93 protein-coding genes (1 of these 93 running past the window's edge) are annotated in these 115,343 nt (G+C 60.6%); 46 read left to right on the forward strand and 47 right to left on the reverse strand.

All coding sequences use genetic code 11. The features are described 5' to 3' along the window. Positions 1 to 174: 174 nt before the first annotated feature. Positions 175 to 1,485: an MFS transporter gene (locus tag H0Z09_RS07660; protein WP_186689299.1), complete on the reverse strand. Its 1,311-nt coding sequence runs from the start codon at positions 1,483 to 1,485 to the stop codon at positions 175 to 177. A 162-nt stretch (positions 1,486 to 1,647) separates the two neighbouring features. Between H0Z09_RS07660 and H0Z09_RS07665 the strand changes: the two genes are divergently transcribed. The 5 genes from H0Z09_RS07665 to H0Z09_RS07685 all read left to right on the forward strand — a co-directional run bounded on the left by H0Z09_RS07665 (position 1,648) and on the right by H0Z09_RS07685 (position 6,650). Next, positions 1,648 to 2,754, forward strand: coding sequence for a sugar diacid recognition domain-containing protein (locus H0Z09_RS07665; RefSeq protein ID WP_186689302.1), 1,107 nt, complete (start codon positions 1,648 to 1,650; stop codon positions 2,752 to 2,754). Positions 2,755 to 2,844: 90 nt separating this feature from the next. Further along, positions 2,845 to 3,984: a glycerate kinase gene (locus H0Z09_RS07670; protein WP_186689304.1), complete on the forward strand. Its 1,140-nt coding sequence runs from the start codon at positions 2,845 to 2,847 to the stop codon at positions 3,982 to 3,984. 102 nt (positions 3,985 to 4,086) lie between these two features. Further along, positions 4,087 to 5,361 (forward strand): AAA family ATPase, encoded by a 1,275-nt coding sequence (locus H0Z09_RS07675; RefSeq protein ID WP_186689307.1) that lies wholly within the window; start codon positions 4,087 to 4,089, stop codon positions 5,359 to 5,361. Continuing rightward, the gene (locus tag H0Z09_RS07680) at positions 5,358 to 6,077 is read left to right on the forward strand and encodes a hypothetical protein (protein ID WP_186689310.1); all 720 of its coding nucleotides are present in this window, start codon (positions 5,358 to 5,360) and stop codon (positions 6,075 to 6,077) included. Before H0Z09_RS07675 ends, H0Z09_RS07680 begins: the two co-directional genes overlap by 4 nt. Before the next feature lie 60 nt (positions 6,078 to 6,137). Beyond that, positions 6,138 to 6,650: a GNAT family N-acetyltransferase gene (locus H0Z09_RS07685; RefSeq protein WP_186689313.1), complete on the forward strand. Its 513-nt coding sequence runs from the start codon at positions 6,138 to 6,140 to the stop codon at positions 6,648 to 6,650. Here the strand turns inward: H0Z09_RS07685 and H0Z09_RS07690 are convergent. Then, positions 6,647 to 7,339 carry an aspartate/glutamate racemase family protein gene (locus H0Z09_RS07690; protein WP_186689315.1) on the reverse strand — a complete coding sequence of 231 codons (693 nt, stop codon included), beginning with the start codon at positions 7,337 to 7,339 and terminating at the stop codon, positions 6,647 to 6,649. The two genes, H0Z09_RS07685 and H0Z09_RS07690, sit on opposite strands and share 4 nt — an antisense overlap. Before the next feature lie 186 nt (positions 7,340 to 7,525). Between H0Z09_RS07690 and H0Z09_RS07695 the strand changes: the two genes are divergently transcribed. Both H0Z09_RS07695 and H0Z09_RS07700 read left to right on the forward strand, forming a co-directional pair. Beyond that, positions 7,526 to 8,020 (forward strand): hypothetical protein, encoded by a 495-nt coding sequence (locus H0Z09_RS07695; RefSeq protein WP_186689317.1) that lies wholly within the window; start codon positions 7,526 to 7,528, stop codon positions 8,018 to 8,020. A 106-nt stretch (positions 8,021 to 8,126) separates the two neighbouring features. Next, complete coding sequence (locus H0Z09_RS07700; protein ID WP_186689319.1) at positions 8,127 to 8,798, forward strand: DUF3313 domain-containing protein; 672 nt, start codon at positions 8,127 to 8,129, stop codon at positions 8,796 to 8,798. A gap of 53 nt (positions 8,799 to 8,851) precedes the next feature. On the opposite strand, the gene H0Z09_RS07705 is transcribed toward H0Z09_RS07700, so the two are convergent. Next, on the reverse strand, positions 8,852 to 10,252 hold the full coding sequence (locus H0Z09_RS07705; protein ID WP_186689320.1) for a DUF1254 domain-containing protein: 1,401 nt from the start codon (positions 10,250 to 10,252) through the stop codon (positions 8,852 to 8,854). Between the two features lie 145 nt (positions 10,253 to 10,397). Continuing rightward, positions 10,398 to 10,757, reverse strand: coding sequence for a response regulator (locus tag H0Z09_RS07710; protein WP_186689322.1), 360 nt, complete (start codon positions 10,755 to 10,757; stop codon positions 10,398 to 10,400). Between the two features lie 239 nt (positions 10,758 to 10,996). Between H0Z09_RS07710 and H0Z09_RS07715 the strand changes: the two genes are divergently transcribed. From H0Z09_RS07715 to H0Z09_RS07735, 5 genes are all read left to right on the forward strand, one after another. After that, positions 10,997 to 14,494: a response regulator gene (locus tag H0Z09_RS07715; protein ID WP_186689700.1), complete on the forward strand. Its 3,498-nt coding sequence runs from the start codon at positions 10,997 to 10,999 to the stop codon at positions 14,492 to 14,494. A 15-nt stretch (positions 14,495 to 14,509) separates the two neighbouring features. Beyond that, complete coding sequence (locus H0Z09_RS07720; protein WP_186689325.1) at positions 14,510 to 15,340, forward strand: protein-glutamate O-methyltransferase CheR; 831 nt, start codon at positions 14,510 to 14,512, stop codon at positions 15,338 to 15,340. Continuing rightward, positions 15,337 to 15,936, forward strand: coding sequence for a chemotaxis protein CheB (locus tag H0Z09_RS07725; RefSeq protein WP_186689327.1), 600 nt, complete (start codon positions 15,337 to 15,339; stop codon positions 15,934 to 15,936). Before H0Z09_RS07720 ends, H0Z09_RS07725 begins: the two co-directional genes overlap by 4 nt. Further along, positions 15,930 to 17,123, forward strand: a complete 1,194-nt coding sequence (locus H0Z09_RS07730; RefSeq protein ID WP_186689330.1) for a hybrid sensor histidine kinase/response regulator — start codon at positions 15,930 to 15,932, stop codon at positions 17,121 to 17,123. Before H0Z09_RS07725 ends, H0Z09_RS07730 begins: the two co-directional genes overlap by 7 nt. A gap of 78 nt (positions 17,124 to 17,201) precedes the next feature. Next, the gene (locus H0Z09_RS07735) at positions 17,202 to 17,579 is read left to right on the forward strand and encodes a response regulator (RefSeq protein WP_049713300.1); all 378 of its coding nucleotides are present in this window, start codon (positions 17,202 to 17,204) and stop codon (positions 17,577 to 17,579) included. A gap of 38 nt (positions 17,580 to 17,617) precedes the next feature. Here the strand turns inward: H0Z09_RS07735 and H0Z09_RS07740 are convergent, their stop codons facing one another. Next, positions 17,618 to 22,339, reverse strand: a complete 4,722-nt coding sequence (locus H0Z09_RS07740; RefSeq protein WP_186689333.1) for a hypothetical protein — start codon at positions 22,337 to 22,339, stop codon at positions 17,618 to 17,620. A 465-nt stretch (positions 22,340 to 22,804) separates the two neighbouring features. Here H0Z09_RS07740 and H0Z09_RS07745 point away from each other — a divergent pair, with 465 nt between their 5' ends. Further along, entirely contained in the window at positions 22,805 to 26,653 is a 3,849-nt protein-coding gene (locus H0Z09_RS07745) for a hypothetical protein (RefSeq protein ID WP_186689336.1), read from the forward strand. 50 nt (positions 26,654 to 26,703) lie between these two features. On the opposite strand, the gene H0Z09_RS07750 is transcribed toward H0Z09_RS07745, so the two are convergent. The 3 genes from H0Z09_RS07750 to H0Z09_RS07760 all read right to left on the reverse strand — a co-directional run bounded on the left by H0Z09_RS07750 (position 26,704) and on the right by H0Z09_RS07760 (position 31,077). Next, entirely contained in the window at positions 26,704 to 28,377 is a 1,674-nt protein-coding gene (locus H0Z09_RS07750) for an ATP-binding protein (RefSeq protein ID WP_346656786.1), read from the reverse strand. Beyond that, positions 28,377 to 29,876, reverse strand: coding sequence for an ATPase domain-containing protein (locus H0Z09_RS07755; protein ID WP_186689338.1), 1,500 nt, complete (start codon positions 29,874 to 29,876; stop codon positions 28,377 to 28,379). The genes H0Z09_RS07750 and H0Z09_RS07755 overlap by 1 nt, the downstream gene beginning before the upstream one ends. A 142-nt stretch (positions 29,877 to 30,018) precedes the next feature. Next, positions 30,019 to 31,077 (reverse strand): tetratricopeptide repeat protein, encoded by a 1,059-nt coding sequence (locus H0Z09_RS07760; RefSeq protein WP_186689340.1) that lies wholly within the window; start codon positions 31,075 to 31,077, stop codon positions 30,019 to 30,021. Between the two features lie 189 nt (positions 31,078 to 31,266). Between H0Z09_RS07760 and H0Z09_RS07765 the strand changes: the two genes are divergently transcribed. Genes H0Z09_RS07765 through H0Z09_RS07780 form a run of 4 tightly spaced genes read left to right on the forward strand, consistent with a single transcriptional unit; the run spans position 31,267 to position 35,153 of the window. After that, on the forward strand, positions 31,267 to 32,034 hold the full coding sequence (locus H0Z09_RS07765; protein ID WP_186689343.1) for an SDR family NAD(P)-dependent oxidoreductase: 768 nt from the start codon (positions 31,267 to 31,269) through the stop codon (positions 32,032 to 32,034). A 12-nt stretch (positions 32,035 to 32,046) separates the two neighbouring features. Then, positions 32,047 to 33,231 (forward strand): acetyl-CoA C-acyltransferase, encoded by a 1,185-nt coding sequence (locus H0Z09_RS07770; RefSeq protein ID WP_186689345.1) that lies wholly within the window; start codon positions 32,047 to 32,049, stop codon positions 33,229 to 33,231. Positions 33,232 to 33,240: 9 nt separating this feature from the next. Next, entirely contained in the window at positions 33,241 to 34,368 is a 1,128-nt protein-coding gene (locus tag H0Z09_RS07775) for an acyl-CoA dehydrogenase (protein ID WP_186689347.1), read from the forward strand. 11 nt (positions 34,369 to 34,379) lie between these two features. Beyond that, entirely contained in the window at positions 34,380 to 35,153 is a 774-nt protein-coding gene (locus H0Z09_RS07780; protein WP_186689349.1) for an enoyl-CoA hydratase, read from the forward strand. 584 nt (positions 35,154 to 35,737) lie between these two features. On the opposite strand, the gene H0Z09_RS07785 is transcribed toward H0Z09_RS07780, so the two are convergent. From H0Z09_RS07785 to arnC, 11 genes are all read right to left on the reverse strand, one after another. Continuing rightward, a complete protein-coding gene (locus H0Z09_RS07785; RefSeq protein ID WP_186689351.1) occupies positions 35,738 to 36,889 on the reverse strand; it encodes an acyl-CoA dehydrogenase family protein in 1,152 nt (383 codons plus the stop codon). 3 nt (positions 36,890 to 36,892) lie between these two features. Further along, complete coding sequence (locus H0Z09_RS07790) at positions 36,893 to 37,996, reverse strand: enoyl-CoA hydratase/isomerase family protein (RefSeq protein WP_186689353.1); 1,104 nt, start codon at positions 37,994 to 37,996, stop codon at positions 36,893 to 36,895. A 141-nt stretch (positions 37,997 to 38,137) separates the two neighbouring features. Continuing rightward, on the reverse strand, positions 38,138 to 38,848 hold the full coding sequence (locus tag H0Z09_RS07795) for an HPP family protein (protein ID WP_186689355.1): 711 nt from the start codon (positions 38,846 to 38,848) through the stop codon (positions 38,138 to 38,140). A gap of 229 nt (positions 38,849 to 39,077) precedes the next feature. Next, a complete protein-coding gene (locus H0Z09_RS07800) occupies positions 39,078 to 40,700 on the reverse strand; it encodes a glycosyltransferase (RefSeq protein WP_186689357.1) in 1,623 nt (540 codons plus the stop codon). Between the two features lie 3 nt (positions 40,701 to 40,703). Next, positions 40,704 to 42,083: a UDP-glucose/GDP-mannose dehydrogenase family protein gene (locus H0Z09_RS07805; protein ID WP_076954985.1), complete on the reverse strand. Its 1,380-nt coding sequence runs from the start codon at positions 42,081 to 42,083 to the stop codon at positions 40,704 to 40,706. Next, the gene (arnF, locus tag H0Z09_RS07810) at positions 42,080 to 42,493 is read right to left on the reverse strand and encodes a 4-amino-4-deoxy-L-arabinose-phosphoundecaprenol flippase subunit ArnF (RefSeq protein WP_186689359.1); all 414 of its coding nucleotides are present in this window, start codon (positions 42,491 to 42,493) and stop codon (positions 42,080 to 42,082) included. Before arnF ends, H0Z09_RS07805 begins: the two co-directional genes overlap by 4 nt. Then, the gene (arnE, locus tag H0Z09_RS07815) at positions 42,490 to 42,837 is read right to left on the reverse strand and encodes a 4-amino-4-deoxy-L-arabinose-phosphoundecaprenol flippase subunit ArnE (RefSeq protein WP_186689362.1); all 348 of its coding nucleotides are present in this window, start codon (positions 42,835 to 42,837) and stop codon (positions 42,490 to 42,492) included. Before arnE ends, arnF begins: the two co-directional genes overlap by 4 nt. Next, positions 42,834 to 44,489 (reverse strand): lipid IV(A) 4-amino-4-deoxy-L-arabinosyltransferase, encoded by a 1,656-nt coding sequence (gene arnT / locus H0Z09_RS07820; protein WP_186689365.1) that lies wholly within the window; start codon positions 44,487 to 44,489, stop codon positions 42,834 to 42,836. Before arnT ends, arnE begins: the two co-directional genes overlap by 4 nt. Then, the gene (gene arnD, locus H0Z09_RS07825) at positions 44,486 to 45,370 is read right to left on the reverse strand and encodes a 4-deoxy-4-formamido-L-arabinose-phosphoundecaprenol deformylase (protein WP_186689367.1); all 885 of its coding nucleotides are present in this window, start codon (positions 45,368 to 45,370) and stop codon (positions 44,486 to 44,488) included. The genes arnT and arnD overlap by 4 nt, the downstream gene beginning before the upstream one ends. Further along, positions 45,370 to 47,373, reverse strand: a complete 2,004-nt coding sequence (arnA, locus tag H0Z09_RS07830; RefSeq protein ID WP_186689370.1) for a bifunctional UDP-4-amino-4-deoxy-L-arabinose formyltransferase/UDP-glucuronic acid oxidase ArnA — start codon at positions 47,371 to 47,373, stop codon at positions 45,370 to 45,372. Before arnA ends, arnD begins: the two co-directional genes overlap by 1 nt. Next, the gene (gene arnC / locus H0Z09_RS07835; protein ID WP_076954991.1) at positions 47,370 to 48,401 is read right to left on the reverse strand and encodes an undecaprenyl-phosphate 4-deoxy-4-formamido-L-arabinose transferase; all 1,032 of its coding nucleotides are present in this window, start codon (positions 48,399 to 48,401) and stop codon (positions 47,370 to 47,372) included. The genes arnA and arnC overlap by 4 nt, the downstream gene beginning before the upstream one ends. A 412-nt stretch (positions 48,402 to 48,813) precedes the next feature. Here arnC and H0Z09_RS07840 point away from each other — a divergent pair, with 412 nt between their 5' ends. Both H0Z09_RS07840 and H0Z09_RS07845 read left to right on the forward strand, forming a co-directional pair. Beyond that, on the forward strand, positions 48,814 to 49,638 hold the full coding sequence (locus tag H0Z09_RS07840) for a hypothetical protein (RefSeq protein ID WP_186689372.1): 825 nt from the start codon (positions 48,814 to 48,816) through the stop codon (positions 49,636 to 49,638). A gap of 108 nt (positions 49,639 to 49,746) precedes the next feature. Beyond that, on the forward strand, positions 49,747 to 50,661 hold the full coding sequence (locus tag H0Z09_RS07845) for a tyrosine-type recombinase/integrase (protein WP_076954993.1): 915 nt from the start codon (positions 49,747 to 49,749) through the stop codon (positions 50,659 to 50,661). A 130-nt stretch (positions 50,662 to 50,791) separates the two neighbouring features. Here the strand turns inward: H0Z09_RS07845 and H0Z09_RS07850 are convergent, their stop codons facing one another. Together H0Z09_RS07850 and H0Z09_RS07855 are read right to left on the reverse strand one after the other, a co-directional pair. Beyond that, positions 50,792 to 51,649, reverse strand: coding sequence for an SDR family oxidoreductase (locus H0Z09_RS07850; RefSeq protein ID WP_186689373.1), 858 nt, complete (start codon positions 51,647 to 51,649; stop codon positions 50,792 to 50,794). 112 nt (positions 51,650 to 51,761) lie between these two features. Next, entirely contained in the window at positions 51,762 to 52,970 is a 1,209-nt protein-coding gene (locus tag H0Z09_RS07855; RefSeq protein WP_186689374.1) for a multidrug effflux MFS transporter, read from the reverse strand. A 158-nt stretch (positions 52,971 to 53,128) separates the two neighbouring features. On the opposite strand from H0Z09_RS07855, the gene H0Z09_RS07860 reads away from it, so the two are divergent. From H0Z09_RS07860 to H0Z09_RS07875, 4 genes are all read left to right on the forward strand, one after another. Further along, positions 53,129 to 54,742 carry a methyl-accepting chemotaxis protein gene (locus H0Z09_RS07860; RefSeq protein ID WP_186689375.1) on the forward strand — a complete coding sequence of 538 codons (1,614 nt, stop codon included), beginning with the start codon at positions 53,129 to 53,131 and terminating at the stop codon, positions 54,740 to 54,742. A gap of 196 nt (positions 54,743 to 54,938) precedes the next feature. Further along, positions 54,939 to 55,859 (forward strand): ribokinase, encoded by a 921-nt coding sequence (rbsK, locus tag H0Z09_RS07865; protein WP_186689376.1) that lies wholly within the window; start codon positions 54,939 to 54,941, stop codon positions 55,857 to 55,859. 28 nt (positions 55,860 to 55,887) lie between these two features. Then, complete coding sequence (gene fucP, locus H0Z09_RS07870) at positions 55,888 to 57,219, forward strand: L-fucose:H+ symporter permease (RefSeq protein WP_186689377.1); 1,332 nt, start codon at positions 55,888 to 55,890, stop codon at positions 57,217 to 57,219. Further along, positions 57,216 to 58,262 (forward strand): aldose 1-epimerase family protein, encoded by a 1,047-nt coding sequence (locus H0Z09_RS07875; protein ID WP_186689378.1) that lies wholly within the window; start codon positions 57,216 to 57,218, stop codon positions 58,260 to 58,262. The genes fucP and H0Z09_RS07875 overlap by 4 nt, the downstream gene beginning before the upstream one ends. Here H0Z09_RS07875 and deoR read toward each other — a convergent pair. After that, entirely contained in the window at positions 58,259 to 59,017 is a 759-nt protein-coding gene (gene deoR / locus H0Z09_RS07880; RefSeq protein WP_186689381.1) for a DNA-binding transcriptional repressor DeoR, read from the reverse strand. The genes H0Z09_RS07875 and deoR overlap by 4 nt on opposite strands. Positions 59,018 to 59,144: 127 nt before the next feature. On the opposite strand from deoR, the gene deoC reads away from it, so the two are divergent. The 5 genes from deoC (at position 59,145) to H0Z09_RS07905 (ending at position 67,792) form a co-directional block, all read left to right on the forward strand. Then, positions 59,145 to 59,828 carry a deoxyribose-phosphate aldolase gene (deoC, locus tag H0Z09_RS07885; protein WP_186689382.1) on the forward strand — a complete coding sequence of 228 codons (684 nt, stop codon included), beginning with the start codon at positions 59,145 to 59,147 and terminating at the stop codon, positions 59,826 to 59,828. A 144-nt stretch (positions 59,829 to 59,972) separates the two neighbouring features. Beyond that, positions 59,973 to 60,392 (forward strand): hypothetical protein, encoded by a 420-nt coding sequence (locus H0Z09_RS07890; protein WP_186689383.1) that lies wholly within the window; start codon positions 59,973 to 59,975, stop codon positions 60,390 to 60,392. A 393-nt stretch (positions 60,393 to 60,785) separates the two neighbouring features. Continuing rightward, positions 60,786 to 61,988: a M48 family metalloprotease gene (locus H0Z09_RS07895; RefSeq protein ID WP_186689384.1), complete on the forward strand. Its 1,203-nt coding sequence runs from the start codon at positions 60,786 to 60,788 to the stop codon at positions 61,986 to 61,988. After that, positions 61,976 to 67,432, forward strand: a complete 5,457-nt coding sequence (locus H0Z09_RS07900; RefSeq protein ID WP_186689385.1) for a WGR domain-containing protein — start codon at positions 61,976 to 61,978, stop codon at positions 67,430 to 67,432. The genes H0Z09_RS07895 and H0Z09_RS07900 overlap by 13 nt, the downstream gene beginning before the upstream one ends. Before the next feature lie 132 nt (positions 67,433 to 67,564). After that, positions 67,565 to 67,792, forward strand: coding sequence for a hypothetical protein (locus H0Z09_RS07905; RefSeq protein WP_186689386.1), 228 nt, complete (start codon positions 67,565 to 67,567; stop codon positions 67,790 to 67,792). A 21-nt stretch (positions 67,793 to 67,813) separates the two neighbouring features. On the opposite strand, the gene H0Z09_RS07910 is transcribed toward H0Z09_RS07905, so the two are convergent. Further along, positions 67,814 to 68,044, reverse strand: a complete 231-nt coding sequence (locus H0Z09_RS07910; RefSeq protein WP_186689387.1) for a hypothetical protein — start codon at positions 68,042 to 68,044, stop codon at positions 67,814 to 67,816. A gap of 197 nt (positions 68,045 to 68,241) precedes the next feature. Here H0Z09_RS07910 and H0Z09_RS07915 point away from each other — a divergent pair, with 197 nt between their 5' ends. From H0Z09_RS07915 to idi, 5 genes are all read left to right on the forward strand, one after another. Further along, the gene (locus H0Z09_RS07915; RefSeq protein WP_186689389.1) at positions 68,242 to 68,502 is read left to right on the forward strand and encodes a metallothionein; all 261 of its coding nucleotides are present in this window, start codon (positions 68,242 to 68,244) and stop codon (positions 68,500 to 68,502) included. Positions 68,503 to 68,940: 438 nt separating this feature from the next. Further along, positions 68,941 to 69,810, forward strand: coding sequence for an oxaloacetate decarboxylase (locus H0Z09_RS07920; RefSeq protein ID WP_186689391.1), 870 nt, complete (start codon positions 68,941 to 68,943; stop codon positions 69,808 to 69,810). Positions 69,811 to 70,029: 219 nt separating this feature from the next. Next, complete coding sequence (locus H0Z09_RS07925; protein ID WP_186689397.1) at positions 70,030 to 72,246, forward strand: cytochrome P450; 2,217 nt, start codon at positions 70,030 to 70,032, stop codon at positions 72,244 to 72,246. Then, on the forward strand, positions 72,243 to 73,088 hold the full coding sequence (locus H0Z09_RS07930; RefSeq protein WP_186689398.1) for a class I SAM-dependent methyltransferase: 846 nt from the start codon (positions 72,243 to 72,245) through the stop codon (positions 73,086 to 73,088). Before H0Z09_RS07925 ends, H0Z09_RS07930 begins: the two co-directional genes overlap by 4 nt. Before the next feature lie 4 nt (positions 73,089 to 73,092). Continuing rightward, entirely contained in the window at positions 73,093 to 73,620 is a 528-nt protein-coding gene (idi, locus tag H0Z09_RS07935) for an isopentenyl-diphosphate Delta-isomerase (RefSeq protein WP_346656787.1), read from the forward strand. A gap of 58 nt (positions 73,621 to 73,678) precedes the next feature. Here the strand turns inward: idi and H0Z09_RS07940 are convergent, their stop codons facing one another. After that, positions 73,679 to 75,034, reverse strand: coding sequence for a PAS domain-containing methyl-accepting chemotaxis protein (locus tag H0Z09_RS07940; protein ID WP_186689402.1), 1,356 nt, complete (start codon positions 75,032 to 75,034; stop codon positions 73,679 to 73,681). Positions 75,035 to 75,211: 177 nt separating this feature from the next. On the opposite strand from H0Z09_RS07940, the gene H0Z09_RS07945 reads away from it, so the two are divergent. Both H0Z09_RS07945 and H0Z09_RS07950 read left to right on the forward strand, forming a co-directional pair. Next, positions 75,212 to 75,592 carry a RidA family protein gene (locus H0Z09_RS07945; protein ID WP_186689404.1) on the forward strand — a complete coding sequence of 127 codons (381 nt, stop codon included), beginning with the start codon at positions 75,212 to 75,214 and terminating at the stop codon, positions 75,590 to 75,592. 70 nt (positions 75,593 to 75,662) lie between these two features. Continuing rightward, on the forward strand, positions 75,663 to 77,642 hold the full coding sequence (locus H0Z09_RS07950; protein ID WP_186689406.1) for a U32 family peptidase: 1,980 nt from the start codon (positions 75,663 to 75,665) through the stop codon (positions 77,640 to 77,642). On the opposite strand, the gene H0Z09_RS07955 is transcribed toward H0Z09_RS07950, so the two are convergent. Beyond that, entirely contained in the window at positions 77,620 to 78,525 is a 906-nt protein-coding gene (locus H0Z09_RS07955) for a DMT family transporter (RefSeq protein ID WP_186689408.1), read from the reverse strand. The genes H0Z09_RS07950 and H0Z09_RS07955 overlap by 23 nt on opposite strands. A gap of 109 nt (positions 78,526 to 78,634) precedes the next feature. Between H0Z09_RS07955 and H0Z09_RS07960 the strand changes: the two genes are divergently transcribed. Beyond that, complete coding sequence (locus H0Z09_RS07960) at positions 78,635 to 79,075, forward strand: Lrp/AsnC family transcriptional regulator (RefSeq protein WP_186689410.1); 441 nt, start codon at positions 78,635 to 78,637, stop codon at positions 79,073 to 79,075. A gap of 342 nt (positions 79,076 to 79,417) precedes the next feature. Beyond that, on the forward strand, positions 79,418 to 79,876 hold the full coding sequence (locus tag H0Z09_RS07965) for a transposase (RefSeq protein ID WP_186689412.1): 459 nt from the start codon (positions 79,418 to 79,420) through the stop codon (positions 79,874 to 79,876). A 247-nt stretch (positions 79,877 to 80,123) separates the two neighbouring features. Here H0Z09_RS07965 and xylB read toward each other — a convergent pair whose 3' ends face one another. Genes xylB through H0Z09_RS07990 form a run of 5 tightly spaced genes read right to left on the reverse strand, consistent with a single transcriptional unit; the run spans position 80,124 to position 86,086 of the window. Continuing rightward, a complete protein-coding gene (gene xylB, locus H0Z09_RS07970; RefSeq protein ID WP_186689415.1) occupies positions 80,124 to 81,584 on the reverse strand; it encodes a xylulokinase in 1,461 nt (486 codons plus the stop codon). A 17-nt stretch (positions 81,585 to 81,601) separates the two neighbouring features. Then, positions 81,602 to 82,594, reverse strand: a complete 993-nt coding sequence (locus tag H0Z09_RS07975) for a substrate-binding domain-containing protein (protein ID WP_186689417.1) — start codon at positions 82,592 to 82,594, stop codon at positions 81,602 to 81,604. A 20-nt stretch (positions 82,595 to 82,614) separates the two neighbouring features. Continuing rightward, the gene (locus H0Z09_RS07980) at positions 82,615 to 83,547 is read right to left on the reverse strand and encodes an ABC transporter substrate-binding protein (RefSeq protein ID WP_076954828.1); all 933 of its coding nucleotides are present in this window, start codon (positions 83,545 to 83,547) and stop codon (positions 82,615 to 82,617) included. A 36-nt stretch (positions 83,548 to 83,583) separates the two neighbouring features. Continuing rightward, positions 83,584 to 84,561 (reverse strand): ribose ABC transporter permease, encoded by a 978-nt coding sequence (locus H0Z09_RS07985; RefSeq protein ID WP_076954829.1) that lies wholly within the window; start codon positions 84,559 to 84,561, stop codon positions 83,584 to 83,586. After that, positions 84,554 to 86,086, reverse strand: coding sequence for a sugar ABC transporter ATP-binding protein (locus H0Z09_RS07990; RefSeq protein WP_186689419.1), 1,533 nt, complete (start codon positions 86,084 to 86,086; stop codon positions 84,554 to 84,556). The genes H0Z09_RS07985 and H0Z09_RS07990 overlap by 8 nt, the downstream gene beginning before the upstream one ends. Before the next feature lie 280 nt (positions 86,087 to 86,366). Between H0Z09_RS07990 and H0Z09_RS07995 the strand changes: the two genes are divergently transcribed. From H0Z09_RS07995 to H0Z09_RS08010, 4 genes are all read left to right on the forward strand, one after another. Continuing rightward, positions 86,367 to 87,707 carry an ATP-binding protein gene (locus H0Z09_RS07995; RefSeq protein ID WP_186689421.1) on the forward strand — a complete coding sequence of 447 codons (1,341 nt, stop codon included), beginning with the start codon at positions 86,367 to 86,369 and terminating at the stop codon, positions 87,705 to 87,707. Beyond that, positions 87,692 to 88,072 (forward strand): response regulator, encoded by a 381-nt coding sequence (locus H0Z09_RS08000; RefSeq protein WP_186689423.1) that lies wholly within the window; start codon positions 87,692 to 87,694, stop codon positions 88,070 to 88,072. The genes H0Z09_RS07995 and H0Z09_RS08000 overlap by 16 nt, the downstream gene beginning before the upstream one ends. A 9-nt stretch (positions 88,073 to 88,081) precedes the next feature. Continuing rightward, complete coding sequence (locus H0Z09_RS08005) at positions 88,082 to 89,302, forward strand: EAL domain-containing response regulator (RefSeq protein ID WP_186689425.1); 1,221 nt, start codon at positions 88,082 to 88,084, stop codon at positions 89,300 to 89,302. A gap of 404 nt (positions 89,303 to 89,706) precedes the next feature. After that, positions 89,707 to 90,054 carry a helix-turn-helix transcriptional regulator gene (locus tag H0Z09_RS08010; protein WP_186689427.1) on the forward strand — a complete coding sequence of 116 codons (348 nt, stop codon included), beginning with the start codon at positions 89,707 to 89,709 and terminating at the stop codon, positions 90,052 to 90,054. Here H0Z09_RS08010 and H0Z09_RS27480 read toward each other — a convergent pair. The 3 genes from H0Z09_RS27480 to H0Z09_RS08020 form a co-directional block, all read right to left on the reverse strand. Next, positions 90,045 to 90,179, reverse strand: a complete 135-nt coding sequence (locus H0Z09_RS27480) for a hypothetical protein (protein WP_003191171.1) — start codon at positions 90,177 to 90,179, stop codon at positions 90,045 to 90,047. The genes H0Z09_RS08010 and H0Z09_RS27480 overlap by 10 nt on opposite strands. Positions 90,180 to 90,190: 11 nt before the next feature. Then, entirely contained in the window at positions 90,191 to 90,382 is a 192-nt protein-coding gene (locus H0Z09_RS08015) for a hypothetical protein (RefSeq protein ID WP_076954835.1), read from the reverse strand. 80 nt (positions 90,383 to 90,462) lie between these two features. Next, entirely contained in the window at positions 90,463 to 91,008 is a 546-nt protein-coding gene (locus tag H0Z09_RS08020) for a hypothetical protein (RefSeq protein WP_076954836.1), read from the reverse strand. Between the two features lie 504 nt (positions 91,009 to 91,512). Between H0Z09_RS08020 and H0Z09_RS08025 the strand changes: the two genes are divergently transcribed. Further along, positions 91,513 to 92,922 (forward strand): circularly permuted type 2 ATP-grasp protein, encoded by a 1,410-nt coding sequence (locus H0Z09_RS08025; RefSeq protein ID WP_186689429.1) that lies wholly within the window; start codon positions 91,513 to 91,515, stop codon positions 92,920 to 92,922. Positions 92,923 to 92,924: 2 nt separating this feature from the next. Then, entirely contained in the window at positions 92,925 to 93,875 is a 951-nt protein-coding gene (locus tag H0Z09_RS08030) for an alpha-E domain-containing protein (protein WP_186689431.1), read from the forward strand. Between the two features lie 53 nt (positions 93,876 to 93,928). Here the strand turns inward: H0Z09_RS08030 and H0Z09_RS08035 are convergent, their stop codons facing one another. Then, positions 93,929 to 96,241 carry an ATP-dependent DNA helicase gene (locus H0Z09_RS08035; protein ID WP_186689433.1) on the reverse strand — a complete coding sequence of 771 codons (2,313 nt, stop codon included), beginning with the start codon at positions 96,239 to 96,241 and terminating at the stop codon, positions 93,929 to 93,931. Further along, positions 96,238 to 97,884, reverse strand: a complete 1,647-nt coding sequence (locus tag H0Z09_RS08040) for a VRR-NUC domain-containing protein (RefSeq protein WP_186689435.1) — start codon at positions 97,882 to 97,884, stop codon at positions 96,238 to 96,240. Before H0Z09_RS08040 ends, H0Z09_RS08035 begins: the two co-directional genes overlap by 4 nt. Before the next feature lie 185 nt (positions 97,885 to 98,069). On the opposite strand from H0Z09_RS08040, the gene H0Z09_RS08045 reads away from it, so the two are divergent. Beyond that, positions 98,070 to 98,294: a YgdI/YgdR family lipoprotein gene (locus H0Z09_RS08045; protein ID WP_076954842.1), complete on the forward strand. Its 225-nt coding sequence runs from the start codon at positions 98,070 to 98,072 to the stop codon at positions 98,292 to 98,294. Between the two features lie 172 nt (positions 98,295 to 98,466). On the opposite strand, the gene H0Z09_RS08050 is transcribed toward H0Z09_RS08045, so the two are convergent. The 7 genes from H0Z09_RS08050 to H0Z09_RS08080 all read right to left on the reverse strand — a co-directional run bounded on the left by H0Z09_RS08050 (position 98,467) and on the right by H0Z09_RS08080 (position 107,662). Continuing rightward, positions 98,467 to 99,801: a TolC family outer membrane protein gene (locus H0Z09_RS08050; RefSeq protein ID WP_186689436.1), complete on the reverse strand. Its 1,335-nt coding sequence runs from the start codon at positions 99,799 to 99,801 to the stop codon at positions 98,467 to 98,469. A gap of 2 nt (positions 99,802 to 99,803) precedes the next feature. Continuing rightward, positions 99,804 to 101,117, reverse strand: coding sequence for an HlyD family type I secretion periplasmic adaptor subunit (locus tag H0Z09_RS08055; protein ID WP_186689438.1), 1,314 nt, complete (start codon positions 101,115 to 101,117; stop codon positions 99,804 to 99,806). Further along, positions 101,114 to 102,865 (reverse strand): type I secretion system permease/ATPase, encoded by a 1,752-nt coding sequence (locus tag H0Z09_RS08060; RefSeq protein WP_186689439.1) that lies wholly within the window; start codon positions 102,863 to 102,865, stop codon positions 101,114 to 101,116. Before H0Z09_RS08060 ends, H0Z09_RS08055 begins: the two co-directional genes overlap by 4 nt. Positions 102,866 to 102,966: 101 nt before the next feature. Further along, positions 102,967 to 103,335: a protease inhibitor Inh/omp19 family protein gene (locus H0Z09_RS08065; RefSeq protein ID WP_186689441.1), complete on the reverse strand. Its 369-nt coding sequence runs from the start codon at positions 103,333 to 103,335 to the stop codon at positions 102,967 to 102,969. A gap of 47 nt (positions 103,336 to 103,382) precedes the next feature. After that, on the reverse strand, positions 103,383 to 104,816 hold the full coding sequence (locus H0Z09_RS08070) for a serralysin family metalloprotease (protein WP_186689444.1): 1,434 nt from the start codon (positions 104,814 to 104,816) through the stop codon (positions 103,383 to 103,385). Between the two features lie 368 nt (positions 104,817 to 105,184). Then, positions 105,185 to 106,288 (reverse strand): P1 family peptidase, encoded by a 1,104-nt coding sequence (locus tag H0Z09_RS08075; protein ID WP_186689446.1) that lies wholly within the window; start codon positions 106,286 to 106,288, stop codon positions 105,185 to 105,187. A 9-nt stretch (positions 106,289 to 106,297) separates the two neighbouring features. Continuing rightward, a complete protein-coding gene (locus H0Z09_RS08080; RefSeq protein WP_186689447.1) occupies positions 106,298 to 107,662 on the reverse strand; it encodes an APC family permease in 1,365 nt (454 codons plus the stop codon). 199 nt (positions 107,663 to 107,861) lie between these two features. Here H0Z09_RS08080 and H0Z09_RS08085 point away from each other — a divergent pair, with 199 nt between their 5' ends. Next, entirely contained in the window at positions 107,862 to 108,647 is a 786-nt protein-coding gene (locus tag H0Z09_RS08085) for a helix-turn-helix transcriptional regulator (RefSeq protein WP_186689449.1), read from the forward strand. Between the two features lie 206 nt (positions 108,648 to 108,853). Here H0Z09_RS08085 and H0Z09_RS08090 read toward each other — a convergent pair whose 3' ends face one another. Genes H0Z09_RS08090 through H0Z09_RS08105 form a run of 4 tightly spaced genes read right to left on the reverse strand, consistent with a single transcriptional unit; the run spans position 108,854 to position 112,629 of the window. Then, a complete protein-coding gene (locus H0Z09_RS08090) occupies positions 108,854 to 109,933 on the reverse strand; it encodes a polyamine ABC transporter substrate-binding protein (protein WP_186689450.1) in 1,080 nt (359 codons plus the stop codon). 60 nt (positions 109,934 to 109,993) lie between these two features. Continuing rightward, positions 109,994 to 110,335, reverse strand: coding sequence for a cupin domain-containing protein (locus H0Z09_RS08095; protein WP_186689453.1), 342 nt, complete (start codon positions 110,333 to 110,335; stop codon positions 109,994 to 109,996). Positions 110,336 to 110,361: 26 nt separating this feature from the next. Then, on the reverse strand, positions 110,362 to 111,768 hold the full coding sequence (locus H0Z09_RS08100) for an FAD-binding oxidoreductase (RefSeq protein WP_186689455.1): 1,407 nt from the start codon (positions 111,766 to 111,768) through the stop codon (positions 110,362 to 110,364). Positions 111,769 to 111,819: 51 nt separating this feature from the next. After that, positions 111,820 to 112,629: a helix-turn-helix domain-containing protein gene (locus H0Z09_RS08105; protein WP_186689457.1), complete on the reverse strand. Its 810-nt coding sequence runs from the start codon at positions 112,627 to 112,629 to the stop codon at positions 111,820 to 111,822. Between the two features lie 250 nt (positions 112,630 to 112,879). On the opposite strand from H0Z09_RS08105, the gene H0Z09_RS08110 reads away from it, so the two are divergent. After that, on the forward strand, positions 112,880 to 113,152 hold the full coding sequence (locus tag H0Z09_RS08110) for a DUF1652 domain-containing protein (protein ID WP_076954855.1): 273 nt from the start codon (positions 112,880 to 112,882) through the stop codon (positions 113,150 to 113,152). A 137-nt stretch (positions 113,153 to 113,289) separates the two neighbouring features. On the opposite strand, the gene H0Z09_RS08115 is transcribed toward H0Z09_RS08110, so the two are convergent. Continuing rightward, positions 113,290 to 115,343, reverse strand: partial view of a UvrD-helicase domain-containing protein gene (locus tag H0Z09_RS08115; RefSeq protein ID WP_186689459.1) — the 3' portion only. 406 nt of this gene lie beyond the right edge of the window; 2,054 of the gene's 2,460 nt are visible here — the last part of the coding sequence; its start codon lies beyond the right edge, outside the window; its stop codon occupies positions 113,290 to 113,292.

Raw genomic sequence — 115,343 nt, forward strand, 5'->3', positions numbered from 1 at the left:
CTTCAGGTAGAATCCGGTCGCCTGGTTTGGGGCTGCTTCGCAGCCCAGCGCGGGACAAGCCCGCTCACTACAAAGATGTGTAGATACCTATGCCGCGATGGCGGCATCTCAGGCAATTATTGGCTGGTTGACACCCCGCTATCGCGGGCAAGCCCCGCTCCCACACTGATCTCACTAGCCTTTGAGGGTACGCGTCATCCGCAGCGCCAACACGCTGCCGCCGACAATCACCGCCGCCAGCAGGTACAACGCCATGTCCGTGGACCCGGTGGCATCCTTCACAAACCCGACGATATACGGGCTGAGGAAGCCGGCCATCTGGCCCATGGAGTTGATCAGCGCCAGGCCACCCGCCGCCGCGCCCGCACTGAGCATGGCGGTAGGCACTGGCCAGAACATCGGCAAGCCGGTCAGGGCACCCATGGTCGCGATGGTCAGGCCCAGGATTGCAACGGCCGGGGTGGTGGCGAAATTCACTGCGATCACCAAGCCGACAGCACCCATCAACATCGGCACCACCAAGTGCCAGCGGCGCTCCTTGCGCAAGTCGGCGGAACGCCCCACCAGCAGCATGAACACCGCCGCCAGCAGATAGGGAATCGCACTGAGCCAGCCGATCACCAGGTTATCGCTGAACCCCAGGTTCTTGATGATCGACGGCAGCCAGAAGTTGATGGCGTACACGCCGCTCTGGATGCAGAAGTAGATCAGGCCGAACGCCCAGATCGCCGGGTTCTTGAACACCTCGGCCAGGGAGTCGGTGCTGGTTTTGGGTTTGTTCGCCAAATCGGTCGCCTGGTCGGCCTCCAACACCGCACGCTCATGGGGCTTGAGCCACTTGGCATGGGCGAAGCTGTCGCTGAGCAGGAAGTAGGCGAGGGCGCCGAGGATTACGGTGGGGATGCCTTGCAGCAGGAACATCCACTGCCAGCCTGCCAGGCCGCCTTGGCCGGCGGCGAAGTGGTTGAGGATCCAGCCGGAGAACGGGCTACCGAGCAATCCGGAGACCGGGATGGCCGAAATGAACAGCGCCATGATCCGCCCACGGCGAAAGGTCGGGAACCACTGCGAGAGGTACAGCACCACACCGGGGAAGAAGCCGGCCTCGGCGGCGCCCGTAAACAGGCGCAGGGTGTAGAAGTGCGTCGGCGTGGTGACGAACAACAGGCAGGTGGACAGCGTGCCCCAGACAATCATCATCAACGCAATCCAGCGCCGCGGACCGAACCTGTTCAACGCCAGGTTGCTCGGCACGCCGCACAGCACATAGCCGATAAAGAAGATCCCGGCCCCGAGGCCGTAGACGGTTTCGCTGAATTTCAAGGCGTCGAGCATCTGCAACTTGGCGAAGCCGACGTTTACCCGGTCGAGGTAATTGAACAGATAGCAGATGAAAATGAAGGGGATCAAGCGCAGGGTGATGCGCTTGTAGATGGCGTTTTTATCGTCATCGGTGGCCAAGGGGGTCGCGGCGCTCTGTGACATGGCTCTCTCTCTTTATTATGATTTTTCGCGATGCGAGGGTAACGTTGATCGCCCATCGAGTCTCGGCCACCCGGCAGGCCGCTGTCTTTGTGCTCGCGCACAGCCACCCGAGCTTTGCGCTGTGCCTGTGAACAACCACGCATTCAAGGAAACTTAAATCGCATGTTCGAGCTTGATCATGACCTGGCGCAGGATATCGTCGATCGAACCATGGCGATCCTGCCCTACAACGTCAACGTCATGGACAGCCAGGGCCTGATTCTCGGCAGCGGTGAACCTGAGCGGATCAATACCCGGCATGAAGGCGCGCAACTGGTGCTTGCCAATGGTCGCGTGGTGGAAATCGACGGTCAGACCGCCAAGCACCTCAAGGGCGTGCAACCGGGGATCAACCTGCCGCTGTTGCATGACGGGCGCCTGATCGGCGTGCTGGGCCTCACCGGCGAACCGGAGGGCCTGCGTACCTACGCCGAATTGGTGCGCATGACCGCCGAAATGCTCGTCAGCCACCGCCACCAGCAGGCCGAGCAACAATGGCGGCGCCAGCGCTGCGATGACCTGCTGGCCTTGCTGCTGGCCGACGCCGGTGAGTCGCCGCGCCTGGTGGATGAAGCCCAGCAACTGGGGCTCAAGCCGCAACTGGCGCGCACGCCCTACCTGTTCGAGCTGGGTGCGGGGCAATCGGCGGACGCTTTGAGCGCCTGGCTGGCCTCGCGCTACCCGGACAGCTGGTGTGTCAGCTCGGCGCAGCATTCGCTGTTGTGGTGCCGGCCGGCGGCGGTACCGGTGGACAATCCACGGCTGCTGGAAAAACTCGAAGGCCTGGGCTGGAACATCCTGCGCGTGGCCGTTGGCGGGCAAGCGCAGGGGCTGTCTGGGCTACGGCGTTGCTATCGACGCGTCACAGATTTACTCGCCTATGGCCGCGATGTGCTGCCGCAGTCGCGCCTGCTGACGCTCAACCGCTATCGCTTGCCCGTGATGCTCTGGCGTCATCGCAACGACGACGCCCTCGACGAGTTGCTCAACCCCCTGCGCAAGGTGCTCGCCAAGGACGCGAATGGACAGCTGCTGGCCACGTTGCGCAGTTGGTGCGAACACGACGGGCAAAGCCAGGCCTGTGCCGATGCGCTGGGCATTCACCGGAACAGCCTACGCTACCGCATGGAGCGCATTGCCGAACTCAGCGGCGTCGACCCGTTGACCCTGGACGGCATGCTCGCGCTCTACCTGGGCGTGCAGTTGCTGCCCCAGGCTTTGTCGCAATGAACAACAAAGTGCATCCGTACTTGTGCATCGGACCGGCGTCAGCGGCCCTGCCAACTGGCAGCATGGGTGGATAAAAACTGGAGAAAGCCCATGAAAATCATCATCGCCCCCGACTCGTTCAAGGACAGCCTGAGCGCCGAAGGCGTCGCCCACGCCATTGCGGCAGGGTTGGCCCAGGTCTGGCCGGACGCACAGGTGATCCAATGCCCGATGGCGGACGGTGGTGAAGGTACGGTGGATTCGGTGCTGGCGGCGTGCAATGGCCAGTTGCGTTATCACACTGTGCGGGGCCCGCTGGGTGCACCGGTTCAAGCGCATTGGGGCTGGTTGGCCGACAGTCACACCGCAATCATCGAAATGGCCGAAGCCAGTGGGCTGCAATTGGTACCGCCGGGGGAACGTGATGCCTGCAAAACCACCACCTATGGCACCGGCGAGCTGATCCGCGCCGCTCTGGACCAGGGTGCGCAGCGCATCATCCTGGCGATCGGCGGCAGCGCCACCAACGACGGCGGCGCGGGTGCGATGCAGGCCCTCGGCGTGCAGCTGTTCGACGCCGATAACCGCAGCCTCGCACCCGGCGGCCTCGCATTGGCCGGCCTGGCGCGCATCGACCTGCAACAGCTCGACCCACGCCTTGCCCAGGTCCGCTTTGAAATCGCCGCCGACGTGAACAACCCGCTGTGCGGTGCCCACGGTGCCTCTGCCATTTTCGGCCCGCAAAAAGGCGCCAGTCCCGAGCAGGTGCAACAGCTGGACGCCGCCCTGGGTCACTTCGCCGACCATTGCACCAAGGTGCTGCCCAAGGATGTGCGCGACGAACCCGGCAGCGGCGCCGCCGGCGGCCTGGGTTTTGCGGCGAAGGCTTTTCTGGGCGCGCAGTTCCGCGCCGGTGTAGAGGTGGTGGCCGAACTGGTCGGCCTGGAGCAAGCCGTGGGCGGCGCCGACCTGGTGATCACCGGCGAAGGCCGCTTCGATGCCCAGACCCTGCGCGGCAAAACCCCCTTCGGCGTGGCACGCATCGCACAACAGCACGGCGTGCCGGTGATCGTCATCGCCGGCACCCTGGGCGAGGGCTACGAGCAGATGTATGCCCATGGTGTGGATGCCGCCTTCGCCTTGCCATCCGGCCCCATGAGCCTGGAGCAAGCGTGCGCCGAGGCGCCCAGGTTGTTGCGCGAACGAGCGGCGGACATTGCGCGGCTATGGCAGGTAGCCTCAAGGGGTTGATAGAGGCTGTCGTTGGCGTCGTGACAGAGCTGTCGATAATTACTATGATCGCTGCTTACTTTGAAGACTGGCTGACCTGGCCGGGCACGTTGGAAGCCGATCATGCAGATCAAGCGTTTTACCCTCGTCAATTTCCGCGGCATCGAGAAAATGGAACTCGATTTCGAGGGTAAGCAGACTGTCGCTTTGGTGGGCGTTAATGGAGTGGGCAAGTCTTCGATTCTGGATGCGTTGGCGATTACGCTTTCGAATTTGACCGCCCGTATGGTTGGTCAACCCTCTAAGTCAAGGACAATCGCGAAAGATGACATCAGAGTTGGGGCCGAATTCACACGCTTGCACGTCGATACACAATTGTTTGAAAACTACGCCGTAGACTGGGCGATTGCGCTGAATCGCAAGGCTGGCAAACATTCACGTGAGCGCAGCAGCGAGTTGTCTCGATTGAATGATGCTGCCGATGGTGTTGAATACGGCATTACTCAGCACGAATTTGAGGGTGGTGGGCCGATCGAGCTGCCCTTGGCGGTTTACTACGATGTTCACCGAGCTGTGCTGGACGTGCCGCTACGGGTCCGCGAACGCCTGGTGAATGCTATTGCTGAGGGTTATGACGACGCGCTCGGACATGGCGGTGCGGACTTCAAACGGTTCTTTATTTGGTTCCGCAATCAAGAAGATCTGGAAAATGAAAATAGCCGGGATACTCCTGGCTATCGAGATCCCGCGCTTTCGGTTGTTCGCCGGGCAATCGAAACCTTTACTGGCTTTAGAGATGTCCGCATTCGCCGCAAGCCTGCGCTGCGAATGACGGTTCTAAAAGGCGGACTCGAATTCAACGTGCTGCAACTTTCGGATGGAGAGAAATGTCTGTTGGCACTGGTCGGAGACCTAGCCCGCAGGCTGACATTGCTTAACTGCGAGGTACTCGACCCATTGGAAGGAAGGGGCGTTGTCCTTATCGACGAACTGGACCTTCACCTGCATCCAGGTTGGCAGCGCACCGTGGTCGCCAATCTGGAAAAAACATTCCCCAACTGCCAATTCATCATTACGACTCACTCTCCCCAGATATTGGGAGAGTTACCTGCTGAATCCGTGATGCTACTCAAAGACGGCCAATATCTAGGTCATCCGGAACGGGCCTTGGGCCTTCGCAGTGGTGAGGTTATCGAGGAGCTGATGGGCGGCCTGGCCCAGAACCAGTACGTCAGCCAACAGCTTCGGAAAATCCATGGCGACCTTGACGCTGACAATCTTGAGTCTGCCCAAGCTGAACTTGCACATTTGCGTGAACAGGTTGGAAGAATCCCTGACGTGCTTGAAGCCCAAGCAAATATAGACTCTCTAAGGTCGCTGGAAGAGGGCGGAGCGTGAGGTCTATCAAAAAGGGGGCCGAACCAAGGGCGCTGATTGAATGGCGAAGGGAAAACCGCGAGACGCAGCACAATCTTTTTTACGGTAAGGGCAGCAGCTTTCCGAGTGAGCCGGTGCGTCAGTCTCTTCTGAAAGAGCAATTTCATCTATGTGCTTATACATTAAGGCGCTTACCGACAGTCGCCGAATGCCAGGCAAGGGGGCAGGGCACACAATTCAGTTGCCACATTGAGCATGTACTCCCACAAAAGCATTACAAGGCCCAGAGCATTGCCTACGCCAACTTGGTGGCGTGTTACCCATCCAGCCAAACCGGCATTGCTTGCGCTTATGGCGCCGTGCAAAAAGATGACTACGACTCGGCCCGAAAGCCTTTTGTTTCGCCCCTGGCAGTCAATATCGAGCGCCACTTCAGATATTCCAGCGATGGCTATGTAGAAGGTCTGACGCCTGAAGCCATCATTACTATCGACGTTCTTAAACTCAACCATCCTACGTTGGTCAACGACAGGGCTGCTGTTATCAAGGGCCGGTTGAAGCCGCGCGGTACCCCTATATCCGCTGCAACTGCTCGGCGCTTGGCTGATGAAGTGGATACACCCGATGCTCAGCATTGCCTTCCCGAGTACTGTCAGGCGCTTAAGCAGCAAGCCGAGCTCCATGCACTGCGTCTTGAAAGACGCGCTGCGCGCGTCCGTGGCCAGCTAAGGACTTGAAGGTTGCCTGTAAAACCCGCGAAACTGCCCGGCCACTTGTTTTTCAAAGGACGAAACACAATGCACCCGCCAGAACCCGCTATCGTCATCCAGCGCTTCACCGAAGCCCACCTCGAAGGCGTCGCCGCGCTCTATAACGAGCCGGCCGTGTGCCGTCAGGTGCTGCAGATGCCTTTCCAATCCATTGAGGTGTGGCGCAAACGCCTGGTGATGGACAACGAGCGACGGCTGCAACTGGTGGCTGTGCACGGCGGTGAAGTGGTCGGCCAGCTTGGCCTGGAACAGTACCTGCGCGTGCGCCAGGCCCATGTCGGTTCGTTCGGCATGGGTGTGGCGACGGCGTGGCAGGGCAGGGGGATCGGCTCGCGTCTGTTGACGGCCGCGCTGGACGTGGCCGACAACTGGATGAACCTGCACCGGGTGGAACTCACGGTGTACGCCGACAACCAGGCGGCGCAGGCGCTGTACCACAAGTTCGGTTTTGAGGTCGAGGGCGTGCTGCGCGATTACGCCGTGCGTGACGGCCGGTTTGTCGACACCGTGAGCATGGCGCGCCTGCGCACGTCGGCTTAGTCCTGCAAGGCAAACGCCACCGCAGCCTGCGCATGCAGCTCGGTGGTGTCGAGCAGCGGCAGGTCGCTGTGTTCGGGTTTGATCAGCAGGCTGATTTCCGTGCAGCCGAGGATGATCGCCTGGGCGCCGCGCGCGGCCAGGGATTGGATCACCCCCTGGTATACCTTGCGTGAGGCATCGCTGATCACCCCGACACACAACTCCTCATAAATGATCCGGTGCACGGCCTGGCGCTCCTGTACTTCGGGTACCAGCACGGTCAGGCCCTGTGCTGCCAAGCGCGCTTTGAGAAAATCCTGCTCCATGGTGAACGCAGTGCCGAGCAGGCCGACCGTGAGCGTGCCGGCCTGCACCGCAGCCGCGCCGGCGGCATCGGCAATATGCAGAAACGGAATCGACACCGCCGCTTCGATACGCGGCGCAACCAGATGCATGGTGTTGGTACACAGCACCACACACTCGGCACCACCGGCCTGCAGGCGACGCGCGGCCGCTTCCAGGATCAGCGCGGCGTCATCCCAGCGACCGGCATGTTGAGCCTGTTCTACCGGGCCGAAATCCACGCTGTACATCAACAGTTGCGCCGAGCGCAGCGGGCCAAGCCTGTCGCGCACGCATTGGTTGATGATGCGGTAGTACTCGGCGCTGGACTCCCAGCTCATGCCGCCAATAAGACCAATGGTGCGCATGCGATGCTCCTGACAAGGAAAGTCGCTTCACCTTACCCATCGGCGGCGGATTCGTCATACGCAGTTGACCGCCAAATGACCGGTGCAGTTTGTCATGCCTGGCTGGCCCAGGTTTTAAGCCGTACGCTGAGCCGCCGCATCTGCCATGATCGGGCTTTGCACTCTGGCTCACCCAAGGAATCCGCAATGGACGATGTACAGCAACTGGGCGAGATGCTTCGTCATTACGCCGATAGCGAAGCGCACAAAAAGCAGCAATTCGACCTGCAGTCGGCCCGCTGGGCACAAAAGCTCGGCGAGCTGTTCGGGCAGATCGAGCTGTGGCTGGCGCCGGTGAAGACCGTGGGGCTGCTGGACGTTCATCGTGAAGCCTACGTGGCCAGCGGCCCGAGCGTGCCGGTGGAGACGTCGCCGTTCAAGACCGAGAAACTCACCGTGCAGATCACCGGAAAATCCGTGGAGTTCGTGCCGGACGTGATGGGCGCCGGCGGCTTGATCTCTGTGTCTGTCATGGGCTTGACCGCGGCACGCCACGGCAGCGTTTCACTGGTGCTGCCCGCGGATAAAAACGATTGGCTGTGGAAGAAGACCAACGGCCTGAAAGACCCGGACACCTTTGGCTTCGACGCCAACTTCCTGGCCTCGCAGTTGCAGAGCCTGATTCCGCGCGAACGCGCCTGAGGTTTGCGCCTACCTGTCGAGCCGGCGTAGGAAACAGAGCTATTTTTCAGGAATTGGCTATACCTACAGCTCAACGTTCCAACGCCGACCGCCAGGGAGTTCGAAGATGAGACTTGGGCAAATGATGACCGTGCTGTGCGTCGCCTCGCTTGGGCTGGCGGGCTGCGCCAGCAAGGTGACGCAACCGGATGAATACTCGGGGTTTCTCTCCGACTACAGTCAACTCAAGCAAGCCAAGTCGCCGTCCGGCGCCGAAGTGATGCGCTGGGTCGATCCCAAGCTCGACCTGAGCCGCTACAGCGCGGTGTACGTCGAACCGACGCAGTTCTACCCCAAGCCCCAGGCCACTGCAAAGATTCCGGACAGCACCCTGCGTGGTATCAACGATGACTTCAACCGCGCGCTCAAGCGCGAACTGGCCAAGTCGCTGCCTCTGGCTGACGGGCCCGGGCCAGGCGTGATCGTGGTGCGCGCGGCAATCACCGCAGTCAGCAGCAAGACCGAAGGGCTCAAGCCCTATGAGTTTGTTCCCGTGGCACTGGTGGCGGCGGCGGTCAGTACCGGTACAGGCATTCGCGACCAGGAAACCACGTTGGGCACCGAGGCGCAGTTCCTCGATGGCGCCAGCGGCAAAGTGCTGGCCCAAGTGGTGCGCAAAGGCACCGGCAAGCCGTTGGCCAACGACTCGCAAGTGATGCGGGCCGACGATGTGAAAGGGGTTGTCGATGGCTGGGCGGCGGACTTGCACCAGTCCTACCTGAAACTGAAAAAACGCTGAACTCTAAACGCAAGTCTGGCCGGCGGGCTGTGGCAACCGCCGGCCAGGTGGCGCTACTTGAGCGGCGTCAACGGCGGCAGCTTCCACTGGCCACTGTTTACTTGCGGCTCAGGCAGGTACAGGCGCAGTACCGCGTAGAAGGGTGCGGGCGGCGCCGGCAGCCAGTTGCTCTGTTCTGCCTTCGGCGGTTCGTGATGCTGCAGCGCCAGGGTCAGGCCGCCGTCGGCGTCCCACTTGAGGTCCGGCAGCATGCGCGAATTGATCTGGTAGCGTTTCTTGTGGTTGGGCACCAGTTGGTGGGTCTTGGCGTCGTACAGGGTCAGGGACCAGAACGCATCCGCCGGGGGCAATTGGTCCTTGGCGAAATGCACGGTGTAGCTATGACGCGCGCCGTTGGCAGGTTTGCCCTCGCTGTCGTCAACATAGGTAAAGGACGCAAACTCGTCGCTGGAACCGCCGAACAGACCCAGGCTGACCCCGGCATAACGGTACAGGTAGTTGTTTTTCAGGCGGTCGCGGCTGCCATACAGCTCGCCGCTGGACACTTGACGCGTGTCAATCCGCTCCTTTTTGAACGCGGCAAACGCTGCCTGGCCGTCGGCGATGCCATCTTCCAGCGCTTTGCGCTGTTCGGCGCTCAGTTGGTTGACCTTGAACGGGGCCCCCGGCGCGATGCCGATCCTGGCGAACCGTGCCAGCAGCTCTTTTTCGCTGTCCTGGGGCGCCGCGAAGGCGAGCATGAAGTTCAGGTAGCGGAACAGTTGCGGGCTGTCGCTCATGGTCGCCGTGGGCTTGGGCCATTCGATGCGGGCGGCCCTGGCCGGTGGCGCCTGCTTCACGTAGCGGCTCAGCGGCTGCACGGTGTAGCCGTTCTGGATCTGCTTGACCTTGTTCAGGTCCTTTTCATCAAACACCTGGGTGCGATACAGGGCGTAGGCGATATTGCTTTCGCTGTAGATCACCCGGTCCACGTCCACGGGCTGCTGACCTTTCCAGTCTGGGCCGGCGATCATGTAGTGGCCGCCGTTGTTGCCGGTGCTGCGGGTGCCCAGGTACGCGATGTTATGTGTGTAGAGGTCGATCAACTGCACCGAGTCATAACGGTTGTCTTCTATCTTGGGCAGCGTCAGCACCAGGGGCTCGGTGCGCAGGTCCATCCAGACGAAGGAGAGCGACGTGTCCGGATTGGGCGTTGCGCCGGCCGTGTCCTTCGGCGTCAGCGCCTGCGCGCCATGGCCGATATGGTTCAACGGCGCCTTGAAGTTGGCACCGCCCTTGTCGACGGCCTGTGTGTAGAGCGTCTTGTACATCTCCACCACCGGAAAGCCATACAGGTAGGCTTCCTTGGCAATGGCCCGCGCTTCACTCGGCGTCGCGGTGAAGTCGGCCCAGGCGCCGGTGCTGACGAGTATCGAGAGGCTCGCCAACAGCAGGCGCGTCGGTTTTCCAATCATGATGTTGCGTCCTTCCAAGAGTGCTTTGATGGGGCGGGCGATAAAGCGCAGAGTTTCCGGTTTTCCGCGCCGCAGGTCACGTAAATCTCTACGCACCTGACATAAAAATGCCGCCCAGGCAGGCGGCATTCGAGCGACGCTTGCGTCAAGGCAGCATGGACTTGACCTTGTCACGCAACTGATCGATGGAAAACGGCTTGGCGATCACCTGCATGCCGGCCGGCACCTCGATGTTTTCGGCATAGCCGCTGGCGAACAGGATCGGCAGGGCAGGGCGCAGCTCGCGCACCAGGGTTGCCAGTTGCTTGCCGTCCATGTCCGGCAGGCCGACGTCGGTCATCATCAGGTCAATGACCTGCTCGGTTTTTTGCACTTGCGCCAGCGCTTCTGCGGCATCGGCGGCTTCCAGTACGCTGAATTCCAACTCCTCCAGAACATCGACGATCAGCATGCGCACGATGGCATCGTCTTCGACGACAAGGATGGTGGAGGTGACTGCGGACATAATATGGGTTTCCCAAAAAAGGCGAGGTTTACACGCGGCCGTTCTGACAGGCCTCTTCCTTGAGTAAGCGCGCACTCATGACAAGTTCCCGCCGGCCGTAAAAACAATGCGATACAGAAGACCAGAGAGAATAGCGGGTTCTTTCGTAGGAATCTGTACAAAACCATCCTGGAAAAATGGTCTTGCCTGCCACTTTGGGGCAAACTTCCGGTTTTTCCACCTTTGGCCAAGGCATGCCCATGACTCCCGCGTCGTCCGTCGATGAAAAGAGCTTTCGTACCCTGCTGAGCCGAAACGTTGCGCTGCCCCTGGGTGTGGGCGTGCTCAGTGCGGTGTTTTTCGTCTGCCTGATCAGCTATTTGTTGTCGGTGATCCAATGGGTCGAGCACACAGACCGGGTGATCAATAACCTCAATGAGACGTCGAAGCTGACCGTCGACCTGGAAACCGGCATGCGCGGGTTCCTGATCACCGGTGATGAGCATTTCCTCGACCCTTACGAGGTGGCCAAGCCGCGCATCATTGCCGACCTGCGCAACCTGCAGGAGCTGGTGGCGGACAACCCCCAGCAGGTGGATCGCCTCAAGCGCCTGGAAGCCTTGCAGGGGGAGTGGAACAAATACGCCCAGTCGATGATTGATCTGCAACGCAACAGCGGCGACTACCGCGGTGCGGTCAAGAACGGCCGCGGCAAGCGCCTGACTGACGAGATCCGCAAGGAATACGACGATGCGGTGGCGATGGAGCAGCAGTTCCGCATCACGCGCAATGCCGAAGTCACCCGCACCACCGTGATCAGCGTCACCCTGTACCTGGTGTTTGTGCTCGGCCTGAGCGGCTTGCTGGCGTATATCGGTCGAAAGAATTTGGTAGCTCTTTCAGATAGTTACAGCGCAAACCTCGCGTCACAAAAGAAGATCGCTCGACGCCTGGAACAGCAAGCCTGGCTGCGCAACGGCCAGACTGAACTGGCCGAACAGGTGCTCGGCCAGCTCACCTTGAACATGCTCGGGCGCAATATCCTGCAATTCTTTGCCCAGTACATGGGCTCGGCCGTGGCCGCGCTGTATGTGCGTGAAGAACACGGCGGCCTGCGACGCGTGGCCACCTATGGTTTCTCGCGCGAGCAGGAACAGCGGGAGCAGGCGATCTACAGCGACGAAGGCATCATCGGCCAGTCGGCCCAGCTGGATCGCCTGATTCGCCTTGATGATGTGCCGGTGGACTACTTCAAGGTCAGCTCCGGCCTGGGTGAAGGGCATACCCGCAGTGTGCTGGTCGTGCCCACCACGGATGATGACCGCGTCAATGGCGTGATCGAACTGGGTTTCCTGCGCCCGCTTGAGGAACGTGATGAAGAGCTGTTGGAGCTGATCGCCGGCAACATCGGCACCTCCATCGAAGCCGCGCGCTATCGCCAGCGCCTGCAGGAGGTGCTCGCCGAGACCCAGCAGCTCAACGAAGAGCTGCAAGTGCAACAGGAAGAGCTCAAGACGGCCAACGAAGAGCTGGAAGAACAGTCGCGCATCCTCAAGGAATCCCAAGCCCACCTGGAAACCCAACAGGCCGAGCTGGAGCAGACCAACGAGCAACTGGCGGAGCAGACCGAAACCCTGGCCGAGCAGCGCGACGCCATGGACCGCAAGAACATCGAACTCAACCGCGTGCAGCTGGAACTGGAAGACCGCGCCGACGAATTGCAGCGCTCCAGCAAGTACAAGTCCGAATTCCTCGCCAACATGTCCCACGAGCTGCGCACGCCGCTTAACAGTTCGCTGATCCTGGCCAAGTTGCTGGCCGAGAACCCCCAGGAAAACCTTAGCGCCGAACAGGTCAAGTTTGCCGAGTCGATCTATTCGGCCGGCAACGATCTGCTCAACCTGATCAATGACATCCTGGATATTTCCAAGGTAGAAGCCGGCAAGCTCGAGGTGCGTCCGGAAAATTCCAGCGTGGCGCGACTGGTCGACGGCCTGCGCGGCATGTTCGAACCGCTGGCGGCCGATCGCAAGCTGGCCTTCCAGGTCGAGGTGCAGGAAGACGCACCGGGCATGCTGTTTACTGATCGCCAGCGCCTGGAGCAGATCCTCAAGAACCTGTTGTCCAACGCGATCAAGTTCACCGAACAGGGCGAGGTCAGCCTGTCGGTGTCGCGCGCACCGGGGGAGGGCATTGCCTTCACCGTGCGCGATTCCGGCATCGGCATTGCGCCGGACCAGCAGGAAAGCATCTTCGAGGCCTTCCGCCAGGCCGACGGCACCACCAACCGCCGTTACGGCGGCACCGGCCTGGGCCTGTCGATCTCGCGCGACCTGGCCACCTTGCTCGGCGGATACATCAGCGTCACCAGCGAACCCGGCAAGGGCAGCGTGTTCACGCTGGTCCTGCCGGAGCAGTATGTCGAGCGCGAAGAAGACGCCGCGCCGGTCGAGCAGCCGCGCCAAGTGGTGGTAGCGCCCGCGCCCGCGCCGATCAAGGCGGCGCCGCTGCCGGTGGTCGAAATCAAGCAAATCCCGCGTTTCGCCGATGATCGCGACAAGGCCCCGTTCACCACCCGCTGCATTCTGGTGGTGGAAGACGAGCCGAACTTCGCCCGTATCCTCTTCGACCTGGCCCACGAACTGGGCTACAACTGCCTGGTGGCCCATGGCGCGGACGAAGGCTACAGCCTGGCCGAGGAATATATTCCCGACGCGATCCTGCTGGACATGCGCCTGCCGGACCATTCCGGGCTGACGGTGCTGCAACGCCTGAAAGAACACCCCAATACCCGGCACATCCCGGTGCATGTGATTTCCGTGGAAGACCGCGTCGAAGCCGCCATGCACATGGGCGCCATTGGGTATGCGGTCAAACCGACCACCCGCGAAGAACTCAAGGACGTGTTCGCCCGCCTGGAAGCCAAGCTCACCCAGAAGGTCAAGCGCGTGCTGCTGGTGGAAGACGACGACCTGCAACGTGACAGCATTGCCCGTCTGATCGGTGACGACGATATCGAAATCACCGATGTCGGGTACGCCCAGGCTGCTCTGGACCTGCTGCGCACCCACGTCTACGACTGCATGATCATCGACCTCAAGCTGCCGGACATGCTCGGTAACGAGCTGCTCAAGCGCATGGCCACCGAGGACATCTGCTCGTTCCCGCCGGTTATCGTCTACACCGGGCGTAACCTGACCCGCGATGAAGAGAACGAGCTGCGCAAGTATTCGCGCTCGATCATCATCAAGGGCGCCCGCTCGCCGGAGCGCTTGCTGGACGAGGTCACACTCTTTCTGCACAAAGTCGAATCCCAGCTGTCCCATGATCGCCAGAAGATGCTCAAGACCGCGCGCAGCCGTGACAAGGTGTTCGAGGGCCGCAAAATCCTGCTGGTGGACGACGACGTGCGCAACATCTTTGCCCTGACCAGTGCCCTGGAGCACAAAGGCGCGGTGGTGGTGATCGGGCGTAACGGGCGTGAGGCCATCGACAAACTCAATGAAGTCGAGGATATCGACCTGGTGCTGATGGACGTGATGATGCCGGAGATGGATGGCTACGAGGCCACGGCCTTGATCCGCCAGGACCCGCGCTGGAAGAAACTGCCGATCATCGCCGTGACGGCCAAGGCCATGAAGGACGATCAGGAACGCTGCCTCGCGGCCGGTTCCAACGATTACCTGGCCAAGCCGATTGACTTGGATCGTCTGTTTTCATTGATTCGCGTATGGCTACCCAAGATGGAACGCATTTAAGTGGAGCAACGCTTCTTGGAAAAAAGTTTCTTGGAAAAAAGCGGCGACATTGAGCTGCGTCTCTTGATCGAGGCGATTTACCTCAAGTACAGCTACGACTTTCGGGATTATTCCGGGGCGTCGGTGAAGCGCCGCGTGGCCCACGCCCTGCGCCAGTTTGACTGCGCGACCATTTCCGCTTTGCAGGAGCGCGTCCTGCACGACCCGGCGGCGTTCATGCAGTTGCTGCAGTTCCTGACGATCCCGGTGAGCGAAATGTTCCGCGATCCGTCGCACTTCCTGGCGATCCGCCGGGAAGTGGTGCCGCTGCTCAAGACCTACCCGTCGATCAAGATCTGGATCGCCGGGTGCAGCACGGGGGAGGAGGTGTACTCCATGGCCATCCTGCTGCGCGAGGAAGGTTTGCTGGAGCGCACGATCATCTACGCCACCGATATCAACCCGGCGTCGCTGGACAAGGCCAAGCAGGGCATCTTCTCCCTGGAGAACGTGCGGGCCTACACTGCCAACTATCAGCAGGCCGGCGGGCAGCGGTCATTTGCCGACTACTACACCGCAGCCTACGATTACGCCATTTTCGACAAGACGCTGCGCGAGAATGTCACCTTTGCCGACCACAGCCTGGCGACGGACAGTGTGTTCTCAGAAACTCAATTAATTTCATGTCGTAATGTATTGATTTACTTCAATAAAAAATTGCAGGATCGCGCGTTTGGATTGTTTCATGAGTCGCTGTGCCATCGCGGCTTCCTGGTGCTGGGCAGCAAGGAAACCCTGGATTTTTCCGCCTACAGCAAACAATTCGAGCCTTTGGTCAAACAGGAACGGATCTACCGAAAATCATGAACGACGCTGCATCCAGCCCCATTCGCGGGATAGAAGCCATCGTCGTCGGCGCTTCCGCCGGCGGTGTCGAGGCGTTGCTGAGTGTTTTCGGTGGGTTACCCAAGGGCTTCGGCCTGCCGATCATTGCCGTGCTGCATTTGCCGGACGAGCGCCGCAGCCAGTTGGCCGAGGTGTTTGCCCGACGCCTTGCGCTGCCCGTGGTGGAAGCCCGTGACAAAGAGTCGATCAAGCCTGGCACCCTGTATTTTGCCGGGCCCAGCTACCACCTGTCGGTAGAGCACGACCGCAGCCTCTCGTTGAGCCAGGAAGACCGCGTGCACCACTCGCGGCCGTCCATCGACTATCTGTTCGAATCCGCGGCGGACGCCTATGGCGCGGGTTTGCTGGCGGTGCTGTTGACCGGCGCCAACCAGGACGGCGCGCGGGGCCTGGCCCAGGTCAAGCGCCAGGGTGGAACCACGGTGGTGCAAGAGCCCACTGAAGCACGGGTCGCGGTCATGCCTCTGGCAGCCCTGGCGCTGCACACACCCGACCATATTCTTACGTTGAGCCGCATTGGCTCATTATTGGCTTCCCTGGAATATTCCCCATGTTAAGTCCTATCCAGGCCAAACTGCTGATCGTTGACGACCTGCCGGAAAACCTGCTGGCCCTCGAAGCGCTGATCAAGCGCGAGGACCGCCAGGTATTCAAGGCCTTGAGCGCCGACGAGGCCTTGTCCCTGTTGCTGGAACACGAGTTCGCCATGGCGATTCTGGACGTGCAGATGCCCGGCATGAATGGTTTCGAACTGGCCGAGCTGATGCGCGGCACCGAAAAGACCAAGAACATCCCGATCGTGTTCGTCAGCGCCGCCGGGCGTGAACTCAACTACGCCTTCAAGGGCTATGAAAGCGGCGCCGTGGACTTCCTGCACAAACCGCTGGATATCCATGCGGTCAAGAGCAAGGTCAACATCTTCGTCGACCTGTATCGCCAGAGCAAAGCCATGAAGCAACAGGTCGAAGCCCTCGAGCGCAGCCGTCGCGAGCAGGAGTTGCTGCTCACGCGCCTGCAGTCCACCCAGGCCGAGCTGGAGCAGGCGGTGCGCATGCGCGATGACTTCATGTCGATCGTTGCCCACGAAGTGCGCACGCCCCTCAACGGGCTGATTCTCGAGACCCAACTGCGCAAGATGCACCTGGCGCGGGACAACGCCGCGGCGTTCACTCTGGACAAGATGCGCGCCATGGTCGACCGCGATGAACGCCAGATCCAGAGCCTGATCCGCTTGATCGAAGACATGCTCGACGTGTCGCGCATCCGCACCGGCAAATTATCGATACGCCCGGCGCGTTTCGACCTGGCGCAATTGGTGAGCAACCTGGTGGAGAACTTCGCGCCTCAGGTGGCGGCCGCCGAGTCTTCCATGCAACTGGCTATCGAAGGCCCCGTGGAAGGCCATTGGGATGAGTTCCGTATCGAGCAGGTGATCACCAACTTGCTGACCAACGCCTTGCGCTACGGGGCCAAGAGCCCGGTGGAGGTGCGCGTATACAGCGAGCACAGCGAAGCCCGGGTGGAAGTGCGCGACCACGGAATTGGGATCAGCGAGGAAAACCAGAAGCGGATTTTCCAGCAGTTCGAACGCGTCTCCGCCAGTCAGGTGGCCGCCGGTCTGGGCCTGGGGTTGTTTATTTCCGAGCAGATCGTCACGGCCCATGGCGGTACCATCGAAGTCGAGAGCCGCATAGGCGAGGGCGCCTTGTTCCGCGTGTGTTTGCCGCTCCAAGCGTCGGCATGAAATCAATCGTCACCTCGACGCAACCTCTGCGTGACCCCAGGGTCGTAATTGCAGCAATTGACCGGACAAAGGCTTCCCATGAGTGAAGATGCGCAAGATGTCGTTCTGATCGTCGAGGACGACGAATCCATTATGTTTGTGCTGGGCGAGTACCTGGCCGGCCTGGGCTATCGCGTATTGAAAGCGATTGATGGCGAGCAGGCCTTCGAGATCCTCGCGACCAAGCCGCACCTGGACCTGATGGTCACCGACTATCGCCTGCCGGGCGGCATCTCCGGTGTGCAGATCGCCGAGCCGGCGATGAAGCTGCGGCCGGAATTGAAAGTGATCTTTATCAGCGGGTACCCGCAGGAAATCCTCGACTGCAACAGCCCCATTACGCGCAATGCACCGATCCTGGCCAAGCCGTTCGACCTGGATACGCTGCAAGAGCATATCCAGCGGTTGTTGGCATAATGTGAGGCGGCGCACCCTCAAAGCGCCGCGTGTTTCAATTAGAGCTTTTCGACATTGGCTGTCAGTGTGCTGGCAGGTGTGTATGCAAATTGCCAGCCCGGTTTGGCGTCGAGCCCATCAAGGAAGTTTTGCAAACCTTTGTGTTTACCATTCCCCAGAGAGTAGACGGTCATCCCTGCGCTAGTCACGGGCGGGTTGCCATTTCTGATCATGGCAACATCAAGGTCAGGGCTATTGAGGTTGAACAGGTACAACTCGTTGTTTTCGGCTTTCTGGATATAGACGGTGTGACCAAACTCCCCGTCTGGCGTCGCGTGCTTGAAATTGAGCAGCCCTGACTCTGTGATGTCATCCGGATTGAACTTGGTTTTGAGGCTGCCCGGCTCGACACCCATTAACGCCAGATAGCGAGGAGAGTAGTTGGTACCGCCGTTACGATTGGTAGCCGCCACCACCGCGTCGTATACCTTGGACGGTAAATTTTTTTCCGCCTGCCCGACGCGCATCGAGGCCTCGTAGCAAATTAAATCTTGATCGCCCAGCGCCTTGTGCAGGGTTTCCCAGTTACTTTTCAGTTGTTCATGAGACAGGCTGGAGGACGCATGCTCATTAAGCGGCAATTGATAGGTTTTTTTAAACTTCGCTTCGTCAATGCTGTTGAGCGTTTTCCATTGATCGTCATGATCAAATATTTTGAATTCCAGACGTTTGGTGTCTGCACCGTGCGATCTATAGGGCGTGGGAAGACGCTTGTCATTAAAGAGCTTGGTTAGCCCGGCTTCCATGGCCTCCGATGTTTTGAAATAGGCGACACCGACATTTGGGTCGTAGAAGTAAAACTTCTTATCGGCACCGTTCACGATAACACCTGCCGCCATTGCATGGCCGGGAGTGTCGATCATTAGGGATTTAGTAACGTCTGAATTAGACAGCTCCCGGCACATCTCCTGATAGGTAACCAGTCGCGGAACTTTCTGAGCATGAAAGGCAGCTTTGGGACCTACCTGGGTCTGAAGATTTTTGATTGATTGCATGAAATCTCTGGACGCAGCCGTCTCAGCCCGTGCAGAGGCTTTGTATAGGTTGTTAATGAATACGGTGTCTTTTCCTTCCTCTATGGCGGTGGCAAACGTGCGCGCCAGGGCGGCACACTGGCCGTCGGAAAACTGTGCTGTTGAACTGAGGTAGCTGGCTTGCGGCATGGGAAACACCACACCAAATTCCGGGTCAATGTTGTCGATGAATCTGGCGGCTCCTTTGTGACCGTGCTTGAAGGCCAGGTTATCGTATTGCCTGACAAGCGCGCCTACAGTGCTGGCGGTCACGTCTTTTTTTTGCGCCTGCTTCATCAACTCCAGCGGGGTCATTTTTTTGATGTTGTTGCTGACACCTTCCGGTAAATCCGTAGCGTAATAAGCGGCTTCAAACTCAGCTTTCTTATCGCCAAATTTATAGCCTTTGACGACCTTTTCCCAATTGTCCTTGATGGCTTGTGTCTTCGGATCAAGCAGCCGTGCGCCAACGGCCCAGTCACCCAATGGGTTGTCGATGGAAGGAATAAAGTCTGTGAGCGCTGAACCAAAGGGTTGGCGCAAGACGGGATCATAGGCGTGCCAGACCCCGCCGGTAAGAACCGCCGGGCCTTTGATGATTTTGCCTTCATGCTTGAATGTTCCTACGGCGCAGGCATCAAACTTTTTAGCCGCGGCGATCAAATCATAGCGTTTGACGGAGCCGTGCAATTTTTGAATGTACTTTTTACCCGTACTGCCAATTTTATGAATTCCGCGGCCTAAACCCTGGATGAGTTGAGCAATACCGTCCAAGGGATTGAGCAAACTAATGGCCGCTCGCCCTATGATTTTAGTCAAAAACAATACTTTGGAACCGACGGCCAGACCTTTCAGCGCTTTTGCGACGACACTGGCACCTGCGGTTACAAAGCCAAGAATATCAAGGGCCAGATCACCTATACCCTCTGCGAAGTTACCGCTCGAAAAGTTTTTGATGGCTGAATACAGAGGAACAAAGTTAAGAAGAAAGTTTCGAAATTTCGCGTAGCCCGGCACTTCCGTATCAAACGTAGTAGCGCCCTTGGAGAACTCTCTTAATTTTTCCGTGACGCCAGAATACACATGATTGGTCACAAAATCAGCAATGTTGGCAACGCGCCGGCTGTTGTAAGTGTCATGGATGCCAGGCGTAGAACCTGCGCCGAGCTTGCCCAGTTCATAGGTATATTTAAGTGCACTTGGTAGTTTTGCATAGCTCTGTACAGTTATAGCGTCAGTGCCGTTTCCTGCAACAACTGCTTTGCTCTGGCGATGGCCTAATATGAATTTTTTCTCAAGGTCCATTCGCCTTGCAACATGACCTTTTTGTGGATTGATTTCATAAAACCTGACGTCCGAGCCAACCTGGCTGCGTACGACCACCGGTTTATTGTCAACGGGCTGCGCTCGATAAACGTGGTTGCTCCCGGGAACCGGGTCGTAGATAAGCTGTTCACAAAAAAATGTAAGTTTCCCATTATTTATAAATTCAAGATCATCCGCCGGCAGGCGCGAAATCAGATATTTAACGGTTGTTTTCGTGCTGGACACTAGGCTGTCAATATGTTGTTCAAGTTCCTCCTGATACGCTTTGGCAACCTCGGGAAACCCAGATGATTTGTTGAATATTTCAGGGAATTCAATGGAATATCTATTTAGTACCTTCCATTTGTTTTCGTATGTATTTTGTACTGTCCTCCCGTTTCTGACCGAAGGCGGATTGAACAGGCGATTCGATGCATGCAGGTCCAACAGGGAGTAAGGGCCAGGAAAGTCTTTATGAGGGAGGTCGAGCACTATAAACCTAGTATTAATGAAATCATAAAAAGCCGCTTTGTCTCCATGCTCTTTACGGTATTGCTCTGTGCTGGCACCGGGGATTCCAACTTTGCTCATGAGCGCGTTCAGGTCGGGGTGATTCTCAACCTGGTTGAAACCGAGCGCTTCGTAAAGTTGCTCTGCTGCGACGTTTTTTCGAAGGGGGAGCGGGGTGTTGCCAGTCTCGACAACGTGAAGGAGTTCAGTCATCTGTTTCTGAAACGCCGCCAGTACCGACTTCATTTGATCTGCGGTGTAATCGTCCGAGGGGCTGAGGGGAATCAGTTTGTTGGCGACGCCCCAGTCCATGAGCGCATTCATCTTGGCGTTCCGCTCGACCTGCTGTTGCTCCGGGGTGAGCGGGGCGATGTCCCCCTGACGCAGGATGTCTACGTACTTCATGGTGGCGGTGGCGCCCGGCGTTTGCGCTTCAATTTTCGCGACGGCGGTGCTGAACGTCAGCCACGCCTGCGAGCCATACGTCACTGTCGCAGGAATATCCTTGACCAGATACTGCGGCGCACGTTTTGCCAGCAGCAAGTGGGCAGTCGCGAGGGCCAACTCATCATTGGCATACGAGCGACCTTTTCCGTGGCTTGACGCCACGAGATGGTCTGCCATCCGCTTCACCACCGCCGAGGCGGTGAGGCCTGAGTGACCCGGCTGGGCCAGTTCAAAACCAGCTACCTTCGTTCTGCTTAAGGGTTGAGATTCTCGGGGTTCAAAGGCTTCATGGATAGCCGCCAGCACGTAATCGCCAGCGCTTGTGGCCGTCGACACGCCACGCAGGTTTTCCTGTAAGGCCTTACCCAGGTCCTGTGCTTTGGGTGATTCAAGCATCTGTTCGATAGTTTGTCGCGGATTGCGTGACGGCTGGCCTTTCGCGGGCTGATTGCCGAACAGATAGCCCACCAGAACGAAGGGGTTTGCTTCGCCTGTTTGGCGCGCGGTAATGCGATAGAGCCAATTTATATCGGTATCTGACAGTGAAACCGGCCAGTTAGTGGCGCCGCCGAGATTCCCGTACGGGGGAGCACCTGGTGTGGGGGTTTCCAGTGCGGTGACTAAAGCATTCAGTTCTTCGGCCGTGGTGGGCAACATCCAGTGTTGGTCCCTTATATATTGGCCAACGCTGATCCTGTCTTGGGTGTCTATTGAGTCGGGCTCACCGGTTGAAGGCAGGCCGAAGGTGGTATTTTCCAGGCGCTCACTCAGTGACTGCGGGTCGCCCTTGGCAAGTACTTTCAAGCGCCAGATGAGTGCGTTTCTGTCATTGATTTCGTCCACCGCGCGGTCGTGCAGCAGCAGTTCCGCGTCAGAGTGTAAATTGCCAGGGTCGAAATCGCTGAAGGCGGTGCCGTCCTCCAGCTCGGCTGCGCTCGCCCGAATTCGGTCTTTAAGCGTGCTTTGCGGTGCCTGGTCAGGCGTGTTCTTCCCGTAAAATTGTGCGATGTCCCGAGCATAGACCGTATGGCGGTAATAAGGGATATCGGAAGTTTGGCCGAATGCTTTAGCGGCCTTGATGAGAAGAGGAAACGCGGGAAAGTTGGCATTAGGAAAGTGCACGGTTTTCCCGTCAACAACGGCCACAATGCAGTTATCTTTGGGCGAAATCGTGATGCCGCGAGACATGTCGATATCATTGAATGCTACCCAGTCCTGAAAGCTGCCACTGTCTACAATCCGGGTGGTCAAGGCCCGCCACAGTCCATAGTTGGAGTCGCCAGGGATGTCTGAAAGACTACTGATACGCTGATGATAAGGGGCGATAGTGTTTTCGCCATCAACCGTTTTCAATAACAGCTTGCGGTACATATCGGCCAGTTGTTTATCAGCCTCTCGCCTGGGCGAGGAAGGCATGACCGACGCTGATCCATCTGAACGTTTCACGCGTCCACTATTAACAGCCCCGCTGCCGGTCAGGCTTCGAAGGTTCGAAGGGATCGAAAACAGCGGATTGGAGCTCGATATCATTATGGGTACTCTCGAGACATATAAGTGAACCGCCTGAACTGGACGAAGGACAACTTACTCTGTGGCGAGAGGCTGAGTTTGGATCCCTAAGTTCTGAGCCGACCTGTAACTTAAGATGTTAGTTAGCACTCAGCAAATTAAACGTTACAGTGAGTTTCGTAACACTGCGGCGTGCTCGGCGTAGCCGGTGATGAACAGCACTTTCAGCCCCGGGCGCAGCTGCCGGCCGACTGCATATCCAGCGGCTGTTGGCTTAACACTCTTAAATTGTATTCTTCGTACACGCAGGTGGAATCTTTCGACAGTACCAGACCAATAAACGGGTCAGCGACGAGCCGCGCTCATCGCCCACTCTATTGATCTGACTTAGGAAGTTTGTACATGTCTCTAACCAGCATCTCTCCAAGCGAACGCGCGCCCGATCATTTAACGACCTCGCAGTCTCCCCCTGTCGAAATTTCCGTACCGCAACCTCAGGTTATCACCCAAGCCACTGGCGACAAGCGCTTATTGGCACTTTATGCGAGCGCTATACGGCAAGCAACACAGACAAAAACGGGGAAGGAATCTATTGAAGATATTCCCAACGACTCGAGGTTTGGCGCGTGGTGGCAGCAACTGTTCAATGCAACCCACAGTCCGGTTTTTTTGGAGTGGGCGAAGTCGAAAAATATCGACACCCGCGAAGCCTTCACCATCGATCATCTAACAGACACGCTGACGGTCACTATCAACGGAAGGCGCACCCAATTACGGGGGGCGGAACAAGGCCGAGGCTGGCGTGAGGCTATCGGGCCGATCATGGCTGCCGCTAAGGGGGTGGGAAATTTTTCCTTCGACGCGCCAATTAGCGCACGGCAGGCACCGTTGCTTTTGGTGGCCCGGTTCTATGGTGAGGTATTGCTGCCTTACAGGACTGAAGAGACCTTGGCTCGGGCAACGCAGCTTGAACATAATCAGGCTTTTGATGTGTTGGGGCCTGACACTTACGTCGATGTCGGGGCTCAATCGCCCGAAATACTGGAGCAACAAAAAATCCAGCTCGGCGACAGCATTAACAGATTCACCCTGCTGCAGAAGCTCAAGGCGTTTGCCCAGTCCAGGCCTGAACTCCTCAACGCGTATCTTGAAGCACGGATGCCCTTGCATCCCGACTCGTCTTACCAGCAAGACTCCAAGCTCACCGACGTCAGCCTGGTAGGCCTGATCAGTGCCAATGGCTGGCATGTACCTGAAAACGTCGACGAACTGAATAATCTGATGAAGGCTCTGGCAGCCCCTTCGTTGCTTGCATCTGCGGACGGAAATTTTGCCGGTGCACTGGCGTGGCCAATGCCAATATCCGTCGAGGATCGGGCTAAGTTATTCCATATAATCGCTGACAATCGGCCGCCGCTGCCATGCCTGGATAGCAACGCTCGCCTCGGGACTACTGATGTAGTGGGCGCGCTTATAAAACAGCTGCCCGGTACCGTTCTTGAAGAAGGCGACGCTATTGCTACTTTGCAATCGATCCTCCAGAGCCCGCAGGTCCAGCAACTAGGCGAGGAACTCAAAAAACGAATGGGGGAGGTATTTGAAAACTCCACGCCTCGGGAAGTGCTTCTAACGGCATTGGCGATCACCTTGGACGTGAAAGGTTTGACGGATCCCAAACCCAACCATGTCGCCGGGTTCGATCTCGCTGACCCCAAGTTCCATCACCAGCCTTTATCCACCATCAAGCAAGGTCTGATTGATCATTTGGTGCAGACACACACAGTTGATCAAAGAGCCGCGCCGCTGGCGGCAATGCTTTTACTTAGCCGTGTCGCACCCGAGTTGTGTGTGCCTGACACCCCTTCAGACATCACCTATATGTCGGCTAACTGGGTCCGCCTCAAGGCCGCAGTGGATCGGATTGAAGCAACGAACCCTGGGGCAAGTTTACGTACGAGCTTTGATGAGCTCGTTGACTTTGATGCTATTGACCCCATGACGGATCACGAGCAAGAGATTCAGGCGCTCACCGCAGTGCCTGCGCTCGTTCAATGGGGCAAGGCCAATGGCACCGTTGCGCTACAAGGTGAGGTTTCGGCTGAGCAACTGGCCAACACCCAGAAAGAATTTGCTCAACAGGAACAGCAAATATTGAGTGGCGCTGCGGCATTAACGGCCTCGCCTCCAACACAACGTTCTATAGCACTGGCCGAACTCAAGGCTCATTTCGGCGACGGCATACCTTTCGAAGAGAAGAGCATCCGCAGCCATGTCGTGACCACAGACAGCTACAAGCATACCCCGGTGGTCACAAGCGACCCTACAGGCAGTTATTCATTGCTGGATCTTTACCTGGCCAAAAAGGCAGGGCTGCAGGTGGGATGGCATTCCCCCAATCCAAAAATCAGTCAACTCATCATCGCCAAAGTTGCAACATTACCGGACCCGATAACAAAGCACAGCGGGCTGTTTGACGACTATGCAAACAGCGTGTCGCAAGCGTGGAGCACGTTGACTCGCAAACTGATAAGCGATTTACCCTTGGAAGATCGAAAAAATATCGAGTGGGGAGAACTGACTGTCTATCAAAGAGGCCAGACGTCACGTACGGAAGTGTCCACTCCCCATGGATCAGTAGACTATTCCAATGGGTTCTCGTCATTTGAAGACGACAGGTCACTGATTATTGAAACGACACGAAACGGCGTAAAGAGCTACTACGAGTTTGACCCTCAACGTAAAGTATTACGCAGACGGGATGACTGGCAAGGCGCTGTCCATGAGGGGGTTGAAGGTCCGGAAGTTGAATCTTCGCAAGGTATGTATGGGAAGAAATATACAAAGAATACGATTCGCAAACTCGACGTTGTTGAAGATCATGCCATCAGCCGAGGTCGTGAAGATAAAACAGACTACCTGCCCAACTCCTTCTCCAGTGACCGTAGCCAGCATTTGGGTAAGCTGCTTGCTAAAAACATCCTCGCAATGTACGCAATGGAGGATGTAAAGGCCTCCTTGTCTGAAGTAACGACGTTTGATCAAGAGGAAGAGAAACGGACATTCATGCGCAACCTGGTACTGGGTTTTATTCCTGGAGGTTCTGCCATATGGAATTTGGCGCATGGCAATTACAAGGACGCAGCTGCAGACATTATTTTTGACGTCGTGATGTACGCTACAACCGCAGGGTTAGGCAAAGGTGCCGGTGCCGCTAAGGGTATACGAGCTGGTAAAGGCTTGCCTGCACTCCCAAAACGGTTCGCTGCATCGCTGACGGCTTCGAACTTCGGGCTCGGTCTGGAAGGCGCGTTTCGATCAACTGCATACGGAGGGAAAAAACTGATTTCCACCGGGAGGCAGTGGTTCGCAAAGCTGAGAGGATCCTCTGACGACATTAATTTACTTAAGTTGGCTAACAAGCCCGATATCGCAGTGGGTACCTATGCCCCCGCCAACGGTTCGCAGGCATCAAAAATCTCGGCTCAGTTCGATGAGGCAACGGGGAAATGGGTGCCCTATGACGTTGCGCTGAACAAAAGATATGGCAAACCGCTTGAAAACTTTACGCCTGAGACCGCAAGGTATTTTGATGGCGCTGCCGGTGTCGCTGACGATGCTGGCGGCGTCGTGAGGAGAATAAAAAAGCCCAACCATCTGGAAAGAAGCCTGGCGACGGACAATGCAATGCGTTTGGGAAGCGACATTAAGGACTTCAAGTCGCTCGGTGATGGGATTTTTACTTACGTTGACAAATATAAAGGCGTTGAAAGGCTCAATGTATGTGCACATGGTGTCAACCCGAATTTTAAGCAGTTACTCAGCGATGAGCCCATGCGCATGTTTTACAACAACAAGCACAACTCGCCCGATGAGCTTTTAGCCCTTCTTAAGGCATCTGGCATAAACCCGGAAAGCTTTAATAATGTGCGCTTATTGATGTGTCACTCGGCTAACGGCTCTGCCAATTCTTTCGGTAGTCAATTTGGGAGATTGATAAAGCGCGATGTTAAAGCCTTTCAGGGACCTGTTCGGGCTTACGTTATACCTGACACGGTTGAGAGACTTAAGGGTGATTTGAATGTGATGTACCCACAAGCCTCCGTCGCAGAAATCAATCAGAAAATTTATAATCAGCTCCAGTTTAATTTGGGTCTCGGCACCAATAAAGTGGGGCCTAAGACTTTATCGGGTTCGTCTAACGGACGGGAGATACCTTTTTTCTATCGTCCGGTAAAGTTTAAAGCTGCTTGAGAACTGATCAGTCCTTTCGTTAATGCGTAAGGACTGACTGTCTTGGGGGATTATGATGTTCTAATCATTTCCCGAACTTTCGCCGTCAACAAATCAAACGTAAATGGCTTGGTGATCAACTGCATCCCGGGATCCAGGAAGCCACCGCGCACTGCGGCGTGCTCGGCGTAGCCGGTGATGAACAGCACTTTGAGGCCCGGGCGCAGCTGCCGGCCGATTTCCGCCAGTTGCCGGCCGTTCATCCCAGGCAGCCCTACATCGCTGATCATCAAATCGATGCGCTGGCCCGACTCGATGATCGGCACTGCGCTGTGGGCATCGCCAGCCTCGACATAGGCGTAGCCCAGTTCCTTCAACACGGTACTGACCAGGACACGCACCGCCGGGTCATCCTCGACAATCAATACGGTTTCACCGCGGTTGGCGAACGGCGCCAGCGTGGGGTTGGGCGCTTCAGGGTTGATGATCTCGCCCATATAGCGTGGCAGGAACAGGCTGACGGTGGTGCCCTTGTCGACCTCGCTGTAAATGGTCACATGACCATGGGATTGACGGGCGAACCCATAGATCATCGACAAACCCAACCCGGTTCCCTGACCAATGGGCTTGGTGGTGAAGAAGGGGTCGAAGACGCGGCCCATGATATTTTCCGGGATGCCGCAGCCGGTGTCGCTGACGCTCAGTTCCACGTAGTCGCCAGGGCTCAAGGAGCCATAGGCGGCGGTAAACACGCTGTCCAGGTGGCGGTTGGTGGTTTCGACCGTGAGCCTGCCGCCACTGGGCATCGCATCGCGTGCGTTGATCACCAGGTTGAGCAGGGCGCTTTCCAGTTGGTTGGGGTCGACTTCGGCGGTCCACAGTTGATCGATCAGGCGCATGTCCAGCTTGATGCTTTCATTGATGCTGCGTTGCAGCAACTCGCCCATCGAGCTGACCAGTTCGTTGATATTGACCGGCTTGGAGTCCAGCGACTGGCGACGGGAAAAAGCCAGCAGGCGGTGCGTCAGGCCGGCGGCGCGGTTGGCGGAGGTGACGCCCAGGTCGATCAGGCTGTCCAGGTCATCCAATTTGCCCCGGGCCACGCGCCTGCGCAGCAGCTCGAGGCTGCCGATGATACCGGTGAGCATATTGTTGAAGTCGTGGGCGATACCGCCGGTCAATTGGCCGACGGCTTCCATTTTTTGCGATTGGCGCAGCGCTTCTTCGTTGCTGCGCAGCTGCGCGGTGCGCTCCTCGACCTGCTGCTCCAAGGTCTCTAATGTGCGCTGCAAACGCAGCTCGCTCTGGCTCAGGTCAACCAGGCGATCGCGTGCCTCGTACTGGCGACGCCGGCCGCGCAGCGCTGCGCTGACCAGGCTGATCAGCGTGACGGGGTGGAAGGGCCGCTCCAGGAACGTCACGTTGCCCAACAGCCCGCTCAAGTGCGATGAGCCGTTTTGTCCGCTGCCGCCATGATGGGTCATCAGCACGATGGGCAAATCCGACCAGGCGGGCTGCTCGTGCAACAGCTCCAGCAACGGCTCCAGATTGGCGCCGCGCAGCGCTTCGGCAGCAATGATCAGCAGCCCGGCACCTTGCGTCAGCATCTCGCAGAGCATTTCCAGGTTGTCGGCAATGACGCCGACGTAACCGGCCTCACCGAGCATCATCTGCGCCAGGGAACTGTCACGCCCCAATGGCGCAAGGATGATCGCGCGTTCGGAAGCAAGGGAACGGGTAGGCACTAGTCCTCGTCCTTGAGCAACGGTGATCCAGCGCCCATGTAGATCGGGATACCACGCAGCACGCCCTGGAAGTTCTCGAGTGGCTCGCCGACTGTCATGCCGGTACTGCCAATACGATATTCGCGAATAGTCGATTCATGGGAGCCGGTTCTTTTCTTGATGATGGATATCGCGCGGCGTACCTTGCCCAGCGCCTCGAAGTAACGCAGCAGGATAACGGTATCGGCAAGGTAGGTGATGTCCACCGGCGTTTGCATGTCGCCGACCAGGCCATGCTGAGCAACGGTCATGAACGTCGCCGCGCCGCGCCGGTTGAGGTACAGCAACAGTTCGTGCATGTGCAGGATCAGCGCATTTTCTTCCGGCATCGATGCCTGATAGCCGTTGATGCTGTCAATCACCACGGTTTTGATCCCGAGGTCGTCCACACAACGGCGTACCCGGTGAGAGAACTCACCGGGCGACAGCTCGGCCGCGTCTACCTGCTCGATCAACAGGTTGCCGGTGGCCTGCAGCGCTTTCAGGTCAATCCCCATGTTGTGCATGCGCTCGAACAACAAGCCCAGCTCTTCATCGAAAATGAACAGTGCGGCCTTTTCACCACGGCCTACAGCGGCGGCGGCGAAGATCATCGAGATCAAGGATTTGCCGGTACCGGCCGGGCCCAGGATCAGGCTGCTTGAACCCGTCTCGACACCGCCGCCGAGCAAGGAGTCCATTTCAGGGATGCCACTGGACAGGGTCTGGCGGTTGTAACCGCCACGATGTTCGGCCGCCACCAGGCGCGGGAACACATGTATACCGTCGCCCATGATGGTGAAGTCGTGGAAACCGCCACGGTACTTTTGCCCACGGTATTTCACCACCCGCACCCGGCGGCGTTCAGCGCCGTAGTTGGGGGTCAGTTCTTCCAGGCGGATCACCCCATGGGCCACGCTGTGCACGGTCTTGTCGAGGGATTCGGTGGTCAGGTCGTCAAGCAACAGCACCGTAGCCTCGTAGCGCACGAAGTAGTGCTTGATCGCCAGGATCTGCCGGCGGTAACGCAGTGAGCTCTGCGCCAGCAAGCGGATCTCCGACAGGCTGTCGAGCACCACGCGGGTCGGTTTGAACCGCTCCACCGCTTCAAAAATCTGCCGCGTGGCTTCGCCCAGCTCCAGGTCGGAAGAGTACAACAGGCTTTGCTGGTGCTCGGCGTTGAGCAGGCTTTCGGGTGGGGTCAGCTCGAAGATATGGATATTGTCGTCCAGGTCCCACCCATGGGACTTGGCGCCCTGGCGCAGTTCCCGCTCGGTTTCGGACAGGGTGATGTACAACGACGTCTCGCCGTTTTTCGCGCCGGCCTGCAGGAAATGCAGGGCGACGGTGGTCTTACCGGTACCCGGTTCACCTTCCAGCAGGAACAAGTGGCCGCGCGATAGCCCGCCGGAAAGAATGTCATCAAGACCTTCAATGCCGGTGGCCGCCTTTTCACTGAACAGCTCGTTGGGTATAGACAAGGAGTGCCCTCAGGTCACAAACAAATAAGAGCGCACCGCCTCGGGCGCGCCATATTCTCTTGACCGTAGCGGCCCGTGGCCGTTCAACGTTTTGTAGAAATTGCACGACGCAGGCGTGTTCTTGAGCGTCGCCGGCGCGGGGCTAAAGACCTTGCTGCAGCGCGGGATCATCCGGGTTCTGCTGCTCAAGTTGCGCGAGCAGCACCTGTACGTTTTGCAGTTGGCCGCTTTCCTTCCAGTAGTTGATCAGCAGCACCCGCGCCTTGCGGTTGGCGGGGTGGCGCTGGAGGATTTCTTCCAGTTGGCGTTGGGCGGCTTCGAGTTCCTGCTGGGCGTGCAGGGTGGTGGCGAGGTCGTAGCGGTAATCCTGATTGTCCGGTTCCAGTTCCACGGCTTTGGACAAGCCGAGCAGGGCGTAGGGCCGCTCGCCATGGTGCAACAGCCACATCCCCAACGCATGTTGCAGATAAGCCGATTCCGGGTGCGCCGCCAGTTGGCGCGCCAACAGCTGGCGCGACTCGTCGGTCTTGCCCTGTTTATCCAGCAGCTCGATCTGCGCGACCCCGGCCTGCAGGTTGTCCGGCTGCAGGCGCATGGCCTGTTCCAGGGCATGTTGGGCGTCCGGCAATTGGGCGCTGTGGATGTACAGCCGCGCCAGTTGAATCCAGCCCTCGGCGGTTTCGGGCTGGGCCTTGAGTGTTTTCACAAACTCATCCAGCACTTGCTGCAACGGCCCGAAATACAGGCCCAGGGTATCGGGTGACAGGCCCAGCAAGGCGTTGGCGGCGGCAAACCGGACGGTTTGCTCGGGATCATCCAGCACCGGGCCGAGCAACAGCGTGCGCTGGCCGGTGGGCACCAGGCCGACGATGCTATGGATGGCGGCCTCGCGGACCTGCGCTGATGCGCTGCTCAGGTCTTTATCGGCCAGTTTCAAGGCTTGGGGGCTGGGGTAGTTCGGCAGTTCGGCATGCAACGCAGCGCGACGCTCGGGCGACAGGTCCGGTCGGCCGAGTTGCTGGTACAGCACGCGGGCGGCTCCCGGTTCACCGTTGTGCGCCTGTTTCAACGCTTTGGAATAACCCTGGGCAATCGCGGGCGCAACCGCGGCCGGCGTGGAGCGGGAGAAATACCAGGTGATCAGCGCAATGGAGAGCAGGGCGCACAGGCCGATGATGGAGTAACGGCGTGACTTTGACATGCAGGCGTCCGAGAACTGGGGCAGTGAATGCAAAGCCGTCAGCTTCGGTCAGACCACCGCAGGTGTCAAACCCGCGTTATGTAGAAACCCATGGCCAAAACAGTCAGCCAGCTTGAAGGCTTTGACCATTGCCGCCGTGGCGCCCCGGAGCGAGTATTCCACCCATTCGGACCGTTCAAGGAAACCATAATGCAGATTGAAAACAAGATCTTCCTGGTCAGTGGCGGCGCTTCCGGCCTCGGCGCGTCGACCGCCCGGATGCTGATCGATGCGGGTGCCAAAGTGATGCTGGTGGACCTCAATGCCGATGCGGTGGCGGCCAAGGCCCGGGAGCTTGGCGATAACGCCCGCAGCGCCGTCGCGGATATCAGCCAGGAAGCGGCAGCCGAGGCCGCCGTACAGGCCACGGTTGCAGCGTTTGGCGGGTTGCATGGGTTGGTCAATTGCGCCGGCGTGGTGCGTGGCGAAAAAATCCTCGGCAAGGACGGCCCCCATGGGCTGGCCAGCTTCGCCCAGGTGATCAACGTCAACCTGATCGGCAGCTTCAACCTGCTGCGCCTGGCGGCGGCGGCGATTGCGCAGACCGAGGCGAATGCCGACGGCGAGCGCGGCGTGATCATCAATACCGCTTCGGTGGCGGCCTTTGACGGGCAGATCGGCCAGGCCGCCTACGCCGCGTCCAAAGGCGCGATTGCCAGCCTTACATTGCCGGCCGCGCGTGAGCTCGCGCGCTTTGGCATCCGCGTGATGACCATCGCCCCCGGCATTTTCGAAACGCCGATGATGGCCGGCATGACCCCGCAGGTACGCGAATCCCTGGCCGCCGGCGTGCCATTCCCGCCACGCCTGGGCAAACCCGACGAATACGCCGCGCTGGTGCGGCACATCATTGAAAACAGCATGCTCAATGGCGAGGTGATCCGTCTCGACGGCGCCCTGCGCATGGCGGCCAGGTAAGGAGGTTTTTCCATGACAGATCCCATCGTTATCGTCAGCGCCGTGCGTACGCCCATGGGCGGGTTCCAGGGCGACCTCAAGGGCCTGACCGCGCCGCAGCTGGGCGCCGCCGCGATTCGAGCCGCAGTCGAGCGTGCCGGTATCGCCCCGGATGCCGTGGACGAAGTGTTGTTTGGCTGCGTACTGCCCGCAGGCCTCGGCCAGGCACCTGCACGCCAGGCGGCCCTGGGTGCCGGGCTGGACAAGGCCACGCGTTGCACCACCCTCAACAAGATGTGCGGCTCTGGCATGCAGGCAGCGATCCTGGGCCACGACGCACTGATGGCCGGCAGCGTTGACGTGGTCATCGCCGGGGGCATGGAAAGCATGTCCAACGCCCCGTATCTGCTGGACCGTGCGCGCAGCGGCTACCGCATGGGCCACGGCAAGGTGCTCGACCATATGTTCCTCGACGGCCTGGAAGACGCCTACGATAAAGGCCGCCTGATGGGCACCTTTGCCGAGGACTGCGCGCTGCATAACAGTTTCAGTCGTGAGGCCCAGGACGCATTTGCCATCGCCTCGCTGACCCGCGCGCAAGAGGCCATTACCCACGGCAACTTTGCCGCAGAGATCGTTCCGTTGCAGGTCACCGTGGGCAAAGAGCAGAAGACCATCCTGCATGATGAGCAGCCGCCCAAGGCCAGACTGGACAAGATCGGCAGCCTGAAACCCGCGTTCCGCGAGGGCGGCACGGTGACTGCGGCCAACTCCAGTTCGATCTCGGACGGCGCGGCGGCCTTGTTGCTGATGCGTCAGTCCGAGGCCGAGAAACGCGGGCTCAAGCCCTTGGCAGTGATCCATGGGCATGCGGCCTTCGCCGATGAGCCGGGACTGTTCCCGGTAGCGCCAGTGGGGGCTATCCGCAAACTGATGACCCGGACCGGCTGGAATCTGGATGACGTTGACCTGTTCGAGATCAACGAAGCCTTTGCGGTGGTGAGCCTGGTGACCATGAGCAAACTGCAGATCCCCCACGCCAAGGTCAACATCCACGGCGGTGCCTGCGCCCTGGGCCATCCGATCGGCGCCTCCGGTGCGCGGATCCTGGTGACCCTGCTCTCGGCCCTGCGCCAGAACGGCCTCAAGCGTGGCGTTGCCGCCATCTGCATTGGCGGCGGTGAAGCCACGGCCATGGCCGTCGAATGCCTGTATTGAGGAACCCCGATGCTGCCCAATGACGAACAGCTGCAAATCAGCGACGCGGCCAGGCAATTCGCCCAGGAGCGCCTGAAACCCTTCGCCGCCGAATGGGATCGCGAACACCGCTTTCCCAAGGAGGCCATCGCTGAAATGGCCGAGCTGGGCTTCTTCGGGATGCTGGTGCCGGAACAGTGGGGCGGTTGCGACACCGGCTACCTGGCCTACGCCATGGCGCTGGAAGAAATCGCCGCCGGCGACGGTGCCTGCTCCACCATCATGAGCGTGCACAACTCGGTCGGCTGCGTGCCGATCCTCACGTTCGGCAACGACCGGCAGAAAGCACAGTTCCTCGAGCCCCTGGCCAGCGGCGCCATGCTCGGCGCCTTTGCCCTCACCGAACCCCAGGCCGGTTCCGACGCCAGCGGCCTGAAAACCCGCGCGCGCCTGGACGGCGACCACTACGTGCTCAACGGCTGCAAACAGTTCATTACGTCCGGGCAGAACGCCGGGGTGGTGATTGTGTTTGCCGTGACCGACCCGGCGGCCGGCAAGCGCGGGATCAGCGCGTTTATCGTGCCGACCGATTCGCCGGGCTACAGCGTGGCGCGGGTCGAAGACAAACTCGGCCAGCATGCCTCCGATACCTGCCAGATTCTGTTTGAGGACCTGAAGGTGCCCGTTGCCAACCGTCTTGGGCAGGAGGGCGAAGGCTACAGGATTGCCCTGGCCAACCTCGAAGGCGGCCGCGTGGGCATTGCTTCGCAAGCGGTGGGCATGGCCCGCGCCGCGTTTGAAGCGGCCCGCGACTATGCCCGCGAGCGCGAAAGCTTCGGCAAACCCATCATCGAACACCAGGCGGTCTCCTTCCGTCTGGCAGACATGGCCACGCAGATCGCGGTCGCCCGGCAGATGGTGCAGTACGCCGCCGCCCTGCGCGACAGCGGCAAGCCCGCGCTGGTGGAGGCCTCGATGGCCAAGCTGTTTGCGTCGGAAATGGCCGAAAAAGTCTGCTCCGCCGCCTTGCAAACACTGGGCGGTTACGGTTACCTGAACGACTTTCCCCTTGAGCGGATCTACCGCGACGTGCGGGTCTGCCAGATCTACGAAGGCACTAGCGATATCCAGCGCATGGTCATCTCACGCAATCTCTAAGGAGCCGCTACATGAGTTACGAAACCATTTTGCTCGACGTACAGGGCCGCGTCGGGCTGATCACCCTTAATCGCCCCCAAGCCTTGAACGCCCTGAACGCGCAACTGGTCAGCGAGTTGAACCACGCGCTGGACGGACTGGAAGCCAACCCCGAGATCGGCTGCATCGTGCTGACCGGTTCGAAGAAGGCTTTCGCCGCCGGTGCCGATATCAAGGAAATGGCCGAGCTGACCTACCCGCAGATCTACCTCGACGATCTGTTCAGCGACAGTGACCGTGTGGCCAACCGCCGCAAACCGATCATTGCCGCCGTCAATGGCTTCGCCCTCGGCGGCGGTTGTGAACTGGCCCTGATGTGCGACTTTATCCTGGCCGGTGACAACGCCAAGTTCGGCCAGCCCGAAATCAACCTTGGCGTATTGCCGGGCATGGGCGGCACCCAGCGCCTGACCCGCGCGGTCGGCAAGGCCAAGGCCATGGAAATGTGCCTGACCGGGCGCTTTATCGACGCGGTTGAAGCCGAGCGCTGCGGGATCGTCGCCCGAATCGTGCCGGCCGATGAGCTGCTGGAAGAAGCGCTGAAAGTTGCCATCCTGATCGCCGGCAAGTCGGTGCCGATCAGCATGATGGTCAAGGAAAGCGTGAACCGCGCGTTTGAAGTGAGCCTGTCCGAAGGCGTGCGCTTCGAGCGCAGGGTGTTCCATGCGGCGTTCGCGACGCAGGATCAGAAGGAAGGCATGGCGGCATTCGTGGCCAAGCGGGCGCCGGAGTTCAGGGACAAGTAACCCGTTCTCAAGAACTGTGGAGATCAAAATGTGGGAGCTGGCTTGCCTGCGATGCAGACGACTCGGTTCATCAGTTTCACCGAGGCGATGCCATCGCAGCATAGGTATCTACACAACTTTCGACGGTGTGTGGCGAGGGCGGCCTACGGGCCGACCGTTTTTTTGGGTTTGACCGAGTACATATCCGTTGCTGCGGTAACGGCGGCTTAGGGTTCCGCCCTTACGGCGGGTCACTTTTTGAAGAGCGCAAAAAGTAACCCAAAACGCTTCGCCCCACCACTCGGTGCCTCGCCTAGGCTCGGCATGCCCGTAATCCGACATTGATTTGGGGGGCCGCCGCCACGCGCCATCCATGGCGCGGGGCGGCTAAACCGGCGTCCTGCCGGTTTACCCCCCAAATCAATATCGAATTCCGGCCAGCGTGGTTGACGGGGCGCCTCAGATCAAGATCAAAAACAAAGCGCGGCGGCCTTAGAGCCGACCGGTATTCATGTCGAACTCGGTTCAAAATGTGGGAGATTGGTCAACTGAAAGTTGTGTAGATACCCATGGCCATCGCAGGCAAGCCAGCTCCCACATGTCAGTTATAGCTGGTAATTTTTCAACTCCCGCGCAATCACCATCCGCTGAATCTCACTGGTGCCCTCGTAAATCTGCGTAATCCGGGCATCCCGGTAATAACGTTCCACCGGGTAGTCCTCCAGGTACCCATACCCACCGTGAATCTGCATGGCTGACGAGCAGACCTTTTCGGCCATTTCCGAGGCAAACAGCTTGGCCTGGGACGCTTCCGACAGGCACGGCTTGCCCGCGCTGCGCAGGCGGGCCGCATGCAGGATCAACAAGCGCGCGGCGTTGAGCTGGGTTTGCATGTCGGCCAGCAGGTTGGCCACGCTCTGGTGCTCGATGATCGCTTGCTTGAACTGCACGCGGTCACGCGCATAGGCCAAGGCGGCCTCGAATGCAGCACGGGCAATGCCCAGCGCCTGGGCGGCGATGCCGATGCGACCGCCTTCCAGGTTGGACAGGGCGATGGCCAGGCCTTTGCCGCGCTCACCCAACAGGTTCGCTTCGGGGACGCTGCACTGGTTCAGGGTGACCGCGCAGGTGTCGGAGGCACGGATGCCCATCTTGTGTTCGGTGCGATCCACCACGAAGCCTGGTGTATCAGTCGGGACGAGAAACGCCGAAAGGCCTTTTTTGCCCAGCTCAGGGTCGGTCACGGCGAACACGATGGCGAGCTTGGCGCGCTTGCCATTGCTGACAAACTGCTTGGCGCCGTTGATCACCCACTGCCCGTCGCGCAGTTCGGCGCGGGTGCGCAGGTTGTGCGCCTCAGAACCGGCCTGGGGTTCGGTCAGGCAGAAGCATCCGATGGCCTGGCCGCTGGCGAGATCGGCCAGCCAGGTTTGCTTCTGTGCGTCTGTGCCGTAGTTGAGGATTGGCCCGCAACCCACTGAATTATGGATACTCATCAGCGCGCCAGTGGCACCGTCTCCGGCGGAGATCTCTTCGACGGCGAGGGCATACGCGACGTAATCGACATAGGTGCCGCCCCATTCTTCCGGCACCACCATGCCCAGCAGGCCGAGCTCACCCATTTTCGCCACCAGGGCGTCGTCGATCCAGCCGGCTTTCTCCCAAGCCTGGGCGTGGGGGGCAATTTCACCGCGGGCAAAGTCGCGCGCCATGTCGCGAATCATCACTTGTTCTTCTGTATATTCAATATCTTGCATGGCTTAGTTCACAACCTTCTTGAAGTGATCGAAGAAGCTTTGCACATGGCTCGGGTTCAGCTCGTGCAAGGTTGGCGGGTTCCAGCGCGGGCTCTTGTCCTTGTCGATGATCAAGGCGCGCACGCCTTCGATCAGGTCGCCGCGTTCGAACCATTGGCGGTCCAGGTGCAGTTCCAGGGCGAAACATTGCTCCAGGGGCAGGCGACGGCCACGGCGCAGCATCTCCAGGGTGACGGCCATGGCCAACGGCGAGCGGGTTTTCATCAGGTTGGCGGTGGTCAGCCCCCATTCGCGGCTGTCGGCGACGGTCACTTGCTGCAACTGCTCAAGGATGCTTGCGACATCCGGCAGCGCGAAGAAGTGGTCGATGGCGGGGCGCAAGGCGGCCAGCGGCGCATCGGGCAGTCGCTGCACGGCAAGCTTTGCCAGCACGCCCTGCAAGTCTTTGAGCGGCGAGCCATGCCATTGCAGGCCGTCGAGCTTGCGGTCGAGATCGGCGAACCTGGCGCTTTCCAGGTACCAGTCAGCCAGGCCGCAATAGAGCGCGTCGGCGGCGTGAATCTGCACCCCGGTCACGCCCAGGTAGATTCCCAGCTCGCCGGGAACGCGCGACAGGAAATAGCTGCCGCCCACGTCAGGGAAATAACCGATGGCCACTTCCGGCATCGCCAGGCGACTGCGCTCCGTGACCACGCGCAAGTCCGCGCCTTGCACCAGGCCCATGCCGCCGCCCAGGACAAACCCGTCCATCAGCGCCAGGACCGGCTTGCGGTAATGGTGGATGGCCAGGTCCAGTGCGTATTCCTCGACGAAGAAGTCCTGATGCAGGGTATCGCCGTTCTTGAAGCTGTCATACAGCGAGCGAATATCGCCGCCCGCGCAGAAAGCCTTGTCGCCGGCGCCGCGCAGCACCACAGCATATACCTGCGGGTCGTCGGCCCATGCCTGTAGCTGCGACGCCATGCTGCGCACCATCTGCAGGGTGATGGCATTCAAGCCGGCGGGGCGGTTGAGGGTGAGGTGGCCGATATGGTTACGGACCTCGGCAAGCACTTCGTCCTGAAGCGTTTCTGCGTGGCATGCTTCGGATGAAACCTGAGCAGTCATCGATAACTCCCTGCTTTTATTGTCTTTATCAAGATGTTCGCGGGCGAACTCTCTCGTGATCGTACCAGCGCAAATTTGCCCAGTACAACCTTCAATCATGCAGGTCGTTTTTGCATTTATGCAGGCAGTGAACGGGGGACCTCAAGGCACCCGACTGGCCAGCACTTCACCAATGCTCCGGCGCCGGGCATAGGTTTCCGCTGCGTGGATCAACTGTTCAAGCTCGGTGGGCTCCACATCGTAGAACCGCTCAATTTCGGCCAGCGCCAGCTTCAAATCGGCGGCGGTGATGGCGGGGTCGCTAGCGGCGTTGGGGTTGGCCAGGAGTGCAGCCGGTGATTCGGCGGCGCCTTTGGGGTAGCGTGTGCGGGTGGCGTTGTTGTAAGCCAGCGCACAGGCCAGCAAGCCGCCGGCGCCCAGCAGCACGGCGCCCAATTCGTACCAGCCGAGGGCGGCGGAGGCGGGATCGGCCAATACCAGCGTCATGGCCAAGCCCCCGGCAGGTGGGTGCAGGCAGCGCAGCCAGCACATCAATATCACCGTCATGCCCGCCGCCAGGCAAGCGCCGCCCAGGGAAGGCCCCAGCACGCGCGCGACCAGCAAGGCCACCACGCCCGCGCAGAGGTAGCTGCCGATGATCGACCAGGGCTGCGCCAGCGCACCGGATGAGACGGCGAACAACAACACGGCTGAAGCGCCGAGCGGGCCGAGCAGGTGCAGCGCGACGTCCATGCCGAACGCTTTGGAGCACAGCCAGACACTGAACAGGGTACCCAGAGCCATACCGATGGCGGCACGGCTCCATTCGGTGGGGCGGGTGTTGATAGCAGCGGGGAACCAGCGAGCGAGCATTGAAAGAAGATCCATAAACAGCGGGCAAAAAAAAGGCTTGTCTGGTTGCCCGGAAAAGCCCTTTGAAAGTTCCAGCATTTGGGGGAAGGAACGCTGTGCAGTGTGCCGCCCCTGAGGAGCGCGCGCCAATGCATATTAATGAGGGTTGAGTGCAAAAATAATGAGCTGTAACGGCTTCAATTGGACAGCGCACAGGCGTTTTCTGCGCCGTGAGCCGCCGGTACCAACGTCAAGGCTGCGCTGTCTTGTCCAGGTGCAGCAGCACGTAAGGGTTGTGGTCAAACGCTCCGGACAGAGTCGGGGTGATGGCGCGAAAGCGCGGGTCTGTCAGACCTTCATAGTCCGCTTCGCTCATCACCAGCCAGGCGGGCCCCTGGATCGGTTTTAGGTCGCCAGCCTGCTGGGTAAACAACGGCACCTGGTCGCAGTCGAGGTTGACCATGTACTTGATGGCCTTGGCGTCTTTGCCCAAACCGTGCAAGACCACCGGTGCGCGCTGCGCCATCACCTGTTCATGCACTCGGAGGGTAAAGGTGCGGGTGTCATAGACACTGTGCAGCAGCGGCTCGACCACCAGGATATAGGTGCCCCACACCGCCAGTACTGCCACAAACGCGGGGCCGACCGGGCGCAGGCGCGCCTTGAACAGCATGACCAGCGCCAGGGCCTGCAGTGCCGCAAGCGCTCCGAGCACCCAGCCGAGAGCGTTCAACTGTTCCGGGTAGCGCGCACGTGCGATTAACAGGCTGGCGATCAACAGGGTCGGCAACAGCGTCCAGATCCCCAGCATCAGCCCACGCAACCCGGCGAACAGCCGCCCGTGCGCGACGTGGAACGGATACGCCGCAATAATCGCCGCCATGGGCAGCATCGGCAGCACATAACGCGCCTTTTTCGCCTGGGGAATGGACAGGCCTAGCATGACCAGCAGCCCCGCCGCCGCGCAGTACCCCACCAGCCGCAACGCCGGCCCCGGCGCTCGCCGCCCGCTGATCAGCATCGCCAACAACACCAGCAGTGCCATCGGATACGCCATGGCGGCGTTGCCCAGGGAGCTGGTGAAGTAATACAGCACGCCACTGGAGCCTTCGCTGCCATCCATGCGCCCCAGAAACTGCATGCGGATCACGTCCTGCATGAAGCTTTCGCCGCCGCTGAGTTTGGCCATCAGCAACAGCAGACCCACACAGGCCACCAGCAAGGCCAGCGCCAACAAGCCAAAACTGATGAGCTGGCGCCATTGGCGGTTGAGCAGGTAGTAGCTGCACAGCATGCCCGTCGGGATGACCAGGCCAATCGGCCCTCGCACCGCAAAGCCGAGAATCAGCAGCAGGTACACCCAATGCAGGCGCTTGGCCGCGCCGAGGTGGTCATGGGCATAACCCAGGTAGAACACCGCCAAGGCAATTGCCGCCAGCATCTGGTCGAGGGACACCGCGCGGGTTTCGCTGATAAACGTGCTGCTCAGCAACAATACCGCGATGCTCAACACGCCCCAGCGCTGGGAGTAGGGCGCCGTCAGGCGATACACCAGGGTGACGATCGACGCCGAGGCAACCGCCGTGGGCAACCAGGCGGTGAGGCTGGTGACCTCGCCGAAGGGCAAGGACAACAACCAGGTCAGCAGCGTTGAAGTGGCCAGGTAATCCGCATAAGGCTGCCCGTACGTGGTGGGGAAAAAGCCTGGCCCATGGCGCAGCATCTCCTGGGCGAACAGCACGAAGCGTGAGTCGAAGCCAATGATCGCCTGGTGCCAACTGCCGGCGATAAACAGCAACAACGCCAGCAATCCCAAGCCCAGGGATTGGCGGCGGATCGGCGGGCTCAGCAGGGGCGGTCGATCTTTATTCACCTATCAGGCTTCCACAACCTGCGGCAGCCACTGCTGCTGGGGGATCGGCAACTGGCAGGAGTCGCCACGGCCGATCGGGTAATACTGGAAGCCCTTGCGTGCAAGGCGTTCGCCGTCGTAGAGGTTACGTCCGTCAAAGATCACCGGGGTTTTCAGGCGCTGGTGGATCAGGTCGAAGTCCGGCGCCTTGAACTGTTGCCATTCCGTGCAGACGATCAGCGCATCGGCGCCGGTCAAGGTCGACTCGGGCGTACCCATCAGCATCAGGCGCGCTTCGTCAGCGTAGAGGCGCTGGGTTTCCTGCATGGCTTCCGGGTCGAAGGCGCGCACGTTGGCGCCGGCGGCCCACAATGCTTCCATCAGCACGCGGCTGGGCGCATCGCGCATGTCGTCGGTGTTGGGCTTGAACGCCAGGCCCCACAGGGCAAAGGTCTTGCCGCGCAGGTTGCCCTGGAAGAACGCATTGATGCGTTCGAACAATTTGCTCTTCTGGCGCTGGTTGATCGCTTCCACCGCCTCGAGCAGATCGCTGGAGCAGTTGGCCTGCTTGGCGCTGTGGATCAGGGCGCGCATGTCCTTGGGGAAGCATGAGCCGCCGTAGCCGCAGCCGGGGTAGATGAAGTGATAACCGATGCGCGAGTCGGCGCCGATGCCAAGACGCACGGCTTCGATGTCGGCGCCCAGGTGTTCGGCCAGTTCGGCGATCTGGTTGATAAAGCTGATCTTGGTGGCCAGCATGCAATTGGCGGCGTATTTGGTCAGCTCGGCGCTGCGCAGGTCCATGAAGATGATGCGGTCATGGTTGCGGTTGAACGGGGCGTACAGGTCGCGCATCACCTCGCGCACTTCTTCGCGCTCACAGCCGATGATGATGCGGTCCGGGCGGCGGCAGTCGGCGACGGCCGAGCCTTCCTTGAGGAATTCCGGGTTGGAGACGATATCGAACTCCAGGTGTCGGCCAGCCAGGTGCAGGGCCTTTTCGATGTGCGCACGCAGGGTGTCACCGGTGCCGACGGGCACGGTGGATTTCTCCACCAGAATTACCGGGTCCCTGCGGTGCCGGGCCACCGCATCGCCCACCGACAGCACGTACTTCAGGTCAGCCGAGCCATCTTCGTCCGAAGGCGTGCCCACGGCGATAAACAGCACCTCGCCATGCTCGACGGCCAACTTCTCGTCAAAGGTGAAATGCAGGCGCCCGCTCTCCAGGTTCTCCTTCACCATCGCCGCCAGCCCCGGCTCGAAGATGCTCACATGGCCTTGCTGCAACAGCTTGACCTTGTTCTGGTCGACGTCCATGCAAATGACGTCGTGACCCACCTCGGCCAATACAGTGGCCTGCACCAGGCCGACATAACCACTACCAAATACACTGATTTTCATGGGGCATTCCTGGGACTTGTAGCGCTAGCACGACGAGAGTTGATAACCAACACACCGAAGATGACAAGCGCCACCCCCAGGGTCTTTGAAACGGAAAAATCTTCGTTGAACACCGGCAGGCTGGCCGCCAGCAGGTACACCAGCGCATAGCTGACGCTCAGCAATGAATAGGCGCGGCCCAGGGGCAGGTGCTTGAGTGCGCCAAGCCAGCAGAGCATCGACAGCGCATAGGCCAGGATCGCCACGATCACCACGCCAATTGCGCCGAGATCGATACCGCCGTTGTTGAAAGCGCTCAGCCATGCATCGGGCAGCGGCAGGCGCGTCATGCTCCAGCGCATGCCCAGTTGAGCGGCGCTGACCAGGCCGACACTGCCCAAGGCCAAGGCAAAACCTCGAACCCGGCTCATAGGTGGCGCCCCAGCAGCACGACACCGCCGATCACCAGCGCCACGCCCAGCCAGTGACGGCCATCGACGGGCTCATCGAAGACAAAGCGCGCCACCAGTGTGACCAGCACAAAATTCAGGCTGAGCATGGGGTAGGCAACGCCCACTTCCAGGCGCTGCAACACCAGCAGCCATACCAGCAGGCCCAGGCCCAGGCATGCCAGCGCCGACCATAACCAGGGCGAGCGCAGTTTCAGCGCCCAGCCATCCGGCAGGTCGCGCCAGCTTTCCACGGCGAATTTCTGCGAGACCTGGCCCATGCAGGTCAGCAGGCACGCGGCCAATAACAGCAGCAGCGTGATCAAGGCGTCACCTGCGGGAAAATCAGGATCACGATGTTGCCTTGTTCATAACGCTTGCCATCGTTGGGCAGCAAGGCGACTTCGGCCCGCTCATCCTCACCTTTGACCCGCATTACCACGCCGACCGAGCCCTTCTTGCGCGCCTCGTTCATCCATTGCTGGATTTGGGTGGTGTCCACCTGGTGATGGCCGGCATCCGGGTAGGCGAGGCCGTATTTGACTTCGCCGACGGTGTTGTAGAGCGTCACGTCCGGGCGCGCCAGGCGCCATGCCAGCGCCGACGCCGCGCCCAGGTCATTGCTCAGCAGGGCGCTTGCCGGTTGCAGTTCCTGCAGGTGATCGATGATGAATTGATCCGGGGTCTTGTTGTAGACCACCGAATGCGGCAATGCGGCCGGCAGCAACGCCACCAACAGCCAACTGCCAATCACCGGCGCCGCCCACAGCCGCGAAGGCTGCGCCGCTTGCAGCAGGTTGACGAGGATCCATCCGAACAGCGCGGTGAACACCAGCACCAGGCTGAGGTTCTCCTGACCGGGCGCGTAGACCGGCTTCTTCAATTGGAACCAGGTCAGGGCCAGCAGCACCACGAGGCCAATCATCAGGTTCAGCCCGCCGTTGATGCGCAAGGCCCGGTAACGGCCCTGGGCCAATTTGTCAGCCAGGGTGTTGCCCATCAGCAAGGCCAGCGGCAGCAGGCACGGCAGGATGTAGGCCGGCAGCTTGCCCTTGGCCAGGCTGAAGAATGCCAGTGGCATCAACAGCCACAGCAGTACGAAGCCGATGTTTGCGTTGCGTTTGTCCCGCCAGGCCTGGCGCAGGGTTGACGGCAGCAGCGCGATCCACGGCAGGCTGAACGCGACCAGCAGCGGCAGGTAATACCAGAACGGTTCGGCGTGCTGCGCGTCTTCACCGGCAAAGCGCTGGATGTGCTCGTGCCAGAAAAAGAAGTTCCAGTAATCGGGTTCCTGCAGGTGAACGGCCAGTGCCCACGGCAGGCTGACGATAATCGCCACCAACACGGCAACCAGTCCATAGCCCAGTAGTTCACGCAAACGCTTTTGCCAGATCGCGTAGGGCAGGGCGATCAATACCGGCAGCAACCAGGCCAGGAATCCCTTGGTCATGAAGCCCATGCCACAGGCCAGGCCGAGCAATGCCCAAGACCCTAGCCGAGCGCTGCGCGTGGTGCTGTCGAAGCAAAACCACAAGGCTACGCCGGTCAGGTTCACCCAGAAGGTGAACTGCGGGTCGAGGTTGGCATAACCGCCCAGGGCCGCGATGCTGATAAAACTCATGTACAGGAGGCTGCTGACCAGGCTTTTCTGCGGGTCGTTCCACAACCGGCGCGACACCCAGTACACCAGGAGGATACTCAAGCCGGTGCTCAAGGCCGATGCAAAGCGCACGCCGAACAGGTTCTGCCCGAAGATCGCCTGGCCCAGCGCGATCATCCAGTAGCCCGCGGCGGGTTTCTCGAAGTAGCGGATGCCCATGAAGTGCGGCGCGGCCCACTTGCCGGTCAGCAGCATTTCCTGGCTGATCTGCGCGTAGCGGGTTTCATCCGGGATCCACAGGCCATGGGTGGCCAGCGGCAGCAGGTAAAACACAGCAAACGCCAGCAGCAACAGAGGCAGGGCCAGACGTCGGATCATGCCTGTTGCACTCCGAGCCAACCCTCGCGACCGGGCAACGCACCGCGCACCAGGTGTTGCTGGGGCAGGCTGGCCGGGTCGCCGGGCAACAGCTCGCCCAACGGCGTGAAGTCGACGCCTCGCTGCGCTGCCTGGGCGAGCAACCGGCGAAAATCGTTGGCCATCAGTATCCCTTCTACTTCGGCGTGGATCGTGTAGACGTTGAGCCTCGACGCGGCAAAACGATCGAGGATGAAGCGGTTGAAGTCTTTGGCAGCCACCACCGGCCCGACGACTTCGTCGAAGGTCGGCAGGTCTACCGGAATTTGTGGGGTGCCCGCGCTGCCATCGGCCAGGGTTGGACGAAACAGGCTGGAGCCCCGACAATCGCTGTTGTAGCGAAAATTGAAACCCTGCTTGGCTTGCACCACGCGTTCGTCGGCACGCCAGCCGGCGGCGGCTGAACAGTCGACGCGCTCACCGAGGATGTCGCTCAGGGTGTCGACACCCCGGCGGATCTGCTCGACCAGTTGGGCCTCGCTCCAGCGCCCGGTGTTGGCCTGCCAGCCGTGGTGGTCCCAGGCGTGCAGGCCGACTTCGTGCCCGGCGGCCTTGGCCTGGCGCATCAAGTGCCCCAGGTCGCGGCCGATCGGCTTGCCCGGCCAGGCGGTGCCGGCCAGCAAGATATCCCAGCCGTACAGGCCGGCGGCATTGGAACGCAGCATCTTCCACAGGAACTGCGGGCGGATCAGGCGCCACAGGTGGCGGCCCATGTTGTCCGGCCCGACACTGAAGAAGAACGTCGCTTTCACCGAGGCTTCATCCAGGGCTTCGAGCAGCCGCGGCACACCGTCACGGGTGCCACGGTAGGTGTCGACGTCGATGCGCAGGCCAGCCCGCATTATTTGGCTTCTTCGGTAGACTGGGCGATCTCGAGCATGGCCTCGCGCAAGAAGAAATCCAGCGTGTTGCCGATGGTTTCGCTCATCTCAACGGTCGGTGCCCAGTTCAGCAGGCGCTTGGCGTTTTCGATGCTCGGCTTGCGGTGCGCCACGTCCTGGTAACCGGCGCCGTAGAACGCCTTGCTTTCCACATCGCGGAAACCGGCGAACGGCGGGAAGTTGCCGCGCAGCGGGTGGGCTTCGAACTGACGCAGCAGCTCTTCGCCCAGTTGGCGGATGCTGGCTTCGTTCTCCGGGTTGCCGATATTGATGATCTGGCCGTTGCACACGTCATTGTCGTTATCAATGATGCGCGCCAGGGCTTCGATGCCGTCGGCGATGTCGGTGAAGCAACGCTTCTGCTCGCCACCGTCGAACAGGCGGATCGGGGTGCCTTCCACCAGGTTGAGGATCAGTTGGGTGATGGCGCGCGAGCTGCCGATACGCGCCGAATCCAGGCGGTCCAGGCGCGGGCCCATCCAGTTGAACGGACGGAACAGCGTGAAGTTCAGGCCCTTGGCGCCGTAGGCCCAGATCACGCGGTCCAGCAGTTGCTTGGAGACCGAGTAGATCCAGCGCTGCTTGTTGACCGGGCCCACCACCAGGTTGGAGGTGTCTTCGTCGAAGTACTGGTCCTGGCACATGCCATAGACTTCGGAAGTCGACGGGAAAATCACGCGCTTGTTGTACTTGACGCAGTAGCGCACCAGCTTGAGGTTCTCTTCGAAGTCCAGCTCGAATACGCGCAGCGGGTTGCGGGTGTATTCGATCGGCGTGGCGATGGCCACCAATGGCAAGACCACGTCGCACTTCTTGATGTGGTACTCGATCCACTCGGTGTGGATGCTGATGTCGCCCTCCACGTAATGGAAGTTCGGGTGGCTGCGCAGGCGCTCGATGGCGTCGGAGCCGATGTCCAGGCCGTAGACTTCGTAGCGATCGTCACGCAGCAGGCGCTCGGACAGGTGATTGCCGATAAAACCGTTCACGCCGAGGATCAGCACGCGGGTACGGCGCGGCTTGCGGCCGGACTCGGCACCGCGCAGCACGGAGCCGTCGACCAGGCCCAGTTCATTGGCCAACGACGGGCCGGCGAGGTACAGGCCGTTGTCGTTGCGCTGGCCGAAGGTGATCACCAGGGAGTCTTCAGCGCAGGCAATGCGCAGCGGGTTGACGCTGATCACACGGCCGGGCGCCAGGCCTTCGTTGCCCGTGACCACCTCGGCTTGCCACACGATCAACTTGTGCTCGCCCACCGCGCAGAAGGCGCCAGGGTAAGGCTGCGTCACGGCGCGAACCAGGTTGAACAGCGCTTGCGCCGGTTTATTCCAGTCAAGCTTGCCGTCTGCGGCGGTACGGCGGCCGAAATAGGTGGCCTGGCTTTCGTCCTGGGCGGTTTCAGCCAGCTTGCCTTGCGCCAGTTGCGGCAGCGCATCGCGCAGCAGATGGCTGGCGGCCTCGCGCAGTTTGGCGTGCAGGGTCAGGCCTGTGTCGCTGCGTTCGATGGTGACTTTGTGCTGGGCCAGGATCGCGCCGGCATCGGCACGCTTGACCATGCGGTGCAGGGTCACGCCGGTTTCGGTTTCGCCGTTGACCAGCACCCAGTTGGCCGGCGCGCGGCCACGGTATTTGGGCAGCAGCGAGCCGTGCAGGTTGAATGCTCCCTGGCGTGCGGTGGCCAGCAAGGGCTCGCTCAGCAGGTTGCGGTAGTAGAACGAGAAGATGTAGTCCGGGCTCAGCTTGGCGATGCGCTCGACCCACAGCGGGTGGTTGGCGTCTTCCGGGGCGTGCACCGGGATACCGTTGCGTGCGCACAGTTGGGCGACGGAGGCGTAGAAGTTGTTTTCCTTGGGGTCATCGGCATGGGTGAACACGGCAGCAATGTCGTAACCCGTCGCGAGCAGCGCTTCAATCCCGGCACAGCCAATATCGTGGTACGCGAACACAACAGCTTTTGAACTCATGATTGGACCTGATCGGCAGAAGTAGAAGTATGGGAGGACACCAGGCCGTCGACGACGACCACCGGAGCCGGTGCTGCGGGCGTATTGCGCAGCACTTTTTCGATAAAGAAGCGCGGACGGGCGCGCACGTCGCTGTACATGCGGCCCAGGTATTCCCCCAGCAGGCCCATGCCGATGAATTGGCCGCCGGTGAACACGAACAGCACCGCAAACAGCACGAACAAGCCATCTCCCGCCCAGTCGGCGCCGAAGGCCAGGCGCATGACGATCAGCGCAAAGGCAAACAGCATGCCCAGCGCCGCCAGGCTGAAACCGACGATGGACAGCAGGCGCAGCGGGGTCGTAGTCATGCAGGTCAGCAGGTCGAACATCAGGCTGATCAGGCGCATGGCGCTGTATTTGGATTCGCCGTGCTCGCGCTCGGCGTGGTGCACCAGGATCTCGGTGGTGTGACGGGCAAAGCCGTTGGCCAGGATCGGGATAAAGGTACTGCGTTCGCGGCAGGCGAGCATGGCGTCGACGATGGTGCGGCGGTACGCGCGCAGCATGCAGCCGTAATCCGTCATGGCCACGCCGGTGGAACGCTGCACGGCCAGGTTGATCAGGCGCGAAGGCCAGCGGCGAAACGCCGAGTCCTGGCGATTGTTGCGCACCGTGGCGACCACGTCGTAACCGAGGGCGGCCTGTTCCACCAGACGCGGGATTTCTTCCGGCGGGTTCTGCAGGTCGGCGTCAAGGGTGATCACTACGTCGCCGCGGCATTGCTCGAAACCGGCCATGATCGCCGCATGCTGGCCGTAGTTACGGTTGAGGATCACCGCCACCACGTGGCTGCCTTCCTCTACGGCTGCGTCTTCCAGCAATTGCGCCGAATTGTCGCGGCTACCGTCATCCACCAGGATGATTTCGTATTCGTAGGCCAGTTGCTTGCAGGCTGCCGTCGTGCGCAGCAGCAATTGCGGCAGGCTCTCTTCTTCGTTGTAGACCGGTATAACGATCGACACGCAATGAATAGGGTAGGGTTTCAAAGATTCATGACCTCGGGGTTTAAGCAACTTGGAGCATGGAAACAGCAGCAATCATTGGGCGAAAGTCCAGGCCGCAGACCCAGGAGCGCCGCCAAAGGTGAAGTGTAATCAATAGCTTAGACGCTGTAGCGCAGTTAGCGGTGAAGTACTGTGTTCAAGATTAAGCGTAAACATGTGGAACAGATATGAAAGACAGATGAAAAACTCGTTTATTTGACAGGTAGACAGCCAGGGTTCAGCTAGACAACTAAGGGGCCGCCGGCTTTAGTTGCCGGGCGAAATAGGAGCCGTGAACCGGGCATTTGGTTCAACGGGCGCGCCTATGCGCCGTCAATGAATTTTAGTGAAGAATCTTCTCTGCAATGCACCGCAAGTGCCGGTAAAGTAAGCCGTCTCTTGCCAGGGTGATCGGATGAATAGCGTGCAGCTTTTACGCGGCCAGTTGCGGCCGACTTTGTTGGGATCGTTGATCGGGTTGTTGATGACCCTTGCGTGTGCCGCCCCGGCGCAGGCCGACGACGCCCTGGCGCTCACCAGCCTCGACCAGGTGCCGGACGGCGTGGAAGTGCGCGGCAAGCAGATCGCCGCCTATACCTGGGACGACCGCCAAGGCAAGAATCTGTTGGTACTCGCCGAGCAAGTCAGCGAGCGGGACGACGACGGCACGCAGTCGGCGTTCGTGTACGCGGCCCAATACCTGATCGACGGCAACCGTCCCAAGCGCGTGTGGATGCTCTACGACGACGTGCAGCATTGCCAATTCGATGCCTCCCTGCGCTTCGACAGAGCCGCGACCAAAGTCACCGACTTGAGCGGCGATGGCATCACCCAGGCGACCGTGGGGTATTCGCGCACCTGCACCAGCGACGTCAGCCCCAACGAATTCAAGCTGATCATGCATGTCGGCAAGGCGCAGAAGTACCGTTTGCGCGGTGTCGACCGCTACGGCGCGGCCTGGTGGGATGAAGAGGCCGGTGCGCTGCGCGGCATGCCGTTGCCCAAGGACTGCAGCGTGGCCGGGCAGCAGGCGCTGGTCAGCCAGTACAAGGAGCAGGGCACCGAGTTGCCGTTGCCAGGCTGTTATGGCGATGAGAAAGACTTTGCCAAGGCGCCAGAGGCTTACCTGGCGTTCATGCGCGAGCACTGGTTCGCCCTGATGCAGAAACAGGACAGCGAATGGAGCCAGGCCCAGCTCCAACCGCAGGCACCCACCGAGGAAGACGATACGGCCCCGTGACTTGGTGCCAGGGCCGTTCCCGGGTTAGACTCAGCCTTCGCCAATTCACTAAATACCCCGATTTAACAAAGGCTTGTTCGAGGTATTTAATCCAAAGGCTGATCTACATTGACTGAGTCTATCCGCAACCCACTGACCCTGTACCTGACCCGCCTGGCCCCCTCCAGCCAACTGACCATGCGCTATGTGCTGCAAGACGCAGCCGACCGCCTGGGCTTCGAGGACATCAACCTTGAAGACATCGACTGGCACCTGTTGCAACCCGAACACGTCATTGCCCTGGTCGCCGCGTTACGTGAGGACGGTTACGCGCCGAATACCTCATCGCTGTACGTCAACGCGGTACGCGGGGTGATGAACGAAGCCTGGCGCATGAACCTGATCAGCCAGGAACACCTGTTGCGCATGCGCACGGTCAAGGCCGCCTCCGGCACGCGATTGAGCCAGGGCCGCAACCTGCGGCGCAGCCTGATCCGCGAAATGATGGAAGTCTGCGCCGCCGACCCACGCCCGCAGGGCCTTAGGGATGCAGCGGTGATCGGCATTCTCTACGGCTCGGGCATGCGCAAGTCGGAGTCGGTCAACCTCGATCTGGCGCAGCTTAACTTCGAGGAACGCAGCCTGCGGGTGATCGGCAAGGGCAACAAGGAGTTGATCAAGTACGCGCCGGATTGGGCGTTCGCCAAGCTGCAGGCATGGCTGGCGTTTCGGCGCGAGCAGCTCAAGGAAGGCGAGCAGGACGACAGTTTCCTGTTCAACCGCATCCGTCGCGGCAGCCATATCACCCGTGAGCGCATCACCAAGCATGCGATCTACTACATCGCCCGCCAGCGCGGTGAGCAGGTGGGGGTGAAAATCATGCCCCATGATTTTCGCCGCTCGTTCATCACGCGGGTGATCGAAGAGCACGATTTATCGATCGCGCAGAAGTTGGCGCACCACACCAATATCCAGACCACCGCCAGTTATGATGTGCGCGACGATAATGAGCGGCGGCGGGCGGTGGATCGGTTTGATCTGTGATCGCTGGAAGAACTGAGATCCAAATGTGGGAGCGGGCTTGCTCGCGAATGCGGTGTGTCAGTCAATGCATATTTATCTGATACACCGCATTCGCGAGCAAGCCCGCTCCCACAGGGGATTTGCGCAAGGGTTAGAGAATGGGCTTACCACCGGTCACCGCATAACGCGAGCCGGAGATATAACTGGCCTCATCCGACGCCAGCAGCACATAAATCGGCGCCACCTCCACAGGCTGGCCAGGCCGGCCCAGCGGGGTTTCGGCGCCAAAATTCTGCACATCCTCATCGGTCATGGTCGCCACAATCAACGGCGTCCAGATCGGCCCGGGCGCTACGCTGTTGACCCGGATGCCCTTGCTGCCGAGCAACTGCGCCAGGCCACCGGTGAAGTTGGCAATCGCGCCTTTGGTCGCGGCATAGGGCATCAGGGTCGGCTTGGGCATGTCCGAATTGACGGACGTGGTGTTGATGATCGAACTGCCGGCCTGCATATGCGGCACGGCGGCCTTGCAGATACGAAACATCGCCGTGATGTTGATATCGAAGGTCTTGACCCATTCTTCGTCCGAGATTTCCTCAAGCGTTTCGTGGCTCATCTGGAACGCGGCGTTGTTGACCAGCACATCGATGCGGCCGAATTTTTCGACCGTCTTGTCGACCAACTCCTGACACACGCTTTTCTGTGCAATATCACCGGGGAGCAGCAGGCACTGGCGCCCGGCTTCTTCGACCCAGCGCGCGGTTTCCTTGGCATCGTCGTGCTCCTCCAGGTAAGCGATCGCCACATCGGCACCTTCACGAGCAAACGCGATGGCGACCGCACGGCCGATACCGCTGTCGGCGCCAGTGATCAGTGCGATTTTGTTGGCCAACCGACCCGAGCCTTTGTAACTCTGTTCGCCGCAATCGGGGTAGGGATCCATTTTTTTCTGGGAGCCGGGCACGGATTGAGTCTGAGGTGCGAACGGTGGGCGAGGATAGTCAGTCATGTTTAATCTCCATAGTTATCAGAGGTGCTATGGGATTAGTAGTTGGCAGGCGAGCGATAGTTGTAGTGGATGCCGGTCGGGCCCGACGAATGGTGCATCGGGCCCATGCGTCTCAGGAGGAGGGCGGTGCGCTGGCCAAGTGAGCCGGCAGGCGGCGCAGGGTCCATATCACGGTCAGCATCGCCGCGACGGCGCACAGCGCGATGCCGACCAACATCGGCGCGGGGGTGTGATCGGCAAACACGCCGACCAGGCTCATCGACACGGCAGCGGTGATCATCTGGATCGCCCCGAGCAAGGCTGACGCAGAGCCGGCCACGGCACCATGATCCTCGAGGGACAATACGCCAGCCGCCGGCAGCAGCAGGCCCAGAAAGCCGAAGCCGATAAACAGCAGCGTCATCATCAAGACCAGGCTGTCGACCCACAGGGTGGTAATCGCCAGCACTACCATCACCGCCGCTACCGCCACCACAGACCCGCGTATCAACGGGGCCAGGCCAAAGCGCGCGCTGAGGCGGGCGGTCAGTTGGCTCATGGCGAAGAACGACGCGGCGTTCAGGGCAAAGCACAGGCTGAACTGCGTAGGCGTCAGACCGAAATACTCGATGTACACGAACGGCGCGCTGCCGATAAACACAAAGAACGTAGCCAGCCCGAAGCCGCAGACCACCGATAAACCGATGAACACCGGATCGCGCAGCAGCGCCCCATAACTGCTGAACGCGTTGCCCAGGGTCTTGCCCAACCGGCGTTCGGCGGGGTGGGTTTCCGGCAGTTGCAGGATGGTCATCAGCAGGCATGCCACGGCCACGACCGCCAATACGGCAAACACTTCCCGCCAGCTCCACAGCGAGATTATCAGGCTGCCGGCCAGCGGCGCGAGGATCGGCGAGACACTCATCACCAGCATCAGCAGCGCCATCAGTTTCGCGGCTTCATGGCCGGTGTACAGGTCGCGCACGATCGCCCGCGGAATCACCATGCCCGCGCAGGCGCCGAAGGCCTGCAGGGCACGAAAAGCGATCAGCGTTTCGATGTCGGGTGCCAAGGCACAGCCCACACTGCCCACGGCGAAGATCACCAGGCCGATATAGATCGGCGGCTTGCGCCCGAACACATCACTGAGTGGCCCGTAGAACAGTTGGCACACACCAATGATGACGAAGAACACCGTGAGGCTCATCTGTACCAGCGTCGGCGAGGCGTGCAGGCTGGCGCCCAGGGTTGGCAGGGCCGGTAGGTAGATGTCGATGGCGAAGGGGCCGACGGCGGTGATCAGCCCCAGCAGCAGGGCGAGATGGGCGATACGTCGAGACATGGGGCAGTTCCGGGCGAAGCAAAGGGCCGCCAGCTTAAGGGATCCGCGCAAATCCGCAAACTCAGGCTTAACTAACGGACAGCCGCTGCCGATAACGTTATCAGCGACGCTCAAAGGGCTGGGTTCCCAACCGGCCGCAGGCTACGGGGATAACAGGCATGACGATCAAATTACGCTTGATGCTGTTGATAGCGACCGGGCTGCTCACTGCGCTGATCATGAGCCTGGTCAGCTACGTGGGAAATATGCGTATGGACCAGGCCGTGCAGGACAGCGAGGTCAGCATGACGGTGCTGCGCAACCACATGGAGGCCGACATGATGCACGATGCCCTGCGCGCCGACGTGTTGTCGGCGATGCTGGTGGGGTTGGGCAAGAGTGCCACCACCAAGGCCGAGGTCAACAGCGCACTGAAGGAGCACGCCGAGCACTTTCGCCAGGTGCTCGGCGATAACTTCAAGCTGCCGGTGGAAGATACGATCAAGGCAGGCCTGGAGAACATCAAGCCCAGCCTTGAAACCTACATCAGCACCGGTGAACGTATTGTCGCACTCGCGCTGGACGATCCCGAAGCCGCGCGCGGACAATTGGATACCTTCCATGCCGCTTTCAGCCAGCTGGAAGACCAGATGGCGAACCTGAGCGAACTGATCGAGAGCCACACCCAGCGGGCCAGTGCCAGCACACAACAGGCCATCCACACCGCCAACTTCACTCTGGGAGCGGTGTTGATTGCCAGCCTCTTATTGCTGTTGGCACAGGGGCGCTGGGTCATTTTAAGCATCATGGGCCCGTTACAGGCGGCCAGCCGCATTGCTGCCAGTATCGCGCGCGGCAACTTGAGCGAAGCAATTGTCGAACCCAAGCGCAAGGACGAAGCCAGCTCGTTGATCCGCAGCCTCGCCACCATGCAACGCGACCTGCGCGGCATGATCGAAGTGGTGCGCAGCAACGCCCAGGGCGTCAATGGCATGAGCGAGCAGCTGAGCCACGGCTGCCATGAAGTCGCCGACAGCAGCCAGCAGCAAAGCGCGGCCGCCAGCACCATGGCCGCCGCCGCGAGTGAAATGACCGCCAGCATCGAGGAAATCACCCGGCACGCCGGGCGCGCCCTGGACATGGCCAACCAGGCAGAGACCCTGGCCAAGGAAGGCGGCCGGGTGATTCATCAGGTGGTCAGTGACATGGACGGCATCGCCCGTTCCGCGCAGCAATCGGCCCTGGTAATCCGCACGCTGGACAAAGAGTCCGAGGCGATTTTCAGCATTATCCAAGTGATCAAAGGGATCGCCGACCAAACCAACCTGCTGGCCCTGAACGCCGCAATCGAGGCCGCGCGCGCCGGTGAGCAGGGGCGCGGTTTCGCGGTGGTCGCCGATGAAGTGCGCAGCCTCGCAGGACGCACCAGCGCGTCGACCCAGGAAATCGCCAGCATGGTCGGCCGCATCCAGCAGAGCACGCGCGAAGCGGTCACCAGCATGGAGGAGGGCGTTGCCCAAGTGGATAAAGGCATGGCGGTGACCGCCGAGGTGGAGCGGGCGATCCGCGAGATTCTGCAGGCCACCTTGAGTACCACCGAAATGGTCAACGATATCTCGCGTACGATCGGCGAGCAGAGCCTGGCCAGCAATGAAATCGCGCACCAGGTGGAGATGATTGCGGGGATGTCGGCCAGCAACAGCCGCATCATTGGGGAAACCGCCTCTACCACCGATGAGCTGTCGGGTTTGGCCGGCAAGTTATCGCAGTCCGTGGATCGCTTCAGCTTGTAACGCAGGCAACCTTGCCTGATTTAAACCGGCGTTCGACCGACCGGCCCACTACGGGCCGGTTTTTTTTGTGCGTTACGCAGGTTTCATTGATCGACTATCGCAAAAAAAGATTGAATATTCACACCTAATGTTATTTAAATAACAAAACAAGAGCGGCATGATCGGCCTGGTCGTGCTGCAACAAGGTGGGATAGCAATGAGCAAGATCGCAGTCATCGGCAGCAACATGGTGGATTTGATTACCTATATCGACCGCATGCCGGCCCAGGGCGAAACCCTGGAAGCGCCGGGCTTTGCCCTCGGTTGTGGCGGCAAGGGGGCCAACCAGGCCGTGGCGGCCGCCAAGCTTGGCGCCGATGTCCTGATGCTGAGCAAGGTCGGCGACGACATGTTTGCCGACAACACCGTGGCCAACTTCCAGCGCTTTGGCATCGACACCCGTTATGTTCAGCGCGTGCCGGGCGTTTCCAGCGGCGTCGCGCCGATCTTCGTCCGGGCCGATTCCCATAACAGCATATTGATCGTCAAAGGCGCCAATGCGCATTTGTCGCCGGCGGACATCGATGCCGCCGCGGCCGACCTGCGCGAATGCACGCTGATCGTGCTGCAACTGGAGATCAACCTGGAGACGGTCTACCACGCCATCGAATTCGCTCAGCGCAACGCCATCGCGGTGCTGCTCAACCCGGCACCCGCCCTGGCCGGGCTGAGCGCCGAGCACTTGGCGCAGCTTGACTTCCTGATCCCCAACGAATCGGAACTGGCGTTGATTAGCGGCCAGGTGGTGGACTCGCCTGCGACAGCCCAAATCGCCGCGCGTAGCCTGGTGGCCAGCGGCATTCGCCATGTGATCGTCACCCTCGGCGAACACGGTGCGCTGTATGTGGGCGAGGAGGGCGAGTTCCAAGTGCCTGGCGTACAGGTGGCGGCCCGTGACACCACCGGGGCCGGCGATGCCTTTATCGGTTGCTTCATCCATCACTGGAACCGCGACGGTCATATCCGTCAGGCCATGGAGCAGGCCGTGGCGTATTCCGCCTGCTCGGTCATGGGATTGGGTACGCAGACGTCTTACCCCGACGCCGAAACGTTCGAGCGCTTCCAGCAACAGCGATAACACCTTCAAACCAGCCCGGAGAACAATAATGAACAAACCTGCGCTGCAACAGACACCCGATGGTTTCTACCTGAACCGCACGCCCTGGTTCGCCTTTATCCTGCTGTGCAGCATTTTTGCACTGTGGGCCGCGGCTGCCAGCATGAACGATGTGCTGATCGCGCACTTCAAGAAAGCGTTTTTGCTCAGTGATTTCCAGACCGCCTTTGTGCAGTCGGCGTTTTACCTGGGCTACTTTTTCGTGGCGATTCCGGCCGCGATGGTGGTGCGTCGCTTCAGCTACAAAAGCACGATCCTGATCGGGTTGATGCTGTATATGTTCGGCTGCCTGTTGTTTTTCCCGGCGGCCTCCACGGCCAAGTACGGCATGTTCCTGCTGGCGCTGTTTGTGATCGCTGCCGGCCTGTCGTTCCTGGAAACCGCCTGCAACACCTACTCGACACTGATGGGACCACGGGAAACCGGGACCCGGCGCTTGAACATCTCGCAGACCTTCCACCCCTTCGGTGCGATGACCGGGGTGTACGTGGGCAGCTTTGTGATGTTCAAGGACACCGACGCCACCACTGAACAACTGACGCAGATGAGCGCTTCCGAGGCGGCGGTGCAGCAGTTGCAAATGATCCAGTCCACACTGTTGCCCTACAAGTGGATGATCGCCGTGCTGGTGCTGGTATTTATCCTGATCGCCATTACCCGGTTTCCCGCCTGCAAGGGTAATCAGCCCGCAGGCAGCAAGCCTGGCAGCCTGCGTCAGAGCCTGGGCCGGCTGTGGCGTAACCCGCGCTTTACCTTTGGCGTGTTGGCGCAGTTTCTCTACGTGGGCGCGCAAGTCGGTGTCTGGAGTTTCACCATCCGCCTGGCCATGCAAATGGGCGGTATGAATGAGCGCAGCGCTTCCTGGTTTCTGCTGACCACCTTTGCCGCCTACTTTGTTGGCAAGATGATCGCCAACCTGTTGATGCGGCGCTTGCATCCGGCCAAGGTATTGGCGATCTACGGTGTGCTGTGCATTGTGCTGCTGGCCTACACGATTCTGGTGCCGAACATTTCGGCGGTGTATGCAGCAGTCGGCGTGAGCATTTTCCTCGGCCCGTGCTGGCCGACCATCTACGGCCTGACCATTGATGGCCTGGGTGAAGACACCGGCGTCGGCGGTTCCTTGCTGGTGATGAGCATTGTCGGCGGCGGCGTGATCCCGATCTTCCAGGGCCTGTTGTCCGACGCCAGCGGCGGCAATATGCAACTGGCCTACAGCGTGCCGTTGCTGTGCTTTATCGTGATTGTGATGTATGCGCTCAAGTGCATGCGCCAATCCAACAGCTTGCCGGTAGGCGCGGCGGGGGCGGTGGCCTCATGAATACGCGTATCCCGCTATACCCTGCGCTGTTTGGCGAGCAGGAGAAAACCCTGCTGCAATCGCCGGCATTCAAGGTCAGCGCCTGGACTTACCCCTCCGGCGTGCTGGCCCTGAGTCTTGAAAACAGCCGTGGAAGGTTGGTGGTTTTGCCTTATCAGGGGCAGATGATCTGGTCAGCCGTGTTCGACGGTTGCGACCTGACCATGAGCAACCTGTTCGAGCACCCCAGGCCCAGCCCGACGATCATTGATACCTATGGCTGCTTCATGTTTCACAGCGGCTTGCTGCGCAACGGTTGCCCGGCGGCGGATGACACCCATGCCTTGCACGGCGAGATGCCATGCGCGCCGATGGACACGGCCTGGCTTGAAATCGACGAGGGCATTTTGCGCCTGGGCGGTTCTTACCAATATGCCAAGGGGTTCGGCGATCGCTACCGGGCGAGCCCCTGCGTGACACTGCGCGCCGATTCGGCCTTGTTCGATATCGGTATGGACGTGACGAACCTGGCCGGCAAGCCCATGGACCTGATGTACATGGCCCACATGAACTACGCCTTCGTGACTGGTGGGCGTTTTGTCGAGCCGCAGGGCATGCAGCGCATGCGCCTGCGCACCAGCGTGCCGGACCACGTCAAGCCAACCCCGGCCTGGAGCGCCTATATGGCGCAACTGGCCGAGCAACCGGCTCAATTGGCCTGCCTTGAGCAGCCGACACTGTACGACCCGGAGATCGTGTTTTTCTTCGATGGCGTAGGTACGGATACCGCGGGCCAGGCGCACTTTCTGCTGGATCATCCCGACGGAGCGGCGTTCTACACCCGTTACCGTCCCGAGCAGTTCGAGCATGCCGTGCGCTGGATCCTGTACACGCCGGATCAGCAAGTGGCGGCGTTCGTGCTGCCGTCCACCTGCGAGCCCGAGGGCTATAACGCAGAGAAAGCCAAAGGTCACGTGCGCGAACTGGCGGCTGGAGCCAGCGCTTCGTTCAGTGTCACCACCGGTTACTTGAATGCGCAGGAACGGCAGAAACTGTTGGGTTAAACCAACAATTGCGCACCGTTGGCCTGGATGACGTCCCTATAGCCGCGCGGGATTTTCTTGTCGCTGACCACGTACTGAAAGTCTTGCAGAGCGGCGAAGTAAGCGGTGCGCACGGTGTCGAACTTGCTGAAATCGGCGAGCAATACGCGTTGCTGGGCTTGGCGCATGACCTTTTGCTTGACCTCGACTTCATTGAAGTTGAAGCACGTGACGCCGAATTCCTGGCTGACGCCGGCGGCAGTCACGAAGGCCCACGTCAGGCGCACGCTGTCGAGAATGCTGCTTTCGGCACTGTTTTCGAAGACCTGGTTCTTGCGGTGGAAGGTGCCGCCGCACAACACGATGTGGCAATTGGGCTTGTTCTGCAGCTTGAGCAGCACGTTCAACGAACTGCACACCGCGGTGAACTCCAGCGCATCGGGGATGAAATCCACGACAAACGGCGAAGTGGTGCCGCAGTCGAAAAAGACCGTGTCGCCTGGCTGGATCAACGGGGCGGCGAGTTTACCGATACGGCGCTTTTCCTCGACGTGGCGCGTGTCCTGCTCGGCTACCCGGTAATCGCCGACCTCGTTGCCCACCCGGGTGATGTAGCCACCCAACAGCCGCAGGTGCTCGCTGAAGTGGTTGAGATCGCGGCGCAGGGTCATCTCGGAAACGTCCAGCAGGGCGGCCATTTCCTTCAAGTGAATGGCGTTCTGGTCTTGCAGGGCTTGTTGGATAAGCTTCAGTCGCTCGGCTTTTCTACTGTCCACGAGTATTCCAGGGCTTGATTGTTGATGTTAAATAAGTAACATTAAATGTGAATATTGCAACTATAAAAGTGAGCGTCGTGACACGCGCCGCACACTCATTGGCAACATACAGGCAAGGACCCCTTAAATGAACAGTCTTCCACCCGCAGCATTAGCCAAATACATCGATCACACGTTGCTCGCCGCCGACGCCTCCCGTGAGCAAATCCGGACCTTGTGCGAAGAAGCCCGGGAACACGGCTTTTATTCGGTGTGCGTGAATTCCGGGCAAGTGCCTTACGCGGCATCGTGCCTGAGCGACAAATCCGTGGTGATTTGTGCGGTGGTGGGCTTCCCGCTGGGTGCTGGCCTGAGTGATACCAAGGCGTTCGAAGCCCAACAGGCGATTGCCGCCGGGGCAGGGGAGATCGATATGGTGCTCAATATCGGCTGGTTGAAGGACGGGCTGCTGGACGCCGTGCGCGAAGACATTGCCCAGGTTCACAAGGCCTGCGGCGCCGTACCGTTGAAGGTCATCCTGGAAACCTGCCTGCTTGATGACGAGCAGAAGGTCCAGGCCTGTGAAATCTGCCGCGACCTGGGCGTGGCCTTCGTCAAGACATCCACGGGGTTCAGCCGCGGCGGCGCTACGGTGGAAGATGTGGCACTGATGCGCCAGACCGTGGGTGCCGGGGTTGGCGTAAAGGCGTCCGGTGGCGTGCGCGACTATCCGACAGCGTTGAAGATGATTGAGGCCGGAGCGACACGCCTGGGCAGCAGCTCGGGGATTGCGATTGTGGGTGGCGCGCTGACGGCGGCAAGTGGTTATTGAGGCGAGCATATAACTCAACTAAATAGTCATTTAGTTGAGTTATGCTTTAATCACATAAATAAAGGGCAGGGTACAAGCGTTGGGCTAATCAGGTCGTTCCTCTATAATTCGTGACCGTGCCCAACTTACAGGAGCAAGATCGCCATGGAAACAAGCACCTCCCAACGCTGGTACAACACACGTCCGGTGCCGGTCTTCATGACGGTTTTTTACTGCTCCGTCGTATTACTGCAAAGCTTTCTCTGGGTGGGCTACGTAGGACTTCCAATGGTCAGGATGGGCGATATGTCGATCCTGCTGTTTATCAATGTCTGTGCCGTCACGCTGCTGACCTTCGCAGGCGGCTTGATGCTGCTGTACAAAAAAAAGAGCAACTCGTTGTGCTTTATCCTGGCTTTGGCGTTGGGTGCGGTCTCTACACTGAGCCTGCTGAGCAGTAATTCCGTGGGTGAGGTGCTGTCGCTTCCGGTATTCAAGGAATACGCCTTGGTGTTCGGCATCTGGATTTACAGCCTGCAACTGCGTACCTGCGGCTATTACGATTCCAGTCGCGTTGCCAGTTAGTCAGCGCCGCTGAGTCGGGCAGTGTCGAGTTCGCCGGCGCAGGGCTTTACTGGCATTGCCAGTGAAGCGGATGGCACGGCTTCGCTGACTGTTTGTGAGGAGGTTATCAGCGGGTGAAAAGCAGCCTACAGAGCAGCCCAGCTCTGCATATGTAAGTTCGCATAATGTATATTATGTTAAATTATGTATTACGCTGAATAGGCTCATGCGCAGCCCAAAGCCCTGATTCGGCAATCCCACTTCCGATGTCCACTTTCTTTCACAAGTATTTTCCCCTGCCCATAGGTATGCTCCGCGTTTGTTACCAATCATTGATACCGGGATGCCGACCCAGGTCTCTGCTGCACAACCGCAGTATATGGAGCCGTATCCTCTCAAGGACGTTTGAACACAATGAGTACCACCGCGCTGGACATCTGCAGCCTGACGCCACTGCCTTACCACCAGCGTGTGGTCGATTACCTCAAAGCCCATGAACCTGTCGTGTGGGAATGGGCCTCGTCCTTGGGCGTTCAACAGGAGCATGCTCAAGATGTGCGCGCGCAATTGCTGCGTGACACTTATCGCCTGAGCCCCGAGGCCCATCCGCAGGCCTATCAAGCCTGTGAAACAGCGCTGCAGTGCTTGCAGATCAACGCACCCGCAACCCTTTACCAGGCTGGCGACGGTGCGATGAATGCGAGCCTGTATTACCTGGCCGGTGAAGTGCATGTGGTGTTTTACGGACCGATTCTTGAGCGCCTGGATGCTCAGGAGTTGCTGGCCTTGCTCGGGCATGAGTTGGCCCATTACCGCTTATGGTCGGAGCACAATGGCGACTTTCTCACCGCCGAGCGGATTCTTAATCATGCCATGGCCGATGTGAATACGCCGGCCAGCCTGGAACAGACCGCACGTCTCTATAGCCTGCACACTGAAATCTATGCCGACCGCGGTGCCGCCCTGGTTGCCAATGGTCCAGAAGCGTCGATTACGTCTCTGGTCAAGATTCACACCGGGATTATCAGCGTTGATGCCGCCAGCTACTTGAAGCAGGCCCGTGAGCTGGACGGCAAGGATGCACCGTTATCCCAGGGCATTTCCCATCCGGAGACGTTTCTACGCTCCCAAGCGATAGACAGCTGGTGGCAGCAACTCCCGGATACGGACAACTGGCTGGATCGCCGCTTGCGTGGGCCGTTGTCGCTCAATCGTCTGGACGTGACCGATCAGGTCGAGTTGACCGCCCTCACCCGCAGTTTTATTGCCCATTTCATCGACACGACCGTGTTGCAATCGGAGGTTGTGCTCAACCAGGTGCGCGGTTTCTTTCCGGACTGGAAAGACAACGAAACGCCACTTGACCTGGCGACGCTGAATGCCCAGCGTATCGACACAAGCATCCATGAATACCTGCACTTCATCATGCTTGACCTGGGCCTGGTGGACCGCGACCTGCGGGATGAAGCCCTGCTGCACGCCGCGCGCACCGCCAAGAAACTCGGCAGCGCCGATGACTTTGTCAACGTGCTCAAGCGCGATATCAAACTACCAAAACGTGAGCTCGACCCGATCGTTCGTGCGCTCAAAGCGGAGGTCGACACATGGACCCAGTAATCCAACCCGTCACATTCACTGAGTTACTCAATAGCCACGATGGCGCTGCAGTACCCATCGACGATGTGTTGTTCCTGGCGCTACCGCTGCTACGCCAAGTGGCGCAACTGCATGAACTGGGGCGTGTCGCCCAGCTCAGTTATTTCGATGTGATACAGGGGCCGGAGCGCACGCTGCAATTGCGCAATCCCGAGGGTATACCTGCGCGACTGGCGATGGACGCGATCAAGCAGGTGCAGCCCAATGCGGAATCGGCGCTCAACGTAGTCGGCAAAGTCCGCCTGACTCGGGATTCGGAAAGCGGCGTGGCCATTACTGACCTGCAAGTCCAGGAAGATCTGCATCAAACCATCGACCACCCGGTCTTCCTCCCTGACCTGCACAGTTGGGAGCATCGCCTCGGGCACCACGATGAGATCACCGACATATTCCAGCTCGGCCAATTATTGGCGTGCCTGGCGTGCGGGCTGGATTTCGCCGATATCAATGACCTCAAGACATTTGCCCGGCATCGTCGCAATCTGTTCCAGCTCAATGGCCGACTCAACCCGGTGCTGGCCAACCTTATCGTCGAGATGACTGAGCTCAACCGCCATGAGCGCGCCACTGATGTGGGCTCGCTGGCACGCCGCCTGGAGTCCTGGCGCGAACAGCCGGCCAGCCTGGATGTCGAGCGTGTGTTGGCCCAGGCCGAAGGCCCGGCTTCGCGGCGCACCGTGGTGCTGGAACATCTGCGCAACCGGTTGTTTGACCTTTCGCGTCGCAATCGCCTGCTGTATTTCCGGCCGACCCAGGCCAACGTCAACTTGACCGTGGCCAGCGTTCCGTTGGTGATGCGCATTGAAAGTATCCGGCCCGAAGCGCTGTGCACCTGGCAGCCCAACTTCGGCGGATTCTCCGAACAAGTGCTCAGCGGTAAACCTGTCGGCCTGCAGCAATGGCTACGGTTCGAAGACCAGGCCTGGCTGCAGGCGTCCCTGGAGCGCATCATCCAGGAAACCCGCCGCGACCGCGCCGAATTCGGCTTCAGTAACCTTCGCTTGGTGGTGGCGTTCATGCGCTGGCACAACCTCAAGGACACGCCGGAAGAACGCATCGTCACCCCGCTGCTGTGGTTGCCGGTGGAATTGAGTCGCAAAAAAGGCGTACGTGACCAGTTCGTGTTGCAGTGCGACGAAACCGAGGCCGAATTCAACCCGGTACTGCGTCATCAATTGCGTCAGCTCTACGACATCCAGTTGCCGGAAACCGTCGACCTGCAAAAGACTTCGCTGGAAGACATCCACGCTGATATTGCGCGCCAGATCAAACTGACCGAACCCGGCGTCGAGTTACGCCTGCAAAGCAAACCGCAAATCGAACTGATCCACCAAAAAGCCGTGCAGCACCTGCACCACTTCCAGCGCCGTCGTGCCCGCCAGCGCATGTCGACGCCTTTGACGAAGCCGGATTTCAGCTACGATCGCGAAGATTTCCGTCCCCTGGGCCTGCAGTTGTTCCAGCAGAAGGTGCTGCCCAGCGAGTTGCCGCTACGCCTGGCCGTAGGCGCCAAACCCGTTCCGCGCAACCAACACCCGCAGATGGTTGCCAGCAGTGCCGAAAACAGCACCTTCGCCCTGCCCGAGAACCAGGGGCATCGCTACGCCTGGGACATAGACCTCACCCAGGTGACCCTGGCCAACTTCAATTATCGCAAGATGTCGCTGGTGCGTGACTATGCACAGTTGATCGACGAACCGGCGCAGAACGAAGCGTTTGACCGGATGTTCTCCATCGAGCCTCGGGACGTCGAGGTCCGGGCCCCCGACCCGATCCCGTTGCCCGAACAGTGGAACGTGGTGGCGGGCGACGCCACGCAGAATGCGGCCGTCAGCCTGGCCCGTACCGGGCGTAACTTCATCATTCAGGGCCCCCCAGGCACCGGCAAATCCCAGACCATCACTAACCTGATCGCGGACTACGCCGGTCGCGGCCTGCGAGTGCTGTTTGTCTGTGAAAAACGTGCGGCGCTGGACGTGGTGTTCCATCGCCTGCAGCAAAGTGAACTGGGTGATTTGTGCTGCCTGATCCACGATTCCCAGACCGACAAGAAGGCCTTCGTGGGCAACCTGCGCGAGTGCTATGAGCGCTGGATCGCCGGCGATGCGCAGTCGTCGCAGTTGCAAGCCAGGCGCGACACCTTGCTGGCTGGCCTGAGCCAGCAGCTGGGCTTGATAGAGCGTTTTGAACAGGCAATGCGTGGAATGCCGGAGTCCTTGGCATGCTCGGTACGCGAGCTGGTACGTCACTTGATCGAACTGCCGCCCGTTGCTGCCACGCTGCCTCCCGAAGCATTGGAACGTTTGCCCGAATGGCGTCACTGGCAAGCACAAAGCGAGCTGACCGGTCGCGTCTATCAAGCGATTAAAGAACGTTTCGGCCTCGACAGCTTCGCACGTCACCCTTTCAGCCATTTGGCCTCAAGCCTGATTACCCACGAACATGCGTACGGCCAACTCAAGGCGTTCCTGGATGAAGCCGGTGGGCTGATCGACAGCGTCGAGCAATGCCTGGAGTCATCGTCGAGCCTGTTGTCCGCGGACACTCGCCTGGCGGACGCGTGCGTGCTGACCCAGGCCGCCGAACAATTGACCAGCGCCAACCTCGCAGCGCACCTCGACCTACTGGAACCGGGCTCATCAGGCGCCCAAGCGTTGCACGCCGAGCAGGCGGCGTTGCAAGCACTGGCCGTACAGCAACACAACGCCCGTGAATCCAACCACCACTGGCGTGAAAAACTCGCGCCCCAGGACACCCAGGCTGCCATCGATCTGGTACAGCGGCTGGAAGGCTCGCTGCTGCGTTGGCTGCAACCCGCCTGGTGGCGGCTGCGCGGTGAATTGCTCCGGCGCTACGACTTCAGTCAGCACGCGATTCGACCAACTTTGCGCAGCGTGCTGGACAACCTGGCCGACGAGCATCGCGCTACTGCCCAAGTGCACGCCGAGCAGCAACGCTTGCAAGGCCGTTATGGCATTCCGGATATCGACCTGTTCGTGCACAACCTGCAAGCCTTGCTCCAGCAACTGAGCGCATCACCGCTGTTGCGCCAATGGGTTGAGGGCCTGCGAGGCAATCCGGACGCCCTGCCCGGTCTAAGCCAGGAGGCCAGCTTGCGCCAGCCGGTAGCCCGCCTGGCCGAACTGGTCGCTCGACATTGTGTGTTCGACCCGGCGCTGAGCCTGGGCGAGTTGGCCGAGTACCTGCGCGACCTGCGTGAAGAACTCGACGAATTGCCCGACACCCTGCCCCTGCTCAATGAGCTGCACCAAGCCGAGCCTGTCTGCCTGGCGGTCGTGCAACAGTACGCCTTGGCGCAACGCGCACTGGACGGTTTGATTGCCCAGGAAAACCTGACCCGCTTGTACCGCGCCAATCCGCAACTGGCGCGCTTCGACGGCCCGGCCTTGAGTCTGGCCGCGCGCCAGGTCAGCCAGGCTGAATGCAACCTGCTCAAAAGCAATGCCCAGGTGCTGAGCGCCACGTTGCACCAGCGTTTTCTGGAGCATGTGAAGCAATCGGCGATGTCGGTGACGCAACTCGACGCCCAGGCCCGTGAGTTCAAGAAAGCCTACGCCAAAGGCCGCCGTGAATTGGAACATGAGCTGGGCAAGACCATGCGCTATCGCTCCATTCGCGAAATGGCGAGTGGCGACAGTGGCCGCGTGATCAACGACCTCAAGCCCATCTGGTTGATGAGCCCGCTGTCGGTGTCCGACACCCTGCCTTTGACGCCGGACCTGTTTGACGTGGTGATTTTCGACGAAGCCAGTCAGATCCCCAGCGAAGAAGCCGTGCCTGCACTAAGCCGTGCGCAGCAGGTAATTGTGGTCGGTGATGAGATGCAATTGCCACCGACCAACTTCTTCTCCAGCGCCGGCGACCAGGACGATAACGAACTGATTGCCATGGAGGATGGCGAACAGATCGCAATCAACCTTGATGCCGACAGCCTGCTGAGCCAAGCCGCGCGAAACTTGCCGGCAACCCTCCTGGCCTGGCACTACCGCAGTCGCCACGAAGCCTTGATCAGTTTTTCCAACGCGGCGTTCTACGAAGGGCGGTTGATCACCATTCCCGACCGTCGTATCGAGCGCCCTGCCCCGGCCCAGACCGCACTGGACTCCACAGACGCCCAGGCAGTCATCCGCGGCGCCGACACGCTGCTCGACAGCCCGATCAGCTTCTTGAAGATGAGCGACGGTGTCTACCTCAGCCGCAGCAACCTGGCCGAAGCGCGGTATATCGCTAGCCTGGTGCGGGAGCTGCTGCAACGTGAGACTGGACTGAGCCTGGGGATCGTCGCCTTTTCCGAGGCCCAGCAAGGCGCCATCGAGCAAGCCCTGGAAGACTTGGCCAGCGGCGACTCGGCCTTTGCCACACGGCTTGAACGGGAATACGTGCGCGAAGATGCCGGGCAGTTCAATGGCCTGTTCGTCAAGAACCTGGAGAATGTCCAGGGGGATGAGCGTGATGTGATCATCCTGAGCATTTGCTACGCGCCAGGACCGAACGGCAAGATGCTGATGAACTTCGGCCCGATCAACCAGCGCGGTGGGGAAAAACGCCTGAATGTGATCTTCAGCCGCGCGCGCAAGCGTATGGCGATTGTCTCCAGCATTGAGGCAGAGGCTATCACCAACACCCACAACGACGGTGCCGCCGCACTGCGTGCGTTCCTGCAGTTCGCCCAGGCCAGTGCCAGCGGGGATGCGCCACGTTCCCAGGGTATCCTCGCCAACCTCAATCCAGGTGCCAAGCAGTCCTTTGCCGTCAGCCTGCCCAAGGACCACCTGCGCGGCGCGCTCGCTGCCGCGTTGCGCAAACGTGGGCATTCGGTTGAGGAATATGTCGGACGTTCGCAGTTGCGCTGCGACCTCGCGATCAGTGACGCCAGTGGTGAACACTTCAGCGTCGGCGTACTGCTGGATGGTGATATGGCGGCCGCCGCTGATGTACGTGAGCGCTACATCTTCCGTCCGACGGTACTGCGCAGCTTCGGTTGGAATATCATCGACGTGCTCAGTAATGACTGGCTGCGCGACCAGGAAGAGGTGCTCAATCGCATCGAAGCGTTGCTAAGGGGCGAGGACGCCGCTGCACTTCCAGAACCGGAACAGCCAGAGGAAGCCATCGAGATCCAAGCCCAGCCGCCAGTCCCCCCTGAAGCGACACCCTTGATGCGCGAGTTCACCTTTGGTGAAGGCAATTCCAACAAGTTCTGGCGTATCGGCATCACCGAGGCTGAGGTGGTGGTGAATTTCGGTCGTATCGGCACCAAGGGCCAGACCCTGATCAAGTCCCTCGACAGTCCCGAACGCGCCTTGCGTGAAGCGCAAAAGCTGATCGCAGAGAAACTGCGCAAAGGGTATCAAGAGCAGGCGGGTTCAATCGCCCCGCAGTGAGCTGGGTCGGTCCAGCATGAATGAGACAAGCGCGTTCAATTTGAACGCGCTGCAGCCACTTTTTCTGAATCCTCCTGCGCTCCGCCGCTCAAACAGATACCCCCGTCGGTCACTTGCCTTGAGGAAACATCCATGTTTGAAAAGCCGCACTACCTCGTCAGCTTCATCCTCGATAACCAACCACAAAGCCGAACGCTCGAGCACGATGCGCATGACCTTGATCCGCAGTTGGCGCAGACTCTGCTCAAGCAGCGCTTCCCTGAACTCAAGGATGCGCCGTTGAGCGACGTTCAGGTGCAAAAGCGCACCAAACCCGTGGACGAAGGCCATGACGTTCCCGGCCACTACAAGCAGCCATAAATGGGTCTAGCGCTGGCCGTCTCAGTCGATCGGGCCAATATTGATCGTACGGTCAGCGCCCAGCCCCTCGACCTTGGCGAGGACGTCGCTGGGCGTGCCTGCGGAAAAATGCACCACGTAGCCCATGCCGCTGCCATCTTCCTCGACCGAGGTGACCCACAACTCGACCTCGTCGGCGGCCAAGCCGATGGCGTTGCCGATCTGGCGATTGCGCTGGCCGGAATCGTTGTCGTCCAATGGGTAGCTATTCATCGGTAAACCTCCTCGTTCGTGGATTGACGCTGTTACCTCCATGGACGCCCTGGGCCGTGGACGGTTCGTTTTTTCTGCCGGTCGGTGGCCAACTGCACCGCTCATCACCCGAACCGTGTTTTTTTACAACCTTGCGGATTTTTCAGGGTTCAAAAACAGGTGTGTCGACCCTTACATCACTGATTTGCGGAGGATTCATGAACCACGCCACCACGAATTTGCCTTGCGCGTGCCCTGACTGCAGTTGCCATGTCGCCGAGGACACGCGCTATCAGCGCGACGGCAAAGCCTATTGCAGCCAGGCATGTGCCGACCTGCACCCGGCCGGGCAACCGTGCCCGTCGGATACCTGCCATTGCGAACGCGGTATTGCGCTGGAGGAACGCAGCATCAGCGATTCGAAACTCGATGAGGCCGTGGAAGAAACCTTCCCGGCGAGCGATCCGATTTCGCCTTGACCTGGCATTACACTAAATTGGGCTATTGTGGCGAGCGGGCTTGCCCCGCGTTGGGCTGCGAAGCAGCCCCAGTAAACAGAATGCGGTGGATCAGATACTCCGTAGAGGCTGGTTTGGGGCTGCTTCGCAGCCCAACGCGGGGCAAGCCCGCTCGCCACAAGGGAACTCGCAAGCTTTTAAGAGTTATAAAGATACCTATGGCTATCGCAGGCAAGCCAGCTCCCACAGGGTTCTGCGCTTGGCTGACTGGCATTAGCGCTTGCTTGACCCAGCGCGGGGCAAGCCCGCTCACTACGGTTATGCGTAGGCTGAAGATTCATACGTCAGCGTTTGCTGGTGCTGAAACGTCATCATCTCGCGTTCGTCTGCATGGTAATCTCGCACCACCATGAATAGACATTGATCGTCATGTGACGATGACCAGAACCAGGAAAGAACATGCCAAAGATTTCTCACTCAGCCCTGCGCCGCCAATTCCGTGAATTGCTTGCCACCCCAATTTGCGTAGAAACCGCCTCCGTTTTCGACCCGATGTCCGCGCGTATCGCCGCCGACCTGGGTTTCGAGGTCGGTATCCTCGGTGGTTCCGTGGCCTCGTTGCAGGTCCTGGCGGCGCCGGATTTTGCGCTGATCACCCTGAGTGAGTTCGTTGAACAGGCCACCCGAATCGGGCGCGTGGCCCAGTTGCCGTTCATTGCCGATGCCGACCATGGCTACGGTAATGCGCTGAACGTGATGCGTACCGTCGAAGAGCTCGAGCGCGCCGGCGTGGCCGCGTTGACCATTGAAGACACATTGCTGCCTGCTCAGTTCGGGCGTAAGTCCACCGACCTTATCTCGATTGAAGAAGGCATCGGCAAGGTCCGCGCGGCGCTGGAAGCGCGGGTTGATCCGCAACTGTCGATCATCGCCCGCACCAACGCCGGTGTGTTGCCGACCGAAGCAGTCATTGAGCGCACCCTGGCCTATCAGAAAGCCGGCGCCGACGGGATCTGCATGGTCGGCGTGGCCGATTTCGAGCATCTGGAAAAAATTACCGAGAACCTGACGGTGCCGCTGATGCTGGTGACCTACGGCAATCCAAAGCTGCATGACGCGCAACGCCTGGCCAGCCTGGGCGTGCGTGTGGTGGTTGCGGGCCACGCGGCTTACTTTGCCGCGATCAAGGCGACCTATGACAGCCTGCGCGCCCAGCGCCAGCTGACCCATAGCACCTCAAACCTCAGTGCCACCGAGCTGACGCACACGTACACCTTGCCGGAAAGCTACGTGGCGTGGGCTGAAGAGTTCATGGATGTAAAAGAGTAACCCCCTGCCTCACAAAGAAACCGGGCCGGCTCCGCGCCGGCCTGTGTTAAGACGTACCCATCGCTCAACCTCTACCCTCCTCCGCGTTCGCCGCGCCGCTCGGCGGCTTTTTCCTGTCGCTATCTCAAATTATTCCCACATCGCAGGCTGTGCCTCATCGCGTAAGGTCACGCTGGCTGGACACTTCTAACCAGATGCGTCAAGAAACAGGAGCGCTTCATGCCACCCGAACCCCTCGAAGGCGATCCCGGCGGCCGCGATGACCGCTATCATCTACCGTCAACCCCGCTGATTATTCCCGACGTCCAACTGCCGTTCTCAGCCCCGCCGCTACGTTCCGACACGGATCACCTGCGCACCCATGCGCTCGCCTGGGCGCAGCAATACGGCTTGATTGGCCGCCGCGGCGCACATCGACTGGGCACCACGCCTCTGCTCGATCTGGGCATAGCGCTGTGCGGCGCAGCGCCCACGGATCGCGCAGAGGTGCTGGTGTGCTGGTACCTGTGGGCGCTTATCCTGGATGACCGCATCGACGACGGGCCATGGGCGGAAAACGGCGCATTGGAACGTTTCAACGCTGCCGTGCAGGCCGTCACCGAGGCCGATGGCGCGCCAAGCCACCGATTTGACGACCCGATGCTCGTTGCCTTGGCCGATGATCTGTGGCCGCGCACCCGTTGCTGGGGCGGCGAGCGTTGGCGGCATCGGCTCGTGCGGCATCTGGGCCGGCATCTGCAAGCGCAGGCAACGTTGGTGCAGGTGCGTGAAACCGACGGGACGCTCACGTTGGCCGAATATCTGCCGTTGCGCCGGGATTCGTTTGGCGCATTGTTCTTCTTCGATCTGATCGACGGGGCCGAAACACTGGACCCTTATCTGCATCCGGAGTGCGCCGAGGGGTGGGACCGACTACGTGAACACAGCGCCGATATCATCGCCTGGACCAACGATCTCCATTCAGTTGCCAAAGACGTGGTGTGTGGCGAGCGCTTCAATCTGGTGTCGATACTCGCGGCTGCGACTGGCTTCGATTGGCCTGCCGCGATCAACTCCGCGCATCAGCAGGTGAACAAGGCCGTCGAGCAGTTCACTGCAGTAGCCGCTCGACGGGTCAATCAACGGTCATGCGCCGCAACCGACCCGGAGCGCCTGAGCCAGGTGGTACGCGCGGCCGGCGACTGGCACCGAAGCGTTTCCCGCTATCACCTGCATGCCGCCGGCACAACGACGCAGGCCAGCCGGCGGGTGGACCTGCAACTCACCCCGCCGACGCTCAAATCCCGGCAGTTCGAAATCGATCCCTACCCCTTGTATGAGCGTTTGCGCACCACGCTGCCGATCGTCTACGACGAGCCCACCGATGTGTGGCTGGTCAGCCGGCATGTGGACGTCAAGGCTGCGCTCACCCACCCTGGCGCAAGCAGCAACAACTACGCCTGGCAGATTGGCCCGCTGCTGGGGCACACGATTGTCGCCATGGACGGCTGCGAACACGCCCGGCACCGGGCATTGCTCAGCCCGGCGTTCCGCAGCAAGGCACTCGCCCTGCTCCAAGACTCGATCATTTCGGTGACCACTGACCTGCTGACGCCGATGCACGGCCGTTCCCAGGTCGAGCTGATTGCCGATTTCACCGCAGCCTTGCCGGTGCGGGTGATGGCACGCGTGCTGGGCCTGCCGGCCGAAACCAGCGAGCAGGTGGCGCAGTTGAAGCGCTGGTGCGCCATCGGCTTCGCTTACATGGGCAACTACCGGCAGGATCCGGCCCTGTTGAGCGGCGGTTTATCCAACCGGGACAGCTTCTACGACTTCATCCAGCCCCACATCGATGCTCGCCGTGCGCAGCCCACCGACGACTTGATCTCGCAGCTTCTGGCGGCACGCATTGACGGCGAGCCCTTACCCGAGACATTGGTGCGCGCGTACTGCGCGATCCTGATGACGGCAGGCAGCGAGACCAGCCATGGCGCACTGGCCAATCTGCTGGTCAACCTGTTGAGCGAGCCCGGCGTCAAGGAGGCGGTGATGGCCAATCCCGAGCTGATGGACAACGCGCTTTGCGAAACCCTGCGACGCAACCCGCCCCTGCAACTGGTCCTGCGGGAGGCCCGTGAAACGCTGGAGCTGCCGTCAGGAACGATCCCCGCCGGCGCGACCCTGGCGTGCCTGATCGGCTCGGCCAACCGTGATCCGGACCAATTCAGCGAACCGGACACCTTCAACCTGTCTCGTGCCCACCAGGAAGCAAACCATTTCGCTTTTGGCGCGGGCCGGCACTTCTGCCTGGGCTCCCTGCTGGCACGGATGGAAATCACGATTGGCGCTCGTATGCTGCTGCAGGCCTTTCCCAACATACGCTGGGCGCCAGGCTTTGAGCCCACGGAATGCGGGTTTCTCAACCGCGGCCCCGATCGACTGGAGGTTGCACTATGACCACCCCTTTCCTCGCCGAGGAACCTGGCTACACCAGCAGCTATCTCGGTGACCAGCATGCGGGTCAGTTGGCACGGCTGCGCACCCTGGAATCGGCCTTTGATCCGCTGAGCCAATCGGTATTCGAGCAACTGGTTCTTCCGGCCAGGCCTGCCATTCTGGACCTGGGCGCAGGTGCCGGATCGCTCGCCGCCTGGCTGGCCCGGCGATATCCCGACGCAAGTGTCACAGCCACCGACATCGATACGCGCTTGCTCATGGATTTACCTGGCATCCACGTGGTCGCCCACAATGTCGTCACCGACGATTTTCCAGCGGCCTCGTTTGACGTCGTGCACGCCCGGGCGCTGCTGTGCCATCTCGCCGAGCGCGAAGACATATTGACGCGAGCCATCACCTGGCTTCGTCCAGGCGGCTGGCTGGTGATTGAAGACGTGAGCCTGCAACCGAGCTTGAGCACGGAGAACCCGTTGTTGCGCAAAGTGGCCCAGGCGGGTGTCACTCTGTTGGAGCAGTCCATTGGTTCCGACATGCGCTGGGCCGATACCCTTCCCCGCCAGCTCCGTGAGCGCGGGCTCTCGAACTGTGCGCATCGCACCCTCGAAGGCCGGATCGGCGATGGCAGCGCAGCCGATACCTTCTGGGCCACAACCACCGCACAGGCGGTGCCCGCGCTGCTGAAACTCCAGTTGCTCACCCAGCAAGACCTTGATGCGATGGCCAACCTGCGGGCCGATCCAGGGTTCACCGAAGCGGCTTTGACCTTGGTCAGCGCCTGGGGGCAAGTGCCCGCACTTGACAGGAACGACGCAGCACCGAGGGCATTACACAATGAACCATGATGTCGTGCTGGTTGACGCGCAGGATGTACCCATCGGTGTGTGTGACAAACGCGTCGCGCACCTGGGGTCGGGACAGCGCCATCGTGCATTTTCCGTGCATCTGATCGACAGCGCCGGGCGGCATCTGCTGCAACGTCGTGCTGCGGGTAAAATGCTTTGGCCAGGTTTCTGGTCGAATGCTTGCTGCAGCCACCCGGCGCCTGGCGAGCGCATTACGGATGCCGCGTCCAGGCGTCTGCGCGAAGAACTGGGCATCGTTGCCTCCTGCCGCTTTCTGTACAGCTTTGAATACCATGCGCACTTTGGTGACATTGGAGCGGAACATGAGCTTTGCCATGTATTGGTGGCTCAATCCGACGCACCGGTTTTACCGGTTGCCGAGGAAGTCAGTGAGACCCAGTGGATGACCCGTGCACAAATATCGGCGCGCCTTTCGGATCCGCAGGCGCCATTCACACCCTGGTTTCGAATGGAATGGCGCAGGCTTTTATCCGAACACCCGTCGTTCGATACGCCCACCCCGCGGGCGTAGCCTTATAAAACGGTGCCGATGAAGCCGACCGACAACGGCGTCGGCCAGCGCTATCGCTTCAGCCCACCCAGCCGACCGCCGTTTTGGGAATAACTTCGGACTCGTCCAGCTTGGATGCAAACATGCTCACGGCCTCCACCGCATCACTGGTGCTGGTGCGAATCTGCAGAATCACCGAACCCGCCTGATCAGCCAGGTTCACACCGCGTTGCGCGCCTTCCTGGGTGGCGTTCATGCTGGTCACCGCGTCGCGGGTTTCCGACAGGATCATGCCGATCATCTCGGCAATTTCCGCCGTGGAGCGGCTGGTGCGCCCGGCCAGTTGCCGGACTTCATCGGCCACCACCGCGAAACCGCGCCCTTGATCACCCGCGCGCGCTGCCTCGATGGCCGCGTTGAGTGCCAACAGGTTGGTCTGGTCGGCGATGCCACGAATGGTATTGACGATGGCGGTGATCTGCTCGGAACGATCGCCCAGCTGCCCCACCAAGCGTGCCGAGGCGCCGATGTTGTCGGCGATGCGGCGCATCTCGCTCGCGGTTTCCTGGATTACCTGGGTACCGTGTTCGGCGAAACGCTCGGTTTCCGAGGAAATATGGTACGCCCTTGAAGCGCCGCGCGAGTCTTCCTCGAACTTCTCCACGCGTTCGGTGATGTCGCTGGCGAACTTGACGACCTTGATTAGCTTGCCTTCGCCGTCGAAGACCGGGTTGTAGCTGGCTTCCAGCCAGACCACCCGGCCATGCTTGCCGATGCGCTTGAATTGCCCGGTGAAGAATTCACCGTTGTTCAAGCGCCGCCAGAAATCCGTGTATTCATGGCTGTTGACCAGGGTCGGTTCGCAAAACAGACGATGGTGCTTGCCTTTGATCTCCGCCAGCGTATAGCCCATTACGTTCAGGAAGTTCTCATTGGCATCCAGCACCTGGCCAGTCAGATCGAATTCGATAGCAGCCATCGCGCGGTCCAACGCCGTGAGTTTGCTGCGGGTCGCGGCCTCCTGTTCCACCTTGGCGGTAACGTCCAGGGCGTACTTGACCACTTTCAGCACCTGGCCACGCTCATCCAGCACCGGGTTGTAACTGGCCTCCAACCAGAGGGTCCTGCCGCTGGCGTCCACGCGCTTGAAGGTGCCGGAGACGAATTTTCCGGCTTTCAAATCACTCCAGAACTGACTGTAGGCCGGGCTGCCGGTCAGCGCCGGCGGGCAGAAATCACGGTGGGATTTGCCGGCCAGTTGCACGGCGCTATAGCCCAGGGTCTTGAGAAAATTGTCATTGGCGCGCAGGACCTTGCCATTGAGGTCGAATTCGACCACGGCCATGGAGCGTTCCAGTGCAGCGATCAATCCCTTGTAATCGGAGACTTCGGCCGTCCTGGCCGCCAGTTCTATTTTTAGTGTTTTGTTGAACATGACGTACCCTCAGCCGTGCGAATAACCTTTCTCTAATCAGGCTATCGGCGCCGGAATACGGGACTTTACGCAACTAAAATGATTATTTTCTGGCGTCAAAAAACCAGGGCGGTTTGCCCCTGCGACTGTTTTCGGGGACCATGGGCGCCTTCTTTTTTCCGTCAACGCGAGGCGCCCATGGCCAACCACGACCTGCACTACACCCCGGACCCCGATGCCGACTCGATTTCCTCCGATGTGATCGGCTTCAACGGCATCCTGGTATCTACCCAGATCCCGACCCGCGCCGACGGCAGCCTGGAGCTGGGCGACATCACCCTGCAGAGCGAATGCACCCTGCAAGCGCTGAAAGTCGCCCTGGAAAAGGCCGGCAGCGCCATGGACCGGGTGATGCACCTGACCATTTATCTGACGGACATGGCTGATCGCGCCGCCTTCAACGAGGTCTACAAGCGCTTTTTCGCCAAGCCCTGGCCCGTGCGCGCGGCGGTTGGCGTGGTAGCGCTGGCAGTGGAAGGCATGCGCGTGGAAGTGACCGCGATGGCGGCCAAGGCCTGAGTTGATGCCGGTCAGGCATTTCACGGCTACAATGCGCGCCTCAACCGTGACAAGCCTGACTAAAAAAACTATGTCCCTGCCCAAGCATCACCTGGAATTGCTCAGCCCTGCCCGCGATGTCGCCATTGCACGCGAGGCTATCTTGCATGGCGCCGACGCCATCTACATCGGCGGCCCGAGCTTCGGCGCGCGCCACAATGCCTGCAACGAAGTGAGCGAGATCGCCTCCCTGGTGGAATTCGCCCGTCGCTATCACGCGCGCGTCTTCACCACGATCAATACCATCTTGCATGACAACGAACTGGAACCCGCGCGCAAGCTGATCCATCAGCTCTACGACGCAGGCGTCGACGCGTTGATCGTGCAGGACCTGGGCGTGATGGAGCTGGATATTCCGCCCATCGAGCTGCACGCCAGCACCCAGACCGACATTCGCACCCTTGGCCGCGCCAGGTTTCTCGACCAGGCCGGCTTCTCGCAGCTGGTATTGGCCCGTGAGCTGAACCTGCAAGAGATCCGCGCCATCGCCGATGAGACCGACGCCGCCATCGAGTTCTTCATCCACGGCGCCCTGTGCGTGGCGTTCTCGGGCCAGTGCAACATCTCCCACGCGCAAAATGGCCGCAGCGCCAACCGTGGCGACTGCTCCCAGGCCTGCCGCCTGCCCTACACCTTGAAAGACGACCAGGGCCGCGTCGTGGCCTTTGAGAAGCACCTGCTGTCGATGAAAGACAACAACCAGAGCGCCAACCTGCGCGCCCTGGTCGAAGCCGGCGTGCGTTCGTTCAAGATCGAAGGCCGCTATAAAGACATGGGCTACGTGAAGAACATCACCGCCTACTACCGCCAGCGCCTCGACGAGATCCTTGAGGACCGCCCGGACCTGGCCCGCGCCTCCAGTGGCCGCACCGCGCACTTCTTCCTGCCCGATCCGGAAAAAACCTTCCACCGTGGCAGCACCGACTATTTCGTCAGCGACCGCAAGATCGACATCGGCGCCTTTGACACCCCGACCTTTACCGGCCTGCCGGTGGGTGTGGTGGAAAAAGTCGGCAAGCGTGACCTGCAGGTGGTCACCCATGAGCCGCTGTCCAACGGCGACGGCCTGAATGTGCTGGTCAAGCGTGAAGTGGTGGGGTTTCGCGCCAACATTGCCGAGCCCAAGGGTGAGTTCGACGAAGACGGCCAGAAGCGCTACCGCTACCGCGTCGAGCCCAACGAAATGCCGGCCGGCCTGCAGCAAGTGCGCCCGAACCATCCGCTGAACCGCAACCTGGACCACAACTGGCAACAGGCCTTGCAGAAGACTTCCGCCGAACGGCGCATCGGCCTGGCCTGGGTGGCGCGCTTGCGTGAAGACCGGCTTGAAGTCACCGCCACCAGCGAAGAAGGCGTTTGCGCCAGCGCTACCCTGCCCGGCCCGTTTGGCGTGGCCAACAAGCCGGAACAGGCGCTGGATACCCTGCGCGACCTGCTCGGCCAATTGGGCACCACCGAATACCACGCGACAGACATCGCGCTGGATGCGCCGCAGGCGTTCTTCATCCCCAATTCGCAGCTCAAGGCATTGCGCCGCGAAGTGATCGAAGCGCTGACCGCCGCCCGTGTGGCCGCTCACCCGCGCGGTGGCCGCAAAGCCGAAACCTCGCCACCGCCGGTGTACCCGGAAGCGCATTTGTCGTTCCTGGCCAACGTCTACAACCAGAAGGCCCGCGACTTCTACCACCGTCACGGTGTCAAGCTGATCGACGCGGCCTTCGAAGCCCACGAAGAAACCGGCGAAGTGCCGGTGATGATCACCAAGCACTGCCTGCGCTTCTCGTTCAACCTGTGCCCTAAACAGGCCAAGGGTGTCACGGGCGTGAAAACCAAGGTCGCGCCAATGCAGTTGATCCATGGCGATGAAGTGCTGACCCTGAAGTTCGACTGCAAGCCGTGCGAGATGCACGTGGTAGGCAAGATCAAGGGGCATATCCTTGGGTTGCCGCAGCCGGGCAGTGCCGTGGAGCATTTCAACCCGGAAAATATCATCTTTCAGGGCACGCACTGACCCTGTGGGAGCGGGGCCATTTCCAGCCCCGCTGCAACCCCGCTGCCGCCAGCAGGATCGCCGCCACGCCCAGCCATTGCAGCCAGCCCAGCCGATGCCCGAACGCGATCCAATCCACCAGAATCGCCGCAATCGGATAGATAAACGACAATGCGCCGGTGATCGCCGTCGGCAGTTTCTGGATCGCCCCGTACAACAACACATACATCAATCCGGTATGCACCACGCCAAGGGTCGCCAAGGCCGCCCAGGCATCGGCGGACGCCGGCAGGCTGTTCCAGGGCACCAGCGGCGCCAGTAGCAACGCACCGGTGATTACCTGGATCAACGCCATCAAATGCGGCGGCACCGCCTTCAAGCGCTTGATGATCAACGCCGCCACCGCGTACAAAAACGCCGCCCCCAACGCCAGCGCGATACCCGCCAGATAATTCCCGCCCCCCGTCTGCTGTTCGCCATGGGCGCTGACGATCGCCAACATGCCGAGAAACGCCACGCTCAGCCACGCGAGTTTCTGCAGGGTGATTTTTTCATTGAGAAACACGGCCGCCAGCATCACCAACATGAACGGCTGCACGTTGTACACCGCTGTGCTGATAGCGATCGACGCATGGGAATAGGATTCGAACAGCAGTAGCCAATTGCCGACAATCGCCACGCCACTGAGCATGGCCAGGCCGAGCCTGGCCCAACTGAGCAGTTCCAGGCGCAGATAACCCAGCCAGGCGCATACCAGCAGCAAGGTCAGCGCGCCGATGACGCAGCGCCAGAACACCACCTCGATCACCGACACGCCGGACACCAGCACAAACCAGCCGATAGTGCCCGAAATCAGCATGGCGGCGACCATTTCCCACGAACCGCGACGGATGGATGTATCCATGTTTGAGGCTCCTCAAGTGAGGCTCAAGTATGGCAATCTGCTGGGTAGCAGCTCCAGCGACTAAAAAAGGCAAAATCCGGAAATCACCTTTACTTATTAGGTTGAAAACATGATCGACACCATTGACCAGCAACTGATTGCCGCCTTGATGGACGACTCGCGCCTGTCGCTCAAGGCACTGGCGGGTATCACCGGGCTGTCCTCGCCCAGCGTAGGCGAACGACTGCGGCGTCTTGAAGAGCGCGGCGTGCTGACCCACTACACGGTCGACATCGACCCCAGGCATTTCGGCTACCTGCTGCAAGCCATCGTGCGCATACGCCCCCTGCCCGGCAAACTGCAGGAGGTTGAACGCCAGATCCAGGCGATCCCCGAATTCACCGAATGCGACAAAGTCACCGGCGAGGATTGCTTCATCGCGCGCCTGCATGTGCGCACCATGGATCACCTCGACAGCCTGCTGGACCGCATCAACGCGTACGCCGAGACCAACACCGCCATCGTCAAGAAAACCCCGGTGAAGCGACGTTTGCCGCCGTTGGCGGAGTGAGTTCGGGGCTCCCTGTGGCGGACGGGCTTGTTGTGGCGAGCGGGCTTGCTGTGGCGAGCGGGCTTGCCCCGCGTTGGGCTGCGAAGCAGCCCCAAAACCTGCTCCCGTGGTGTATCTGGATAAACGCGGTGATCTGGCTAGGGCCGCTTCGCGCCCCAACGCGGGGCAAGCCCGCTCGCCACAACAAGCCCGCTCGCCACAACAACCCCCCTCACCACGACAGCTCGGCTCGCCGCAGGATTAACTGCGTAAGTGAGGTAACACAATGACACTGAACTCAACGCGGCTGAGGCGCCACCGCTGCTAGCGTGAAAGCTCCTATTCACTTACAGGAGCAACGGATTGCCTCGCCAGCCAAACTCTCATCTGTTACGTCGCGGTCGTTACTCAGAATGCGGCCGCGCTTATCTGGTCACCGCCGTGGTGCATCAACGCCAGCCCTTGTTCAGGGATTTTCAGTTGGGGCGGTTATTGGTCGCTGAGTTCAAGCGAGCCCATGACGCCGGGTTAGTGACCTCCCTTGCGTGGGTAGTCATGCCAGACCACTTTCATTGGCTATTAGCCCTCAATAGCACGACGCTTGCCGGTGTAATGCGACAGACCAAGTCACGCAGTACCTTGAGCATTAATCGAGCCCGCTGCAGCCGGGAAAAATTTTGGCAGCGTGGCTATCACGACCGGGGCGTGCGCGCGGATGAAGATCTTTTGAAAATGGCCCGTTACATCGTCGCCAACCCATTGCGTGCCGGCTTGGTTGAGCACATTGGCGATTATCCATTGTGGGATGCCGCCTGGTTATGACTTGGGCGGAGGATTGCTGTGGCGAACGGGCTTCCTGTGGCGAGCGGGCCTGTTGTGGCGAGCGGGCTTGCCCCGCGTTGGGCTGCGAAGCAGCCCCAAAACCAGCCCCCGTGATGTACCTGGATAAACGCGGTGATCTCCCTGGGGCCGCTTCGCGCCCCAACGCGGGACAAGCCCGCTCGCCACAACAGGCACTCTTGCCACAAGAAGCTCACTCGTCACGACAAGCAGCACCTTGTTGCCATCGTCAATCGTGCAGCGCCTTGGCTGCCGTGAGTAAGCCCTGGAATTTTCGGTAGCGCGCTTGCAGCACCGCTTGCTGCCTGGCATCGGGCAAATACCGCGTCTTCACAGGCAAGCCCGACCGCAACAACACATCCCCCTGCCCGATCGCCAGGAACCCCAGCTTCGCCGCGCCAATGCACGCGCTCAACTCACTGCCTTGCAGCGTAAAGATCTCCCGCTGCAGGATATTGGCCAGCAACTGCGCCCAGTATTCACTGCGAGCTCCGCCGCCCACCAGGGCGCACGCTGCTATGTCGGCACCGGCAGATTGCACGGCTCGCAAAGCGTCGAGCAGGCCAAAGCCCACGCCTTCCATCACCGCATAGCCGAGCATGGCTGGGGTGCAGTCATGGCCCAGCCCCATGAAACCACCGCGCAACAGCGGGTCGTTATGCGGCGTACGCTCGCCAGCCAGATACGGCAGGAATAAAGGCGTGGTCAACGGCACCGCCTGTTCGATAGGCAGCTGCGCTTGCACCTGATCCAGCAACGTCTGCTCGTCCGGCTGGCCGGTCAGCCGCATGACCCAGCGCAGGCAACTGGCGCCGGCCAGCATGGCGCCCATGGTGTACCAGCGGTTGGGCAACGCGTGGCAAAAGCTGTGCACGGCACTGGCGGGATTGCCGGCGGCATGATCGGTGATCGCGACGATGGCCGCGCTGGTGCCCAGCGTTATGAACCCATCGCCGGCATTGATCGCCCCGATCCCTACGGCAGCCACCGGATTATCGCCACCGCCGCCCGCGATCACCACATCCGTCGACAGCCCCAGGCCGGATGCGGTCAGACAAGCACTCGCGGTCCCGCCTTCAACCAACCTGGGCATCTGCTCCGGCGCAAGGCCGGTGGCACGCAGCATCGGGCTGAACCATTCACGGCTTGCCACATCCAGCCACAACGTACCCGCGGCATCGGACATGTCGCTGATGCGTTCGCCCGTCAGGCGCAGGCGCAGATAATCCTTGGGCGACAGCACACACTCAATCGCCTTGAACACCTCGGGTTCATGGTGCTGCAGCCACAGCAGTTTCGGCGCCGTCAGCCCCGCCATGGGCAGGCTGCCGGTCACCTCGGAAAATTCGGCGCCCAGTTGCTCTGCCTCGGCGACAGCGCGCGAGTCGTCCCACAGGATCGCCGGGTACAACACGCGGTTGTCGGCGCCCAGCAGCACCGCACCGTGCATCTGGCCGGACAACCCGATACAAGCGACCCGGGCAAACGCAGCATGCCCGCGCAATTGCGCCAGCGCCTGCAGACATGCCTGCCACCAGTCTTCCGGCGCCTGCTCCGACCAGCCGCTGTGGCGCCGCGATACACTCAAGCGCACGCCGGCGTGAGCCAGCACCGTGCCATCGAGGTCCATGAGGATGGCCTTGAGTTCCGAGGTGCCGAGGTCGATGCCGAGGGAAACAGGAGTGTTCATACGCACTTTTCCAAAAATCAAATACAGCCACAGGAATGACGCAATTGCAGGGCAGGTGCCAGGCGTACGCTCTGGGGGGGCGCGCCGGGACAAGCCATGCGTTGCAACAGCAGGCCGACGGCACGCGCGCCGAGGGCCTGGACCGGTTGAGCGATCAGGGTCAGGCGCGGCTCGAAAAAATCCGCCCAGTCAAAATCGTCAAACCCGACCAGGGCCATCTGCTCCGGCACGGCGATGTGAGCGTCACGCAAGGCGTGCATGGCGCCGAGGGTCATCAGGTTGTTGCCGGCCATGATTGCGGTGGGCGGCGCAGCCAAACCCAGCAACCGCAGCGTGGCCTCCCGCGCCGGCTCAGTGTTGGAACCGCCATTGACCAGCAGGTGTGGATCAAACGCCAACCCCGCCGCCTGCAACGCGGCGCGATATCCCATCACCCGCTCATCGGTGGTACTGAACCCCTCGCGCCCGGCGATAAAGCCGATCCGACGGTGACCATGAGCGATCAAGTGTTCAATAAGCGCCTGGGTGGGCTGTATGTTTTCCACCCCGACCTGGTCAAACGCCGCGCTCATCATGCGGTCCACCAGCACCGCTGGAATCTCGTTGGCCCGCAGGTACTCCAGCGCCTTTGAGCCATTCGACGGCGCCAGCACAATCCCGTCGACCCGCCGATGATGCAGTGCCGTGACCACCCGCAGCTCCTGCTCCGGGTCGTCATGGGTGTCGACAAACAGCATCATGTAGCCGTGCCTGGCGCACTCGGTCTCTATTGCGTGCACGGTTTCGCTGAAATAATGGTTGGACAGCGCCGAGATCGCCACGCCAATCGTGCTGGTGCTCGACCGCGCCAGCGAGCGCGCCAGGGTATTGGGGATGTAGCCCAGCGCCTGGATCGCCTGCTGCACCGCCTGCACCGTCGCCGGGCTGACCTTGCGGGTGCCGTTCAGCACATGGGACACCGTCGATGTCGATACCCCCGCCCTGCTTGCCACGTCGTCCATGGTGACCACGGCGCTGTCCTCTCAACCAATCAACGTTTACTCGACCAGCCGCTGTACGTACCGACGTTGTCACGGGTGATCAGTTTCGGCGTGAGCAGGGTCACCGCTTCGGCCGGGGCCTTGTCGTTGAGAAGGTCATTGCCCACATTCACGGCGGTCTGCGCCATGGCCCACGGGTCCTGGCTGGCGGACGCCTGGATCTGCGTGTCGGTTTTCAGCGCATTTTCGATGTCCGGCGCGCCGTCCACCGAGGTGATGATGATGCCGCTGCGCTTGAGCTGCTTGGCCGCCAGGTCACTGCCGATGGCTTGCGGGTCGTTGATCGCGAACAGGCCGTCGATTTTCGGGAAGCGCGTGAGGTAACCCTGCATGGCATTCAAGCCGCCTTCACGGGAGCCCTTGGCGTCCTGGTCATCGGACAGCACCTTGATGTCCGGCGCAGCGGCCAATGCCGCCTTGCAGCCCTTGACGCGATCGGTCACGGCGGTGACCTGCGGGCCGTTCTGGATGATCACGTTGCCCTTGCCCGCCAGCTTGTCCACCAGGTACTGGCAGGCCAGCTTGCCGGCTTCGACGTTGTCGGTCTGCACCGTGGCGTTCACCCCCTTGGCGTCCACATCCACGGCAACCACCACGATGCCGGCGTCACGGGCTTTCTTGATCGCAGAAGCCATGGCGGACGGGTCGACGGCGTTGATCAAAATCAGGTCGACCTTGGACGAGATGAAGTTGTCGATCTGCGAGAACTGCTTGCTCAAGTCATAGTCGGCCGATACCGAGGTGACCTTGACGTTGGGGTTCAATTCCTTGGCCCGCGCCGTGGCGCCGTCGGCCAGGGTCACGAAATACGGGTTGCCCAGCGAGCCCATGCTGATACCGAGGGCCTTGAGCTCGCGCGCTTCGACGGCCTGGGACATCAAGGCAGCCAGGGCCATAACGGGGAAAATGCGTTTGACGTTCATGCGGTTCTCTCTCTTGTGATTGTTGTAGGAGTGAAATCAGGTCCGCGCACCGGACTGGCGATAACGATCCAGTGCCACCGCGCCAATGATCACGATGCCCTTGATGATGTACTGCCAGATGTCCGATACCCCCAGCAGCACCAGGCCGTTGGTCAGCACCGCGATGATCAGCGCACCGATCAGCGTGCCGCCGATGGTGCCAACACCGCCGGTAAAGCTGGTGCCGCCAAGGATGACGGCGGCAATCGCATCCAGTTCATAGGACTGGCCCAGTTGCAGGCCGTTGGCGGCGAACAGGCGCGAAGCGCTCATCACCGCGCCCAGCCCGGCCAACGCGCCAGACATGGCGTAGACAAACAGCAGCACTTTCCACACCTTGATCCCCGACAGCCGCGCCGCTTCCGGGTTGCCGCCCACCGAATAGATCTGCACACCCATGACCGTGCGGCGCAGGATGAACCACGACAGCGCAACCACCGCCACCGCAATCACTACCAGCCACGGCACGCCAAGGATCGAGTCATTGCCGATAAACGCAAACGGCAACTCAGGGTTGAATACGGTTTTGTCGTCCGCCAACAGGCGTGCCAGGCCGCGCATGGCCGTCAGCGCACCCAGGGTGACGATAAACGGCGGCAAGCGCATGAAGGCAATCAACCCTCCGTTGACCAGTCCCAACAGCAAGCCGAAGCCGATCCCCGCGGCAATCCCGAACATGCCGAACTGCGGCGACATCGAGGCCTGCAACGCCACCACCGCCGACGCGGCAAGGATCGCCCCCACCGACAGGTCGATGCCCGCCGTGAGGATCACAAAGGTCATCCCCGCCGCCAGCACCACGTTCACCGAGGCCTGCTGGGTGATGATCGACAGGTTCTGCATCGTCAGGAAGTTCTCGCTGGCCAGGGCAAAGCCCACCAGCAGCAGGATCAGCACCGGCAACATGCCGACTGTGCGCATCAATTCGCGTGCGCGTTCTGCTTTACCGATTGTCGCTACATTCAACTCAGCCATGGGCAACCACCTGATCGCCACCGGTGGCGAGGTCAATAATGCGTTCCTGGGAAATAGCGTGGCCTGAGGCCCCGCCGACTTCTGCGACTAGCTGGCCTTCGCGCATGATCAACACGCGGTCGCAGGTGCCGATGATTTCCGGCAACTCGCTGGAGATCACCACAATGCCGACACCGGCCTGGGCCAATTGATTGATGATGCGGTAGATCTCGGACTTGGACCCGATGTCCACGCCGCGCGTGGGCTCGTCGAGGATCAGCACATGGGGCTTGACCTCCAGCAGCCGTGCCAACAGCACCTTCTGCTGGTTGCCACCGGACAGTGCGCCGACATTGACCTTGCCCGACGCCACGCGGATCGACAGTGACTTGATCGCATCCGTGGCGCGCTGTGCGGCATGCGCCCGATCCAGCACGCCGCCGGCATGGGCATCGGGCACACAGGCGCAGACATTGATGTTGTCCGCCACGCTCATGTCCAGGAACAGGCCCTGGGCCTTGCGGTCTTCGGTGAGGTAAACCACGCCGGCGTGAATTGCGTCCGCCGGGGTGCGCAGTTGGGTGACGGTCTTGCCGACCACCTCCAGGGTGCCCGAGGTGCGCGGGTCGGCGGCGAAGATCAGCCGTGCCAGTTCGGTGCGCCCTGCTCCGACCAGGCCGGCAATGCCCAGCACTTCGCCGGCGTGCAGGTCGAAACTGCAGTTGCGCACGCGCTTGCCATCGGCCATGTCGCGCACTCGCATCACCACGTTGCCGGGGTTGTACGCAGCGTGTTCTTTCTTGTAGAACCCCGACAGGTCGCGGCCCACCATCATCTTGACCAGCACCTCGGCCGACAGCGCTTCGCGGGTCAGTTCGCCGATGTACTGGCCGTCACGCAGCACCGAGACACGGTCCGCCAGCTCGTAGATCTCGGCCATGCGGTGGCTGATATAGATGATTGCCAACCCTTGGCCGCGCAGCTGTTTGATCAGCGCGAACAAGCGGTCGGTCTCGCGGGATGACAACGGCGTGGTCGGCTCGTCCATCACCAGGACCTTGGCGTGGGCATGCAAGGCGCGGGCAATTTCCACCAGTTGGCGCTCGGCAATCGACAGGCTGCTGACCCGCGTCGCCGGGGTGAACTGCGCGCCAAGGCGTTGCAGCACTTCGATGCACCCCGCTTCCATGCCCTTGCGGTCGATGGTCCAGCCACGCCGCAGTTCACGGCCCAGGTAAATGTTCTCGGCCACGCTCAGGTTGGGGCACAGGCTCAGTTCCTGATAGATCACGGCGATGCCGAGGGCTTTGGCGGTGGCGGGGTCGAAGGTGGCGACAGGTTCACCGGCAATGCGGATTTCACCGCCGGGGTCGGCTTGGTAGGCGCCGGAGAGGATTTTCATCAGGGTAGATTTGCCGGCGCCGTTCTCCCCCATCAAGGCGTGGATTTCGCCGGGGTAGACCTTCAGGCCGACATTCTTGAGCACGCGCAAACCGTTGAACGTTTTGCTGATGCCCTGCATTTCAAGCAAGGGTTCAAGGCTCATGCATGAGCTCCTGGAATTATTATTTTTGTCGTCAGTGGGCCGACTCTAATTCAGATACATTTGCTTACGCAAGCGCTTGCCTTGAGGTTTTTCCCTTAGAAGAAACGTTTCACCAATCTACTTTATTGATTAAACACAGAAAGCATCGAATTGACCGTTTGTCTGCTATTGTCCACGCACGTCATCTCATACTCGTTGTCGCCAGGCGATCTTCAGTGAGCGTGCTCTGCGTCATCGCAGGTAACGATGGCGGGTCTGAATATCATGGAAGGACGAAGCGATGGACACACCGCTACCCGAACAACCGCAATCGCGCGCGGAAAAAATCGTCGAGTTCAAGCGCCAGAAAACCCTGCTCAAGACCGGCGCCCTGCAAGACGCGATCTTCAACAGCGCCTACTTCTCCAGCATCGCCACCGACGAAAAAGGCGTGATCCAGATCTTCAACGTCGGCGCCGAACGCATGCTGGGCTATGCCGCCGCCGATGTGGTCAACCGCATCACCCCTGCCGACATCTCCGACCCCATCGAACTGGTTACCCGCGCCGCCGCCCTGAGCCAGGAGCTCGACACGCCGATCACGCCGGGCTTTGAAGCGCTGGTGTTCAAGGCCTCGCGGGGGATCGAAGACATCTACGAGTTGACCTATATCCGCAAGGACGGCAGTCGCCTGTCGGCCATGGTCTCGGTGACGGCGTTGCGCAACCGCCACGACACCATCATCGGCTACCTGCTGATCGGTACCGACAACACCGCGCGCAAGCAGGAAGAAGCCGAACGCAAAGGGTTCGAACGCGCCCTGGAAGAAAAGAATCTGGAGCTGGAGCACGCCAGCCACATGAAGTCCGAGTTTCTCGCCACCATGTCCCACGAATTGCGCACGCCGCTGAACGCGGTGATCGGCTTTTCCGAGGCGCTCAAGGACGGGTTGGTCGGCGAGATGAGCGAGACCCAGCGTGAATACATCGGCGACATCTTCACCAGTGGCCAGCACTTGCTGTCGCTGATCAACGACATCCTCGACCTGTCCAAGGTCGAGGCCGGGATGATGGAACTGGAGCTGGAAAGCGTCGAGCTGGCGGGCCTGTTGGCCAACAGCCTGCTGATCGTGCGCGAAAAGGCGGCGTTGCAGAGCATCCAGTTGAAGCTGCAAAGCCCTGAAGACCTCGGCCATCTGGCACTCGACCTGCGCAAGACCAAGCAGATCGTCTACAACCTGCTGGCCAACGCCGTCAAGTTCAGCGAACACGGCAGCTCGGTGACGTTGACGGTGCGCCAGGTAGCGCGCGAGCAGGTCGGGCAGATTCCCGGCGACTGGCCGGTATACAACTTCGCCTTGCCGGCGAGTGTGCATCAACAATTCCTCGAACTGAGCGTCAGCGACACCGGCATAGGCATCGCCGAAGACGACATGGGCAAGCTGTTCAAGGCGTTCAGCCAGATCGACAGCAGCCTGGCGCGCAAATTTGAAGGCACGGGCCTGGGGCTGGCAATGGTCAAGCAACTGACCGACCTGCACGGCGGCAGTGTCGCGGTGGCCAGCCGCGAAGGTTGCGGCGCGCGGTTTGTCGTGTGGTTGCCGCTGCATCGCGCCCCGGAGGCCCCATGGCCGAGATCCTGATCGTCGAAGACAATGCAGCCAACATGCGCCTGGCGCGTTTGTTGCTGGTCAATGCCGGGCACACGGTGTTGTGGGCAGCCGATGCCGAGACCGGCCTGACCCTGGCCCGCGCACAGCAACCGGCGCTGATCCTCATGGATATCCAGTTGCCCGGCATGGACGGCCTGGCCGCCACCGCACTGCTCAAGCAAGACCCGCTGACCGCGCACATCCCGGTGATCGCCCTGACGGCCATGGCGATGAAAGAAGACCGCGAAAAAACCCGGCTGGCCGGGTGCGACGCCTACATCATCAAGCCGCTGCGTTACAAGGAGCTGTACGAGGTGATCGACACCTTGCTGCAGCCCGACAGACCCCTCACGTGAGTCCGCTCCATGGCCAGCCAACCCGCAACGTTGTTGATCGTTGATGATGACCCCCAGGTGCGCAAGCTCCTGGAAACGCTGCTGCAACACGAAGGCTACCTGACCCTGAGCGCCGGCAGCGGTGAAGAAGCCCTGCAGAGCGTGGCGAAACAGCCACCGGACCTGATCCTGCTGGACGTGATGATGTCGGGCATGGACGGCTACGAAGTGGCCAGCCGGCTCAAAGGCGATGAAGCCACGGCGGGCATACCGATCATCATGCTGTCGGCGCTCAGTGAATCGAGCGCACGGGTGAGTGGGCTTGAAACCGGTGCCGAGGAGTTCATCAGCAAGCCGGTGGAACGGGTCGAGCTATGGTTGCGCGTGCGTAACCTGCTGCGGCTCAAGGCGCGCGGCGATCTGGCCGGCAATACGCCTGACCCGGCGTCACGGCAAACCGGCATGAACGTGCATGACCTGGCTCGCCAGGACCTGGAAAACGCGTTGCGCCAGGCCGTCGAGCGCAGTGAGTTCAGCGTGCACTACCAGCCCAAGGTCGAGGTTGCCAGCGGCCGCATCTGCGCCCTGGAAGCACTGCTGCGCTGGGAGCGGCCTAACTATGGCGCGGTGTCTCCGGCCGTGTTTGTGCCGATACTGGAAAGCCTTGGCCTGATCGTGCCCGTGGGACGCTGGGTCATCGACACGGTCTGCCAACAGATCGCCGAATGGCAAAGCGGTGACATTGGCCCCGTGGAAGTCTCGGTCAACGTCTCCGGCCACCAACTGATCGAAGGCGACCTGATTGCCGATATCGCACGTATCCTCGCGCAAACCGGCGTGGCGCCCGACTTGCTGGAGGTCGAGTTGACCGAAGGCTCGCTGATGGAAAACACCCAGCACACCATCGCCAGCCTGCAGCGCCTGCACGCCATGGGCGTGAAGATCTCGATTGACGACTTTGGCACCGGCTATTCGAGCCTGGCGTACCTGCGCCGGTTTCCCATCGATACATTGAAGATCGACATCGCGTTTATCCGCGAAGTCACCACCAACCCTCAGGATGCGGCGATCACCCGCACCATCATCGAACTGGCCCACAGCCTCAACCTGCGAGTGGTGGCCGAAGGCGTGGAAACCCAGGCGCAGTTGGCGTTCCTGAAAGAGGCCGGCTGCGATCAGATTCAGGGCTACCTGTTCAGCCGGCCGTTGCCGGTGGACACCTTGAAGCGTCTGTTGCTGGAGCGCCTGTAAACCGGCGCTGGCTTGTGTGGGAGCTGGCTCGCCTGCGATGTGCATAGGTATCTACACAACTTTCAGAGGCTGACAAATCTCCCTGTAGTGAGCGGGCTTGTCCCGCGCTGGGCTGCGAAGCGGCCCCCAGGCGACTTGGTTTTATCTGGAACACTGCGGTGTCTTTCATTGGGGCGGCTTCGCCACCAAGCGCGGGACAAGCCCGCTCACTACAAAATGTGTAGATACCTACGCTGCGATGCGGTGTATCAGTTTCACCACGGCGATGCTATCGCAGTCAAGCCAGCTCCCACATGAATCACCTTGAATGGGTAAGGTTGTTCATCGCACTGAGCCTGCAAAAAATTGAATCCTGCGCTGCGCCAGGGTTTCAAACAGGCAATACTCACCGCACGAGCCAGCTCATGAAAAAGATAGGCCAACGATTGCAGGAAGAACGCCAACGCCTGGGCTATTCGCAGCAGTACCTGGCGCAGGCCGGCGGCGTGACTGCGCGCGAGCAGCATGGATACGAACAAGGCGAAGACCTGCCCCGCGCGGATTATCTGGCGGCGCTGGCTGCGCATGGCGTGGACGTGGTGTACGTGATTACCGGCAAGCGCGCCACGGTGGTCAATATCAGCCGCGAGCAGGCCCAGACCTTGATCGACAACCGTGTGCTGGGCCAGGAGGTATCGTTGGACCCACTGCCTGAGCATGAACTGTTGTTCAAGCTCAGCGCCCCCTCTGGCCCGCCGCCGGATCAATCCTGATTTTCGGTGTTGCCGACGTCTGCCGCTTCGTCCAGATCGTTCAACGGGACTTCTGCGTCATCCATCAACGAACCCGGGTCTTCATTGCCTGGGTCGTTGAGCTCTTCATCCAGTTCTTTTGACATGACCGTCTCCTCTAACCGCCTTGGGTATCGATATCGGCATCGGTTTGCGTCTTGGGCTCAGGCTCACTCTTGAAGTCCGGGCTGTAGTCGTTTTCCTTGGCCGTGGGGTCTTTGGCCGGGACCGGGTCTTTGGGCGCGTCGGCGGCGGTAGCGGGTGCCGGTTCGTTGCGACCGCTGGCCTGGGGATCGTGGCTGGTATTCATGGGTCACCTCTTCGCAGTGTCGGGAAAATGCAGCCTGCGTAAATCTAAGGTCGCGCGCGAGGCGCTGAAGTTCCAATTGCTTACGAGCCCGGATTGTCGAACTGAATGTACACCGCATACGCGGCGAGCAAGATCCAGAACACCATGAAGATCCAGGGCGTGCGCACGGAAAAAAGCAAGGATTTGCGGTAACCCTTGTGGGTCGACTCCACTTCGGAAAACAGCGGCGATTCATCGTAGGCCATACCCATCACTGGTTCGCTGCGCAACAGTTCGCTCTGCTTGAAATGCCAGTGGTCAATGATGTCATAGGCCGCGCGAATCCCTGGCCAGGCGTTCAGGGAGCTGAGAATGCCCAGCAGCGCCAGAAAAAGCGGGACCACCAGGGTAAACAATTTGCCCCACTCGGGGTTCAGGTTACCCATGCCGGAGACAAAGGCGATCACCAGGAACGACTGCGCCGTCAGGTAGGCATCGGTGCGGTTGGCCAGGATCGAGGTTTCGTATTGGATCTCGCGCCGGTAGAAGTCAAGGCGATCCTTGGGCGAGCCGAAGATCTTGGCGTTGTGTTCGCTGTGATCGGTCAGGCTCGATTCCGGGGTGTCGGGTGAAATGATTCTGGGCACGTCGCTACTCCACGCGGGTTCGAGGCCCATTAGAAGATTGGGCCGTGGGCGAAGTTCAAGTTTGTTCGTGCACCTGATTGGGGCGTGCGCTGCCCCTATGACGGGCAAGCTTGTTGTGGCGAGCGGGCTTGCCCCGCGTCGGGTGGCGAAGCCGCCCCAAACCTGCCAACGCAGTGTACCTGACACACTGTGGTGATCATATTGGGGCCGCTGCGCAGCCCAGCGCGGGGCAAGCCCGCTCGCCACAACAAGCCCGCTCGCTACAACATGTTCTTTTGTCGCAGGTTAAATCGTCCGCTTCGAAGGGAACTCGGCACAGGCATTGCTTTATCCATTCATCTGGCCGAAAACAGGAGCATTCGTTACCCCACGACCCAGAGCCGACCTCACAAGAAAGTAAGGACCAGGCCCATTGGCACCCTCAGCCACGGGCTCATAAAAAATGCGTTTTTTGAAACGGCAGTGCCACCCCCCTGCTCTGCTCGGCACTGACAAGGTACTGGAATGGCTCGATCTTTCTTTGATGAAATGAATGATGCAGACGGCGCGTGTCGTGCGCATTATCAGGATTTCTCCCGCTGGCTGGCGAATACGCCGCCGGAACTGCTGGCCCAGCGTCGCCGTGAAGCCGATTTGCTGTTCCACCGCGCCGGGATCACCTTCACGCTGTATGGCGATGAACACGACACCGAGCGCCTGATCCCCTTCGACATCATCCCCCGCAGCATCCCCGCCAGTGAGTGGAGCCTGATCGAACGCGGCTGCATCCAGCGCGTCAACGCCCTGAACATGTTCCTGGCCGACATCTACCACGACCAGCGCATTATCAAGGCCGGGATCATTCCGGCAGAACAGGTGCTGGGCAACGAGGGCTATCAGAAGGCCATGGTCGGCCTGGACCTGCACCGGGGCATCTATTCGCATATTTCCGGCGTGGACCTGGTGCGTGATGGCGACGGCACCTACTACGTGCTCGAGGACAACCTGCGTACCCCCAGCGGCGTAAGCTACATGCTCGAGGACCGCAAGATGATGATGCGCCTGTTCCCCGAGGTGTTCGCCAAACAGCGCATCGCGCCGGTGGATCACTACCCCAACCTGCTGCTCAAGACCTTGAAGAGCTCCAGCCGCCTGGACAACCCGAATGTGGTGGTGCTGACGCCTGGGCGCTTTAACAGTGCGTTTTTCGAGCACGCGTTCCTGGCCCGGGAAATGGGCGTGGAACTGGTGGAAGGCGCCGACCTGTTCGTGCACGACCTCAAGGTGTTCATGCGTACCACCGACGGTCCCAAACCGGTGGACGTGATTTATCGGCGCATCGACGACGCCTTCCTCGACCCCAGTGCCTTCAACCCCGATTCCATGCTTGGCGTGCCCGGCCTGGTGGCCGCCTACTGCGCCGGCAACGTGGTGCTGGCCAACGCCATCGGCACCGGCGTGGCCGATGACAAGTCGATCTACCCCTATGTGCCACACATGATCCGTTTCTACCTGGATGAAGAACCGATACTGCAGAACGTGCCGACCTTCCAATGCCGCAACCCCGATGAGTTGTCCCACGTACTGGCCAACCTGCCGGAGCTGGTAGTCAAGGAAACCCAGGGCTCCGGTGGCTACGGCATGCTGGTCGGCCCGGCCGCCAGCGCCGCCGAAATCGAGGACTTCCGCCAACGCATCAAGGCCAGGCCTCACGCCTACATCGCCCAGCCCACGCTGAGCCTGTCCACGTGCCCCACCTTTGTCGAAAACGGCATCGCCCCTCGGCATATCGACCTGCGTCCCTTTGTGCTCTCGGGCAAGGAAACCCGCCTTGTGCCCGGCGGCCTGACCCGCGTGGCATTGAAGGAAGGCTCGTTGATCGTCAACTCGTCGCAAGGCGGCGGAACCAAGGATACCTGGGTGGTGGAGGGCTGAGTATGTTGAGTAGAACCGCCGCGGATTTGTACTGGATGTCCCGTTACCTGGAGCGCGCCGAGAACCTGGCACGCATGCTCGAAGTCAGTTACTCCCTGTCGCTGATGCCCCAGGCCGGGCGTAGCGATGGCCTGGATGAACTGGCCATGTCGTTGCTCAGCAGCGGCACCCTGGAGAGCTACCTCGAGCGTCACACACAGTTGGATGCCGAGCGCATGCTGCACTTCTTCGCTCTTGACGAGGAAAACCCGGCCAGCATCTACAACTGCCTGCGCGCCGCACGCGGCAACGCCCATGCGGTGCGCGGGCGCATCACCGCCGACATGTGGGAAAACCTCAACGCCACCTGGTTGGAGATGCGCAGCATCGCCGCCGGCGGCCTGGCGCGGCATGGCATCAGCCATTTCTGCGATTGGGTCAAGCAGCGCTCGCATCTGTTCCGCGGCGCTACGTCGGGGACCATCATGCGCAATGACGCCTACCGGTTTATTCGCCTGGGTACCTTTGTCGAACGCGCGGACAACACCTTGCGCCTGCTGGATGCGCGCTACGAGATGTTTGGCGAAGAGTCCGAAGAGGTCAGCGACTTGTCGGCGCGCGGGTATTACCAGTGGAGCGCCCTGCTCCGTGCGCTGTCCTCGTTCGAGGCGTATACGGAGCTGTATCCGAATGCGCTGAATGCACGCTCGGTGTCCGAGCTGCTGCTGTTGCGCAGCGATGTGCCGCGCTCGTTGCACGCCTGCATCGAGGAGTTGAGCTACATCCTCGCCGATTTGCCCGGCAGTTACGGGCGCACGGCCCAGCGGCTGGCGGCGGAGTTCGAGGCACGGCTGAGGTACACCGGTATCGATGAGATTCTGGAGGACGGGCTGCACAGCCGCCTCACCGAATTCATCGACACTGTGCGCGAACTGGCGCAAGCGATTCACAGCTCGTACCTGGAAGTGGTCTGAAACACATCTCGGATTAAAACTGTGGGAGCGGGCTTGCTCGCGAATGCTGTGGTTCAGATGAATACATCTTTGACTGACACACCGCCTTCGCGAGCAAGCCCGCTCCCACAGACAGTGGGTGCCCACCAGCGTGGCAACAACTGGCGCACCCGCGCCTCGCCGAACCGATCGTCGATCAGCATCACCACACCGTGGTCCTGCTGGCTGCGGATCACCCTGCCCGCCGCCTGCACCACTTTCTGCAGCCCGGGATACAGATAGGTGTAGTCGTAACCGGCGCCGAAGATCGCGGCCATGCGCAGTTTCATCTGCTCGTTGACCGGGTTCAGTTGCGGCAAGCCCAGCGTCGCAATAAAGGCCCCGATCAAACGGGCGCCCGGCAAATCGATGCCTTCACCGAACGCGCCGCCCAGCACGGCAAAACCGATGCCCTGGCTATGCTCGGTGAATTGATCGAGAAAGGCTTGGCGCTCGGCCTCGGCCATGCCGCGTGACTGTTGCCATAACGCGATCTGCGGGTGTTTCTCGGCCAACAGCCGGGCCACTTGCTGCAGGTAATCAAAACTTGAGAAAAACGCCAGGTAGTTGCCGGGCTGTTGGGCGTACTGGCGGGCGATCAACTCGACGATCGGCTCCAGCGAGGCGTGCCGATGGACGAAGCGCGTGGAGATTGCATCGACGATGCGCACCTGCAACTGCTGCGCCTTGAACGGCGACTCCACGTCGATCCAGGCTGTATCCGCCGGCAGCCCGAGCAAGTCGGCGTAGTAGTGACGAGGGCTCAGGGTCGCCGAAAACAGCGTGCTGCTGCGGGCGGCGGCCAGCCGTGGGCGGATGAATTCGGCGGGCACCACATTGCGCAGGCACAGGATCGAGCTGCTGCGTTTGCCCAGGAGCTGACGCTTGCTGATATCGAAAATGAAGTGTTCGTTGAACAGCTCGGCGACCTTGGCGAATTGCAGTACCTCGAAATAGAACGCCTGCAGGTCGCCACTCAGGGTTTCGGGATGGTCATTGAAATACTCGCCCATGGCGCTGGCGCACAGGCTCAGGGCCTGCAATAGTTTTTCAGGCCGCGCGGCATAGGCCTGGTAGGGCGCGAGCTGGTCCTTGTGCAGCGCGTTCCACTCACGGTTGAGGCGCTGCAAGGGTTTCTTCAGGGGTTCGGGCGCGGTGTCGCGCAGGGTCTTGAGGCTGTACTGGTCGAGGCTGGCGCTGTACATCGAACGGGCGCGTTCGACCAGGTTATGCGCCTCGTCCACCAGCACTGCCGCGCGCCACTGGTTGAGCTGGGCCAGGCCGAACAGCATGGCGCCAAAATCGAAGTAGTAGTTGTAGTCGGCGATCACCAGGTCGGCCCAGCGCGCCATTTCCTGGCTCAGGTAGTAAGGGCACACGTCATGGGCCAGGGCCACATCGCGCAGGTTGCGCTGGTCGAGCAGGCGCACCTTGGACGCGGCGACGCGCGCGGCGGGCAACCGGTCGTAGAAACCCTTGGCCAAGGGGCAGGCATCGCCGTGGCAGGCTTTGTCCGGGTGTTCGCAGGCTTTGTCCCGTGCCACCAGCTCCAGCACGCGCAGTTGCAAGCCGGGGCTGGCGGTATACAGCACCTGCGCGGCGTCCAGGGCGAGTTTGCGACCGGGCGTCTTGGCGGTCAGGAAGAACAGCTTGTCCAGTTGCTGGGGCGCGAGGGCCTTGAGCAGCGGAAAAATTGTGCCGATGGTCTTGCCGATCCCGGTTGGCGCCTGGGCCATCAGGCAGCGCCCGGTGCTGACGGCCTTGTACACCGATTCGGCGAGCGAGCGCTGGCCGGGACGGAAACCGGCATGGGGAAACGCCAGGGTTTGCGCGCTATTGTTGCGCGCTTCGCGGTGCTGCATTTCCTGCCGGGCCCAGCCCAGGAACAGCGCGCATTGCTGGTTGAAGAACTGCTCGAGTTCGGCGGCTTGAAAACGCTGGTTCAGCAGCGTCTCGCCTTCACCGACGATATCGAAGTACACCAGCGCCAGGTCGATCTCCAGCAGGCCGAGTTTGCGGCACAGCAGCCAGCCGTACACTTTGACCTGAGCCCAATGCAGTTGCCGATGGTTGGCCGGCTGGGCGTCGAGATCGCCGCGATAGGTTTTTACTTCTTCAAGGCGATTGGCGTCGGGGTCATAACCGTCCGCCCTGCCCCGAACCTTGAGTTGCTGGTATTGGCCTTCAAGCGCGACCTCACTCTGGTAATGCGCGCTGCGCCGCGAGGCGACAGTGCGGTGGCCGACAATGCCCTCCTGCGCGCTGGGGGACGGGGTAAAGCGCAGGTCCAGGTCGCCGACCTTGGCCGTGAACTCGCACAATGCACGCACGGCAACGCTGTAGCTCAAAGGGACTGCGCCCAGCGCACATAGCAGACCGTTACCGGCATCTGGTATTCGCCGCAGAACTCCAGCCAGCGCAGCTGGTTGTCTTGCAGGCGATCGCCAGGGCCCTTGACCTCGATCATGCGGTAGGTCTTCTGCGCTGGCCAGAACTGGATCAGGTCGGGCATGCCGGCGCGGTTAGCGCGGATATCCAGCAGCAGCCGCTCGAACCAATAGCGCAGATGGTCGGCGGGCAGGCAGGCCAACGCCTGATCCAGCAGTTCTTGATTGAGCAGGCTCCAGAACACGAATGGCGACTGGATCCCCCACTTTTCGTCGTAGCGCCGGCGGATGGTGGCTTTGTAGCGCTCGTCCTGCAATTGCTCGAAACACGCGGCGAACAGCGGCGCGCGACGCGAGTGGAAGTCTTCACTGTGCAGGTCCACCGGCCCCCGTTGGAACGGGTGGAAAAACGCCCCCGGCAACGGCGCAAAGATCGCATCCCAGCACAGCAGGCCGAACAGCGAATTGATCAGGCCGTTTTCCACATAGTGCACCGGCGCATCGGGTTCGCTGAGGTGAGCCTGCACGCAGTACTCCACCGACATCAGCGGCTCGGGCAACGCCAGGTCCAGGTCCAGGCGCGTAACGGGCCGTGGCTTGGCCCGGGGCACGGCCGGTTCGCCCAACTTGCGGCGCAGGCGAGGCAATACGCGCAGCAGGTGCTGCTGCTCGGCGGCGCTTTCCGGCGCCTGTTGCGCGGTGTACACCAAGGCCATGGCCTGGGCGTAATCCTCCTGGCGTTCGAGCACGCGGATCAGTCGCGAGCGGGCGCCCGGGTAGGCGCAGTTGCGATAAATCCGTTGCGCCAACGCCAATTCGGCGGTGCGCTCGCAATACTGACCCACCTGGAACAACAGCTTGGCCCGGCGGTTTTCCAGCCAAGGATTATCGGTATTCAGGGTGGCGATCCGGGCCAGGACGTCCTCCAGCGCTTCACCGGTTTCAAAGGCCTGCTGGCACTGATGCAGAAATACAAAGCCATGCACGTCCTCACGGCTGCGCAGGCCACGGGATTGCGCGCAGAACTCGACTTTTTCGTAGGTGTGGATGCCAAGGTCAGCCAGCACGAACTCCGACCAATCCTGGTGCAAATTGCCGAAAAACATCAGGCGCAGGCGATCGCACAGCTCCATCACCGTGAGGCTGTACAAGGCATCAGCAAGGTCGGGGCACCAACCGGCAAAGCTGCGGCTGTCGGTGAATTGCGTCGCCAAGCCTTCCAGCCAATCGGCTTTCTTACCCTTGGGCTGCTCGATCCAGGGCTTGAACACGCCGAGAAGCTCGCTTTTTTGCAGCAAGGCGAACAGCGCTTCAAAAGTCAGCAGACACTGGGCGTCAACCCAACCCAGGGCCTGCAACGGTACGGCGGCGGCGTGGGGGCAGCCGATTTCCTGGTAGTTGAGTTTGCTTGCACGAAAATGCGCACCCTTGCGCATCACCATTCGCACCAACAGTGCCTGTGAGGCTTGGGGCAACCTGTCAAATTGCTGAATGAAATGCGCTTCTTGCGGGTCGAGCAGATCCGCATAGCGTTGCCCCAGCCAATGCAGGACCTGGCTGAAGTTATGCAGGTAATAGAGCGGGTCGTCGAGGGGATTGGCCATGGCGTGCAGCGATCAAATACTGGTTATGCATACAGAGTGCCGTTGCGCATGCCAGGTTGCAATCGGTAATAGATAAATGGCGCCTGCAACTTTTTGCATAAAAGTGATCAGATGGGGAATCAATGGCGTAACATTTGTTCCCCCGCAGCCTCTGGCGTGGGACTTTCAAGGTTAAGGTAAAGGTTATGAACATGAAGAATCTGGGGCTGCCACTGGTTGCACTCACTGTTCTGCTATTGGCCGGTTGCGCGACGCAAACCGTAGTGACGCTGCAAAACGGCACACAGTATTTGACCAAGGACTCGCCAAAAACCAAAACCGTCGACGGTTTCTATGAATTCACCGACATCGCCGGCAAACGCATCCGCGTCAAGGCCGATGATGTGGCCACCGTCCGCAAGGAAGACTAAGCATATCCATCCCTGTAGTGAGCGGGCTTGTCGAATCGTCGCACCGCCCGCGCTGGGGCGCGAAGCGGCCCTAATACAGTCACCGCCCAGTTACAGATAAAACCGTATCGCCTGGGTTGGGGCTGCTTCGCAGCCCAGCGCGGGCGGTGCGACGATTCGACAAGCCCGCTCACTACAAACGCGGTCCGAATGCCTCGTCTACCTTGGCCAAGTCGGTATCGCGCAGATTGCCCGCGTAGTAATGCAACTTGGTCCAGGCCATCAGGTAGTCGTAACGGGCCTGGGCCAGGTCGCGACGGGTGCTGTACAGCTGCTGTTCGGCATTCAGCGCATCGAGGTTGACCCGCTCGCCGCCCAGGATGCTTTGCCGGGTCGACACCACCAGCGCTTCGGCTGAGGCCAGGGCTTTCTGGTAAGCGCGCAACTTGCTCACGCCGGACAGGCAGGCACTGAACTGGCGACGCAGCTCAATCAGGGTCTCGCGGGTCTTGCCCTCCAGTTCGTACTCGGCCTGCTCCATCGCGCGGCTGGCCTGGCGGGTGGCGGCCGAGATGCCGCCACCGGCATACAGCGGCACGCTCACCTCCACGCCAATGGTGTTGGTGTCATAGCGCTGGTTGTAGGTATTACCGCTGTCGGATTCCTGCTGGCGCGAACTGGCGTACGCCGTGACCTTGGGCAAATGCCCGGCGCGGTTGCGCTCCACTTCATAGCGCGCCACTTCCAAGGCCTGGCGCTGGGAGGCGAGCGTGGGGTTACTGCTGATCGCCAACTCATGCCAACTGTCGTAGTTGGCCGGGCTCAGCGTGAACGCGGCAAAGCCCTGGTTGAGCGGTGCCAGGTCGTGGATATTGACGCTCTGCACGCCGATCAGCGCGCCCAGCTCTCTTAACGAAGCGTCCTGCTCATCCAGTGCCTGGATCTCTTCGGCGGTGGCCAGCTCATAACGCGACTCGGCCTCGAGGATATCGGTACGGGTGCCCTCGCCCTGCTGGAACAAATGCCGGTTCTGCTGGAATTGCTGCTCAAAGGCCTTCTTCTTGGCGCGGGCGATGTCGATCTGGTCCTGGGCGAACAGCGCCTGGGTGTAATAGGTCAGCACCCGCACCAGCAGCGCCTGGCTCTTATCGCGAAAGCTCTCATCGGCAAACAGCGCCTGGGCCACCCCTTTGCGGTAGTTGGCATAGGCTTCGTAGTCGAACAATGGCTGTTGCAGACTGAAGGTGGAGCCGTAGCTGTTGTAGTTGCGGTCGTCGCGATAGCTGCCGCCGCGCCCGTCCGGCAAGTGCGCCTCGGAGTTGTTGCGGCCCTTGTTGTAGTTGTAGGAAAGCTTGGGCAGCAGGCCGGCGCGGCCGATGGTACGGTTTTCCAGGCCGGCGTCGCGTTCCTTGATGGCGCCCAGGAATACCGGATCGTTGCGCAGGGCTTGCTCGTACACGTCGAAAGGGCCCATGGCCGCCTGGGCACTGGCACAACTGAACAGCAAGGCGAGGAACACTGGCTTCATGCTCATTGCTCGGTCAACGCGGAGCCGGCGCGATCGAGCAGCGGCTTGAACAGGTAATTGAGCAGCGAGCGTTCGCCGGTGCGCACGAATATTTCGGCGGGCATGCCGGGCCTGATCACCAGACCGTGGAGTTTCTCCAGGTCGGCGTCACTGACCGTGGTGCGCAGCACGTAGTACGGCGCGCCGGTTTTCTCGTCGAGCATCTGGTCGGCGGAGACCAGGCTGACCTCGCCCGGTACCCGCGGGGTGCGGCTCTGGTTGAAGGCGGTGAAGAGGATGTCGACCGGCAGGTGTGTGCCGACCTTGTCCACCAGATGCACCGGCAGGTGCCCTTCGACTTCCAGGCGCGTGTCCTGGGGCACGATTTCCAGCAGGGTTTCGCCCGCGCGCACCACGGCGCCTTCGGTGTGTACACCGAGGTTGACCGCAATGCCATCGGCCGGCGCGTTGATTTCGCTGTGCTGCAAGTCGAACCCGGCGGAGGTGAGCTGCTGTTCCAGGGTCAGGCTGCGCAGTTGCGCGTCGGCCAACTGGCTGCGCACCTCCTTCTGATATTCCTCGCGGTGCTGCTGCAACTTGAGCCGCGACTCCAGGATGCCCTGCTCTACCCGGCCGCTTTCGCCGGTGTTCTGCGCCAGGTCCTGCTGCACCTGGGACAACTGGCGCTGGTACTCCATCAGCCGGTTGCGCGGGATATAGCCGTTGTCGGCCAGCGGTTGCAGGTTGCTCAATTGGTCGCGCAGGGATTGCGCCTGGGCGGTCAGGTCGCTGCGGGCGCGGCGCATGCCGTTGAGCTGCGCCGTGGCGCCGTCGATATTCGCGCGGATACCCGCCTGCTCGCGGGCAAAGGCTTCGCGGCGGCTGCTGAACAGTTGGCGCTGGCCTTCGAGTACCAGCGCCAGGGCCGGATCGGGGTTGGCGCTCAGCTCGGCCGGGAAGGTAACGCTGGTTTGGTTGTCCCGCTCGCTCTGCCAGCGCGCCACGCTGGCCCAGGCCATGCGGTACTGGGCTTGCAGCGAGTGCACGTCGGCCTGGTTCTGGGTCTGGTCGAGGCGAAACAGCGGCTGGCCTTGCTGCACCCGCTCGCCCTCGCGCACCAGAATACGGCTGACCACGCCGGGGCCAAGGGTTTGCACGGCCTTGCGCTTGCCGGACACCACCACCGTGCCCTGCACCGGGATGCCCTGGTCCAGCGGCGCCAGGCTGGCCCACAGGAAAAACCCACCGGCACCGACCACGGTCAGCAACCAACCCATGCGCACAAAAAAACGTGCATCGTGCTCTTTGAAACCTGGTTCAACAGTGAGGCTGCTCATGCGCCTGGATTCCTTGCGGCTTGGTACTGACGACTGAAACTGACGCCGGGCTTTTCCTTCGGCGCTTCCTGCTGGCCGGACAACGCGCGCAGCACCTCCTGGCTTGGCCCGAATGCCTGCAGGTGCCCTTCGTTGAGCACCAGCAATTTGTCCGCCTGGGCCAGCGCCGAGGACCGATGGGTGACCAGTACCACACTGCTGCCCTGGGCTTTCATCTGCACGATGGCACTGGCCAGCGCGGCTTCGCCGACGGTGTCGAGGTTGGAGTTGGGCTCATCCAGCACAATCAACCGCGGGCCGCCATACAGCGCACGGGCAAGGGCCACTCGCTGCTTCTGGCCGCCGGACAGGCCGGCGCCGTTGTCGCCCAATACGGTGTCGTAGCCCTGGGGCAAGCGCAGGATCAGCTCATGCACGCCGGCCTGCTGGGCGGCCTTGACCACGCGCTCGGGGTCGGCCTCACGAAAACGCGCAATGTTGTCGGCGATGCTGCCGCTGAACAGTTCGATGTCCTGGGGCAGGTAGCCGATATGTGGGCCGAGGTCGTCGCGGTCCCAGCGGTGGATGTCCGCGCCGTCCAGACGCACCGTGCCGGCCAGGGTCGGCCATACGCCGACCAGCACTCGGGCCAGGGTGGACTTGCCGGAACCCGAGGCGCCGAGTACGCCGAGCACTTCGCCAGCGCCGAGGTTGAAGCTGAGCTGATGCAAGGTCGCCAGGCGCCGCCCCGGCGGGCCCGCACTGACCTGTTCGAAGCTGATCTGGCCGTTGGGTGCCGGCAGCTTCATCTGCTCGACTTGCGCAGGAAACTCGCGCAGCAATTCATTCAGGCGCTGATACGCCAGCTTGGCCGAGCTCCATTGTTTCCACACCGCAATCAGCTGGTCGATGGGGCTGAGTACCCGGCCCATCAGGATGGAACCGGCGATCATCATCCCGGCGGTCATATCGCCGCGGATCACCAGCCACGCGCCCAGGCCCAGTACCAGGGATTGCAGGCACAGGCGCAAGGATTTGCTCAATGAGGTCATTACCGAGCCGGTATCACTGGCCTGGTTCTGCAGCCCCAGGAACCGCGCATGCACCGCAAACCAGCGTTCGCGCAACGCCCCGAGCATGCCCATGGCCTGGATAGTCTCGGCGTTGTGCAAGTGGCTGGTGGCCAACTGGGTCGATTGCTGTGAGAACGCGCCGGCCTCACCCAAGGGCGTTTTGGTCAGGTATTCGTTGAGGCAGGCCAGGCCGATCAACAGCAGCGCCCCGGCCGTGGCCAGCACGCCAAGCCACACGTTGAATAGGAAAATCACGAACAGGTAGATGGGAAACCACGGCGCATCGAAAAACGCGAACAGCGCCGGCCCCGTGATGAATTGGCGAATATGGGTCAGGTCGCCCAGGGATTGCCCGGCATGGCCCTGCCCACATTGCAGGTTGCGTTCGAACGCGGCCTTGTACACGCGCAGGTTGAAACGCCGCTCCAACTGGCTGCCGATACGGATCACGATAAAACTGCGGATCGCTTCCAGGGTGCCAATAAACACAAAGAATCCCACGACCATCAGGGTCAACATCACCAGGGTCGTTTCGTTCTGGGAGGACAGCACGCGGTCATACACTTGCAGCATGTAAATCGACGGCACCAGCATCAGCAGGTTAATCAGGGCAGTGAAGCAGCCAACACTGATCAATAGACGCTTGTATTCACCCAAGGCCTTGAATAAAGGCACAGCGGCAGTGGGCTTGGTCATATGTTTTGATCTTCCTTGAACCGAAATGCACGCATAAGCTGCCCGAGCCCTTGTTAAAGGCCGGCAACTAATAAAGTTGGGTAATAAGCTTATAACGGCAACTAAGGCATCCGTTTTAATTCAACGACAGCACCGGATGGGGTGCGCGCGTGGTAGTCACCGTTCTTCTGGCGGTTCAAGTGCGTGATGCCACTGCCTTGTGCATTGAACAGCCAGATGCCGTCCGGTGTGGGCGACCAGGAAAGGGGTTTTTCTCCCAGCCATTGTTCGGCACAGGCCACGTCGCCGCCCAAGGCGTTGGCCGGCTCAAGCAGATCAAGGGCGCACATCTGATCCTGCTGGTGCAACTGCCAATGCCCGGCCAATTGGGCCGTGGTGGGTAATACAAGACTGCTCGCCATTGCGTGGGCTCCTGCCGACACGAACATCACCTGCAACGCGCAGGTGATCACTTTGAAAAAACGCTGCATCTTCATGCTCCATCGTAGGCGCGGCGTCGAAACGCCGCGCCCTTGTCTCACGCGACGATGTCGCTGACCGCTGCCTGGCCGACGGTGGTGACGAGGAAGTCCGCCACCCCTTGCCCGGAGAAGTCTACCGCCAGGGTACCCAGGTTGGTGCCTGCCGCGTAACTCAGCACCGCGTCGCCGGCATGCCCGGTAAACGCATTGACGAAGGTCAGGCCGGCGCCTTTGGTGATGCCGCTGAGGTCGATCTTGTCGGAACCTGAGGTGAAGTCAAAGATCTTGTCCGCCGCCCCTGGCCTGGAATCGGAACTGGCCCCGAACACAAAGGTGTCGCTGCCCGCGCCACCCCACAGTTGGTCGGCGCCACCGCCACCGTAGAGCAGGTCGCTGCCGGCCCCACCCTTGATCAGGTTGGCTGTGTTGTTACCGATGATCAGGTCGCTGCCCGCGCCACCGAACGCGTTCTCGACCGTGACGCCCTTGGCGATGGACACGTTGCCCACCAGGCCGCCCACGTCGGAGAACGCGGTTTCATTGAGGTTGATTTTCTGGTTTTGAGTGAAGCCGGAGAAGTCCAGGGTGTCGTTGCCACCACCGTCCCATACCGAGAACACCAGTTTGTCGGCATTGGAGCTGGCGCTGAGGAAATCACGCCCGGTGTTGGAGTTGAAGCCGTAGGTGGTATCGCCCGCGCGGGTGTTGTAGTTGGCGCCGTAGAGCTTCTGGATCGCGGCAATGTCGTCGATCAATGGGCCGGAGGCATAGGCTTCGACCCCGCCTTTGCTGAAGTTCTGGTTGGTGTTGCTCTCGCTCCAGTAGCTCATGAGGCTGTAGCCGCGCGTGTCCTGTCCATAGGTCGCGTCGTTGTAGCTTGGGGCGCCTTCGCCGGCGTTGTAGTCGCCGGGGTGGGCCAGGCCCAGGGTGTGGCCGATTTCGTGGGTCAGGGTCTGCCGGCCATAATTGTTCAGGTCCGGAGTCTTGTTCGGCGTGTAGCTGTTGTTGGTCAGGTACCACGAGGTGCCGTCGTAGCCTGCGCCGGTGCCGGGCAGGTAGGCGAAGGCCGCCGCGCCGTCCTGGCCGCTGCTGTAGTTGCCGAAGGTCATGTGGCCGTCGCCGCCGGTGGCTTTCTCGGTGAAGGTGACCTTGGCCACGTCCGCCCAGGATTGCATGGCCAGTACGGCCTGTGCTTTCTGCTGCGCGTTGAACTGGCTGAAGCCCGAGATACCATGCTTGTTCAAGGTGCTCGAGGAGGCCGAGGTCAGGAAGGTGTAGGTCAGGTCGATCTTGCCGTTGCCGTCAAAGTCGCGGTACGCGGCGCCGTCGCGCAGCAGCTGGGTGGCTGCCTGGTCAACGGTGTAGGAGGGTTTGCCATTGACCGTGAGGTTGCCGCCCCGGTCATACTGATGGCTGAAGCTATCGATTTGCGAGTAAGCGGTGCTGGCTTGCGCCGCCGACACGATAGCCTTGTCTTTTACTTTTGACATAAACGTACTTCCTTGTGTGCAAATGCTTCAGTTTTTTGATCGATAGGAACCCCGCGGGCGAGATCGTCCTATCACTCGCCTCTTTTGAAGGCGTCATGAAACTGACACAAGTTTAAATCGTTCGTCTACTTCTATTTCCACGGTGAACACGTCGTGATCGGGCAACTAGCGCAGGCTTTCCACCGTATTTATTGGCGTCTTGGGATTTTGTCCGACAAAAAACAAGCAGCTCTTATTTAAATATTAAATAGCGCTAAATCCGCTCAACTTGAGCGGCGCACTTGATAAATGGATCCAATATATTGCCACAGTGGCATTGGCAACATTAAACAGCCACTATTTCAACTAAGCCCTCAACGTTTTCTGCACTACCGCCACATCCGCCAGCCCGTGTCATGCAATGCATGCACCAGCGAATCACCGGTCAGGCCGGGTACTTGCACGCCGTCATCGGTGCTCATGTCCTCCCCCGCCAGGAGCGCGTTGATGATCGCCTCCTCCACCGCCTCGGCCGCGGCGCTGAACAGAGGCGAGATATGGTCGTTGTTGACCATCTGCAACGCGCTGCTCAACGGCAGGCCTTTGCGCCCGTAGTCGGCGGGGGGCAGGTCCTGGTTGCCGGTGGCGAACGCCAGGAACAGGTCGCCGCTGGAGTCTTCCGTGCCGCCGCCGGTACGGGCGATGCCAATGGACGCACGTTGTGCCAGGCGCTGGCATTGGTGCGGCAACAGCGGCGCATCCGTGGCGAGGACCACCACGATCGAACCCATCCCCGGCGTGCCGCGCTCGGCAAACGGCGAAGGGATACCCGTGAGCCGGCGGCCCACCGGGTAGCCATCCACCCGCAATTCTTCGCGCTTGCCATGGTTGGCCTGCACCAGCACGCCGACGGTCCAGCCACCCTGCTCCGCCGGCAATCTGCGCGATGCCGTACCGATGCCTCCCTTGAACTCATGGCAGATCATTCCGGTGCCGCCGCCCACTGCGCCTTCCTGCACCGGGCCGGTTTCGGCGTTGTCGACGGCTTCGCGCACATGTGCAGGCCCCACGTGCTGGCCCCAGATATCGTTGAGCAGGCCGTCATAGGTTTCCATCACCACCGGCATGCACCAGTACACGGCCGGGTCCGCCAGGCGCTCGCGCTCCAGGGCGATCAGGCTGTCGCGCACGATGCCGATGCTGTGGGTGTTGGTGATGGCCAGTGGTGTGGTCAATAGTCCGGCTTCGCTGATCCACTCCAGGCCCGTGGCATCGCCATTGCCGTTGAGCACGTGGTAACCGGCGAAACACGGCTGCTGCCGTGCCTCCCCGGCGCGCGGCTGGATCACGCTGACGCCGGTACGCACGTGTTTGCCATCGATACGCGTCTTGAGCGTGCTGTGGCCGACCCGTACCCCAGGCACATCGGTGATGGCGTTCCACTCGCCGGGCGTGCCCAGCCCCAACGTGATGCCCAATTGACGTGCGCGCATAGCCCCTCCTTACAGTTTCTGGAAGACCGGACTCAACCGGCCACTGATGCAATACAGAATCACCGACAGCGCCAGCAAACCGGTGATGATCATGATGTCGCGGGTCGAGGCTGCCGCCACCAGGGTGACCAATAGATAGCCCGCGCCGAGCACCGCAAGCAATGCCGGCAGCGGCCACAGCGGCATGCGATACGGATGCTCGCGTTCGCGCAGCAGCACACGGCTCATCAACGCGCTTAACGCGACCACCAGGTACACCAGCATGATCAGCAACACGCTGAACGACGTCAGTTCGGCCAGGTTGGAGCTGAAACTCAGCAGCGCCGAAGGAATCGCCAGGAACAACGTCGCCAACCAGGGCGAATCCCAACGCGGGTGGATGCGCGTGAACAGTTTGTTGATGCCCGGCGTCCACAGCGCATCGCGCCCGCTGCTGAATACGACGCGGCCGATCTGGATCACGATGGCGACGATGGCATTGAACACTGACAGGAAGATCCCTGCGCTGACCAGCCGCGACAGGGTTTCACTGCCATGGCTGCTCAACAGATAGCCGATGGGGTCCGGGCTACTGATCATCTCGCTCAGGGACGGCGCGCCGATCAGCAGCGCGGTGATCGGCACCAGCTCGATGATCACCACCAGCCCCAAGGACCACAGCACCGCCTTGTGCACGCCCCTGCCGCCGCATTTCATGTCCTCGGCCAGCAACACCGCCGGGCCGTAGCCGTTATAGGAAAACAGGCCAATGCCCACCGCGCCGATCACCAGGGCCCAGGGCGCCAGGTGCAGCACGCCGTTTTCCACTATCTGCGGTTGGAACAGTACGCTGGCCGGCTGCACCGGGTTGCCGAAGCCGATCACCACGATCACCAGCAGCGCAGCGACTTCCAACAGCAGGCAAGTGCCGGTGATCCAGGCATTGAGTTTGATATTGAGGATGCCCAGGGCGTAACTGCCCACCACAATCACCAGCGCGACGGTCTGTGAGTCGAATCCTGTGCCGAGGGCGTTGTTCAGGTATTTGGCCGCGCCGGTGGCGAGCACCGGCGGAATGAACAGCAACATCACCAGCACGGTCAAGAACGTCGCATAGCCCGCCATGCCACCGAACACGCGCTTGGCGTATACATACTCACCACCGGCGCTGTTATGGGCGCGGCCCAGTTCGGCATAGCAAAAGGCGAACATCAGCGCGAGCAAGCCAGCCATTACAAACGCCAGGAACACGCCGCTGCCGGCCTGCTGGATGGCAAAGGGCGCGATCACGAACACGGAACTGGCCGGCGTCACCGCCGACACGGTAATGGCGACCACATCGAAGACGCTCAGGGTGGGTTTCAGCACGCCGTCGGGCGTGGGGGAAGTGCTCATATCGTTATCCTCTGTCGTTGTTCTTGGTATGAGGCAGAAACGAAAAGTCTGATAGTCACGGGATATGTTTCCCGCTGAATGATGGCGAAGATAGACAAGGGATTCACGTCAGCCAATTCCCCTATTGGCGTACTCCCCTTGACGATGCCGGGCAAAAAACCAACCCTTGGGCACTATTACGCTGGCGGGAGCCGTTTATATGAGCCTGTTTCGGGAAATCGGCATGCACGCGGGCCTGGGGCGTACCGTCGCGCACATCGGCACCGAGCGCTTCTGGAAACAGTTGGTGTTGTTGCTGCACCAATGCCTGCCCTTCGATAACGCCCTGGCGATCTTCTATCCCCAGGAGGGCCCGCCCCTGGCCCTGGAAGAATACGACGCCCAGCCCAGCAGCAAACCGGCGTCGATGCTGGTGTACCTCAATGGCCTGTATTTGCTCGACCCGTTTTTCCAGGCGTGTCGCGAGGGTTACGCCAGTGGTGCGTACCGCCTGGAGGAAGTGGCGCCGGATCATTTTCGCCAGAGTGAGTACTTCCTCAATTACTTCCACGACAACGTGCTGGAAGACGAGGTGCAATTCATCCTGCAACTGCCCGGCGCGGGGACGTTATCGCTGTCGTTGGGCATGCAGCGGCGCTTCAGCCTCGATGAGGCCGGGCTGATGACGACCGTAGCCGCCTGGGTATTGCCGTTGATGCAGCAGCACTGGCAGCAGAGCACCCGGCGCGCGCCGGCGATGGACTCTCAGATCAGGGATGCGTTGAGTCAATTCGGCTGCGGCGTCCTTTCCGAGCGCGAACTGGAGGTTGCCCGCCTGGTGCTGCGCGGGTTTTCGTCCAAGGCCATGGCTGAGCGGCTGAACATCTCCCCGGATACGGTGAAAGTGCACCGTCGGCACTTGTACGCCAAGCTGGATATTTCGTCACAGCCGGAGCTGTTTTCGTTGTTTATCCAGTCGTTGGGGCACGACTTGGAGAATCCTTGATCCCGTCCCGCTTCAGATGTGGGAGCTCCCGAGCTTTAGCGAGGCTGCGATAGCGGCTTGTCAGTCGGAGCAAATGCCAGCAGTACCGCCGCCTTCGCAGCCTCGCCGGGGCTCGACAGCTCCCAAAGTTGGGCTCCATCGCTGCCGGGATTGTGCCAGCCGCCACACCGCAAATCCCACCTGCCACCGCCGATTTTGCATGGCTACTAGCGGCCGGTACGAATGGTGTTCCACACCCGCGTACGCACCCGGTCGACATTCAACGGCATCGCCTCCAGGGCAAACAGCTTGCCCATCATTTCCGGGCTTGGGTACACCTTGATGTCCGCCTTGATCGCCGGGTCTACCAGGCTGTCCGCCGCGGCGTTGCCATTGGCGTAGTGCACGTAGTTGGTAATGCTGGCCATGACCTCCGGGCGCAGCAGGTAGTTCATGAAGGCATAGCCGGCCTTTTCGTTCGGCGCGTCGGCGGGCATGGCGACCATGTCGAACCAGATCGCGGCGCCTTCCTTGGGAATGTTGTAGCCGATGTTCACGCCGTTTTTGGCTTCCCTGGCACGGCTTTCGGCCTGCAGGATGTCGCCCGAGAAGCCCACCGCCACGCAGATATCGCCGTTGGCCAGGTCCGCGGTGTATTTCGAGGAATGGAAGTACGCCACAAAGGGCCGCACTTTCATCAGCAGTGCTTCAGCCTTCTTGTAGTCCTCGGGCTTCTTGCTGTGGTGCGGCAAGCCCAGGTAGTTGAGTGCGGCCGGGAGCAGTTCCGGGCCGTTGTCGAGAATCGCCACGCCGCATTTCTGCAACTTGGCCATGTTCTCGGGCTTGAAGATCAGATCCCAGGAGTCGACCGGCGCATTGTCGCCCAGCACCGCCTTGACCTTGTCGATGTTGTAGCCGATGCCGGTGCTGCCCCATAGGTACGGGAAGCCATGGGCGTTGCCCGGGTCGTTGTTTTCCAGAGCCTTGAGCAACACCGGGTTAAGGTTTTTCCAGTTGGGCAACTGACGCTTGTCGAGCTTCTTCAAGGCGCCGCCCTGGATCTGCCGCGCCATGAAATGGTTGGACGGAAACACCACGTCATAGCCGGATTTACCGGTCATCAACTTGCCGTCGAGGGTTTCATTGCTGTCGTACACGTCGTAAGTGAAACCGATGCCGGTTTCTTGCTGGAAGTGCTTGGTGGTGTCCGGCGCAATATAGTCCGACCAGTTGTAGATCTTCACTGTCTCGGCGGCCTGGCTGACAGAGGCCAACAACATCAAGGGCAACAGGGCAATGGCTTTCATGGTTCGATTTCCTGGCGGTTTTAGGGCTGTTGTTATGGCAGGCGATCAAGGATCAAAGCGTTACAAAATCAGTACATAGGTCTTGCGCACGGTTTCCTGGATATCCCAGATGCCCGTGCTGTTGGCCGGCAACATCAGTGCATCACCGGCTTCTATATGAACGGTTTCCCCGGTGTCCGGGGTGAAAGTGCAGCGGCCCTGGATGAAGTGGCAAAACTCCTGGGAGGTGATCTGGCGACGCCAGCGGCCTGGGGTGCATTCCCAAATGCCGGTTTCGACGCCGTCGCTGCGCTCGACACTCAGGGTCGAGGCCACGGCGATGGGTTCCCCCAGCGGCACCGCCACGGGCGATGAGTCCGGCAGATGGGCGTTCAAGGTGTCTTTGAATTGAGTGATGCTCATGGCTTTTCCCGTGTGAATGAAACAATTCAGCGCATCAAGCTTTCCATGAACCCGGCCACGCCGGTCGCCAGCTTGCGGCGCCAAGGGGCGGTGTTGGGGCTGGCCAGCACCTGGTCTTCATGGACGAAACTGCGAATGATCGCGTTGTAACCCAGCCAGCGGCACGGCTCGGGCTCCCAGGGCCTGAGCGCTTCCAGGCCGCGCTCGCGGAGCACCCAGGGTTGGTGGGTCAGCGCGGTGTCACGCCCCAGGATCAGATCGGCCAGGGTGCGACCGCCCAAGTGGGTGGCGCCTACGCCTTCCCCGCCATAACCACCTGACAGCGCGATACCCGTCTTGGGGTCGCACAGCATGTGCGGTCGGAAGTTGCGCGACATACCCAGGTTGCCGCCCCAGGAATGGGTGATTCTTACGTGCTTGAGCTGTGGGAAAAGCTCACCGAACAGGTAGCGACGCAGTTCCACTTCGCTGCCGGTCAAATCGAAGTCGTGGCGCAGTTTGCCGGCGAACTGATAACCGCCGCGCGCGCCGAATATCAGGCGGTTATCCGCTGAACGCTGGCCGTAGGTCACTTGGCGGCTGCTTTCGCCGAATGCCTGGCCATGGCTCAGGCCGATTTCGTCCCAGGTACTGGCCGGCAGCGGCTCAGTGGCGACTATCAGGCTTTGTACCGGCAGTTGGTAACGGCCCAGAGGCGCCAAGGTGGTCGCATAGCCCTCCACCGCCGGCACCACCCAGGCGGCGCACACACTGGCCTTCGCCGTGCGCAGGCTGCCGGACTGCCAATGGGTGACCGGGCTGTTTTCGTAGATGGCCACGCCCATGGCCTCAACTACCCGCGCCAGGCCGCGCACCAGCTTGGCCGGGTTGATGGTTGCAACGTGGGGCGCGTAGATGCCGCCGTAGGGCTTGGCGATGCGGACCTGTTCGGCCAGTTGCCGGGGGCTGAGCCAACGGTAGTCGGCCTCGGTCAGGCCCTGGGCGTAGAGTGTGTCCAGGTAGCGGCGCAGGCTGCCTTCCTGCTCGGGGTAACGGGCCGCGCAGTACAGCGCGCCTCCCTTGCGGTAGTCACAATCGATGCCTTCACGCGCCAGCACCTGGGCCACTTCGTCGGGGATGGCGTGCAACAGGTCGAACGAGGCACGTCGCTGTTCGGGATTCAGGCCGGCCAGCAAGCGGTCTTCACCCAACAGGTTGCCCATCAGCCAGCCGCCGTTGCGACCCGACGCGCCGAAACCGGCGGTTTGCGCTTCGATAATAGCGATTTTCAGCTCGGGGGCCTGGCGTTTCAGGTAATACGCGGTCCACAGCCCGGTGTAGCCGGCGCCGATAATGGCCACATTGACGTCCAGGTCATGCTCCAGGGCCGGCCGCGCGCGCAGCGGGTCGTCCAACTGGTCCATCCATAAGCTGATGTTGCGCCATGCCGGCATGCCGGGTTCTCCCCTACCTGGTTTTGATAGGGTGGATCCTAGAGCGCGCGGTCAGGGACTGTCTTGCGCGCGTGCACGCTGGGAAATTTGTTTGACGTAGGCCTTGGGCGACTGGCCGGTGTGCTGGCGGAACGCGCTGTAGAACGCCGACAGCGAGTTGAAACCGGCCGCGAACGCCAGGTCGTCGATCTTTATCGGCGGCACGGCCTTGTCCAGCGCGGCCAGCAAATGCTGTAGCCTGGCCTGGTTGACGTAGCGATAGAAACTTTGCCCCAGTACCTGGTTGAGGAGGTAGGAAATCTGATTGCGGCTGTAGCCGCACTCCCTGGAAACCCGCTGCAGGTCCAGCTGGGGGTCCAGGTAGGGTTGTTTGCCTTCGAAATACTGCTGCAGGTCGTTAGCCATGTGCCCCAATTGCTGGGGCGACAGGCCCAGGCGGCTGAACGAAGGCCGCGCGGCCTCGGCCGGCCGCTCATGTACCAGGGACGCGTACTCGTTGACCCGCCAGATCAACCCGTCGCGCACGGTGATGGCTTCGCTGGTGCGAAACGACACCAGGCCTCGGCCGCCCCGCAAGGTAATGCGGTACTGGATAAACGCAGTGTTGCCATCGGCACGGATGCGGTCAGTGTGTTCAATCGCCTCGTCCGCCTCTCGTGGCATGCTGGCCTGCAGGTATTGGCGCAACTCAGCGAAACCGACGACACGGTTCTGGAAGAAATCGTGGTACTGGATGTCCGGGTGGTAGTAGGACATCACGCCCTCAAGGTCCCGATGGCGCCAGCACAGGTGGTGGCGTAGCACCAGCTCGCGTGTGGCTTGGGATTGCTGGGCATCATCGTCTGCAGCGATGTCTGGCATGGCAAGCTCTGTGGCGAAACAAACGGTGGAGATTGCCGAATTTTGCCAGCGCGTACAATCGCCGAATGGCGGTGCTGACTAATGGCCTTTCGCCTTGTTACGGGCGAGACATGATCCATGTCAAGACAACTGCCGAACGGGGCCAAAAAAGTCACCTGCCAATTGCGAACGAATGCTATTTTTTAAGCTCTACGACGCCACGACCATTGACGGTCCTGGCCCCCCTTCCGCGAGCTAAAGGAAGCGCTCAATGAACAAGGTGGGCAACATGAACAAAGTGACGTTCCCCAACGCATGCCAGCTGATGCGCTGGCACTTTCATCCGATAGGCTTCGAAGGCAGCATGGACGCGCCGGGCAGCATGATCGTGCGCCTGTTCGACCGCGCCAGCGGCGAGACCCTGATCGCCATTGCCGGTATTCCCTGTGCCACGGTGATGAATGCGGCCGATGTGGAGCGCATTATCGAGGCGGTGGAGGATGAGCTGGCGTCGTTTGTACCGCCGCAGTCCTTGCGGGCCTGAGCAACCCTCTACCGAACACTCGAAATCCAATGTGGGAGCGGGCTTGCTCGCGAATACGGTCTTTCAGCTAAAGATGTGCTGATTGAACTACCGTATTCGCGAGCAAGCCGCTCCCACATTTGAATTGTGTTCGTCCGTTAACTGCGTTGATCATTGAAAAATGCCTTTTTACCGTCCACTCGCTCCGACGCCCTGGGCACATTCACTGCCTGGCCTTCAGGCTTTTCCACATACCAGTAGCAATGGCTCACCGCCCGGGTAATGCCCACATACGCCAGGCGCAACACCTCATCCTTCTGCGCGTTGTCATAGGGCTCGCTGTCGCCGTCCTTGCCCAGGCCCGCCATGCGGTACACCTGGTTTTTATAGGGTGAGCTGGTGACATGCTGGCAATCCCCAAGCAGGAATACCGCGTCGGCTTGCAGCCCCTTGGCACTGTGGTAAGTCAATTGCTTGAGCCTGCGCGCCTCGCGCGGCAAGCTAGAATCTGCATTAACTACAGACTGAATATATTCTTGAATCAACAGCTTATCGTTGCTTTTTCGATAAAGCATCAAGACTGAATCACCCTTTTGATAGTGCTCCAGCAATCGCTGGCCCATTGCCGCGTCGGCCCTTTCCAGCACCTTGACCGGCACCAACGCCTTGGGCGCCCCGCTGGCCTTGGCCTTCTTACCAGGGATCGTCGGCGCGGCGCGCACAATGTGCTCGGCCGCGTCGATGATGTGCTGATGGCTGCGGTAGTTCTCACCCAGCATCACGCGGGTGGTGGCCGGAGACGGAAACTCCTGGTTGAACGCCATGAAGTATTTGGGCGAGCTGCCACGCCAGCCGTAAATCGACTGCCAGTCATCCCCCACGCACAGCAGCGATGACTGCTGTGCGCCACGCCCAACGTGCATGGCCGGGCCACGGCTGCGGATCTCCCGCAGGCTGGCGCGAATCCACGAGACGATTTGCGGCGAAACGTCCTGGAATTCGTCGATCATCAGGTGCGACAACGGCCGCAACAGCGGGTCATTGAGCAGCTTGAGGTTTTCCGGGGAATTTTCGCCGAACAGCGAAAACATGCGGTTATACGTCATGATCGGTGGCGACTGGTCGAGCAGATGATCTTCCAGGGCCTTCCAGAAGATACTCAGGGCTTCAAAGAAGAAACGGTCCGGATCATCCTTGGCGAAGCTCATCTGCCCCACGGCGTTCGGCACGTCGAGCCCAAGGTTCTCGATAAACCCGGCTGCCATCACGAAACAGTCCAGCAACGGCGCCGAGGACAACTCGCCCTTGACCCTGTAATCAAAGCCCGGCCCGGCGCTGGCGTCACCGGCCAAGCTGCTTAATAAGCGTTTTGACGACTCATAACTATCCAGCCATATCAGTGGCTTACGGCAGAAAGCTTGAAACAGGGTGCGTTTTACGGCCCACTCCGCACGCACCGACAGCTTCGAGTTCGGCCGACTGATGCCGGCGTTTTCCCGCGAATCGAAGCCCAGTACCACCCAGGCGTCCAGCTCGGGAATATAGCCATGGCAATGAAACTGCGCGCCGTTGATCTCGACGGTCTGGCGATTGGGCTCAATGCCCTTGATCGGCCAGGCGCCCGCGCGGAACCACAGGTCCTCGATCACGTCGCAGAGTTCTTCATCACGCTTGGCGGCCAGTTCGGTCACGGCCACGCGTTTTTGTACGTCGGGATGATCCCGTTCCAGCGCCTTGAGCTGCAGCCCGTGGCGCGCCAGCGGCGCGATCAGCTCCCGGAACCGCGCATGTTGCCCGTAAAGCCGGTGGTAACAGGTATTCATCTGTTGGCGCTGGGCTTCGTTGATGCGCAGGTCAAAGGGGTTGCTGTCGGCGTCTTCAAAGCCCGAGCTGAGGTTTTCGAACGCTTGCAGGCGCTCAAAACCCGGCAGGCTGCGTACCATCGGCAGGATGCGCGAGTGGAAGGTGCGCACCACGGCCTGGGCTTCTTTCAACCCGAGGGGTTGGCCCCAAAGGCCAAGAATCTCCATGAGTTTGTTGATGAAGTCTTTACGGGATTCGCGGGTAAAGGTCACCACCGTCATGGAGCTGAGCTCGAAGCCCAGGTAATGGGTGAGCAGCAAAATCCGCAGCACCAGCGAAGTGGATTTGCCCGCCCCCGCACCGGCGATGACCGAGGTCGACGGCGTGTCGCTGAAAATCATCTTCCATT

This window comes from Pseudomonas sp. SWRI18 (assembly GCF_014268345.1).
GTDB classification, from domain to species: Bacteria; Pseudomonadota; Gammaproteobacteria; order Pseudomonadales; family Pseudomonadaceae; genus Aquipseudomonas; species Aquipseudomonas cedrina.

Excerpts from the sequence above, each read along its gene's own strand:
- H0Z09_RS07660 (WP_186689299.1), bottom strand. The coding sequence starts at position 1,485 with ATGTCACAGAGCGCCGCGACCCCCTTGGCCACCGATGACGATAAAAAC.
- H0Z09_RS07665 (WP_186689302.1), top strand. The coding sequence starts at position 1,648 with ATGTTCGAGCTTGATCATGACCTGGCGCAGGATATCGTCGATCGAACC.
- H0Z09_RS07670 (WP_186689304.1), top strand. The coding sequence starts at position 2,845 with ATGAAAATCATCATCGCCCCCGACTCGTTCAAGGACAGCCTGAGCGCC.
- H0Z09_RS07675 (WP_186689307.1), top strand. The coding sequence starts at position 4,087 with ATGCAGATCAAGCGTTTTACCCTCGTCAATTTCCGCGGCATCGAGAAA.
- H0Z09_RS07685 (WP_186689313.1), top strand. The coding sequence starts at position 6,138 with ATGCACCCGCCAGAACCCGCTATCGTCATCCAGCGCTTCACCGAAGCC.
- H0Z09_RS07690 (WP_186689315.1), bottom strand. The coding sequence starts at position 7,339 with ATGCGCACCATTGGTCTTATTGGCGGCATGAGCTGGGAGTCCAGCGCC.
- H0Z09_RS07695 (WP_186689317.1), top strand. The coding sequence starts at position 7,526 with ATGGACGATGTACAGCAACTGGGCGAGATGCTTCGTCATTACGCCGAT.
- H0Z09_RS07700 (WP_186689319.1), top strand. The coding sequence starts at position 8,127 with ATGAGACTTGGGCAAATGATGACCGTGCTGTGCGTCGCCTCGCTTGGG.
- H0Z09_RS07705 (WP_186689320.1), bottom strand. The coding sequence starts at position 10,252 with ATGATTGGAAAACCGACGCGCCTGCTGTTGGCGAGCCTCTCGATACTC.
- H0Z09_RS07710 (WP_186689322.1), bottom strand. The coding sequence starts at position 10,757 with ATGTCCGCAGTCACCTCCACCATCCTTGTCGTCGAAGACGATGCCATC.
- H0Z09_RS07715 (WP_186689700.1), top strand. The coding sequence starts at position 10,997 with ATGACTCCCGCGTCGTCCGTCGATGAAAAGAGCTTTCGTACCCTGCTG.
- H0Z09_RS07725 (WP_186689327.1), top strand. The coding sequence starts at position 15,337 with ATGAACGACGCTGCATCCAGCCCCATTCGCGGGATAGAAGCCATCGTC.
- H0Z09_RS07730 (WP_186689330.1), top strand. The coding sequence starts at position 15,930 with ATGTTAAGTCCTATCCAGGCCAAACTGCTGATCGTTGACGACCTGCCG.
- H0Z09_RS07735 (WP_049713300.1), top strand. The coding sequence starts at position 17,202 with ATGAGTGAAGATGCGCAAGATGTCGTTCTGATCGTCGAGGACGACGAA.
- H0Z09_RS07745 (WP_186689336.1), top strand. The coding sequence starts at position 22,805 with ATGTCTCTAACCAGCATCTCTCCAAGCGAACGCGCGCCCGATCATTTA.
- H0Z09_RS07760 (WP_186689340.1), bottom strand. The coding sequence starts at position 31,077 with ATGTCAAAGTCACGCCGTTACTCCATCATCGGCCTGTGCGCCCTGCTC.
- H0Z09_RS07765 (WP_186689343.1), top strand. The coding sequence starts at position 31,267 with ATGCAGATTGAAAACAAGATCTTCCTGGTCAGTGGCGGCGCTTCCGGC.
- H0Z09_RS07770 (WP_186689345.1), top strand. The coding sequence starts at position 32,047 with ATGACAGATCCCATCGTTATCGTCAGCGCCGTGCGTACGCCCATGGGC.
- H0Z09_RS07775 (WP_186689347.1), top strand. The coding sequence starts at position 33,241 with ATGCTGCCCAATGACGAACAGCTGCAAATCAGCGACGCGGCCAGGCAA.
- H0Z09_RS07780 (WP_186689349.1), top strand. The coding sequence starts at position 34,380 with ATGAGTTACGAAACCATTTTGCTCGACGTACAGGGCCGCGTCGGGCTG.
- H0Z09_RS07785 (WP_186689351.1), bottom strand. The coding sequence starts at position 36,889 with ATGCAAGATATTGAATATACAGAAGAACAAGTGATGATTCGCGACATG.
- H0Z09_RS07790 (WP_186689353.1), bottom strand. The coding sequence starts at position 37,996 with ATGACTGCTCAGGTTTCATCCGAAGCATGCCACGCAGAAACGCTTCAG.
- H0Z09_RS07795 (WP_186689355.1), bottom strand. The coding sequence starts at position 38,848 with ATGCTCGCTCGCTGGTTCCCCGCTGCTATCAACACCCGCCCCACCGAA.
- H0Z09_RS07805 (WP_076954985.1), bottom strand. The coding sequence starts at position 42,083 with ATGAAAATCAGTGTATTTGGTAGTGGTTATGTCGGCCTGGTGCAGGCC.
- arnF (WP_186689359.1), bottom strand. The coding sequence starts at position 42,493 with ATGAGCCGGGTTCGAGGTTTTGCCTTGGCCTTGGGCAGTGTCGGCCTG.
- arnT (WP_186689365.1), bottom strand. The coding sequence starts at position 44,489 with ATGATCCGACGTCTGGCCCTGCCTCTGTTGCTGCTGGCGTTTGCTGTG.
- arnD (WP_186689367.1), bottom strand. The coding sequence starts at position 45,370 with ATGCGGGCTGGCCTGCGCATCGACGTCGACACCTACCGTGGCACCCGT.
- arnA (WP_186689370.1), bottom strand. The coding sequence starts at position 47,373 with ATGAGTTCAAAAGCTGTTGTGTTCGCGTACCACGATATTGGCTGTGCC.
- H0Z09_RS07840 (WP_186689372.1), top strand. The coding sequence starts at position 48,814 with ATGAATAGCGTGCAGCTTTTACGCGGCCAGTTGCGGCCGACTTTGTTG.
- H0Z09_RS07850 (WP_186689373.1), bottom strand. The coding sequence starts at position 51,649 with ATGACTGACTATCCTCGCCCACCGTTCGCACCTCAGACTCAATCCGTG.
- H0Z09_RS07855 (WP_186689374.1), bottom strand. The coding sequence starts at position 52,970 with ATGTCTCGACGTATCGCCCATCTCGCCCTGCTGCTGGGGCTGATCACC.
- H0Z09_RS07860 (WP_186689375.1), top strand. The coding sequence starts at position 53,129 with ATGACGATCAAATTACGCTTGATGCTGTTGATAGCGACCGGGCTGCTC.
- rbsK (WP_186689376.1), top strand. The coding sequence starts at position 54,939 with ATGAGCAAGATCGCAGTCATCGGCAGCAACATGGTGGATTTGATTACC.
- fucP (WP_186689377.1), top strand. The coding sequence starts at position 55,888 with ATGAACAAACCTGCGCTGCAACAGACACCCGATGGTTTCTACCTGAAC.
- H0Z09_RS07875 (WP_186689378.1), top strand. The coding sequence starts at position 57,216 with ATGAATACGCGTATCCCGCTATACCCTGCGCTGTTTGGCGAGCAGGAG.
- deoC (WP_186689382.1), top strand. The coding sequence starts at position 59,145 with ATGAACAGTCTTCCACCCGCAGCATTAGCCAAATACATCGATCACACG.
- H0Z09_RS07890 (WP_186689383.1), top strand. The coding sequence starts at position 59,973 with ATGGAAACAAGCACCTCCCAACGCTGGTACAACACACGTCCGGTGCCG.
- H0Z09_RS07895 (WP_186689384.1), top strand. The coding sequence starts at position 60,786 with ATGAGTACCACCGCGCTGGACATCTGCAGCCTGACGCCACTGCCTTAC.
- H0Z09_RS07900 (WP_186689385.1), top strand. The coding sequence starts at position 61,976 with ATGGACCCAGTAATCCAACCCGTCACATTCACTGAGTTACTCAATAGC.
- H0Z09_RS07905 (WP_186689386.1), top strand. The coding sequence starts at position 67,565 with ATGTTTGAAAAGCCGCACTACCTCGTCAGCTTCATCCTCGATAACCAA.
- H0Z09_RS07910 (WP_186689387.1), bottom strand. The coding sequence starts at position 68,044 with ATGAATAGCTACCCATTGGACGACAACGATTCCGGCCAGCGCAATCGC.
- H0Z09_RS07915 (WP_186689389.1), top strand. The coding sequence starts at position 68,242 with ATGAACCACGCCACCACGAATTTGCCTTGCGCGTGCCCTGACTGCAGT.
- H0Z09_RS07920 (WP_186689391.1), top strand. The coding sequence starts at position 68,941 with ATGCCAAAGATTTCTCACTCAGCCCTGCGCCGCCAATTCCGTGAATTG.
- H0Z09_RS07925 (WP_186689397.1), top strand. The coding sequence starts at position 70,030 with ATGCCACCCGAACCCCTCGAAGGCGATCCCGGCGGCCGCGATGACCGC.
- H0Z09_RS07930 (WP_186689398.1), top strand. The coding sequence starts at position 72,243 with ATGACCACCCCTTTCCTCGCCGAGGAACCTGGCTACACCAGCAGCTAT.
- H0Z09_RS07940 (WP_186689402.1), bottom strand. The coding sequence starts at position 75,034 with ATGTTCAACAAAACACTAAAAATAGAACTGGCGGCCAGGACGGCCGAA.
- H0Z09_RS07945 (WP_186689404.1), top strand. The coding sequence starts at position 75,212 with ATGGCCAACCACGACCTGCACTACACCCCGGACCCCGATGCCGACTCG.
- H0Z09_RS07950 (WP_186689406.1), top strand. The coding sequence starts at position 75,663 with ATGTCCCTGCCCAAGCATCACCTGGAATTGCTCAGCCCTGCCCGCGAT.
- H0Z09_RS07955 (WP_186689408.1), bottom strand. The coding sequence starts at position 78,525 with ATGGATACATCCATCCGTCGCGGTTCGTGGGAAATGGTCGCCGCCATG.
- H0Z09_RS07960 (WP_186689410.1), top strand. The coding sequence starts at position 78,635 with ATGATCGACACCATTGACCAGCAACTGATTGCCGCCTTGATGGACGAC.
- xylB (WP_186689415.1), bottom strand. The coding sequence starts at position 81,584 with ATGAACACTCCTGTTTCCCTCGGCATCGACCTCGGCACCTCGGAACTC.
- H0Z09_RS07980 (WP_076954828.1), bottom strand. The coding sequence starts at position 83,547 with ATGAACGTCAAACGCATTTTCCCCGTTATGGCCCTGGCTGCCTTGATG.
- H0Z09_RS07985 (WP_076954829.1), bottom strand. The coding sequence starts at position 84,561 with ATGGCTGAGTTGAATGTAGCGACAATCGGTAAAGCAGAACGCGCACGC.
- H0Z09_RS07990 (WP_186689419.1), bottom strand. The coding sequence starts at position 86,086 with ATGAGCCTTGAACCCTTGCTTGAAATGCAGGGCATCAGCAAAACGTTC.
- H0Z09_RS07995 (WP_186689421.1), top strand. The coding sequence starts at position 86,367 with ATGGACACACCGCTACCCGAACAACCGCAATCGCGCGCGGAAAAAATC.
- H0Z09_RS08000 (WP_186689423.1), top strand. The coding sequence starts at position 87,692 with ATGGCCGAGATCCTGATCGTCGAAGACAATGCAGCCAACATGCGCCTG.
- H0Z09_RS08005 (WP_186689425.1), top strand. The coding sequence starts at position 88,082 with ATGGCCAGCCAACCCGCAACGTTGTTGATCGTTGATGATGACCCCCAG.
- H0Z09_RS08010 (WP_186689427.1), top strand. The coding sequence starts at position 89,707 with ATGAAAAAGATAGGCCAACGATTGCAGGAAGAACGCCAACGCCTGGGC.
- H0Z09_RS27480 (WP_003191171.1), bottom strand. The coding sequence starts at position 90,179 with ATGTCAAAAGAACTGGATGAAGAGCTCAACGACCCAGGCAATGAAGAC.
- H0Z09_RS08015 (WP_076954835.1), bottom strand. The coding sequence starts at position 90,382 with ATGAATACCAGCCACGATCCCCAGGCCAGCGGTCGCAACGAACCGGCA.
- H0Z09_RS08025 (WP_186689429.1), top strand. The coding sequence starts at position 91,513 with ATGGCTCGATCTTTCTTTGATGAAATGAATGATGCAGACGGCGCGTGT.
- H0Z09_RS08030 (WP_186689431.1), top strand. The coding sequence starts at position 92,925 with ATGTTGAGTAGAACCGCCGCGGATTTGTACTGGATGTCCCGTTACCTG.
- H0Z09_RS08040 (WP_186689435.1), bottom strand. The coding sequence starts at position 97,884 with ATGGCCAATCCCCTCGACGACCCGCTCTATTACCTGCATAACTTCAGC.
- H0Z09_RS08045 (WP_076954842.1), top strand. The coding sequence starts at position 98,070 with ATGAACATGAAGAATCTGGGGCTGCCACTGGTTGCACTCACTGTTCTG.
- H0Z09_RS08050 (WP_186689436.1), bottom strand. The coding sequence starts at position 99,801 with ATGAAGCCAGTGTTCCTCGCCTTGCTGTTCAGTTGTGCCAGTGCCCAG.
- H0Z09_RS08055 (WP_186689438.1), bottom strand. The coding sequence starts at position 101,117 with ATGAGCAGCCTCACTGTTGAACCAGGTTTCAAAGAGCACGATGCACGT.
- H0Z09_RS08060 (WP_186689439.1), bottom strand. The coding sequence starts at position 102,865 with ATGACCAAGCCCACTGCCGCTGTGCCTTTATTCAAGGCCTTGGGTGAA.
- H0Z09_RS08065 (WP_186689441.1), bottom strand. The coding sequence starts at position 103,335 with ATGCAGCGTTTTTTCAAAGTGATCACCTGCGCGTTGCAGGTGATGTTC.
- H0Z09_RS08070 (WP_186689444.1), bottom strand. The coding sequence starts at position 104,816 with ATGTCAAAAGTAAAAGACAAGGCTATCGTGTCGGCGGCGCAAGCCAGC.
- H0Z09_RS08075 (WP_186689446.1), bottom strand. The coding sequence starts at position 106,288 with ATGCGCGCACGTCAATTGGGCATCACGTTGGGGCTGGGCACGCCCGGC.
- H0Z09_RS08080 (WP_186689447.1), bottom strand. The coding sequence starts at position 107,662 with ATGAGCACTTCCCCCACGCCCGACGGCGTGCTGAAACCCACCCTGAGC.
- H0Z09_RS08085 (WP_186689449.1), top strand. The coding sequence starts at position 107,862 with ATGAGCCTGTTTCGGGAAATCGGCATGCACGCGGGCCTGGGGCGTACC.
- H0Z09_RS08090 (WP_186689450.1), bottom strand. The coding sequence starts at position 109,933 with ATGAAAGCCATTGCCCTGTTGCCCTTGATGTTGTTGGCCTCTGTCAGC.
- H0Z09_RS08095 (WP_186689453.1), bottom strand. The coding sequence starts at position 110,335 with ATGAGCATCACTCAATTCAAAGACACCTTGAACGCCCATCTGCCGGAC.
- H0Z09_RS08100 (WP_186689455.1), bottom strand. The coding sequence starts at position 111,768 with ATGCCGGCATGGCGCAACATCAGCTTATGGATGGACCAGTTGGACGAC.
- H0Z09_RS08105 (WP_186689457.1), bottom strand. The coding sequence starts at position 112,629 with ATGCCAGACATCGCTGCAGACGATGATGCCCAGCAATCCCAAGCCACA.
- H0Z09_RS08110 (WP_076954855.1), top strand. The coding sequence starts at position 112,880 with ATGAACAAGGTGGGCAACATGAACAAAGTGACGTTCCCCAACGCATGC.